Source organism: Hylemonella gracilis ATCC 19624 (genome assembly GCF_000211835.1).
GTDB classification, from domain to species: domain Bacteria; phylum Pseudomonadota; class Gammaproteobacteria; order Burkholderiales; family Burkholderiaceae_C; genus Hylemonella; species Hylemonella gracilis.
On sequence record NZ_AEGR01000102.1, the window covers coordinates 1 to 103,817 of the forward strand.

At 66.1% G+C, this 103,817-nt stretch carries 99 protein-coding genes, 2 tRNA genes and 1 riboswitch; of the genes, 46 read left to right on the forward strand and 55 right to left on the reverse strand.

Annotated elements, in window-relative coordinates:
• Positions 1-172: 172 nt before the first annotated feature.
• Both HGR_RS15210 and HGR_RS15215 read right to left on the reverse strand, forming a co-directional pair.
• On the reverse strand, positions 173-664 hold the full coding sequence (locus tag HGR_RS15210; protein WP_006299252.1) for an aminoacyl-tRNA deacylase: 492 nt from the start codon (positions 662-664) through the stop codon (positions 173-175).
• 14 nt (positions 665-678) lie between these two features.
• Positions 679-1,755 (reverse strand): aldo/keto reductase, encoded by a 1,077-nt coding sequence (locus HGR_RS15215; protein ID WP_006299253.1) that lies wholly within the window; start codon positions 1,753-1,755, stop codon positions 679-681.
• A 129-nt stretch (positions 1,756-1,884) separates the two neighbouring features.
• Here HGR_RS15215 and HGR_RS15220 point away from each other — a divergent pair, with 129 nt between their 5' ends.
• From HGR_RS15220 to HGR_RS15240, 5 genes are all read left to right on the forward strand, one after another.
• Positions 1,885-2,850, forward strand: a complete 966-nt coding sequence (locus tag HGR_RS15220; protein WP_006299255.1) for an alpha/beta fold hydrolase — start codon at positions 1,885-1,887, stop codon at positions 2,848-2,850.
• Between the two features lie 72 nt (positions 2,851-2,922).
• Entirely contained in the window at positions 2,923-3,453 is a 531-nt protein-coding gene (locus HGR_RS15225; protein ID WP_006299256.1) for a hypothetical protein, read from the forward strand.
• Between the two features lie 129 nt (positions 3,454-3,582).
• Positions 3,583-4,687 (forward strand): peptide chain release factor 2 gene (prfB, locus tag HGR_RS17445; RefSeq protein WP_138922566.1). Its coding sequence is split into 2 segments (ribosomal slippage): positions 3,583-3,663 and positions 3,665-4,687, totalling 1,104 coding nucleotides; the frame shifts between segments, so codons are not numbered across the junction.
• A 4-nt stretch (positions 4,688-4,691) separates the two neighbouring features.
• Complete coding sequence (gene pepN / locus HGR_RS15235; RefSeq protein WP_006299258.1) at positions 4,692-7,346, forward strand: aminopeptidase N; 2,655 nt, start codon at positions 4,692-4,694, stop codon at positions 7,344-7,346.
• A 13-nt stretch (positions 7,347-7,359) separates the two neighbouring features.
• Positions 7,360-8,376, forward strand: a complete 1,017-nt coding sequence (locus HGR_RS15240) for a class 1 fructose-bisphosphatase (RefSeq protein ID WP_006299259.1) — start codon at positions 7,360-7,362, stop codon at positions 8,374-8,376.
• Between the two features lie 182 nt (positions 8,377-8,558).
• Here HGR_RS15240 and HGR_RS15245 read toward each other — a convergent pair whose 3' ends face one another.
• From HGR_RS15245 to HGR_RS15260, 4 genes are all read right to left on the reverse strand, one after another.
• Positions 8,559-9,545 carry a Bug family tripartite tricarboxylate transporter substrate binding protein gene (locus HGR_RS15245; RefSeq protein WP_006299260.1) on the reverse strand — a complete coding sequence of 329 codons (987 nt, stop codon included), beginning with the start codon at positions 9,543-9,545 and terminating at the stop codon, positions 8,559-8,561.
• Between the two features lie 45 nt (positions 9,546-9,590).
• On the reverse strand, positions 9,591-10,328 hold the full coding sequence (locus HGR_RS15250; protein WP_006299261.1) for a class II aldolase/adducin family protein: 738 nt from the start codon (positions 10,326-10,328) through the stop codon (positions 9,591-9,593).
• A gap of 14 nt (positions 10,329-10,342) precedes the next feature.
• Entirely contained in the window at positions 10,343-11,329 is a 987-nt protein-coding gene (locus HGR_RS15255; protein WP_039853828.1) for an aliphatic sulfonate ABC transporter substrate-binding protein, read from the reverse strand.
• A gap of 81 nt (positions 11,330-11,410) precedes the next feature.
• Positions 11,411-12,733 (reverse strand): citrate synthase, encoded by a 1,323-nt coding sequence (locus tag HGR_RS15260; RefSeq protein WP_006299263.1) that lies wholly within the window; start codon positions 12,731-12,733, stop codon positions 11,411-11,413.
• 152 nt (positions 12,734-12,885) lie between these two features.
• Here HGR_RS15260 and HGR_RS15265 point away from each other — a divergent pair.
• Positions 12,886-12,961, forward strand: a tRNA-Thr gene (locus tag HGR_RS15265).
• Positions 12,962-13,088: 127 nt separating this feature from the next.
• Here the strand turns inward: HGR_RS15265 and HGR_RS15270 are convergent.
• Entirely contained in the window at positions 13,089-13,685 is a 597-nt protein-coding gene (locus HGR_RS15270) for a TetR/AcrR family transcriptional regulator (protein WP_006299264.1), read from the reverse strand.
• A 127-nt stretch (positions 13,686-13,812) separates the two neighbouring features.
• On the opposite strand from HGR_RS15270, the gene HGR_RS15275 reads away from it, so the two are divergent.
• The 3 genes from HGR_RS15275 to HGR_RS15285 all read left to right on the forward strand — a co-directional run bounded on the left by HGR_RS15275 (position 13,813) and on the right by HGR_RS15285 (position 16,561).
• Positions 13,813-14,601, forward strand: coding sequence for an SDR family NAD(P)-dependent oxidoreductase (locus HGR_RS15275; protein WP_006299265.1), 789 nt, complete (start codon positions 13,813-13,815; stop codon positions 14,599-14,601).
• A 55-nt stretch (positions 14,602-14,656) separates the two neighbouring features.
• Positions 14,657-15,475 carry an oxidoreductase gene (locus HGR_RS15280; protein ID WP_006299266.1) on the forward strand — a complete coding sequence of 273 codons (819 nt, stop codon included), beginning with the start codon at positions 14,657-14,659 and terminating at the stop codon, positions 15,473-15,475.
• Positions 15,476-15,559: 84 nt separating this feature from the next.
• Positions 15,560-16,561 (forward strand): NADP-dependent oxidoreductase, encoded by a 1,002-nt coding sequence (locus tag HGR_RS15285; RefSeq protein ID WP_006299267.1) that lies wholly within the window; start codon positions 15,560-15,562, stop codon positions 16,559-16,561.
• Between the two features lie 78 nt (positions 16,562-16,639).
• On the opposite strand, the gene HGR_RS15290 is transcribed toward HGR_RS15285, so the two are convergent.
• Positions 16,640-17,380 (reverse strand): siderophore-interacting protein, encoded by a 741-nt coding sequence (locus tag HGR_RS15290; RefSeq protein WP_006299268.1) that lies wholly within the window; start codon positions 17,378-17,380, stop codon positions 16,640-16,642.
• Between the two features lie 32 nt (positions 17,381-17,412).
• Between HGR_RS15290 and HGR_RS15295 the strand changes: the two genes are divergently transcribed.
• Complete coding sequence (locus tag HGR_RS15295; protein ID WP_039853838.1) at positions 17,413-17,898, forward strand: MarR family winged helix-turn-helix transcriptional regulator; 486 nt, start codon at positions 17,413-17,415, stop codon at positions 17,896-17,898.
• A gap of 31 nt (positions 17,899-17,929) precedes the next feature.
• On the opposite strand, the gene HGR_RS15300 is transcribed toward HGR_RS15295, so the two are convergent.
• Complete coding sequence (locus HGR_RS15300) at positions 17,930-19,213, reverse strand: gallate dioxygenase (protein WP_006299270.1); 1,284 nt, start codon at positions 19,211-19,213, stop codon at positions 17,930-17,932.
• A gap of 78 nt (positions 19,214-19,291) precedes the next feature.
• Positions 19,292-20,281: a Bug family tripartite tricarboxylate transporter substrate binding protein gene (locus HGR_RS15305; RefSeq protein WP_006299271.1), complete on the reverse strand. Its 990-nt coding sequence runs from the start codon at positions 20,279-20,281 to the stop codon at positions 19,292-19,294.
• 129 nt (positions 20,282-20,410) lie between these two features.
• On the opposite strand from HGR_RS15305, the gene HGR_RS15310 reads away from it, so the two are divergent.
• Positions 20,411-21,328, forward strand: a complete 918-nt coding sequence (locus tag HGR_RS15310; protein WP_006299272.1) for a LysR family transcriptional regulator — start codon at positions 20,411-20,413, stop codon at positions 21,326-21,328.
• Between the two features lie 83 nt (positions 21,329-21,411).
• Here the strand turns inward: HGR_RS15310 and HGR_RS15315 are convergent, their stop codons facing one another.
• The 3 genes from HGR_RS15315 to HGR_RS15325 are packed head-to-tail and all read right to left on the reverse strand — an operon-like array spanning position 21,412 to position 24,131.
• Positions 21,412-22,392: a Bug family tripartite tricarboxylate transporter substrate binding protein gene (locus HGR_RS15315; RefSeq protein ID WP_006299273.1), complete on the reverse strand. Its 981-nt coding sequence runs from the start codon at positions 22,390-22,392 to the stop codon at positions 21,412-21,414.
• A gap of 33 nt (positions 22,393-22,425) precedes the next feature.
• A complete protein-coding gene (locus HGR_RS15320; RefSeq protein ID WP_006299274.1) occupies positions 22,426-22,788 on the reverse strand; it encodes an AtuA-related protein in 363 nt (120 codons plus the stop codon).
• On the reverse strand, positions 22,785-24,131 hold the full coding sequence (locus tag HGR_RS15325) for an acyclic terpene utilization AtuA family protein (protein ID WP_006299275.1): 1,347 nt from the start codon (positions 24,129-24,131) through the stop codon (positions 22,785-22,787). The genes HGR_RS15320 and HGR_RS15325 overlap by 4 nt, the downstream gene beginning before the upstream one ends.
• Positions 24,132-24,357: 226 nt before the next feature.
• On the opposite strand from HGR_RS15325, the gene HGR_RS15330 reads away from it, so the two are divergent.
• On the forward strand, positions 24,358-25,266 hold the full coding sequence (locus HGR_RS15330) for a LysR family transcriptional regulator (RefSeq protein ID WP_006299276.1): 909 nt from the start codon (positions 24,358-24,360) through the stop codon (positions 25,264-25,266).
• A gap of 14 nt (positions 25,267-25,280) precedes the next feature.
• Here the strand turns inward: HGR_RS15330 and HGR_RS15335 are convergent, their stop codons facing one another.
• Positions 25,281-26,000 carry a SapC family protein gene (locus tag HGR_RS15335; protein WP_006299277.1) on the reverse strand — a complete coding sequence of 240 codons (720 nt, stop codon included), beginning with the start codon at positions 25,998-26,000 and terminating at the stop codon, positions 25,281-25,283.
• Positions 26,001-26,038: 38 nt separating this feature from the next.
• Positions 26,039-28,813 (reverse strand): DNA polymerase I, encoded by a 2,775-nt coding sequence (polA, locus tag HGR_RS15340; protein ID WP_006299278.1) that lies wholly within the window; start codon positions 28,811-28,813, stop codon positions 26,039-26,041.
• Positions 28,814-28,885: 72 nt separating this feature from the next.
• Here polA and HGR_RS15345 point away from each other — a divergent pair, with 72 nt between their 5' ends.
• The 4 genes from HGR_RS15345 to HGR_RS15360 all read left to right on the forward strand — a co-directional run bounded on the left by HGR_RS15345 (position 28,886) and on the right by HGR_RS15360 (position 31,556).
• On the forward strand, positions 28,886-29,224 hold the full coding sequence (locus HGR_RS15345; protein WP_006299279.1) for a hypothetical protein: 339 nt from the start codon (positions 28,886-28,888) through the stop codon (positions 29,222-29,224).
• Between the two features lie 108 nt (positions 29,225-29,332).
• Entirely contained in the window at positions 29,333-30,412 is a 1,080-nt protein-coding gene (locus HGR_RS15350; RefSeq protein WP_006299280.1) for a homoserine kinase, read from the forward strand.
• Positions 30,409-31,206 carry a BPSS1780 family membrane protein gene (locus HGR_RS15355; RefSeq protein WP_006299281.1) on the forward strand — a complete coding sequence of 266 codons (798 nt, stop codon included), beginning with the start codon at positions 30,409-30,411 and terminating at the stop codon, positions 31,204-31,206. The genes HGR_RS15350 and HGR_RS15355 overlap by 4 nt, the downstream gene beginning before the upstream one ends.
• Positions 31,207-31,274: 68 nt before the next feature.
• Entirely contained in the window at positions 31,275-31,556 is a 282-nt protein-coding gene (locus HGR_RS15360; protein ID WP_006299282.1) for a DUF1653 domain-containing protein, read from the forward strand.
• 67 nt (positions 31,557-31,623) lie between these two features.
• Here HGR_RS15360 and HGR_RS15365 read toward each other — a convergent pair whose 3' ends face one another.
• The 3 genes from HGR_RS15365 to HGR_RS15375 all read right to left on the reverse strand — a co-directional run bounded on the left by HGR_RS15365 (position 31,624) and on the right by HGR_RS15375 (position 34,772).
• On the reverse strand, positions 31,624-32,646 hold the full coding sequence (locus HGR_RS15365; RefSeq protein WP_006299283.1) for a pirin family protein: 1,023 nt from the start codon (positions 32,644-32,646) through the stop codon (positions 31,624-31,626).
• Between the two features lie 225 nt (positions 32,647-32,871).
• Entirely contained in the window at positions 32,872-34,050 is a 1,179-nt protein-coding gene (locus HGR_RS15370; RefSeq protein ID WP_006299284.1) for an ATP-binding protein, read from the reverse strand.
• On the reverse strand, positions 34,044-34,772 hold the full coding sequence (locus HGR_RS15375; RefSeq protein ID WP_006299285.1) for a response regulator: 729 nt from the start codon (positions 34,770-34,772) through the stop codon (positions 34,044-34,046). Before HGR_RS15375 ends, HGR_RS15370 begins: the two co-directional genes overlap by 7 nt.
• Before the next feature lie 266 nt (positions 34,773-35,038).
• Between HGR_RS15375 and xopAW the strand changes: the two genes are divergently transcribed.
• Positions 35,039-35,857: a XopAW family type III secretion system calcium-binding effector gene (gene xopAW, locus HGR_RS15380; RefSeq protein WP_006299286.1), complete on the forward strand. Its 819-nt coding sequence runs from the start codon at positions 35,039-35,041 to the stop codon at positions 35,855-35,857.
• 80 nt (positions 35,858-35,937) lie between these two features.
• Here xopAW and HGR_RS15385 read toward each other — a convergent pair whose 3' ends face one another.
• Both HGR_RS15385 and purN read right to left on the reverse strand, forming a co-directional pair.
• Positions 35,938-37,191, reverse strand: a complete 1,254-nt coding sequence (locus HGR_RS15385) for an MFS transporter (protein ID WP_006299287.1) — start codon at positions 37,189-37,191, stop codon at positions 35,938-35,940.
• A 10-nt stretch (positions 37,192-37,201) separates the two neighbouring features.
• A complete protein-coding gene (purN, locus tag HGR_RS15390) occupies positions 37,202-37,786 on the reverse strand; it encodes a phosphoribosylglycinamide formyltransferase (protein ID WP_006299288.1) in 585 nt (194 codons plus the stop codon).
• Between the two features lie 96 nt (positions 37,787-37,882).
• Between purN and HGR_RS15395 the strand changes: the two genes are divergently transcribed.
• The 3 genes from HGR_RS15395 to HGR_RS15405 are packed head-to-tail and all read left to right on the forward strand — an operon-like array spanning position 37,883 to position 40,943.
• Positions 37,883-39,076 (forward strand): acyl-CoA dehydrogenase family protein, encoded by a 1,194-nt coding sequence (locus HGR_RS15395; RefSeq protein ID WP_006299289.1) that lies wholly within the window; start codon positions 37,883-37,885, stop codon positions 39,074-39,076.
• 26 nt (positions 39,077-39,102) lie between these two features.
• The gene (locus HGR_RS15400) at positions 39,103-40,218 is read left to right on the forward strand and encodes an acyl-CoA dehydrogenase family protein (RefSeq protein WP_006299291.1); all 1,116 of its coding nucleotides are present in this window, start codon (positions 39,103-39,105) and stop codon (positions 40,216-40,218) included.
• An 8-nt stretch (positions 40,219-40,226) separates the two neighbouring features.
• Positions 40,227-40,943, forward strand: coding sequence for a VOC family protein (locus tag HGR_RS15405; RefSeq protein ID WP_006299292.1), 717 nt, complete (start codon positions 40,227-40,229; stop codon positions 40,941-40,943).
• 49 nt (positions 40,944-40,992) lie between these two features.
• Here HGR_RS15405 and HGR_RS15410 read toward each other — a convergent pair whose 3' ends face one another.
• From HGR_RS15410 to HGR_RS15425, 4 genes are all read right to left on the reverse strand, one after another.
• Positions 40,993-42,276 (reverse strand): TRAP transporter large permease, encoded by a 1,284-nt coding sequence (locus tag HGR_RS15410; protein ID WP_006299293.1) that lies wholly within the window; start codon positions 42,274-42,276, stop codon positions 40,993-40,995.
• A 44-nt stretch (positions 42,277-42,320) separates the two neighbouring features.
• Positions 42,321-42,833 carry a TRAP transporter small permease gene (locus tag HGR_RS15415; RefSeq protein ID WP_006299294.1) on the reverse strand — a complete coding sequence of 171 codons (513 nt, stop codon included), beginning with the start codon at positions 42,831-42,833 and terminating at the stop codon, positions 42,321-42,323.
• Positions 42,834-42,974: 141 nt separating this feature from the next.
• A complete protein-coding gene (locus HGR_RS15420; RefSeq protein WP_006299295.1) occupies positions 42,975-43,955 on the reverse strand; it encodes a TRAP transporter substrate-binding protein in 981 nt (326 codons plus the stop codon).
• Positions 43,956-44,150: 195 nt separating this feature from the next.
• Positions 44,151-44,708 (reverse strand): HNH endonuclease, encoded by a 558-nt coding sequence (locus HGR_RS15425; RefSeq protein ID WP_006299296.1) that lies wholly within the window; start codon positions 44,706-44,708, stop codon positions 44,151-44,153.
• A gap of 173 nt (positions 44,709-44,881) precedes the next feature.
• Between HGR_RS15425 and HGR_RS15430 the strand changes: the two genes are divergently transcribed.
• The 5 genes from HGR_RS15430 to HGR_RS15450 all read left to right on the forward strand — a co-directional run bounded on the left by HGR_RS15430 (position 44,882) and on the right by HGR_RS15450 (position 53,171).
• Positions 44,882-46,000 carry a bifunctional riboflavin kinase/FAD synthetase gene (locus tag HGR_RS15430; protein ID WP_006299297.1) on the forward strand — a complete coding sequence of 373 codons (1,119 nt, stop codon included), beginning with the start codon at positions 44,882-44,884 and terminating at the stop codon, positions 45,998-46,000.
• Between the two features lie 148 nt (positions 46,001-46,148).
• The gene (gene ileS, locus HGR_RS15435; RefSeq protein ID WP_006299298.1) at positions 46,149-49,010 is read left to right on the forward strand and encodes an isoleucine--tRNA ligase; all 2,862 of its coding nucleotides are present in this window, start codon (positions 46,149-46,151) and stop codon (positions 49,008-49,010) included.
• A 40-nt stretch (positions 49,011-49,050) separates the two neighbouring features.
• On the forward strand, positions 49,051-49,539 hold the full coding sequence (lspA, locus tag HGR_RS15440; RefSeq protein WP_039853831.1) for a signal peptidase II: 489 nt from the start codon (positions 49,051-49,053) through the stop codon (positions 49,537-49,539).
• 51 nt (positions 49,540-49,590) lie between these two features.
• Positions 49,591-51,249, forward strand: a complete 1,659-nt coding sequence (locus tag HGR_RS15445) for a Na/Pi cotransporter family protein (protein ID WP_006299300.1) — start codon at positions 49,591-49,593, stop codon at positions 51,247-51,249.
• A gap of 224 nt (positions 51,250-51,473) precedes the next feature.
• Positions 51,474-53,171: a flagellinolysin gene (locus HGR_RS15450; protein ID WP_006299301.1), complete on the forward strand. Its 1,698-nt coding sequence runs from the start codon at positions 51,474-51,476 to the stop codon at positions 53,169-53,171.
• Between the two features lie 10 nt (positions 53,172-53,181).
• Here HGR_RS15450 and HGR_RS15455 read toward each other — a convergent pair whose 3' ends face one another.
• Complete coding sequence (locus tag HGR_RS15455) at positions 53,182-53,985, reverse strand: NUDIX hydrolase (RefSeq protein ID WP_006299303.1); 804 nt, start codon at positions 53,983-53,985, stop codon at positions 53,182-53,184.
• Between the two features lie 36 nt (positions 53,986-54,021).
• The gene (locus HGR_RS15460; RefSeq protein ID WP_006299304.1) at positions 54,022-55,017 is read right to left on the reverse strand and encodes a quinone oxidoreductase family protein; all 996 of its coding nucleotides are present in this window, start codon (positions 55,015-55,017) and stop codon (positions 54,022-54,024) included.
• A 131-nt stretch (positions 55,018-55,148) separates the two neighbouring features.
• Between HGR_RS15460 and HGR_RS15465 the strand changes: the two genes are divergently transcribed.
• The gene (locus HGR_RS15465) at positions 55,149-56,072 is read left to right on the forward strand and encodes a DMT family transporter (RefSeq protein ID WP_006299306.1); all 924 of its coding nucleotides are present in this window, start codon (positions 55,149-55,151) and stop codon (positions 56,070-56,072) included.
• A 145-nt stretch (positions 56,073-56,217) separates the two neighbouring features.
• On the opposite strand, the gene HGR_RS15470 is transcribed toward HGR_RS15465, so the two are convergent.
• The 8 genes from HGR_RS15470 to HGR_RS15505 form a co-directional block, all read right to left on the reverse strand.
• Positions 56,218-57,006 (reverse strand): SDR family oxidoreductase, encoded by a 789-nt coding sequence (locus HGR_RS15470; protein ID WP_006299307.1) that lies wholly within the window; start codon positions 57,004-57,006, stop codon positions 56,218-56,220.
• A gap of 168 nt (positions 57,007-57,174) precedes the next feature.
• Complete coding sequence (locus HGR_RS15475) at positions 57,175-58,071, reverse strand: DMT family transporter (protein ID WP_006299308.1); 897 nt, start codon at positions 58,069-58,071, stop codon at positions 57,175-57,177.
• Positions 58,072-58,096: 25 nt separating this feature from the next.
• Positions 58,097-59,719, reverse strand: a complete 1,623-nt coding sequence (locus HGR_RS15480) for a gamma-glutamyltransferase family protein (protein ID WP_006299309.1) — start codon at positions 59,717-59,719, stop codon at positions 58,097-58,099.
• Between the two features lie 85 nt (positions 59,720-59,804).
• Positions 59,805-61,316 (reverse strand): tripartite tricarboxylate transporter permease, encoded by a 1,512-nt coding sequence (locus HGR_RS15485; protein WP_006299310.1) that lies wholly within the window; start codon positions 61,314-61,316, stop codon positions 59,805-59,807.
• 12 nt (positions 61,317-61,328) lie between these two features.
• On the reverse strand, positions 61,329-61,781 hold the full coding sequence (locus HGR_RS15490; protein ID WP_050797487.1) for a tripartite tricarboxylate transporter TctB family protein: 453 nt from the start codon (positions 61,779-61,781) through the stop codon (positions 61,329-61,331).
• 385 nt (positions 61,782-62,166) lie between these two features.
• Positions 62,167-62,970 (reverse strand): spermidine synthase, encoded by an 804-nt coding sequence (locus HGR_RS15495; RefSeq protein WP_006299312.1) that lies wholly within the window; start codon positions 62,968-62,970, stop codon positions 62,167-62,169.
• A gap of 51 nt (positions 62,971-63,021) precedes the next feature.
• A complete protein-coding gene (locus HGR_RS15500; protein ID WP_006299313.1) occupies positions 63,022-63,522 on the reverse strand; it encodes a DNA-deoxyinosine glycosylase in 501 nt (166 codons plus the stop codon).
• Complete coding sequence (locus HGR_RS15505) at positions 63,519-64,463, reverse strand: TatD family hydrolase (protein WP_006299314.1); 945 nt, start codon at positions 64,461-64,463, stop codon at positions 63,519-63,521. Before HGR_RS15505 ends, HGR_RS15500 begins: the two co-directional genes overlap by 4 nt.
• 12 nt (positions 64,464-64,475) lie before the next feature.
• Here HGR_RS15505 and HGR_RS15510 point away from each other — a divergent pair, with 12 nt between their 5' ends.
• The 6 genes from HGR_RS15510 to HGR_RS15535 all read left to right on the forward strand — a co-directional run bounded on the left by HGR_RS15510 (position 64,476) and on the right by HGR_RS15535 (position 70,026).
• Positions 64,476-65,504: a bifunctional helix-turn-helix transcriptional regulator/GNAT family N-acetyltransferase gene (locus tag HGR_RS15510; RefSeq protein WP_138922567.1), complete on the forward strand. Its 1,029-nt coding sequence runs from the start codon at positions 64,476-64,478 to the stop codon at positions 65,502-65,504.
• Positions 65,501-65,941, forward strand: a complete 441-nt coding sequence (locus tag HGR_RS15515; protein WP_039853833.1) for a YchJ family protein — start codon at positions 65,501-65,503, stop codon at positions 65,939-65,941. Before HGR_RS15510 ends, HGR_RS15515 begins: the two co-directional genes overlap by 4 nt.
• A gap of 183 nt (positions 65,942-66,124) precedes the next feature.
• Positions 66,125-66,964 carry a S1C family serine protease gene (locus tag HGR_RS15520; RefSeq protein ID WP_081463568.1) on the forward strand — a complete coding sequence of 280 codons (840 nt, stop codon included), beginning with the start codon at positions 66,125-66,127 and terminating at the stop codon, positions 66,962-66,964.
• Between the two features lie 15 nt (positions 66,965-66,979).
• Positions 66,980-68,014 (forward strand): AAA family ATPase, encoded by a 1,035-nt coding sequence (locus tag HGR_RS15525; RefSeq protein ID WP_006299318.1) that lies wholly within the window; start codon positions 66,980-66,982, stop codon positions 68,012-68,014.
• Positions 68,015-68,017: 3 nt separating this feature from the next.
• Positions 68,018-68,989, forward strand: coding sequence for a DUF58 domain-containing protein (locus tag HGR_RS15530; RefSeq protein WP_006299319.1), 972 nt, complete (start codon positions 68,018-68,020; stop codon positions 68,987-68,989).
• A complete protein-coding gene (locus HGR_RS15535) occupies positions 68,986-70,026 on the forward strand; it encodes a VWA domain-containing protein (RefSeq protein WP_006299320.1) in 1,041 nt (346 codons plus the stop codon). The genes HGR_RS15530 and HGR_RS15535 overlap by 4 nt, the downstream gene beginning before the upstream one ends.
• A 25-nt stretch (positions 70,027-70,051) precedes the next feature.
• On the opposite strand, the gene HGR_RS15540 is transcribed toward HGR_RS15535, so the two are convergent.
• The 3 genes from HGR_RS15540 to HGR_RS15550 all read right to left on the reverse strand — a co-directional run bounded on the left by HGR_RS15540 (position 70,052) and on the right by HGR_RS15550 (position 72,678).
• The gene (locus tag HGR_RS15540; protein WP_006299321.1) at positions 70,052-70,384 is read right to left on the reverse strand and encodes a hypothetical protein; all 333 of its coding nucleotides are present in this window, start codon (positions 70,382-70,384) and stop codon (positions 70,052-70,054) included.
• 203 nt (positions 70,385-70,587) lie between these two features.
• Positions 70,588-71,277 carry a lipoprotein-releasing ABC transporter ATP-binding protein LolD gene (gene lolD, locus HGR_RS15545; RefSeq protein WP_006299322.1) on the reverse strand — a complete coding sequence of 230 codons (690 nt, stop codon included), beginning with the start codon at positions 71,275-71,277 and terminating at the stop codon, positions 70,588-70,590.
• Between the two features lie 117 nt (positions 71,278-71,394).
• Positions 71,395-72,678 (reverse strand): lipoprotein-releasing ABC transporter permease subunit, encoded by a 1,284-nt coding sequence (locus HGR_RS15550; RefSeq protein ID WP_006299323.1) that lies wholly within the window; start codon positions 72,676-72,678, stop codon positions 71,395-71,397.
• A gap of 64 nt (positions 72,679-72,742) precedes the next feature.
• On the opposite strand from HGR_RS15550, the gene HGR_RS15555 reads away from it, so the two are divergent.
• The 3 genes from HGR_RS15555 to HGR_RS15565 all read left to right on the forward strand — a co-directional run bounded on the left by HGR_RS15555 (position 72,743) and on the right by HGR_RS15565 (position 76,975).
• Positions 72,743-73,768: a hypothetical protein gene (locus tag HGR_RS15555; RefSeq protein WP_006299324.1), complete on the forward strand. Its 1,026-nt coding sequence runs from the start codon at positions 72,743-72,745 to the stop codon at positions 73,766-73,768.
• On the forward strand, positions 73,765-75,597 hold the full coding sequence (gene recJ / locus HGR_RS15560; RefSeq protein ID WP_006299325.1) for a single-stranded-DNA-specific exonuclease RecJ: 1,833 nt from the start codon (positions 73,765-73,767) through the stop codon (positions 75,595-75,597). The genes HGR_RS15555 and recJ overlap by 4 nt, the downstream gene beginning before the upstream one ends.
• A 130-nt stretch (positions 75,598-75,727) precedes the next feature.
• The gene (locus tag HGR_RS15565; RefSeq protein ID WP_237701428.1) at positions 75,728-76,975 is read left to right on the forward strand and encodes a sensor domain-containing diguanylate cyclase; all 1,248 of its coding nucleotides are present in this window, start codon (positions 75,728-75,730) and stop codon (positions 76,973-76,975) included.
• Positions 76,976-76,991: 16 nt separating this feature from the next.
• Here HGR_RS15565 and HGR_RS18020 read toward each other — a convergent pair whose 3' ends face one another.
• Positions 76,992-78,719 (reverse strand): methyl-accepting chemotaxis protein, encoded by a 1,728-nt coding sequence (locus HGR_RS18020; protein ID WP_006299327.1) that lies wholly within the window; start codon positions 78,717-78,719, stop codon positions 76,992-76,994.
• Positions 78,720-78,937: 218 nt separating this feature from the next.
• Between HGR_RS18020 and HGR_RS15575 the strand changes: the two genes are divergently transcribed.
• The 6 genes from HGR_RS15575 to HGR_RS15600 all read left to right on the forward strand — a co-directional run bounded on the left by HGR_RS15575 (position 78,938) and on the right by HGR_RS15600 (position 84,087).
• On the forward strand, positions 78,938-79,795 hold the full coding sequence (locus HGR_RS15575; protein WP_006299328.1) for a 3',5'-nucleoside bisphosphate phosphatase: 858 nt from the start codon (positions 78,938-78,940) through the stop codon (positions 79,793-79,795).
• 12 nt (positions 79,796-79,807) lie between these two features.
• Positions 79,808-80,740, forward strand: coding sequence for a DMT family transporter (locus HGR_RS15580; protein ID WP_138922568.1), 933 nt, complete (start codon positions 79,808-79,810; stop codon positions 80,738-80,740).
• A 74-nt stretch (positions 80,741-80,814) separates the two neighbouring features.
• Positions 80,815-81,438 (forward strand): L-threonylcarbamoyladenylate synthase, encoded by a 624-nt coding sequence (locus HGR_RS15585; protein WP_006299330.1) that lies wholly within the window; start codon positions 80,815-80,817, stop codon positions 81,436-81,438.
• Between the two features lie 442 nt (positions 81,439-81,880).
• Entirely contained in the window at positions 81,881-82,561 is a 681-nt protein-coding gene (locus HGR_RS15590) for a site-2 protease family protein (protein WP_006299331.1), read from the forward strand.
• 34 nt (positions 82,562-82,595) lie between these two features.
• Entirely contained in the window at positions 82,596-83,891 is a 1,296-nt protein-coding gene (locus HGR_RS15595) for a tryptophan--tRNA ligase (RefSeq protein ID WP_006299332.1), read from the forward strand.
• A gap of 106 nt (positions 83,892-83,997) precedes the next feature.
• Positions 83,998-84,087: transfer RNA gene (locus HGR_RS15600), tRNA-Ser, on the forward strand.
• 153 nt (positions 84,088-84,240) lie between these two features.
• Here the strand turns inward: HGR_RS15600 and HGR_RS15605 are convergent.
• The 8 genes from HGR_RS15605 to HGR_RS15640 all read right to left on the reverse strand — a co-directional run bounded on the left by HGR_RS15605 (position 84,241) and on the right by HGR_RS15640 (position 92,379).
• Positions 84,241-86,007, reverse strand: a complete 1,767-nt coding sequence (locus HGR_RS15605) for a methyl-accepting chemotaxis protein (protein ID WP_006299333.1) — start codon at positions 86,005-86,007, stop codon at positions 84,241-84,243.
• Positions 86,008-86,130: 123 nt separating this feature from the next.
• Positions 86,131-86,229: riboswitch (cyclic di-GMP riboswitch) on the reverse strand.
• An 83-nt stretch (positions 86,230-86,312) separates the two neighbouring features.
• Positions 86,313-86,855 carry a ClpXP protease specificity-enhancing factor gene (locus HGR_RS15610; RefSeq protein ID WP_050797484.1) on the reverse strand — a complete coding sequence of 181 codons (543 nt, stop codon included), beginning with the start codon at positions 86,853-86,855 and terminating at the stop codon, positions 86,313-86,315.
• A 22-nt stretch (positions 86,856-86,877) separates the two neighbouring features.
• Complete coding sequence (locus HGR_RS15615; RefSeq protein WP_006299335.1) at positions 86,878-87,489, reverse strand: glutathione S-transferase N-terminal domain-containing protein; 612 nt, start codon at positions 87,487-87,489, stop codon at positions 86,878-86,880.
• Between the two features lie 135 nt (positions 87,490-87,624).
• Positions 87,625-88,380 carry a cytochrome c1 gene (locus HGR_RS15620; protein ID WP_006299336.1) on the reverse strand — a complete coding sequence of 252 codons (756 nt, stop codon included), beginning with the start codon at positions 88,378-88,380 and terminating at the stop codon, positions 87,625-87,627.
• Between the two features lie 17 nt (positions 88,381-88,397).
• A complete protein-coding gene (locus HGR_RS15625; protein WP_138922569.1) occupies positions 88,398-89,816 on the reverse strand; it encodes a cytochrome b in 1,419 nt (472 codons plus the stop codon).
• A 16-nt stretch (positions 89,817-89,832) separates the two neighbouring features.
• Positions 89,833-90,441, reverse strand: a complete 609-nt coding sequence (gene petA / locus HGR_RS15630; protein ID WP_006299338.1) for a ubiquinol-cytochrome c reductase iron-sulfur subunit — start codon at positions 90,439-90,441, stop codon at positions 89,833-89,835.
• Between the two features lie 82 nt (positions 90,442-90,523).
• On the reverse strand, positions 90,524-91,585 hold the full coding sequence (gene pdxA / locus HGR_RS15635) for a 4-hydroxythreonine-4-phosphate dehydrogenase PdxA (RefSeq protein WP_006299339.1): 1,062 nt from the start codon (positions 91,583-91,585) through the stop codon (positions 90,524-90,526).
• A gap of 17 nt (positions 91,586-91,602) precedes the next feature.
• A complete protein-coding gene (locus tag HGR_RS15640; RefSeq protein ID WP_006299340.1) occupies positions 91,603-92,379 on the reverse strand; it encodes a Nif3-like dinuclear metal center hexameric protein in 777 nt (258 codons plus the stop codon).
• Positions 92,380-92,560: 181 nt separating this feature from the next.
• Here HGR_RS15640 and HGR_RS15645 point away from each other — a divergent pair, with 181 nt between their 5' ends.
• From HGR_RS15645 to HGR_RS15660, 4 genes are all read left to right on the forward strand, one after another.
• Positions 92,561-93,436 carry a methionine ABC transporter ATP-binding protein gene (locus HGR_RS15645; protein WP_050797485.1) on the forward strand — a complete coding sequence of 292 codons (876 nt, stop codon included), beginning with the start codon at positions 92,561-92,563 and terminating at the stop codon, positions 93,434-93,436.
• 30 nt (positions 93,437-93,466) lie between these two features.
• Complete coding sequence (locus tag HGR_RS15650; RefSeq protein WP_006299342.1) at positions 93,467-94,129, forward strand: methionine ABC transporter permease; 663 nt, start codon at positions 93,467-93,469, stop codon at positions 94,127-94,129.
• 41 nt (positions 94,130-94,170) lie between these two features.
• The gene (locus HGR_RS15655; protein ID WP_006299343.1) at positions 94,171-94,995 is read left to right on the forward strand and encodes a MetQ/NlpA family ABC transporter substrate-binding protein; all 825 of its coding nucleotides are present in this window, start codon (positions 94,171-94,173) and stop codon (positions 94,993-94,995) included.
• A 181-nt stretch (positions 94,996-95,176) separates the two neighbouring features.
• The gene (locus HGR_RS15660; protein WP_006299345.1) at positions 95,177-96,331 is read left to right on the forward strand and encodes a S1C family serine protease; all 1,155 of its coding nucleotides are present in this window, start codon (positions 95,177-95,179) and stop codon (positions 96,329-96,331) included.
• Positions 96,332-96,359: 28 nt separating this feature from the next.
• On the opposite strand, the gene tatC is transcribed toward HGR_RS15660, so the two are convergent.
• The 7 genes from tatC to hisF all read right to left on the reverse strand — a co-directional run bounded on the left by tatC (position 96,360) and on the right by hisF (position 100,188).
• Positions 96,360-97,154, reverse strand: coding sequence for a twin-arginine translocase subunit TatC (gene tatC, locus HGR_RS15665; protein ID WP_039853834.1), 795 nt, complete (start codon positions 97,152-97,154; stop codon positions 96,360-96,362).
• Positions 97,155-97,239: 85 nt separating this feature from the next.
• Positions 97,240-97,749: a Sec-independent protein translocase protein TatB gene (tatB, locus tag HGR_RS15670; RefSeq protein ID WP_006299349.1), complete on the reverse strand. Its 510-nt coding sequence runs from the start codon at positions 97,747-97,749 to the stop codon at positions 97,240-97,242.
• Between the two features lie 46 nt (positions 97,750-97,795).
• Positions 97,796-98,038, reverse strand: coding sequence for a Sec-independent protein translocase subunit TatA (gene tatA / locus HGR_RS15675; protein ID WP_006299351.1), 243 nt, complete (start codon positions 98,036-98,038; stop codon positions 97,796-97,798).
• Between the two features lie 97 nt (positions 98,039-98,135).
• A complete protein-coding gene (locus HGR_RS15680; RefSeq protein ID WP_006299353.1) occupies positions 98,136-98,495 on the reverse strand; it encodes a histidine triad nucleotide-binding protein in 360 nt (119 codons plus the stop codon).
• 27 nt (positions 98,496-98,522) lie between these two features.
• Positions 98,523-98,936, reverse strand: a complete 414-nt coding sequence (locus HGR_RS15685; RefSeq protein WP_081463570.1) for a phosphoribosyl-ATP diphosphatase — start codon at positions 98,934-98,936, stop codon at positions 98,523-98,525.
• 2 nt (positions 98,937-98,938) lie between these two features.
• On the reverse strand, positions 98,939-99,370 hold the full coding sequence (gene hisI, locus HGR_RS15690) for a phosphoribosyl-AMP cyclohydrolase (RefSeq protein ID WP_006299357.1): 432 nt from the start codon (positions 99,368-99,370) through the stop codon (positions 98,939-98,941).
• Positions 99,367-100,188 carry an imidazole glycerol phosphate synthase subunit HisF gene (gene hisF / locus HGR_RS15695; protein WP_006299359.1) on the reverse strand — a complete coding sequence of 274 codons (822 nt, stop codon included), beginning with the start codon at positions 100,186-100,188 and terminating at the stop codon, positions 99,367-99,369. The genes hisI and hisF overlap by 4 nt, the downstream gene beginning before the upstream one ends.
• 32 nt (positions 100,189-100,220) lie before the next feature.
• Between hisF and HGR_RS15700 the strand changes: the two genes are divergently transcribed.
• A complete protein-coding gene (locus tag HGR_RS15700) occupies positions 100,221-102,062 on the forward strand; it encodes an ABC transporter ATP-binding protein (protein ID WP_006299360.1) in 1,842 nt (613 codons plus the stop codon).
• Positions 102,063-102,107: 45 nt separating this feature from the next.
• Here the strand turns inward: HGR_RS15700 and HGR_RS15705 are convergent, their stop codons facing one another.
• Positions 102,108-102,965, reverse strand: coding sequence for a D-hexose-6-phosphate mutarotase (locus HGR_RS15705; protein WP_237701429.1), 858 nt, complete (start codon positions 102,963-102,965; stop codon positions 102,108-102,110).
• An 11-nt stretch (positions 102,966-102,976) separates the two neighbouring features.
• Positions 102,977-103,717, reverse strand: coding sequence for a 1-(5-phosphoribosyl)-5-[(5-phosphoribosylamino)methylideneamino]imidazole-4-carboxamide isomerase (hisA, locus tag HGR_RS15710; protein ID WP_006299362.1), 741 nt, complete (start codon positions 103,715-103,717; stop codon positions 102,977-102,979).
• Positions 103,718-103,817 lie beyond the last annotated feature (100 nt).

Genomic DNA, 103,817 nt, shown 5'->3' on the forward strand with positions numbered 1-103,817 from the left:
CATCCTGTCTGAACGGAGCGCCGCAGGCGCGCAGTGAGTTATGCCGGACAGGCGTGCGCCGCCCTGACGCTGCGAAGTCGGCAAAGCCGACCGGCCCCGTATGAGCGACTTGGCGCACAGCCCGGCTTGCGCAACGCCACCCCAGCAAGCACACCAAACGCCAACAAACCCGTCAATCCACCAACGCGCAATTCACCGTCTTGGCATTCAGCAATTCCACGCACACCAACGGCGCAATCCCCACCAGATACCCGCGCTGCCCTCCATTGATGGCGATCCTGGGCAAGGCCAGGATGCTTTCCTCGATGTAGACGGGCATCTCGCGCTTCGTCCCGAAAGGCGAGGTGCCGCCCACCAAGTAACCGCTGTGCCGGTTCGCCACCTCGGGCTTGCAGGGTTCGACCGACTTAGCGCCGATTTGCCGCGCGAGGTTCTTGGTGGACACCTTGCGGTCGCCATGCATCAGCACGATCAAGGGCTTGGCGTCCTGGTCCTGCATGACCAGCGTCTTCACCACCTCGTGCTCCGGAAACCCAAGCTGCCGCGACGATTCCGCCGTGCCGCCGTGCTCCACGTAGTCGTACAGATGCTCGGTGAACACCACGCCGCGCGCCTTGAGCAAGGCCGTCGCAGGGGTTTCTGAAACGTGCTCTTTCTTCGCCATGCACGAACGCCCGCTCAGACCGCCGGGTCGCGGATCTCCTTGCGAATCTGGTCGATCGCCTGCAGCAACTCGGGCGACAGCGTCGTGCCCCAGGCGTCCAGGTCCTCGTCCAGCTGCGCCACCGAGGTCACGCCGATGATGGTGCTCGCCACCTGCCACTTGGTGTAGCAAAACGCCAGCGCCATGCGCGTCGGCGTCAGGCCATGCGCGCGGGCCAGCGCGTTGTAACGGCGCGCGGCTTCCAGCGCCTCGGGGCGCCCCCAGCGCTGCTTGCGCGAAGACTCGAACTTGGTCAGACGAGCCTGCTCCGGCGCGCCGGGGCCGATGAAGCCGCTCGCGTCGTACTTGCCCGTCAAGGCGCCAAAGCCCAGCGGGGAATAGGCCAGCAATCCCACGTTCAGACGGTGCAGCGTTTCGTCCAGCCCGTTCTCCACCGTGCGGTTGCTCAGGCAATAGGGGTTCTGCACCGTGGCCACGCGCGGCAGGCCATGTTGCTCGGCCAGGCGCACGAACTCGTGCACGCCGTAAGGCGTTTCGTTGGACAGACCGATGGCACGCACCTTGCCGGCCTTCACCAGCTTGTCCATCGCCTCCAGCTGAGCGAGGATGGGCGTGAGCTTCGCGTCTTCCTTCTTGGATTTCTCCACGTCGAAATACATGGCGCCGAAAGCCGGCACGTGGCGCACCGGCCAGTGGATCTGGTAGAGATCGATGACGTCCGTCTTCATCCGCTTGAGGCTGCCTTCGCAGGCCGCGATGATGTCGGCGGGCGTAACGTCCGTCGCGCCATTGCGCACCCAAGGCATGCCCCGCGAGGGCCCGGCCACCTTGGTCGCCAGCACCATCTTCTTGCGGGCGTCGGGGCGCTTGGCGAGCCAATTGCCGATGATTTTCTCGGTGGCGTTGAAGGTTTCAGCCCGCGCGGGCACCGAGTACATCTCGGCGGTGTCCAGGAAGTTCACGCCACGGTCCAGGGAACGGTCCAGGATGGCGTGCGCGTCCGCCTCACTCACCTGCTCGCCAAAGGTCATCGTGCCCAGACAGATGGGCGTGACGCGCAGGTCGCTGGTGCCAAGCGGGACGAGGTTCATCGCAGGGGTCATGGTGTCTTTCTTTCTCGGGTTCGAAGGAATGCCCGGCGAGTTTACGGCCAGCCACGGCGCGGCGCCGGAGTCACGCCATTGACTGAGCGCGTCGGCAGGCCTTCGTATGATCAGGCCATGTACCAGCCTCGTCGCGTTGCCCACAGCGGCCATGTCCCCGTCCGTACCCTGAACTACCACGTGCTGCGCTGGGGACCCGAAGGAACACACGCGGGCGCGCAGGCCGGCGCCCAACCACCCCTGGTGCTGATGCACGGCTGGATGGACGTGGCCGCGTCCTTCCAGTTCGTGGTGGACGCCTTTAGTGAGTCCTTCGTGCAGGGTCGTCCCATCATCGCGGCGGACTGGCGCGGCTTTGGCCTGACCCAAGGTCCCGTGCAAGACCACTACGGGTTCCCCGACTACCTGGCCGACCTGGACTTCCTGCTGGACCAGATCGCCCCCGGCCAGCCGGTGGACTTGCTGGGCCACAGCATGGGCGGCAACGTAGTCATGCTGTACGCGGGTGCTCGGCCCCAACGCATCCGCCGCCTCATCAACCTCGAAGGCTTTGGCCTGCCCGCCACCCAGCCCGAGCAGGCCCCCGCGCGTCACGCCACGTGGATGGATGAACTGAAGCAATTTCATCGCGGTGAGTTGGCGCTCAAAACCTATGCCGACGCTGACGGCGTGGCTCGTCGGCTCATAAAGACCAACCCGCGCCTGCCCGAGGACAAGGCGCAATGGCTGGCGCGGCAATGGGCTCGGCCCATCACGCAGGGGCCGAACCAGGGCTCGTGGGAAATCCTGGGCGACGCCGCGCACAAGATTGTCAACCCCCAGCTCTACCGGGTGGAGGAAGTGCGGGCCGCCTACGCCGCCATCACTGCCCCGGTGCTGGTCGTCGAGGCCTCCGAGACACAAATGGAACAGTGGTGGCAAGGCCGCTACAGCCTGGCGGAATTCCATGAGCGGCTGCAGTCCGTGCCTCGCTTGCACCGCGAAGTGATCCAAGACGCCGCGCACATGCTGCATCACGATCAACCCGAACAGCTGGCCAGCTTGATCGAAGATTTCCTCACGGCGGAAGCTCCGCTGCCCTGAAGCGCTGCGAAGTGCCCTGAGAATACGGCCCTCACCTGCTCTCGGACGCCCCTGTCCGCCCCGATCCGGTCCATGCACGCTCTCTTGTCTCGTCTCGCCCTTGCCGCCCTGATGCTGGGCGCCCTCCACAGTCACAGTCATGCGCGGGATTTGCCCCCGCAAGACAGCGCGGTGCCCTCTGACGCCACCGATGAGCCCCTGGAATTTCCGTGGAAGCTCACCGCCGTGCCCTATGCCTACCACTGGCATCACAACCCGGAGCATCGGGAAGTCTTCATCCTCTCCCTGGAAAAGCAGCAAGACACCCAGCAGTTGCTCGGTCTGGCCGTGTTCCGCAACTCCTTTGGCCAGCCCTCGGCCTATGCTTACGCGGGCTACCAGCAACAGGACTTTTTGGACACGCCCCGGCTGTCGGCCAAGGTCACCGCGGGCATCATCTACGGCTACACAGGCCAATACGCCGACAAAGTGCCGCTGAACCACAACGGCTTTTCCCCCGGCATCGTCCCAGCCTTGGGCTACCAGGTCAGCACCCGCGACAGCGTGCAGTTGATGGTGCTGGGCACCGCGGGTTTTGCCCTGGGCTTCGACCACAGCTTCTGAAACATCCCTGGCCGGTCCGGGGTGTCCGGCGGGCGTCCTTGGGAACCTAAAATACGGGGTTTTCGGAATCGGAACGCTGCCGTCGGCAGCCCGCTCAGAACACCTCGGAACACGACAGGACTCCCCACCATGGACGCAGAACAGATCAACGCCATCGGCGCTCAACTGGCCGACCTCAGCCAGCGCACGGTCGAACTTCGGGGGTATCTTTGACTACGATGCCAAGGCTGAACGGCTGAGGACGGTCAACGCCTCCTTGGAAGACCCCACGGTCTGGAACGACCCCAAGAAGGCGCAGGAACTCGGCAAGGAGAAAAAGTCGCTGGACGAAGTGGTCGTCACGCTCAACCGGCTGACCAGCGAACTGGCCGACAACTCCGAGCTCTTCGAGATGAGCAAGGAAGACGGTGACGAAGCGGGCCTGCGGACCATCCAGGCCGAGGCTGGCAAGCTCGCGGAAATCGTTGAGAAGCTCGAATTCCGCCGCATGTTCAACAACCCGGCCGACCCCCTGCCCGCCTTCCTGGACATCCAGGCCGGCGCGGGCGGCACCGAGGCCTGCGACTGGGCCAGCATGCTGCTGCGCCAGTACCTCAAGTACGCCGAGCGCAAGGGCTTCAAGGCCACGGTGGAAGACGAAACCCCGGGCGACACGGCTGGCATCAAGAGCGCGACCATCAAGATCGAGGGCGACTACGCCTTCGGCCTGCTGCGCACCGAAACGGGCGTGCACCGCCTGGTGCGCAAGTCGCCCTTCGACAGTTCGGGCGGGCGCCACACCAGCTTCGCGTCGATCTTCGTCTACCCGGAAATCGACGACACCATCGAGATCGAAATCAACCCGGCCGACGTGCGCACCGACACCTTCCGCGCCAGCGGCGCGGGCGGCCAGCACATCAACAAGACCGACTCGGCCGTGCGCCTGACCCACATCCCCACCGGCATCGTGGTGCAGTGCCAGGACGGCCGCAGCCAGCACAGCAACCGCGACGTGGCCTGGAAACGCCTGCGCAGCCGTCTCTACGACTTTGAAATGCGCAAGCGCATGGAAGAGCAGCAGAAGCTCGAGGACACCAAGACCGACGTGGGCTGGGGCCACCAGATCCGCAGCTACGTGCTGGACCAGAGCCGCATCAAGGACCTGCGCACCAACTACGAGACCTCGGCCACCCAGAAGGTTCTGGATGGCGATCTCGACCCATTCATCGAAGCCTCACTGAAGCAGGGAGTCTGAAATCATGCGTGAAGGACAAACCACCGTCATCCGGCGCGAGGACTACGCGGCCCCCGCCTACTGGATCGACAGCGTCGAGCTGACTTTCGACCTGGACCCGGCCAAGACCCGCGTGCTCAACAAGATGCGCCTGCGCCGCAACCCCGAGGTCGCGGCCCAGGCCCTGAAGCTCGATGGCGAGGAACTCAACTTGGCGCGCGTGCTGGTCAACGGCCAGGGCACGAGCTTCAAGACCGAGGGCGACCAGCTGGTGCTGGAGAACCTGCCCACGGTTACAGACGCCTTCGACCTCGAAATCTTCACGACCTGCGCGCCCGAGAAAAACAGCAAGCTCATGGGCCTGTACGTGAGCCAGGGCACGTTCTTCACGCAATGCGAAGCCGAGGGCTTTCGCCGCATCACCTACTTCTTGGACCGCCCGGACGTGATGGCCAGCTACACCGTCACCCTGCGAGCGGACAAGAAGAAGTACCCCGTGCTGCTGTCCAACGGCAACCTGGTCGAGCAAGGCGATCTGGACGGCGGCCGTCACTACGCCAAGTGGGTCGATCCGCACAAGAAGCCCTGCTACCTCTTCGCCCTGGTGGCGGGCCAGCTGGTCGCGCGCGAGCAGCGCATCAAGGCGCGCAACGGCCGCGAGCACCTGTTGCAGGTCTACGTGCGCCCGGGCGACCTGGACAAGACCGAGCACGCGATGAACTCGCTGATGGCTTCCATCGCCTGGGACGAAGCACGCTTCAAGCTGCCGCTGGACCTGGACCGCTTCATGATCGTCGCGACGAGCGACTTCAACATGGGCGCGATGGAGAACAAGGGCCTCAACGTCTTCAACACCAAGTTCGTGCTGGCCAGCCAGGCCACCGCCACCGATGTCGATTACGCCAACATCGAAAGCGTGGTGGGCCACGAATACTTCCACAACTGGACCGGCAACCGCGTGACCTGCCGCGACTGGTTTCAGCTTTCGCTCAAGGAAGGCCTGACCGTCTTCCGCGATCAGGAGTTCAGCATGGACCTGGCCGGCGAGGCCAGCGCCCGCGCGGTCAAGCGCATCGAGGACGTGCGCGTGCTGCGCACCGCCCAGTTCCCCGAGGACGCGGGCCCCATGGCCCACCCGGTGCGGCCCGACAGCTACATCGAGATCAACAATTTTTACACCGTCACGGTGTACGAAAAGGGTTCGGAAGTCGTGCGCATGCAGCAGACGCTGACGTCACGCGAAGGCTTCGCCAAGGGCATGGCCCTGTACTTCCAGCGCCACGACGGCCAGGCCGTGACCTGCGACGACTTCGCCCAAGCCATAGCCGACGCGAACCCCAGCTCTGAGCTGGCGCGCCTGCTGCCTCAATTCAAGCGCTGGTACAGCCAGGCGGGCACGCCCCAGGTCGCGGCACGCGGCCACTACGACGCGGCGGCGCAGCGCTACACGCTGACGCTCACGCAAAGCTGCCCGCCGACGCCCGGCCAGGCCGAGAAGCTGCCCTTCGTCATCCCCGTGGCCCTGGGCCTGCTGTACGCCGACGGCCTTGAAATCCCCGGCAGCGCTCGCACCGTGGTGCTCAGCGACGCGCAGACCGAGGTGGTGTTCGAGGGCGTGGCGTCCGAGCCCGTGCCCTCGCTGCTGCGCGGCTTCAGCGCGCCGGTGGTGCTGCGCTACGACTACAGCGATGCCGAGCTGCTGACGCTGCTCGCCCACGACAGCGATCCCTTCAACCGCTGGGAAGCCGGCCAGCGCTTGGCGCTCAAGCGCGCCCTGGCGACCATCGCCAGCGGCGCCACCGAGCAGCCCTTGGACGCGGCCTACCTGGACGCGATGCGCGCCGTGCTGCGCCACCCGCAGCTGGACGCGGCCTTCAAGGAACTCGTCCTCACCCTGCCCTCGGAGACCTACATCGCCGAGCAGCTGGAGGTCGTCGACCCGCAACGCGTGCATGCCGTGCGCGAGGCCATGCGCGGCCAGCTGGCGCTGGAGCTGCGCGAGGACTGGGCCTGGGCCTACGAGCAGCACCACGACACCGGCGCCTATCGGCCCGATGCCGTCTCCTCGGGCCGGCGCGCGCTGGCGGGCCTGGCGCTGGCCATGCTCTGCCTGGCCGCGCGCGAAACCGGCGACGTGGTCTGGCCCGGCAAGACCTACCAGCGCTTCAAGGACGCGGGCAACATGACGGACCGCTTCAACGCCCTGGCCGCGCTGGTGCAAAGCGGCCACGCCCTGGCTCGTGACGCCCTGCAGCGCTTCCACGCCCTCTTCAAGAACGAGGCGCTGGTGCTGGACAAGTGGTTCGCCCTGCAAGCTGGCGCATCGGACCGCGGTGGCGACGTGCTGCCCGCCGTCAAGCAACTCATGAAGCACCCGGACTTCACGCTCAAGAACCCCAACCGCGCCCGCAGCCTGATCTTCAGCTACTGCAGCGCCAACCCCGGCGCCTTCCACCGCGCCGACGCGGCCGGTTATGTGTACTGGAGCGAGCGCGTGCTGGAGCTCGACGCCCTCAACCCGCAGGTCGCCGCGCGTCTGGCGCGCGCTCTCGACCGCTGGAAGAAGCTGGCCGAGCCCTACCGCCACGCCGCCCGCGAAGCCATCGCCCGCGTGGCCGCCAAGCCGGACCTGAGCAACGACGTGCGTGAAGTCGTGAGCCGCGCACTCGCCGAAGAATGAACGAGACCCGAACATGAGCCAGAAAATTTCCCTCAGCCGCTACCTCGTTGAACAGCAGCGCGTGCACGGCCACATCCCGTCCGAGCTGCGCCTGCTGCTCGAGGTGGTGGCGCGCGCCTGCAAGAGCATCAGCCACGCGGTCAACAAGGGCGCACTCGGCGGCGTGCTGGGCAGCGCCGACAGCGAGAACGTGCAGGGCGAGGTGCAGAAGAAGCTGGACATCATCGCCAACGAGGTGCTGATCGAGGCCAATGAATGGGGCGGTCACCTGGCCGCCATGGCCAGCGAGGAGATGGACAGCATCTACGCCGTGCCCAACCGCTACCCGCAGGGCGAGTACCTGCTGCTGTTCGACCCCCTGGACGGCAGCAGCAACATCGACGTGAATGTGAGCATCGGCACCATCTTCAGCGTGCTCAAGAAGCCGAACGATGACCCGCGCAAGGTTGAGGCGGTCAGCGAAGCCGACTTCCTGCAGGCCGGCAAGCAGCAGGTCGCGGCGGGCTACTGCGTCTACGGCCCTCAGACCACGCTGGTGCTGACCGTGGGTGACGGTGTGGCCATGTTCACGCTGGACCGCGAGCAAGGCTCCTTTGTGCTCACGCAGGAGAACGTGCGCATTCCCGAGGACACGAAGGAATTCGCCATCAATATGTCGAACATGCGCCACTGGGATGCGCCGGTGAAACGCTACATCGACGAATGCCTGCAGGGCAAGGAAGGCCCGCGCGGCAAGGACTTCAACATGCGCTGGATCGCCAGCATGGTGGCCGATGTGCACCGCATCCTCACGCGCGGCGGCGTCTTCATGTACCCCTGGGACAAGCGCGAGCCGGACAAGCCGGGCAAGCTGCGCCTGATGTACGAGGCCAACCCCATGAGCTGGCTGGTTGAGCAGGCCGGCGGCGCGTCCACCAACGGCCGCCAGCGCATCTTGGACATCCAACCCCAGAAGCTGCACGAACGCGTGAGCGTCATCCTCGGCAGCAAGAACGAAGTGGAACGGGTGACGGCTTACCACCAGGCCTGAGCCCAAGCGAGGCGCACAAGCACGGCGCACAAAGGCCGATGCCCGGACAAGCCGGGCATCGGTTTTTTTTATGGAACCCAGGGAGCCACTGCCCGCTCAGGTTCCCCCATCGACGTCGCCTCTCTCTGTCTCTCTCACAGTTTTGGCTGTATTCCTCACGCGGTGCCTGCGGCACCGCTTGCTCATTCAGGCGTGATGTTGTTGCGCTTGATGAACTGGCCCCAGTGCTCACGCTCCTTGCGCAGTTCGACTGCGAAGGCCTCGGGCGTGTCCAGCACGGGGATCAGGGCCTGCTGCTCCAGCCGTTGGCGCACGGCCGGATTGTGGAAAGCCTTGCTGATTTCCGCGCTGAGCTTCTTGATGATGGGCGCGGGTGTCTTGGCCGGCGCCATGATGCTGAAGGACGTCCAGGCACGCACGTTCAGACCCGCTTCCTGCAAGGTCGGCACGTTGGGCAGCAGCGGGGTTTTTTCGTTCACCGCCAGCGCGACGACTTTGCCCGCCTTGATGTACTGGTCGATCGTGGCCAGGTCGGTGTACATGAAATGGAGCTGACCGCCCAAGAGGTCCTGGTAGGCGGGCGCCACACCCTTGTAAGGCACATGCGTGAAGCGCGCGCCCGAGGCTTCTTCCAGCATGCGCACGCCGATGTAGGGCGGGCTGCCCACGCCAGCGGAGCCATAAAAGTACTTGGCGCTTTCTTGCTTGCCGGCCGCGATCAGGTCCTTCACCGTCTTCCAACCCGTGGACGGCGACGCGACCAGCACCATGGGCGCCATCACGCCCCGGCTCACCGGCATCAGGTCACGCTCGGCGTCGAAGGGCATGCTCTTCATGATCACCGGGTTGATGCCCAGCGAGGAATTGGACGCGATGAGCAAGGTGTAGCCATCGGGCGTGGACTTGGCCGCCAGATCGGCGCCAATGTTGCCGCTAGCGCCCGGCTTGTTGTCCACCACGAAGGACTGCTTGAGCTGCTCCGACAGCGCCTGCGTCAGCAGTCGCGCGAAGGCATCGGTGCCGCCGCCTGGTGAGGAGGGCACGATGACACGCACCGGACGCGAGGGCCAGTCCTGCTGCGCCTGCGCCGCGAACGGCAACCCCACCGCCGCGGCCAACAGGACCGCTGCGGCCGCGTGGCGGCGTGCGAGGGAAAACAAAGTCTGCATGGTGATCTCCTGGTGTGGTTGTGATGTGAATCGCCGCCGCCCTCGTCACGAACGCCGGCGTTCGGCCGCTTGTTTCCAGAGGTTCCAGGGGCGCTCGACCTGCCCCTCCGTGCTGTCCATGGACGCCTGGCATTCGCCCGGCGTCAGAAACTCGGGGTCGCCCAGCTGCGTGGCCTGCAGTTGCAGGCGCGCGTTGATCTCCGCGTAGACCGCGCGGTACACGGCCAGCTTGAGCGAGGGCGCCACCACGGTGGAGCCATGGCCGCGCATCAGCACGATGTGCGCGCTGCCCAGGCGCTCGGCCAGCGCGCTGCCCAAACGGTCGTCACGCACCAGCAGGTCGCTCGCGTCGCCCGCGGTCTCGCGGATTTCAAACAAGGGTGTGCCCGCGCCCAGGAAACCGCTCATGTGGCAGACCGGCGCCAGCCGAGTGCGGCGCGACACGGTGAAGGGCACGACCGAGGCCGAGTGACTGTGCACGACGGCGATCACGTCCGGACGGGCGCGGTAGATCGCGCCATGGATGAAGCGCTCCAAGTAGACGCGCCGGTCGCCGGCGTCCAGGGGCGTGCCGTCCAGCGCGAACTGCACGATGTCCTCGGCCTGCACCTGCCCAGGCGCCATGTTGCGCGCCAGCAGGAAGCGCTGGGGATGCACGTCGTGGCGCACACTGACGTGGCCGAAGGCATCCACCACGCCCTGGTCAAACAGGATGTGGTTGGCGGACACGAGGTCCGCGACCAGCGAGGCAGAGGGAGACTGGGCCGTCATGTGCGCGGTCATGGTGTCGTTGTCCTTCAGATCTTGGCCATTTCGTAGGTGGTCGGCGCGAACAGCTCCTCCACCGCCACCCTGCGTTTCGACAGGCCCTGGTCATGATGGTGAGCCAGGAAGGCCTCCAGCGTGTGGCGGTTGGCGGCCACGCCGTTGGGCCAGTAGTCCGGCCCCATCAGTTGTTGCGCCGCCGCGATCTGCTCTTCCAGGAAAGGCAGGGACGTCTTGGGCGCGGAGGGATCGGCCAGCCGTTCCAGCGCCAGGTTCTTGGCCGCGTCGAAGGCCTTGTACAGCGCCACCGGCAACCAGGGGTGCTGCGCCACCAGCGTCTTGCGCACACCCAGCACGTGCATGATCGGAAAGACACGGGTGCGGCGGTAATAGTCATGGGCCGCGGCGGTCGGGTCCGGGTAGAGCCAGACCACTTCCGGATTGCGGCCGAAGCACGAGGGCGCGCGCGGGCCGACGAAAGCATCGATGTCACCGCGGTCCAGCATGGCCGACAAGGTGTCGGTCTCGTCGGCGGCTTCCAGCTTCACCCCCGAGGGCAATTCGATGCGCAGCTTCTCGGGACGCCCCGGTGTTTCGATGCCGCCACGCACCCAGGTCACGTCGCTGGGCAAGATGCCGAAGTCCTCCTTCAACAGCGCGCGCGCCCAGACATTGGCCGAGAGTTGGTACTCGGGCAGGCCCACGCGCTTGCCACGCAAGTCGGACGCCTGGCGGATGCGGTCGCGCCGCACGTAGATCGCGGTGTGACGAAAGGCGCGCGACATGAAGATGGGCACCGCGACATAAGCGCAGTCACCTTGCGAGACCTTGAGCGTGTAGCTGGACAAGGACAGTTCGCTGACGTCGAACTCGGCGCCCCGGAAGGCACGGAAGAAGGCCTCTTCCGGCGACAGGGTCATGAAGAGAGGATCGACGGCGTCGATCAGGACCGCGCCATCCAGCAGCGCACGCGTGCGGTCGTAGTCGCCCATGGCGACGGAAAGGGTCAGCCTGCTCACGAAGTCTCCGAGGTGTTCCATGCCCCGGGCGCGCTGGGCGAACCGGGGACACACGCACGGTAAGCGGCCCGCGCGGCAGGGTCAAGATTGATTGTTCAATCCAGCATTCGGCACCGTCCTCGGCGCGATGGGGGACGCTGAGTCGTGCGCAACAGGCGTAACAAAACGTGCGCGCGGTCGCATCAGCTGACCGCTGCGGCGCTGCTCCTCGATGTGCGCCACCCACCCCGCCACGCGCGCGACGACGAAGATCGCGCTGGCCGCCTCCTGGCCCAGGCCCATGGCGCGGGTCAGCGCCACCATCGGCAACTCGTGCCGCACGCGCAGGCCGGTGGCACGCTCGATCTCTTCGATGGCCTCGCAAACCGCTAGCAGGGGCCGCTGCGGGTAGTGCGAGCGCATGAATGCCAGCAGCACGCGGCCCCGCGGATCGCCCTGCGGGTACAAGGCGTGGCCAAACCCCGGCAAGGGCCGGCCCGAGGCATGCCGTTCCAAGGCGCGCCGCAGCAAGGCGGCTTTGCCGCCGCCGCCCAGGAAGGCGTGGGCATCGTCGTACAGGTGCGCCACGTTCATGCCCGAGCTGCTGCACAGGGCCGCGGCGATGCATGCATGCAAAGTCGCCCCGCTGGAGGCGGCCACCCGCACCGCCAACGTTCCCGGCATCAGCTCATGGTCGGCCAGCAAGGTCAACATCAAGCCGATGGCCGCGCGGTTGCTCGGGCTGGGTTCGCCGCCCAAGGCCCTCAGCAGGGCATCGGCGATGCGCTCGCCCCGCACCATGGGCACGTAATGCGGATCGCGCGAGGCCAGGCCGCAACAGCCGACCAGGACTTGCAAGATCTCGCGCGCGTGGTCGTGCACGCTCTCCTGCGCGTTTCGCGGCGCACGCCGCTGCAAACCCAGCTGCAGCACCACCAAGGCGAACACCTCCAGCAGGGAGTCCCGCCCCGCCGCGTCGCGCAGCGCCTCGACCATGCCCACCAGCATGCGCGGCGTGGCCGCCACCGGCCAGACTGGCGCCTGAGGCTCCCACTGCCCGCGCCAGAGCAGCTCGGCCACGGCCTCGAAAGACGCGGCTTCGTCCACGAGTTCCGTCGCGAGGCGCCCCCGGTAGCGCGGCCCCTGGGGCGTGATCTCCGTGATCGAGGTCGAGATGATCGCCTGCCCATGGTTCATGGCATCGGCCGCCACTGCGCCATGCCCGGCGCGGGCCAGCGCCCGGGCGTGCACCCGCTCCACGTCGGCGCGCAGATAAAGGCGCGCCTTCTGACCCGGGCGGATGACGCTGCGGATCAGGCCACGGCTCACGTAGGCGTAGAGCGTTTGGCGTTGCACGTCGAGCCATTGCACGGCCTCGCGCGCCGTCAGGTACTCGCCAGAAGGTGGGTTCGGGTTCGCTCGCATGGGCGCAAGCTTAGCCAAGACGCCCAACACGACCCTTGCGCCGGGACCACCGGGAGAGCCCGCCGGACTTGGCCCAGCGCCCCTGCCCCGACGCCGCAGCCCAGCCGGGGCGGGTCGAAAGCCATCCCAAATACCCTATAATCCGAGGCTTCGCCGGTGTAGCTCAGTTGGTAGAGCAGCTCATTCGTAATGAGAAGGTCGAGGGTTCGATTCCTTTCTCCGGCACCAAGAAAACAGGAAGCCCGCTATCCAAAAGATAGCGGGCTTTTTTTGCGCCCTGAGCACAGTTCCTAGTATTCCACGGGTGCTTGTCACCCCATGACTGCGCATCCGCAGCATGCATTCCTGCCCTTGATCAGCGTTTTCTGGACCGAGGAATTCCGCCCACGGGCACAAGCGCGGTCAATATCTGACGGCGGCAGACATCGAGAATTTCGTCGGACAGTGGCGAATCGTCCGGGCAGGCACGAGACAACACCAGCGCCCCGAGCATCTGCGAGAAAAGGCTGATCGCCTTCGCGCGGGCTGCGCCTTGATCCGCACCCGCCGCCATCGCACCGCGTTCAACCGCCGCCAGCATGCTGGCGATTCCTGACGCGAACGCCGCCTGGACCGCCGGGGGTTGACGCGCGGCGTCACCGCTCAAGGCCGCCATCGTGCAGCCATCGCCCCGTTCGTCCCGGTGTTCCCTGGACAAATAGCGGGCAATGAACTCGGCGGTGTCCAGATCCTGGTACTCGCTCATCTTGGCGACAAGTCCCTGCGCGGTCGCCTCGGTCATCAAGTCTGCCTTCGATCCGAAATGCTTGTAGAAGCCACCATGCGTGAGCCCCGCGGCGACCATCAGGTCCGCCACGCTCACGCCGTCGAAACCACGCTCACGGAATAGCGTGGAAGCCGTTTCGACGATGCGCGCACGATTCTCTTGCGACTGCGCCTTGGTGATCTTCATCCTGTACCTCGTCCAACAACAGCGCCGCACTATACATTGATGTCGTTTGAAATCAAAACTATTGACTTTTTTGATTATGAGTGAAATCATAAGGCCAGGTTCAACTTCCTTCCACGAAAGTCCCACCATGGCAAACACCCCTACCGTCCTCATCACCGGCGCCTCCACCGGCATTGGCGCCACCTATGCCGAACGTTTCGCGCAACGCGGCCACGACTTGGTCCTGGTCGCGCGGGACATCACCCGCCTGAATGCGCTCGCCGCGAAGCTGCGCGCCGCCCACAAGGTCGAAGTCACCGCGCTGCAAGCCGACCTCACGGCCCCATCCGACCTGTCCACCATCGAAGAGCGCCTGCGCGACGATGCCCGCATCGGCATCCTGATCAACAACGCCGGCATGGCCCAGTCAGGCGGCATCCTGCAACAGAAGCCCGAGAGCATCGAACGCCTGATCGCGCTCAACATCACCGCGCTGACCCGGCTCGCGGCCGCCGTCGCGCCACGGTTCGCCCAAGCGGGTGCAGGCGCGATCGTCAACATCGGCTCGGTGGTCGGCCTCGCACCCGAGTTCGGGATGTCCATCTATGGCGCGACCAAGGCCTATGTGCAGTTCCTGTCCCAAGGGCTGCGCGTGGAGCTCGCGCCCAAGGGCGTGTACGTCCAGGCCGTGCTGCCAGCCGGCACGCGCACCGAGATCTGGGAACGCGCCGGCATCGACATCAACACCATGCGCGATCTGATGGACGTTGGTGAACTGGTTGACGCGGCCCTGGTCGGTTTTGACCGTCGCGAACCGGTGACGATTCCACCGCTGTCCGACGCCGGGCGCTGGGACGCGCTGGAAGCAGCGCGGCAAGGTCTGCTGTCGGACCTGCACCAGGCCCATGCGGCCACGCGTTACCAGCGCGCCGCTTGAGCGTGCGTGCCCATTTCGACGCAGCCCGAACACACCCCATCCACCAGGACATTCCATGAACCACTCCAAAACGACTCGGCGCGTGGCGCTGGTGACCGGCGCCTCCTCGGGCATCGGCGAGGCCACCGCACTGCAGCTCATCGCCGCAGGCTTCACGGTCTACGGAACCAGTCGGCGCGGCGCGGCAGGCGCTCACCGGGCCTTTCCCCTGCTGGCCCTGGACGTCACGAATGATGCGTCCGTGCAGGCCGCGATCGCCGAGCTGGTGCGGCGGGAGGGACGCATCGACCTGCTGGTCAACAATGCCGGCATCGGCATCACGGGTGCCGCCGAAGAAAGCTCCATCGAACAGGTGCGGGCGCTCTTCGAGACCAATTTCCATGGCGTCGTGCGCGTGACCAACGCGGTGCTGCCACTGATGCGCAAACAACGCAGCGGGCGCATCCTCAACGTCGGGTCGGGCCTCGGGTTGATTCCGTCGCCGTTCAGTGCCTATTACTCGGCGACCAAGCACGCCCTGGAGGGCTACTCCGAATCGCTCGATCACGAGGTGCGGGGCTTCGGCATTCGCATTGCGGTGATCGAGCCCGGCGCGACCAGAACCTCGTTCGAGTCGAGCACCGCAGCCGCAGACCAGCCACTGCCCGCCTACGACACCCTCCGCGCCAACTACCTCGCGGCCTATGAGCGCGCCATGGCGGAGGCGGATACGCCGGAAAGCGTGGCCGAGACCATCGTGAAGGCAGCGCTCAACACGAGCCCGTTGCTCCGATACCCCTCCGGCAAGTCCGCACGGCAAGCGGCTTTCGCGCGTCGCTTTCTTCCGCGTTCGCTGTTCGACAAGTCGCTGCACAAGATGTTCGGGATGGCGTAAACCGAAACGACATCCAACAGCCCGTCATAGGATCCAGCACGCACCCGAACCCGTCGTCGACCCAGCGGACCCCAGGAGACTCTCATGAAAGCCCTCACCTTCAAGCGCTACGGCAAATCACCCGAGATCGGGTTGTCCGAGCTTCCCCGCCCCAGCTTGCGGGATGACGAAATGTTGGTCGAAGTCCACGCGGTGGGTTTGAACCCGATCGACAACATGATCACGACGGGCATGTTCAAGCCCGTGCTGAAGTTTCAAATGCCCGCCACGATGGGGAGTGACTTGTCTGGCGTGGTGAAAGAGGTCGGCCGCCGCGTGACGCGGTTCAAGTCGGGTGACGCCGTCTTCGCCAGTCTGTTTGACTTGGGTATCGGCTCACTGGCGGAGTTCGCCGTGGTGCCTGAGCATGTGGCGGCGCCCAAGCCCGAGAACCTCGACTTCGTGCAGGCGGCCTCGATTCCCATGGTCGGCCTCACGTCATGGCAAGCCATGAAGGAGCGCGCAGGCATTCAATCGGGTCAGAAGGTCTTCATCCCGGCCGGCTCCGGCGGCATCGGCAGCTTCGCCATCCAGTTGGCCAAGCACTTTGGCGCCAAGGTCGGCACGACCACCAGCACCGGCAACGTCTCATTGGTGCGCGGCCTGGGCGCAGACGAAGTGATCGACTACAAGAAGCAACAATTCGAAAAGGAGCTTCGCGGCTACGACATGGTGCTGGGCACGCTCAGGGGCGACGAGATCGAAAAATCCATCGGCATCCTCAAGCCCGGCGGCAAGATCGTTTCCCTGGTTGGACCGCTGGACGCCGCGTTTGCTACCACGCGCGGACTGAACGTCGTGCTGAAGTTGGTCTTCGGTCTGATGAGTCGCAAGATCATGCGGCTCGCGGCCCAGCGCGAGGTGGATTACTCATTTCTCTTCGTGCGCCCGGACGGCGCCCAATTGGCGGAGATCGGCCAGCTGCTCGCGTCCGAACGAATCCGCCCCGTGATCGACCAGGTTTTCCCCTTCGAGCACGCACGCGAAGCGCTCGGGTACCTGGCCCAGGGACGCGCCAAGGGCAAGGTTGTTGTCCAGATCAAGTAGACGACAGTGGAACGGGCCAACGCCGATGGCCCGAAACAGAAAGCCCGCGATCTTTTGGATCGCGGGCTTTTTGCTTCCTCAGCCCTCCAACCGCTCGTGGAAATCGCTCGCGCCCTGCTTCCAGTAGACCGCGATCCGGGCGGCTTCCTTGGGCAGGCCTTTGTCCTGCAGAAGCACCTGACGCAGGGAGGCCATGCTCGCGGCCTCGCCAGCGCACCAGGCGAAGCCCTCACCGGCGGGCACCGTCCAAGCGCGCACGGCGTCCACCAGCGCGTCGGCACTGGCGCACCAGTGCACGCGCACCTGGGCAGCGCTGGTCAGCTCGCGCTGGTCCGCCACGTCGTCCAGGTGGACGAACACCTCCACCCGCGCATTCGCCGGCAGTTCCTCCAGCCGCCGGGCGATGGCGGGCAGGGCCGTCGCGTCGCCCACGAGCAGATGCCAGTCGTAGTCCAGCGGCACGATCATGGAGCCGCGGGGGCCACCGATGAGCGCCGTCTGGCCGACACGGGCCTGGCGCGCCCAGTCGGACGCGGCACCGTGGCCGTGCAAGGCGAATTCCAGTGTCAGCTCGCCCGTGCGACGGTCGAAAGCGCGCGGCGTGTAGTCACGGCGAACGGGTTCCGCGCCACCCGGCGCGAGCATGAATTTGACGTGGTCGTCAAAGGAGTCCGAAACGAAATCGTGCAGGGACTCGCCCGCGAAGGTGACGCTGACGAAATTCGGGCTGGGGGATTCGATGCGCGCGACGGTCAGCTCGCGCACCTTGAGTTCGTGCCGCACGCGTTGAACGCGGCGTGTCTGTGCATGCAATTCCATGGGGCTTCCATTGGTTGATAATGTCCACCATCATGTCAAAACAAGTTGATAATGTCAACCGAAAGGATTTGCCGCCGGCCGAGCAGGCTTTTGAGCTGATCCACGCGATCATGCATTTGCATCGCGCTCAGCAGTTGCGCGGGTTGCCCGAGGGTCCATCCGAGTTGTCGCACATGGAAGGCAAGGCGCTGGGGTTCATCGCCCGTCATCCAGGCGCGACCCAAAGTGAACTGGTGACGCGCAGCCGGCGCGACAAGGCGCAGATCGCGCGGCTGATCGGCCACCTGCGCGAGCGCGGCCTGATTGAAACCCAGGTCGATGCGCAGGACCGCCGCAGCCAGCGCCTGCAACTGAGCGCCGCTGGCCAGCGCCTGCACGAAACGCAGCAGGAGCGATGGCGCAAGCTGGCGCGCCAGGGCATGGCGAGCCTGAGCGCCGAGGAAAACCGCTTGCTGGTGGCGCTGCTACAGAAAGTGGAGCAAAGCCTGCGTGAGGACGCGGACACGGGCAACGCCTGAGCGCGCGGCTGCTGCTGCAGCCGCGGAGTCCTCAGGTCCCAGCCCAGTCCTTCTTGCTGGCGTCGGTGCTGGCCACCGAGTACAGCACCTGGGCGTTGCGCGTCTTCTGGAACTCTTCCAGGCTCTGGCCCCGCATGGCCGCGTAGATGTGCAGGTTGGACACGCCCACCACTGCCCCCAGTTTCTCCAGGCCAAAGAAGATGCAGCCGTAATGGATCAAGCCGCGCCAATCGCGCCGGCGCACCAGGTCACGTTCCTCTTCTGTCAGTCCAGCCCGGGCGTAGGCCGCCTCCGGATCCTGCAGGAACAGTTCGCGGTGCGCGGGGATCACCATGTCACGCAAGAAGCGGTTGAGGCGGTACGTCTTCACGCTGCGCTCCAGCGTGAAGGGGTAGGTGCCCTTGAGCCGCTCGGCGCCAGCGAGTTGCTCGCCCATGCGGGCGCGATGACGGTACACCTCCCCCGCCACGGGGGGCGCCGCCTCGTTCTCGAGGATCAGGGTGGCGATGCCGGTCATGGACGGCAGATAGTAGGACTGGTGCAAGCGGCGCACGCAAGCTGAGAGCGCGCCGCGCATGATCAGCCACATGATGATTTCAGCGCCCTCCACGCCGCCCAGCTCGGCCAGTTCCGCGATGGTCAGCTCGGTCACACGCACCGGGTCCTTCTCGATCAGCTCCAGGAACTGCCGGTCCCAGGGGGTGTTGTTGAAGCCCGCGCGCTCGCCATGCACCTGGTGCGACAAGCCTCCGGTGGCGACGATCACGACCTTGAGGTCCTCCGGATAGCTCTCGATGGCGCGCCGCAGCGCCTGCCCCATCTTGTAGCAACGCTGGGCCGTGGGCACGGGCAACTGCAGCACGCCGACTTGCAGCGGCACGATGGGCACGGGCCAGTCCTGCCCCGGCGTGCACAGCATGGACATGGGCGAGAAGCAGCCATGGTCCAACGGCTTGCCCTGGAAGAAGGACAGGTCGAACTCCTCGCAGGCGAGCGACTGGCCGATGTGCCGCGCCAAGGCGGGATGCCCTGGCAGGGGTGGCAGGGCGCGCGCGCCGCCGCCCTCGTCGGCCACCGGGTAACTGTCCCCCACGCCCAGCACGAAGGGCGAGTAGTGATCGAAGAAAAACGACGTGATGTGGTCGTTGTAGATGACGAACATCACGTCGGGCTTCTTCTCGTCCAGCCAGGCGCGGATGGGATCGAAGGCCTGGAAGATCGGGCCCCAGACCGGGTCGTCCTTCTGGTTCTTGTCGTAGGCGAAGCCGATGGTGGGCGTGTGGGACGTGGCGATCGCGCCAATGATCCGGGCCATGGTGTTCCTCTCAGGCAGGCGGTGAGGACGAGAACGCGCGGACGGCGCCGCCGCGCCGCCATCCGCGCACGGGAAAGGTCAGTCCAGGGCGGCCTGGGTTTTCTGGATCACGGCCGCGAGCCGGGTCGACTCGGCCTGCACGTATTGGACGAACTGTTCTCGCGTGGCGGGGAAGGGTTCGTACCCCAGGGCCAGGAACTTGTCGCGGACGTCGGCTTCGGCCAACACCTTCTCGATGTCGCGGGTGATTTTGTCCGCCACCGCGCGCGGCAGCCCCTTGGGCGCGGCGATGGTGGTCCAGCCGCTGACCTCGAAGCCCGAGGGCCCGCCCGCCTCGGCCACGGTGGGCACGTCCTTGTACGCCGGGATGCGGCGGGGCGCAGCCACGGCCATGAACTTGAGCTTGCCCGCGCGGTAGAGCGGCCCGGCGGTGGCGCTGGAGCCGAAGGCGAAATCCAGATCGCCCTGGGCCACCGAGGTGTAGAGCTGCGAGGTCTCCTTGAAGATCACGTGCTGCATCTCCGTGCCGGTGATGGTCTCGAACAAGGCCGAGCCCAGGTGCACGGGATTGCCCACGGACCAGGAGCCGTAGTAGCGCTTGCCAGGATTGGCCTTGGCATCGGCGATCAGGTCCGCCACATTCGCGTGCTTGCTGTTGACCGATGTGGTCAGGAAGAAATAGGTCTTGAACAGGGGCAGCAAGGGCTCGAAGTCCGCCTTGGGGTCGTAGGGCAGCTTCTTGAACAGATGCGGGTAGGCCGTGAGGTGCACGTTGTCGAGCTGGATCAGGTCATGCCCATCGCTGGCCCCGCGCTTGAACGCATCGATGGCGATGAAGCCGTTGCCGCCGGGGCGGTTTTCCACCACCACGGGTTGGCCCCACAGTCGGGACAGCTTGTCGGCGACGAGACGCGCCACGCCCTCGGGGCCGCTGCCCACGGGAAAGGGCGTGAGGATGCGCACCGGTTTGGTGGGAAAGACGGGTGCCGGGGCCTGGGCCCAGGACGCACCCAAGGCCAGCGCGAGGCCCAGACTGGTCAGCAACTTGGGGAAGATCGATGAACGCATGAAGATTCCTTCTTGGGGTGTTGAAACACTTGTCTCCTGAAAGAGCCCCGCGATTCTGGGAAGCGGCCCGGCTTTTGCCCAGATGGCAGAATCGGCCCCGCGATAACTTCTGGTTATCACCCCTCCCCCATGAAACTCCACGCCTTGCAAGCCCTGGTCGCCGCCGTCGAGGACGGCAGCCTGCGCAACGCCGCGCGGCGGCTGGGCTTGTCGCAACCCGCGCTGACCAAAGTCATCCGGGAACTCGAGATCGAACTCGCGGCGCCGCTGCTGGTGCGCACCACGCAAGGCGTGCTGCCCACGGCCCAGGGCCAGGTGCTGTTCGAACACGCGCGCAAGGTGGCCCGCGAGTTGCAGACCGCGACCGAGCAGATCAGCCAACTCGGCGGCGACATGCGCGGGGAACTCACCATCGGCGCGGTGCCGGTGGCCGTGATGCTGCTGATCCCCGAGACGCTGCGCACCTATGGCAGCGCGTTTCCCGCCATCAAGCTGCGCGTGAGCGAGGAGCTCTACCTCGCCCAGCTTCAGCGCCTGCGCTCGGGCCTGGTGGACGTGGCCGTGGGCGGCATCCCCGGCGATCTCGCCAGCGGTGAGTTCGTCACCGAGGAGCTGATGAGCACGACCATGGTGGTCGTCGTGCGCAAGGGCCATCCCCGTGCCAAGGCTCGGCACTTGGCGCAACTGGCCGACGCCAAATGGGTGTACACCGGTGGCTTCGACGCCAGCGCCGCGACGGTCACGGGTTACGCCTTGCAGTTGTTCGAGCGGCACGGGCTGCCCGCGCCGCCCGCGGGGGCCGTGGTCAATTCCACGCTGGCGCTCATCTCACTGGTGGGCACGGGCGACCACGTGGGATTGCTCCCGCGCCAAATCGCGGAGCATCCGCTCGCCGCGCAGCACCTGAGCATCTTGCGCCTGGCGGAAGATGGTCTGCCGTTGACCATCGGCGCGATGATTCGCCGCGACTCCGTGATTTCTCCAGCCATACGCCACTTCATCGCGCACTTGCACCGCGCGGCGCACCAGGTCCGCGCGCTACCCTGAAGCGCGGCGCGGCCAGGCCGGTTGCGCCACAAGCAAGCGGCCCGCGCACTCCCCCGCGCGACGCCGCCCGGCAACGTCGGGGCTCACTCGGGGGTGATGCCCGCCGCTTTGATGACCTTGCCCCACTTCGCGGTCTCGGCCGCCTGGAAGCGCGCCAGTTCGGCGGGGGTGCTGGTCCAGGCTTCGCCGCCGCTGGCTTCGAAGAAGGACTTGCTGGCCTCGCTCTTGACCGCGGTCACCAGCAACTGGTTCAGCTTGGACACCACGGCAGCCGGCGTGCCGGCCGGCGCATAAGCGGCGAACCAGTAACCCATGTCGTAGCCCTTCACGCCAGCCTCGGCGATGGTGGGCACCTCGGGCAGCAGCGGGCTGCGGGCGGGGGTGGAGTAGCCCAGCGCGCGCAGCTTGCCCGCCTTGACCTGGGGCACGCCGGTGGAGGCGTCGGTGATCATCAGGTCAATCATGCCGCTCAAGAGGTCGGTGATGGCCAAGGGGTTGCTCTTGTAGGGGATGTGCAGCAGGTCAATGCCCGCCATCTGCTTGAGCATTTCCCCGGCCACGCGGCTGGACGAGCTGCCGCTGCCGAAGGTCAGCTTGCCAGGCGACTGGCGCGCCGCGGCCAACAAGTCACCCAGGCTCTGGTAGGGCGAGTTGGCGTTGACCACCAACACTTGACCGCCCTTGCCCAGACCGGTGAGGGGCGCGAAGTCCTTGACGGGGTCATAGGGCAACTTCTTGTAGAGGTGCTCGTTGGCGGCGTGCGTGGTGTTGGTCGTGATCAGCACGGTGTAACCATCGGGCGCGGCGCGCGCCGCGCCCGCCGCCGCGGGCATGCCACTGGCGCCCGCCTTGTTCTCGACCACCACCGCCTGGCCGGTCTGCTCGGTGATGGACTTGCCCAGCGCGCGCGCCAACAGGTCGGTCGCGCTGCCGGCGGCGAAGGGCACCACGAAGGTGATGGGCTTGCTCGGGTAGTTTTGCGCCTGGGTCTGGGTGTGTGCCAGGCACAGCAGCAGGGTGCTCGCGGCCAGCGCGAATCGTCGGGTCCAAGGGGTCATGTTCATGTCTGTCTCCTTCAGGTGGATGGTTTGAAAAACTCAATCGGGTCCGATCAACAGGGCGGCGTGCTGCGCCGGCACGTCGATCAACAAATCCAGCAGCAGATAGGACAAGGCCTTGCCGTGGCTGTCGAGGTTGAGCGCGTCGTTGACACCGCCATCGAGCACGGCGTCGATCACGAAGTTCATGGCCTGCAGACGCGGCAACAGATGGCGCCGCACCGACGCCGGGCGACGGTGGGCGAACTGGCGCGCCACGGCCGCTTCGGTGACCTGCTCGACCAGCAGCGGCCAGAGCGCCGGGTGCCAGGCGATCACGCTGATGTTGGAACGGTCGCCCTTGTCACCTGTGCGCCCGTGGGCCAGGCGGTAAAGGGGCACGCGGAGCATGGGCGCGCTCATGCGGCCTCCTCGATGAAGCGGTGGGTGGCCCACACCTGCTCGCGCGGCACCAGGCAAGACACCGTGCCCAGGCGGGGCCGCAAGGCCGTGCGCACGCCGCCGCCGCCCGCCGGTCCGCAGGTGTACAGCGCCGTCACCTCGCGCGGCAAGCGCTCGGCGCTGGCCTGGTCGGCCTGGCGCCAGGCCACGCGCAGGCGCACGTCGCGCGCCTCACCCATGGCTTGCGCCTCCAGCCAGCGGCCGTCGTCATCGCCAAAGAGGCTGCTCACGCCGATCAGGTCCACGCGCATCGGCCCCAGCCCTTGCAGGCGCTCCCGCAGCACCTGCGCGGCCAGCCGCGCGCGCGCCTCGGCCCGGGCGCCCGCGTAGGACATCTCCCCTTCGGCCAGCCAGCCGGTCTCGTGGCAGATGTTGACTTTCAAGGTGGCTGGACGGGGATGGCCGCGCACGCCCGTCAAACGCACGCAGTCTGGCCCGATCTGCGTGACCTCGGCCTCGCCCAGGTCGGCCACCACGTCGGGCGACAGGTAGGCCAGCGGGTCGTGCACCTCGTAGAGCAGCTGTTCCTTGACGGTGTGGGCATCGATGCGCCCGCCGGTGCCCGGCGGCTTGGTGATCGTGCAATCGCCCTCGGCGTCGATCTCCGCGATGGGGTAGCCCAGGTTCGCCAGGCCAGGCACATCCTTGAAACCGGGGTCGGCGTAATACCCGCCGCTGACCTGGGCACCGCATTCCAGCAAGTGGCCGGCCATGGTGGCGCGGGCCAGGCGGTCCCAGTCGTCGCGACGCCAGCCGTAGTGGGCCAGGGCCGGTCCGACGGTGAGCGAGGGGTCCGCGACGCGGCCGCAGACCACGATCTGCGCGCCGTCCAGCAGGGCGTCGGCGATGGCCTCGGCACCCAGGTACGCATTGGCCGAGACCACCCGCAAGCCGGTGGCGGCGTCGGCCCACAGGGCGCGCCGGTCCGGCAGGTTCAGGTCGTCCCCCTCGACCACGGCGATGCGCGGGCTCGGCAAGCCCAGTTCACGCGCCAGGGCGTGGATGCGCCGGGCGGCGCCAACCGGGTTGGCCGCGCCAAAGTTGCTGACGATGCGCACGCCCGCCTGCAGGCAGCGCGCGAGCACGGGTCGCAGAAGCTCGACGAGCAAAGGCTCGTAGCCGCCCTCGGGCTGGTTGCGGCGCGCCAATTGCGCCAGCGCCAGGGTGCGCTCGGCGAGGGTCTCGAAGATGAGAACGGCGGGGCCGCCGGCGGCGATCAGGGCTTCCACCACGGGGCCGGCGGCGTCCACGCGGTCGCCGGAAAAGCCGGCGGCACAGCCGATGCGCAACAGGGGTTCTTTCATGTCTCCTCGCAAGCAACGCCAAACACTGAACGCTGGACTGGCGGGAGCGGGACTTGTGCCACCTGCCCGCCGGGCCGCGCCAGGGCAAAAAGCAGCCCCACCTGAGGGGCGGCGCCCCGCGCAGCGGTGCGGCGCCGGGGTTTTGATGCCTTGTCGAAGGAGGACTCTAGGCGCTACGCTGTCATCCGTGAAATCGAATATTCAAATTAATTCATCTGCACATCAAATGAATGTCTCATCCCGGGACCTGCGGGCCTTCCTGGCCTTGGCCACCGAACGCAACTTCACCCGCGCCGCGGCGGCCTGTCACCTCTCGCAACCGGCGTTCAGTGCCTTGGTGCGGCAGTTGGAAGACAGCCTGGGCGTGCGCCTCTTCGACCGCAGCACCCGCCATGTGGAGCTGAGCCAGGAAGGGGTGGAGTTCGAGCGCTCGGCGCGCCGCGTGCTGGGCGAACTCGATGCCTTGGTGCTGGGCATGCGCGAGCGGGCCGCGCGCGAACGCGGCCGAGTGTCGATCGCGCTGCTGCCCTCCCTGGCGGCGGACTGGCTGCCGCCGGTGCTCGCGGGTTTTCATGCCGCCCACCCGGGCATCGAGATCGACGTGGCCGATGTGCTGTCCGAACCCTGCATCGAGCGGGTGCGCGGCGGGCGCTTCGATTTCGCGCTCGCGGCCACGCGCGCGGAAACACCCGAGCTGCGCGCCGAGCCCTTCTGCAGCGACAGCTTTCATCTGGTGTGCCCGACCGGGCATCCGCTGTCCCAGCTGCGTGATCCGCGCCCGCGCGACGTCACGGCCTGGCCCTTCATCCACCTCTCACGCACGTCCAGCGTGCGCCAGTACCTGGACGCGGCGACCCACCCGCAGCCTTTGCGCTCGATCCTGGAAGTCGATCAACTGGCCACGGTGGCGGGCATGGTGCGGGCGGGTCTGGGCGTGAGCATCGTGCCCGCGCTGACGCTCTACCAGTTCAGGTCGGCCGAACTGGACATCCGCCCCCTGCGTTGGCCCGGCTTGAACCGGCGGATCTACCTGGTGCGCCGCCGCGACCGCGGCCTCTCCCCAGCCGCGCAAGGCCTGTACGACTGGGTCATGGCGCACCGGCCTCAGAAGGAACAACCAACGCGGCGAGGCTGAGCGGCGGATCGCCCTCAGTGCGGCAGGGACGACGGCGCCTTGTCGGACGCGAGCTTGCCCAGCGCACCGATGGAATGCAGGTGGGCGTAAATCCAGGCCACCCAGCTCTTGGTGAACCAGAGTTCCAGCGTGTCGCCGCGCAATTCGGAGAACTTCTGCGTGTTCACGGCGAACAGACCTTGCAGGCGCACGGCGCGTCCACCATCCCGGGGCCGCACTTCCACCTCGAACGGCGCGAGCAAACCCTTTTGTGAGAGTCCATCGCAGAAGTCACGCGTGCGTCGCATCTCGGTGTCGAACTGGCGCAGAAAGGCCAGCGCCGTGTCCAAGGCCGGGGCGTGGCCGCTCTCCGTGAACAGCAGCTCACCCTCCGTTTCGGAGAAGGCGTGACTCTTTTCGTCGATGCAGACGGTGCCATCCGACGCCAAGGCAAAGGGATACCGGCGGATGAAGGCGGGCACGTAACTGCCCTGCCATCGGCCTTGGGGGTCCACCAGCGCGTGGCCGCTGTTGGAGAGCGACATCATCACCACGGGAAAGAAGTGCCCATCCGCCCCTTTCTGGAACAGCACCGTCATGTCACGGCTGGCCTCGAAGAATTCGATGCCCGCCAGGGGCACGGAGTTCACGCCCGCCGAAAACGCGAAGCCATCGTCCATCGCCTTGAGGCGCAGGTTCTTGTGCCGCTCGCGGTTCAGGGCCACGGGCTTGTCATAAAACAGCAGTTCACTCATCGTCTCTTCCTCTTTTCTTCCTCATCTTTTCCAAGTTCTCAATGTGCCTTGTCCCAGTTCACCCCGACGCCGACTTCGGCCAGCAGCGGCACCCTGAGTTGGGCCACTCCGGCCATCAGCTTGGGGACTTCGCGCTTGAGCCAGTCCACCTCGTTCTCGGGCACCTCGAACACCAGTTCATCGTGCACCTGCATGATCATCTTGGTCTTGCGGCCCTCGGCGTCGAGCACGCGCTGCACGGCGTTCATGCTGAGCTTGATGAGGTCGGCCGCCGTGCCCTGCATCGGCGCGTTGATGGCGGCGCGCTCGGCGCCGCCTCGGCGCGGGCCATTGGGGGAGTTGATCTCGGGGAGGTAGAGACGGCGGCCGAACACGGTTTCCACATACCCCTTGGCCTTGGCCGAAGCACGGGTTTCGTCCATGTAGCGCTTGACGCCCGCGAAGCGGTCGAAGTAGCGCTCGATGTAGTTCTTGGCCGCGGTGTTGTCGATGCCCAGACTCTTGGCCAGGCCGTAGCTGCTCATGCCGTAGATCAGGCCGAAGTTGATGGTCTTGGCGTAACGGCGCTGCTCGCTGGTCACGGCGCTGGTCGGCACGCCGAACACCTCCGACGCCGTGGCGCGGTGCACGTCCATGCCGTCGTGGAAAGCCAGCAGTAGCGCCGCGTCACCGCTGAGGTGGGCCATGATGCGCAGCTCGATCTGCGAATAGTCCGCGCTGGCGATCAAGCAGCCCGGCGGCGCGATGAAGGCCTCACGCACGCGGCGACCTTCGGGCGTGCGGATGGGGATGTTCTGCAGGTTGGGGTCGTTGCTGGACAGCCGCCCCGTCACGGCCACGGCCTGGGCGTAGTGCGTGTGCACGCGCCCGGTGCCCGGCAGGGCCATCTGCGCCAGCTTGTCGGTGTAGGTGCCCTTGAGCTTGGACAGGCCGCGGTGTTCGAGGATCTTGGCCGGCAGCGGGTAGTCGTCGGCCAATTTCTCCAACACCTCTTCGTCGGTGCTGGGCGCGCCGGTGGCGGTCTTCTTGACGATGGGCAAGCCCAGCTTGCCGAAGAAGATTTCGCCGATCTGCTTGGGACTGCCCAGGTTGAAGGGCTGGCCAGCCAACTCATAGGCTTCCTGCTCCAACTGCAAAATGCGCTGCCCCAGCTCGTGGCTTTGCTGCGCCAGCGTGGGCGCGTCGATCAGCACACCGTTGCGCTCGATGCGGTAGAGCGTCTCGCTGCTGGCGATTTCCAGCTCGTAGATGAATCTGAGCTTGCCGCCCTCCTGGGCATCTTTTTCCAGGCGGGGCCAGAGGGTTCGGTGCACGTCCAGGGTCTGGTCGCTGTCCTCGCAGGAGTATTCCGCCGCCTTGTCGATGGACACCTGGCTGAAGGGAATCTGCTTGGCGCCCTTGCCGCAGAGGTCTTCGTAGTTGATGCCCTTGCGGCCCAGGTGGCGTTCGGCCAGGCTGGCCAGGCCATGCGGCTTGTGCACTTCCAGCACATAGCTTTGCAGCATGGTGTCGTGCACATAACCTTGCACCTCGATGCCATGGTTGGCGAACACGTGGCGGTCATACTTGACGTGCTGACCCAGCTTCTTCTTCGCGGGGTTCTCGAGCCAGCCCTTCAGCTTCGCCAGCACCTCGTCGCGCGGCAGTTGCGCGGGCGCATCGGGGTAGTCGTGCATCAGCGGAATGTAAGCCGCTTCGCCGGGCGTGACGCTGAAGCTGATGCCCACGATCTCGGCCACCATCTCGTCGAGCGAGGTGGTTTCGGTGTCCAGGGCCACCAACTCGGCGGCATCGATGCGCGCCAGCCAGGTGTTGAAGGCCTCCCAATCGAGGATCGTGTCGTAGGCCACCTGCGTGATCGATGGCGTCACCGGCGCGGGCTCGTCGAACAGGCCCGGCGCTTCGGCGGCAGATGCCGCTGCCGAGGCCTTGTCGGCCAAAGCCTTGGCGAGGCCCTTGAAACCGTACTGTTCGTAAAAGGTTTTCAGCGCCGCGTTGTCGGGCTCGCCGACACGCACCGCGTCCAGCGCGGGCAGGCCCGGCACCCAGCCGTTCAGGTCGCAGTCGGTCTTGATGGTCAGCAGTTGGCGGCCCGTGGGCAGCCAGTCCAGCGCCTTGCGCAGGTTCTCGCCCGCCGCGCCCTTGATCTCGGCCGAGCGTGCCACCAGGGCGTCCAAGGAACCGTATTCCGTCAGCCACTTGGCAGCGGTCTTGGGGCCGACCTTGTCCACGCCCGGCACGTTGTCCACCGCGTCCCCCACCAGGGTCTGGTAGTCCACCATCAAAGCGGGCGGCACGCCAAACTCCGCCGTCACGCCCGCCACGTCGCGCCGCTTGCCATTCATGGTGTCGACGATGACGATGTGCTCATTAACGAGTTGACTCAGGTCCTTGTCCCCGCTGCTGATGAACACCTCCACGCCCTGGGCGGCAGCGGCGACGGCCAAGGTGCCGATCACATCGTCGGCCTCCACGCCGGGCACGTCGAGCACGGCCCAGCCCATCAGGCGCACCACTTGGTGGATGGGTTCGATCTGCGCGCGCAGGTCGTCGGGCATGGGCGCGCGCTGGGCCTTGTACTCGGGGTAAAGCGCATCGCGGAAGGTGGGGCCCTTGGCGTCAAACACGCAGGCCGCGTAGTCGGCGGTCACCTCCTTGCGCAGGCTTTGCAGCATGTTGATCATGCCGCGGATGGCCCCCGTCGGCGGGCTGGCCGGATCGCCCGGCACGGCGCGCAAATCCGGCATGGCGTGGAAGGCACGGTAGAGGTAGCTGGAGCCATCCACCAGCAGCAAGGTTTTCTTTTCGCTCATGGGCGGGGATTGTGCCTGCCCGCCAGGGGAAAGCCCCCAGCGCGCCCGGGTGCGGGCTCTACAATCCCCACCATGTTGATCTCCCGCATCCTCGTTCCGCTGCTCGCCCTGGGCGTGGTCTGCGCGCAGGCTCAGACCGCCCCCGCCGCGCCCGCGCCAGATTCCGTGAAAAACGGGTCGACCGACCGGGCCATTGAGCAGCGCGTCGAGCAGATCCAGCACGAGGACCAGGGCTCACGCATCGATGAATTGCGCGTGGGCGGCGAGACGCGCAGCATCACCGTGAATCCCAAGATCGGCAAGGGCACGGCCCCGGCCTACGAGGTCACGCCCGAGAGCAACAACCGCAACCCGGCCACCAGCGACGGCAGCGGCGAGGGCCGCGCGCGCTGGACGATCTTCTCGTATTGAAGACGCTCCTCGCCGGCCCCCCGCTCACGGCACAACTTGCCTGATCCTTCCGTTCCTCTCACCCGCACACGCCCCGGCGCTCACACCTTTCTTCCCTGACCTTCCAGCATGGCCGTTTTCACCGAAGTCACGCCCGACCAGGCCCGCGAATTGATGCAGCAACTCGGCCTGGGCGAGTTGCAGGAACTGCGCGGCATTCAAGGCGGCATCGAGAACACCAACTATTTCGTCACCACCGAGCACACCGGTGCGGACGGTGAGACCGTGCGGGGCGAGCACGTGCTGACCCTGTTCGAGCGCCTGAGCGCCGAGCAACTGCCCTTCTACCTGCATCTGATGAAGCACCTGGCGCGGGCCGGCATCCCCGTGCCGAACCCCGCGGCCCGCCCGAAGCCGGACGCGGCGCCGGGGACCGAGAGCAACGACATCCTGCACGCGCTGTGCGGCAAACCCGCCGCCGTCGTGAATCGCCTGCGTGGCGCCAGCGAGCTGGCACCCGGCGTGGCGCACTGCGAGGCGGTGGGGGCCATGCTGGCGCGCATGCACCTGGCGGGGCAGGACTACGCGCGCCACCAACCCAATCTGCGCGGCCTGGCCTGGTGGAACGACACCGTGCCCCTGGTGCTGCCGCACCTGGACGCGGCGCAGCAGTCCTTGATCCTGGGTGAACTGGCCTACCAGAACCATGTCGCCGCCTCCTCGCAGTACGCGGCCCTGCCGCGCGGCCCCATCCACGCCGACCTGTTCCGCGACAACGTGATGTTCGACGGCCCGCGCGAGGCGCCCGAACTCACGGGCTTTTTCGATTTCTACTTCGCGGGGGTCGACACCCTGCTGTTCGACGTGGCGGTCTGCCTGAACGACTGGTGCATCGACCTGGCCACGGGCGTGACCGACCTGCCACGCAGCGCCGCCTTCTTGCAGGCCTACGCGGCGGTGCGCCCCTTGACCGCCGCCGAACGCGCGCTGTTGCCCGCGCTGCTGCGCGCGGGAGCCTTGCGCTTCTGGGTCTCGCGCCTGTGGGACTTTTACCTGCCGCGCGAGGCCAGCCTGCTCCAACCCCACGACCCCACCCACTTTGAGCGCGTGCTGCGCCAGCGTGTCACGCGCCCCCTGCAGGCTGCCGATCTGCTCGCGGAGCCCACGCCGACGCCAGCGCGCGAACACGCTCCCACCCCAGCCACATGAAACTCAACCTCGTCCCCGCCCGCACCGGCCTCGCCTGGTTCCGCGCCGGCTTGCGCACCTTCTGGCGCCAGCCCCTGGCGTTCTCGGGCCTGTTCCTGCTCTTCATCGCGATGGTCTCCCTCGTCGGCATGCTGCCCTATGTGGGCGGCGTGCTGGCGCTGACCTTGCTCCCGGCCGCCACCCTCGGTTTCATGGCGGCCACGCGCGAGGCGGCCTCGGGCAAGTTCCCCATGCCGGCCATCTTGCTGAGCGCCTTTCGCGCGGGGCGGCAACGTGCCCGCGCGATGCTGGTGCTGGGCGCCGCCTACGCGCTCGGCCTCGTGCTGGTGATGGGCGTGTCCGCCTTGGCCGATGACGGGCAATTCGCCCGCATGTACCTCTTCGGCGGCCCGATCACGGCGGAACTCGCCAACTCCAGCGCCTTTCGCAACGCCGTGTGGATTTCCATGGCGCTGTCCATTCCGCTCAACATGCTGTTCTGGCATGCACCCGCGCTGGTGCACTGGCATGACGTGCCACCCGTGCGCAGCCTGTTCTTCAGCTTCGTGGCCTGCGTGCGCAACTTCTGGGCCTTCACGCTCTACACCCTGGCCTGGTCCGGCCTGGGCCTGCTGGTGGCCTTCGGTCTGATCCTGCTCACCGCGGTGCTCGGGCAAACGGCAGTGCTGGGCGTGGCGCTGATGCCCGTCTCCTTGCTGATGGGCGCGATGTTCATCACGTCCATCTGGTTCTCGTTCCAAGACAGTTTCGTGGTGTCAGACCCGGACGCAGGCGCTGCCCCGGCCGAGGCCTGAGACCAGGCGCCGAAAAGGCCAAGCAGACCGATCCGACCCATACAGCCCAGAGGACGCAGAGGACCTTCATGTCGGACGACAGCCTGCCCCCGCTGATCGAGGTTCGGCCCGGCCTCTACCGGCACTACAAGAACCTGCCCTACGAGGTGCTGGGCACCGTGCGCCACAGCGAGACGCTCGAACCCATGACGCTGTACCGCGCGCTTTACGGCGACCGAGGCCTGTGGGTACGGCCCGCGGCCATGTTCCAGGAAGAGGTGGTGGTGAACGGACAGCGTCAGCCGCGTTTCACCTGGGTCGGGGAGGCCAGCGACAGCGTCAGCGGCGCGCCCGTGCAGCCCAGGCTCTGAACCGGGCCGTCCCTCACCCCGACGTTCCTCACAGGTCCAACAAAGCCGCGCGACGCGCGGCTTTGTTTCACGCCTGCGCCAATGGCGGCGCCTCGGCGCGGCCGTCGGGATGGCGTGCGAAGCGCGCGGCCTCGGCGCCGTGCACCGGATCAGACGCGGGCCACGGCCAGCCCCCAAACTGCGTGCGGCGGTAGTCCGTGAAGGCCTGTTGAATCTCGGCCTGGGTGTTCATCACGAAGGGACCGTACTGCGCCACCGGTTCGGCGATGGGCCGGCCCTGCAGCACCAGGATGTCCGCTGGCGCGGGGCCATTGACCAGCGCCACGGGCTGCGCCACCGAGGTCTCGATGCCTGCGCGCCCCTCGACCGTCTCGCCGTTGAGACTCAGGCTGTGCCCCTCGAAGAAGTACAGCACGCGTCGCGTGCCCGGCCGCGCCGGGGGCAGCGTCAAGCCGGCCCCAGCCGCCAGCTTGAGCGTCCAGATCGCCACGTCGCCCTCGGGCTGCGAGGCCCAAGAATCGGGCGGCGGCGCCAGGGGCTGGCCCACGTTCGGAAAAGCCCCCGCGATCACGCGCAGGCTCACGCCACCACCTTCGATGCGCGGGATCTGCGGTCCCCAGAACATGGTGAAGTGCGGCGCCACCATCTTGTTGCGCGCTGGCAGGTTGAGCCAAATTTGGAACAGCTCGGCGGGGTTCTCACGATCACCGTGCAGCAAGGGGAACATTTCGGAATGGACGATGCCGCGTCCGGCGGTGAGCCATTGCACGTCGCCCTCGCCAAAACGCGCGGCCGCGCCCAGGGAGTCGGAATGGTCGATCAGGCCGTCACGCACGATGGTGACGGTCTCGAAGCCTCGGTGCGGGTGAGCGGGAAAGCCAGGCACGGTCTCGCCGTGGTACATGTTCCAGCCGTCCTTGTTGGCGAAGTCCTGACCGATGGCGCGGCCCGCCAGCGAAGCGGCAGGACCGAATTCACCATTGCCCTTGGGATACGCGTCCTTGTGGTGGACACAGAAGAGGAAGGGATCCAGGGTCGGCCATGGCGGCGCACCCAGCGGGAACTGTTGCAGGATGGTGGTCTGGTTCATGCGGATGTCCTCGATGCCAAGCCCAGGGACGGGCTTTTCCTGTAGATGCGGCCTGAGCCGCCTGCATCAAGCCCGCATTGTCTCCCGCTCGCGCGCGCCCTGCGGCTTGAAGGGTTCTGGCGCTCACACCCCGCCCTACGCCGCCCTGAACCGCCCCACACCGTCTCGCATCGCGAAGAGCTGCCAGCTGGCCCGGGGCCTGGGGCCAGGGGCCAGGGGCGATGCTCAGTCTCGCGGCAGTTCCAGCACCGCCTGCAAGCCGCCTTGGGGCAGATTGCGCAAACTCAAGCTGCCGCGCTGCCGCCGCACGAGGTCGCGGGCGATGGCCAAACCCAGGCCCACGCCGCCCGTGTGCCGGTTGCGGGAGGCTTCCAAGCGGTAGAAGGGTTCGAACACCTGCTCCAGTTGATGCGGCGGGATGCCGGGCCCACGGTCTGAAATTTCAATGCGCACGCACGCTGGCTCGTCGCGCAGCACAACGCGGGCCTGCTCGCCGTAGCGCACCGCGTTGTCGATCAGATTCGCCAACGCGCGCCGCAGCGCCGAGGCCTGAGCACGCACCGGGCGCGCCGAGCCCTCGACCAAGACGGCCTCTGGGCCTGCGGGATGGTCATCGGCGAGGCTGGTGAGCAAGGCGCCGACATCCAGCCATACGACCGGCTCTTCGTCGGCCACGCCGCGCAGGTAGTCCAGCGTGGCGCGGATCATCTCCTCCATGCCGTCGATGTCGTGCTGAAAGGCCTGCCGCTCGCCGGGGTCGGCCAAGGACTCGGCGCGCAGGCGCAAACGCGTCAGCGGCGTGCGCAGATCGTGCGAGACGGCGGCCACGAAACGGTCGCGCTCCTCCAGCTGCCGACGCAGCTGGGCCTGCATCTGGTTGAAGCCCCGGCTGGCCTCCCGGAACTCCTGGGCGCCCTCCTCCGGCAACGGGGGCCGGTGCACGTCCTGGCCCAGCTCGCGCGCGGCCTGGGCCAGCCGACGGATCGGACGGGACAGCCAGCGAGCCCCCACCCAGGCGGCCAGCATCAATGCACCCAGCCGGACACCAATGTCCAGCAACATGCTCGCGCCCAGGTGCAAAGGCCCGCCGGGCGGTGGGGGTGGCCCCGCCGGTCGAGGCGGCGAGGCCGGCCACGCCCCAGGGGCAGCCCGGTCAGAGTGAGGAGCGAACTCAGGGCCAAACTCAGGGCGGAATTCAGGAGTGAACTCAGGACCGCCTGGCGGCGGCGCACGCCATTGAGGCGTGGGGCGTAACTCAAACATCAGCGTCAACGCCAGCAAATGGCTGGCCAGCACCGCGACGAAGAGCAGCAAGGCCAAACGCCCAAACAGCGTGGCGGGCAGCAAGCGCGAAGCCAGGGCGGAGATTTTTTTCAGCCAGGCTGGCACGACCACGGCTACCACGACGCCATCCCCTGCACCGAATTCACATTGAAGAGGTAGCCCGCCCCGCGCACGGTCTTGATCAGGGACGGCGCTTCCGTGTCCTCGGCCAGCTTCTGGCGCAGGCGTGACACCAGCAGGTCGATGCTGCGCTCGAAGCTGTCCATCGCCCGGCCGCGCGCCTGCTCCATCAACTGGTCACGCGTGCAGACCCGCCGCGGCATGCGCAGAAAGGTGCTGAGCAAGCGGAACTCGGCGTTCGACAAGGGCACCACGACGCCTCGCGGCGACAGCAGGTTTCTCTCTTGCAAGCGCAGCTCCCAGCCATCGAAGCACACGCGCCCGATCAGCGGCGGCTCGCCCGTGGGCCGGCTGGCGCGGCGCAGCACCGTGCGGATGCGCGCCACCAACTCGCGCGGCTCAAAAGGCTTGCAGAGGTAATCGTCCGCGCCCATTTCGAGACCGATCACCCGATCGTAGGCCTCAGCGCGGGCCGTGAGCATGATGATGGGCAAGCGGGCATATTGCCGTCGCAGCTCACGCGACAGCACCAGACCGTCCTCGCCCGGCAGCATCACATCCAGCACGACCAAGTCCGCCTCGTCTTGCGCCAGCGCCGCGCGCATCGCCGAGCCATCGCTCGCGATGCGCACCTCGAAACCAAAGCCAGCTAGGTAGTCGGAGAGCAGTCCGGTGATGCTTTCATCGTCGTCGACGAGCAGAACGCGCGGCTTGGAACTCATGGCACGGGGAGGCGAAATGGACAAGGGGATTCGGGTGACGTTGGAAAACGCAGCAATTGGGCCAAAAGTGTAGGCAGCACGACCCGTCCCGAAACAAAAAACTGGGCGCGGACCTCCCGGCAGTTCGTCGCTTAGCAAGGGCTTTCGTATCGGCCTCGATACAAGGCGCACAACAGGGCTTTACGACCTCTTCGAACAATGCACTGGTCGCCGTGCGTCCGTTGGGAACCGGCGACGCAACCCTCTTGGAACTGAAAGGAATCACCATGAGTAGCATCAGTGGAATCAGCGGCGCGAGCAGCGCCTGGTCTTCCATGATCGCCATGCGCGGCAATCGGCCGCCAGGTGGCAAGGACCCCGCCGAAATGTTCGCCAAGGTCGACACCGATGGCAACGGCAGCGTGGACGAAGCCGAGCTGCAGACCATGCTGGACGACATCTCTGAGAAAACCGGCACGAGCTTCGACGCCAGCGCCGGTGACATGCTCAGCAAGATGGACAGCGACGGCGACGGCAGCCTGAGCCAGACCGAACTCGACGAGGGCATGCGCAGCATCATGCCGCCGCCGTCGACGATGGACTTCGCCCAGTCGCGCGGCGCCGAAGGCGGCGGCGACGACCTGTTCGGCAAGATCGACACGGATGGCGACGGCAAGGTCAGCAGCGACGAACTGCAATCGCTGTTCGACAAGATGGGCGTCGAGGAAGACGCCACCGAGCGCTTCGCCGAGTTGGACACCGACGGTGACGGCAGCCTGAGCCAGACCGAGTTCGAGGCTGGCCGGCCCCAAGGCGGCATGCCCCCGCCGCCGCCACCGAGCGCGGACGCCAGCGACAGCAGTGACAGCACGACCGATGCATTGCAAGCGCTGCTCGACGCCCTGGACAGCAATGGCGACCACCAGGTCAGCGACGACGAGGCCCAGAGCTTTCTGGACCAGCTGAACGAAGAGCAGAAGGCCGCCCAGAGCAGCCAGGGCTCAAGCTCCAGCACGCAGCGCTTGACCCTGCTGGTGCAGCAAGCCTACGCCCAACTCAGCGCCACGTTCAGCAGCCAGGGCAGCACGGTGAACGCCACGGCCTGAACGCCTTGAACGAAGGACCGTCCGCCGCAACGGCTACTTGCGGCGGCCGTCCGTCCTGATCGGTTCAGCGCAGCTGGGCCTCAGCGCGCCGCCGCCACCAGGGTGCGCCGCGTGTGCCGCACGCGCAAGGCCGTCACGACCAAGGTCAGTTGGACCAGCGCGAGGCCGACGAACACGGCGCGCCAGTCCTGGTGGTCCATCAGCCAGCCAAACACCAGGGGCGACACCGCCTGGCCAATGTCCAGCCCGGCATACACCACCCCATAGACACGGCCACTGGCGTGTTCCGGCGTCGAGCGCTTGATCAGCAGGTCACGCGCGGGCCCCGCGAAACCCGCCGCCAGCCCCATGCCAGCGAACAGCACGGGCACCACCGCCGCGAACAGTGGCGCCAAACCCAGCACCAGCGAGATGCCGGCCGCCACGCCGAAGCCCGCGCCCACCAGACGCTCGCTGCGCGCCGCATCGGTGGCCAGGAAGCCGCCCACCACCATGCCGCAGGCACTGGCCACCATGTAGGCCGTCAGGCAGATCGCCACCCAAGCCTGGGGCATGGCATGCAACTGGCGCGCCGCCTCGGGCGCGTAAGCCTGCACCACGCTGAGCGCCGTGGCGAAGATGAAGAAAAAGGCAAAGCACATCCACACCGCCGGGATGCGCAGAAAATCCAACGCGCCCTCGGAACGCGCCGCGTGCGCGGCTTGCGCGACCTGCGTGCGCGCAGACGCGGCCGGCGGCGGCGCGGCCAACCGCCGGCCCTGCCAGACGCAGAGCAGCAGCACCCCCAGCACCACGCAGCCCGCGACGGCCAAGGCCACGCGCCAGGAATGCAGCATGGCCAGCGGCACCACCAAGGCCGAGGCCACGGCCCAGCCCAGGTTGCCGCTGATGCCATGCACGCTGTAGGCATGGCCCAGGCGCGGCCCGCTGACCTTGCGGTTGATCAGGGTGTAGTCCACCGGATGGAAGACACCGTTGCCCAGTCCACCGATGACCACGCAGGCCAGCAGCATCGCGTAACTGGTGCTGGAAGCATAGCCAAAGGCGGCCATCGCCAACAGCCCCAGACCGGCGTAGAGCACGGGGCGCGGACCGAAGCGGTCCACGAAAAAGCCCGACAGCGTCTGCGCCACGCAGGACACGACGAAAAACACCGACATCAGAAAACCCAGCTCGGCGTAACTGACGCCGAACTCGGTGCGCAGCCAAGGGAACAAGGGCGGCAACAGGAGCTGGCTGAAGTGGCTGATCAGGTGGGCCACGCCGATCAGACCAATCAGGCTGGCGTCTTGGCGCAGGGGAACGGGCGCGGCGGAAACGGTGGCGGTGTTCATGGTGTCGTCCTCACTTCGTGGCGCTCAGAAACTCCGCGACGGCGCGCGGGTAGATAAGGTGCTCTTGCGTGAGCACGCGCGCGGCCAGCGCGTCTTCGTCGTCGTCCGGCAGCACCGGCACCACGGCCTGGGCCAGGATGGGGCCGTGGTCGAGTTCCGCCGTGACCTGGTGCACCGTGGCCCCGGCGAATTTGCACCCCGCTTCGATGGCACGGCGGTGCGTGTGCAGGCCCGGAAAGGCCGGCAGCAAGGAGGGGTGGATGTTGAGCAGGCGCCCCGCGTAATGGTCCACGAAGCCGGGTGTGAGGATGCGCATGAAACCCGCCAGCACCACGAGCGTGGGCGCATGGGCATCGATGGCCTGCATCAGCGCGGCGTCGAAAGCCTCGCGGCTGGCATAGGCCTTGTGGTCGAGGACGGCGGTGGCGATGCCCTCCTCCTTCGCGAAGACCAGGCCCTTGGCGTCGGACTTGTTGCTGATCACGGCGGACACCCGGGCCTTGAAGCGCGCTGCCCAGTCCTCGCGGGCGGCGGCCCGCACGATGGCGGCCATGTTCGAGCCGCCTCCCGAAATCAGGATCACGATGTTTCTCATGCCCGGGATTATCCTTGTCGCAGCCTGGACAGACCGAAGCGAACGGTCGTGCTAAAACCGCTGCCCGCGCCAACACGACGATTCAGGAGACAGCCCATGGACTTGGCCTTCACCCCCGAGGAACAAAAATTCCGCGACGAGATCCGCGCCTGGGTGCGCGCGAACCTGCCCCCCGACATCGCCCACAAGGTGCGCAACGCCCTGCACCTGAGCCGCGACGATCACCAGCGCTGGGCCCGCACCCTGGGCCAAAAGGGCTGGCTGGGCTACGGCTGGCCCAGGGAATTCGGCGGACCGGGTTGGAACGCGGTGCAGAAGCACCTGTTCGAGGAAGAGTGCGCGCTGGCGGGCGCACCGCGCATCATCCCCTTCGGACCGGTGATGGTCGCTCCCGTCATCATGGCCTTCGGCTCGCCCGAGCAGCAGCGGCGCTTTCTGCCCGGCATCGCCAGCGGCGAAGTCTGGTGGAGCCAGGGCTACAGCGAGCCGGGCTCGGGCTCCGACCTGGCCTCCCTCAAGACCCGCGCCGAGCGCCGAGGCCCGCACTACATCGTGAACGGCCAGAAGACCTGGACCACGCTGGGCCAGCACGGCGACTGGATTTTCTGCCTGGTGCGCACCAGCACCGAAGGCAAGCCGCAGACCGGCATCTCCTTCCTGCTGATCGACATGAAGAGCCCGGGCGTGACCGTGCGCCCCATCATCATGCTGGACGGTGGACACGAGGTGAACGAGGTCTTCTTCGACAACGTGGAAGTGCCGGCCGAGAACCTGATCGGCGAGGAGAACAAGGGCTGGACTTACGCCAAGCACCTGCTCAGCCACGAGCGCACCAACATCGCCGACGTGAACCGCGCCAAGCGCGAGTTGGAGCGGGTCAAGGCCATCGCCAAGCGCGAGGGCGTGTACGACGATGCGCGTTTCCGTGACCAGATCGCCCTGCTCGAGGTGGACGTGGTGGCGCTGGAGATGCTGGTGCTGCGCGTGCTCTCGGCCGAGAAGAGCGGCAAGAACTCGCTGGACATCGCGGGCCTGCTCAAGATCAAGGGCAGCGAAATCCAGCAGCGCTACACCGAGCTGATGATGCTGGCCGCCGGCCCCTTCAGCCTGCCCTTCATCCAGGAAGCGATGGAAGCGGGCTGGCAGGGCGACTTCCCCGGCGGCTATCCCGGCGGCGACGTGGCCAATGCCCCGCTGGCCGCCACCTACCTGAACACGCGCAAGACCACCATCTACGGCGGCAGCAACGAAGTGCAGCGCAACATCGTGGCCCAGACCGTCTTGGGTTGATTCGAACAACGAAGCTGGAGACCGACATGGATTTTGATTTTTCCGACGAGCAGGAGCAGCTGCGCGACGCCGTGCGCAAATGGGTGGGCCGCGCCTACAACTTTGAGCGCCGCCGCGCCATCGCCCGCGATGGCGGCTTTTCCGGCGAAGCCTGGGGTGAGCTGGCCGAGCTCGGCCTGATGGGGCTCTACATCCCCGAGGACGAGGGCGGCTTGGGCATGGGCCCCATCGAGGGCATGGTGGTGATGGAAGAACTCGGGCGCGGCATCGTGCTGGAGCCGCTGGCGCAATCGCTGATCGCGGGCGGCGTCCTGGCCGGGCATGGACCGGGCGAGCTGCGGCAAGCCTGGCTGCCCGGCATCGCCAGCGGCGAACGCATCGTGGTGCTGGCGCATGTGGAACGCCAGGCACGCTACCGGCTGGAGGTCTGCGCGGCCTCGGCCACGCAAACCGGTGGCCACTGGGAGATCACCGGCCTCAAGAGTCTCGTGCCCGTGGGGGACCAAGCGGACGCCTTCCTCGTGCCGGCCCAGGTGCAGGGCAAGATCGCCCTCTTCCTCGTCGAGCGCAATGCCAACGGCGTCACCGCGCAAGGCTACGGCACGGTGGACGGCTCGCGCGCGGCGGAGGTGAGTTTCAAGTCGGCCCCGGCGCAACTCCTCACGACCGAGGGCCTGAACGCGCTGGCACATGCGGTGGACATCGGCCTCGCCGCGCTCTGCGCCGAGGCCGTGGGCGTGATGGACCAGACCCTGGCCGCCACGGTGGACTACATGAACACCCGCAAGCAGTTCGGCGTGACGCTGGCCACCTTCCAGGCCCTGCGCCACCGCGTGGCCGACATGAAGATGCAACTCGAGTTGGCGCGCTCCATGAGTTATTACGCCAGCCTCAAACTCAACGCACCGGCCGACGAGCGCCGCAGAGCCATGGCGCGTGCCAAGGTGCAACTGGGCCAGAGCATGCGTTTCATCGGTCAGCAGGCCGTGCAATTGCACGGCGGCATTGGCGTGACGGAGGAATTCATCGTGAGCCACTACTTCAAGAAACTCACGCAACTGGAGCTGAGCTACGGCGACACCCTGCATGCCCTTGGCGAAGTCAGCGCGCGCATGCAGGACACGGCGGGCGTGTTCGCCTGAGGTCCAGCATGGCGACCGGCGTGGCGTCTGGCATCGCATCGGCTGCCGCGTTGGCGGCCCGGGTGGATCATCTGGTGATCGCGGCCCACAGCCTGGCCCAGGGCCTGGCCTGGTGCCAGGCCGTGCTGGGCGTCGAGCCTGGACCCGGCGGTGAGCACGTGCTGATGGGCACGCACAACCGGCTGTTGGCCTTGAAGGACGGCGCGCATCCGGTGGCCTACCTGGAGATCATCGCGATCAACCCGCAGGCGCCCGCACCGGACCGCCGTCGCTGGTTCGATCTGGACGACCCCACCCTGCAAGCGGCCCTGCGCGAAGCACCCCGGTTGGTCCACTTCGTCGCGCAATGCGATGACGCTGCGCGGGCCTGCGCGGCCTGGTCAGCGCAAGGGATCGAGCGGGGGCCGCTGCTGCGCGCTTCGCGCCAGACGGCGGATGGCCTGCTGGAATGGCAGATCACGGTGCGCGAGGACGGGCAGCGCCTGTACCACGGCGCCTTGCCCACGCTGATCCAATGGGGCGAGACCCATCCCAGCGCCTCCTTGCCCGACCGCGGCCTGCGTCTGCGCGCGCTGCAGGCCACGCACCCCCAGGCCCAGGAACTGCGCGCCGCGTGCCAGGCCATCGGCTTGAGCCCACTCACCGTGGACGAGGGCCGCCCCAATCTGATCGCCGTGCTGCAAACGCCGCGCGGCGCGGTCCGGCTGGAATCCGGGGGCATTTGACCCACCTCATCCCCAGCCATCCCCGCACGCCGACGTGGGCGGGTGAACTTCAAAAACCCAGTGTGTGCGGCAGCCAGGTCGACAGGGCCGGCACGAAGGTCAGCAACAGCAGGACCGCGAGGTGCGCCCAGAGAAAAGGCGGCAGCTCACGCAGCAACGCGTTCATGGGCACGCGGGTCGCAACCGAGGTCACGAAGAGCAGGCTGCCGACCGGCGGGGTGATCATGCCCAGGGTCAGGTTGACGATGACCACCATCGCGAAATGCGTGGGGTCGATCCCCAGCGCGGCGGCGATGGGGGCCAGGATGGGCACCAGGATCATCACGCCCGGCAGCGGTTCCATGAAGATGCCGAACAGCAGCAAGAGCAGGTTGACGGCCAGCAGGAACATCCAGGGCGAGAGCTGCCAGTCGATGATGGTCTGCGACAGCGCTTGCGGCACGCCTTCCACCGTGAGCACCCAGGAAAAGGCCGCCGAGGCCGCCATCACCAGGAGGACCGAGGCCGTGAGCATGGCTGAACGCGCGGCGATGGCGGGCAGCGCCTTCCAGGACAGCGTGCGGTAGATCCACTTGCCGCAGACCAGGGCGTAGAACACGGCCACCACCGAAGCTTCGGTCGGCGTGAAGACACCGAAACGGATGCCCACGAGGATGAGCGCGATCAGCAACAGCGCGGGCAGCGCCTTGATGCTCGTCACCAGCATCTCGCGCGCCGGAGGACGCGGGTCGCCAGAACGGTAGTCGCGCGCCTTGCTGATGCGCCAGTTGACGCCGGCCATGGCCAGGGCGATCAGCAAGCCCGGCACGAATCCCGCCATGAACAGGCCGCCGACCGAGACCTGCTCGTCCTGCATGGCGTAGATGATCATGATGATGGACGGCGGGATGATGGGGCCGACGATGGCCGTGGCCGAAGTCAGCGCCGCCGCATAGGCCCGGCCGTAACCGGCCTTGTCCATCATCTTCACCATCATGGAGCCTGGACCGGCTGCATCCGCCAGCGCCGAGCCGGAGATGCCCGAGAACAGCGTGAGCGAGAGCACGTTGGCGTAACCCAGCCCACCGCGCAAATGGCCGACGAACTGGGCCGCGAAGCGCAGCAATACCGCGGTCAGCGCGCCGCCCGACATCAGCTCCGCCGCCAGGATGAAGAACGGCACGGCCATCAGCGGAAAACTGTCGATGCCCGTGAACATTTCCTTGAACACCACGAGCTGCGGGTAACGCCCGCCCACGGCCACCGCCAGGGCCGCCGAAATGATCAGCGCGAAGGCGACCGGAAAACCCAAGGCCAGCAGCACGACGACGGCGATGAAGAGGGTCAGGGTCATGGTGAGAGGCGCTGGAATCGGCGAGAAACGGCGGAGGCTTCGGATCAGATCGACGCGGCCGCTTCGGCGTCCATCTCGGACGACTCGGCGTGGCGGCCCTCCAGCACATAGGTCCGCGCGATGAAGAGCAGGTGCAGGAAGAGCAAGACAAAGCCCACGGGCATGGCCGCGTAGATCCACGCGAAGGGAACGCCCGTCGCCGCCGTGGTCTGGAAGCGCGTGGCCCAGACGTAGAGCGAGGCGTGGTAGGCCATGAGCAGGAAGGACAGGCCCAAGCAGGCGAGCACGAAGGCGCGCAGCCATCGCGCCCCACGGGGACCGACGGCCTGATGCAGATTGTCGATGGCCACATGCCCGCCAAAACGCAGCACAAGGCCCGCGCCCAGGAAGGTGATCCAGACCATCAGGTGGCGCGCCACCTCCTCGGCCCAGTAGATCGCGTCGCCCGTGGTGTAGCGCAGCACCACATTGGAGAAGACGATGCAGGCCATGACCAGCAGCAACACGATCAGCAGGCCGCGGTTGCAGGCGACCAGGGCACGCTCAAGACGCTCCATAGAACAATCCGCCCCTGGGCTTCGTCACACCATGCCGAACTGGCACGGCCTCAAGGCGCGGACGGCCAGCCAAGGGCCGCCCCGCAGCCCAGGCCGTCGTCCCACTCAAGGAGGAAGGCGCGCAGCGACTCAGGGGGCGCTTCATTTCACAGCGGCGATCTGGTCCAGGGTCTGCTGGCCGAACTTGGCCGCGTACTGCTGGTACGCCGGCGTCAGCGCGGCCTGGAACGGGGCCTTGTTCACCTGGGTCACGACGTTGACGCCGTGCGACTTGATTTCCGCCACGCCCTTGGCCTCGACGTCGTCGACGAAATCGCGCGAAGCCTTGGCGCCGATCTTGGCGCCTTCGATGAAGGCGGTCTTCTGGGCGTCCGTCAGCCCGTTGAAAAAGGCCGGCGAGACGATCAAGGCCACCGGCGCGTAGACGTGCCCGGTCAGCGTCAAGTTCTTCTGCACCTGCCAGAGCTTGGCCGAGACGAAGACCGACAGCGGGTTTTCCTGGCCGTCGATCACGCCCTGCTGGAGCGCGCCGATCACCTCGGGCCAAGCCATGGGCGTGGGCGAAGCGCCCAGGGTGCGGAAGGCCAGCAGGTGCACCGGGTTCTCCATGGTGCGGATCTTCAGACCCTTGAGATCGGCCGGCGTGTTCACCGGCAGCTTGTTGTTGCTCAAGTGGCGAAAGCCCTGCTCACCCCAGGCCAGGGCGATCAGGCCACGCTGCTTGAATTTGTCCAGCAGCCCCTGGCCGATGGGGCCGTCAAACACCTTGCGCGCGTGCGCGGTGTCGCGGAACAGGAAGGGAACGTCCACCACGCCGACCTCGGGCACGAAGTTGCTGAGCGCGCCGGTGGAGACCAGGATGGCTTCGATGGTGCCGAGCTGCAGACCCTCGATCAGCTCGCGTTCGCCGCCCAAGGCGCTGGCGGGAAACTGCTGGACCTTGAAGGCGTTGTTCGTGGCTTTTTCGACATGGGCCGCCCAGGCTTGGGCGCCCGCGCCGTAATGGGAGTTGAGCGCCAAAGCGTAGGCCATCTTGACCGGCTTGGCCGTCTGGGCTTGGGCCAGCCCCGTGCCGGCCAGCAAGGCCAGGGCGGCGGCGGTGAAGGTACGGCGTGCAAACATTGGAAGGTCTCCTCGTTCCTGGGTTTTTGTGTGAATGGTCTCGGTCTCTTGGCGCTTGCTAGCGTGCCAGACAAGGCTTTGTCTCATCGCGGGTTGTTTCCGGGCGTGGGAAAAACAAACGGCCTGTCGCGTCACGCGAAGGCCGGATTGTAGGGGCCGCCTCGAACGGGGCGGAGCCGATGTCGGGGGGCGCCGTCAGGCCAACAAGCGGGAAGATTTGGGCACGTGCGCCATCAGGAACTCCATCTGGTCAGCCAAGATGCGGCGGTTGCGCAGGATGAAGTCTTCCCACAGGCTGGGCACGTAGGGCGTGTACAGCAAAGGCATGTCCGCTTGCTCGGGCGTGCGGCTGCTCTTGCGGTGGTTGCAGGCGCGGCAGGCGGTGACCACGTTCATCCAGGTGTCGATGCCGTTCTGAGCGAAGGGAATGATGTGCTCGCGCGTGAGCTCGTCTTCATGGAAATGCTCGCCACAGTAGGCGCAGACATTGCGGTCGCGAGCGAAGAGCTTGGAATTGGTCAAGCTCGGACGCAGGTCGAAGGGATTGATGTTGGGGACGCCCTTGGTGCCAATGATGCTGTTGACCGTGACCACGGACTGCAGGCCCGTGATGGCGTTGTGCCCGCCGCGGAAGACGGCCACCTCACCGCCTGCCTCCCAGCGCACCTCGTCGGCGGCATAGTGCAGCACCGCTTCCTCCAGCGAAATCCAGGACTGGGGCAGTCCCTGGGCCGAGAGCTTAAGAACCTTCAACACGTGCCTCCTGATGGTCAAACCAAGCCAGCAAACGGGAATTTCGGGCAATGCGACAATATACCCCCAATTCGTGAACGTGGCGCCACAGAACCCTTTGACGGCCCGCCATTGCAAGCCGCGACGCTATCAAAACCGTATCAACCCGCAACGGTCCCACGACCGTCCCCGCCTTGAAAATCTTTCGCGGTTTCCACCATCCAGGCCTGGCCGGCGCGCCAGCGCCCGAGGAATCAGGCGGCCGGCCCATCGGCACCGCCGTCACCATCGGCAACTTCGATGGCGTGCACCGGGGCCACCAGGCCATGCTGGCATTGCTGCGCAGCGAGGCCGAACAGCGCGGCATGCGCAGTTGCGTGCTGACGTTCGAACCGCACCCGCGTGACTACTTCGCCGCGCAGGCACGCAAGCCGGAATTGGCGCCCGCGCGCATCTCCACCCTGCGCGACAAACTGGCCGACTTGCGTCGGGCGGGGATCGATCAGGTGGTCGTGCTGCCGTTTGACTCCCGGCTGTCCACACTCTCGCCCCAGGCCTTCATCGACGACGTGCTGCTGCGCGGCCTCAACACCCGTTACCTGCTGGTGGGCGACGACTTCCGCTTCGGCGCCCGGCGCGCGGGCGACTACGCACTGCTCGACGCCGCCGGTCAGGCCCAGGGCTTCGATGTCGCGCGCATGAACAGCTACGAAGTGCACGTGCCCGGTCCGACGCCCGGCGGCGCCAGCCAACGGGTGTCCAGCTCCCTGGTGCGCGCCGCCCTGGCCGAAGGCCGCATGGACGACGCAGCCAAGCTGTTGGGCCGGCCCTACCACATCAGTGGTCACGTGCTGCATGGCCGTAAGCTCGGGCGCGAACTGGGCAAGAACCTGGGGCCGAACGCACCGGGCGGTGGCCAGGGCTTTCGCACGCTCAATCTGCGCTTCGCGCACTGGAAACCCGCCGCCAGCGGCATCTTCGCCGTGCAGGTGCACGGCCTGACCAGCAGCGCAGAGGCGCCATTGCGGGGCGTGGCCAATCTGGGCGTGCGGCCGTCCCTGGACCCGAGCGACGTGAACGGGGGCCGAGTGCTGCTGGAAACCCATGTCTTCGACTGGCCCGCCGAACTGGGCCTCGAAGGGGGCTACGGTAAAATCATTCGCGTGGAACTGCTGCACAAACTGCACGACGAACTGAAGTACGACAGCCTGGACGCCCTGCAAGCGGGCATCGCCCAGGACTGTGAGCACGCCCGTGCCTGGTTCGCCACCCACACCCAGACGCGCCGCCAGACCACGCGCGACCGAATTTGACCGGCGGCCGGTTCCCGGCGAGCCAAAGGCGCACAGGCGCCAGCGCCGCTGGGTCATTCGCCGACTGTCCCGCCAGCCCGATCCATTCTGTCCGCCCGGTCCCCGTCACGGACGCCGGACCCGCCCTCTGACTTTTCCCCGCCGTCCCATGTCTGAACAAAGCCCCGATCTCCGCAGCACCCTCAACCTGCCCGACACGTCCTTCCCCATGCGCGGCGACCTGCCCAAGCGCGAACCCGCCTGGGTGGAGGAATGGAACGCCAAGGAAGGTGACGCGGGTCTCTACAAGCGCCTGCGCGTGGCCCGGGCGGGCAAGCCCAAATTCATCCTGCACGACGGTCCACCCTACGCGAATGGCCAGCTGCACATGGGCCACGCGGTCAACAAAATCCTCAAGGACATGATCACCAAGGCGCGCCAGCTTGAAGGCTATGACGCGCTGTACACGCCGGGCTGGGACTGCCACGGTCTGCCGATCGAAAACGCCATCGAGAAGAAGTTTGGCCGCAACCTGAGCCGCGACGACATGCAGGCCAAGAGCCGCGCCTTCGCCACCGAGCAGATCGCGCAGCAGATGGCCGACTTCAAGCGCCTGGGCGTGCTGGGCGAATGGGACCGGCCTTACAAGACCATGAATTACGCCAACGAGGCGGGCGAGATCCGCGCCTTCAAGCGCGTGATCGAGCGCGGCTTCGTCTATCGCGGCCTCAAGCCCGTGTACTGGTGCTTCGACTGCGGCTCCTCGCTGGCCGAGTTCGAGATCGAATACGCCGACAAGCAGAGCGAGACCATCGATGTGGCCTTCAAGGCCCACGACCCGGCCAAGCTCGCGGCGGCCTTCGGCCTGCCGGCCCTGCGCCAGGACGCCTACATCGTCATCTGGACCACCACCGCGTGGACCATCCCGGCCAACCAGGCGCTCAACCTCAACCCCGAGTTGCCCTACGCCCTGGTGGACACCGAGCGTGGCCTGTACATCGTGGCCGAGTCCCTGGTCGAGTCCTGCATGACGCGCTGGGGCCTGCAAGGTCAGGTGCTGGCCGTGGTGCCGGGTGAAAAGCTCGCCGCGCTGGAATTCGAGCATCCGCTGCACGACGTGGACGCCGGCTACCGCCGCGTGTCACCGGTCTACCTGGCCGAGTACGCCACCGCCACCGACGGCACGGGTATCGTGCACTCGGCGCCCGCTTATGGCCTGGACGACTTCAACTCCTGCGTATCGCACGGCATGAAGTACGAGGACATCCTCAACCCGGTTCAGGGCAACGGCGTCTACGCGGCCGACTTGGCGCTGTTCGGCGGCCAGCACATCTGGAAGGCCGTTCCGGTGATCATCGAGGCGCTGAAGAACGCGGACCGCCTGCTGCACACCACCACCATCACCCACAGCTACCCGCATTGCTGGCGGCACAAGACGCCGGTGATCTACCGCGCCGCCGCGCAGTGGTTCATCCGCATGGACGAGGGCGAGGGCGTGTTCACCAAGGCGGGCGACAAGCCGGTCAAGACCCTGCGCCAGCTCGCGCTGGACGCCATCGAGCAGACCAGCTTCTACCCCGCCAACGGCAAGGCGCGCCTGCACGACATGATCGCCAACCGGCCCGACTGGTGCATCTCGCGCCAGCGCAGCTGGGGCGTGCCCATCCCCTTCTTCCTGCACAAGGCCACGGGCGAGCTGCACCCGCGCACGATGGAGATCCTGGACCAGGCCGCGGCCATCGTCGAACAGGGCGGCATCGAGGCCTGGAGCCGCGTGACGACGGCAGAAATTTTGGGCGCCGCCGACGCGCCCCACTACGACAAGAGCAGCGACATCCTGGAAGTCTGGTTCGACTCGGGCTCGACCTTCTGGCACGTGCTGCGCGGCACGCACGCGCCGGGTTTCCACGAAACCGGCCCCGAAGCCGACCTCTACCTCGAAGGCCACGACCAGCACCGCGGCTGGTTCCACAGCTCCCTGCTGCTGGCCTGCGCCATCTACGGCCGCGCGCCCTATAAGGGGTTGCTGACCCACGGCTTCACCGTCGACGCGCAGGGGCGCAAGATGAGCAAGTCGCTGGGCAACGGCATCGACCCGATGGAGATGAGCAAGAAGCTCGGGGCGGAAATCATCCGCCTCTGGGTCGCGGCCTCCGACTACTCGGGCGACATCGCGGGCGACGACAAGATCCTGGCGCGCGTGGTGGACGGCTACCGCCGCATCCGCAACACCCTGCGCTTCTTGCTGGCCAACATCAGCGATTTCGACCCGGCCAAGGATGCCGTGCCAGCCGATCAACTGCTGGAAATCGACCGCTACGCGCTGGCGCGGGCGGCCGAGCTGCAGGCGGAAATCCTCGATCACTTCAACAAATACGAGTTCCACCCGGTGGTGGCCAAGCTGCAGCTCTACTGCTCGGAAGACCTGGGCGGTTTCTACCTGGACGTGCTGAAGGACCGGCTCTACACGACGGCGCCGAAGTCCCTGGCGCGCCGCAGCGCCCAGACCGCGCTGCACCAGATCACCCACGCCATGCTGCGCTGGATGGCGCCTTTTCTGTCCTTCACGGCGGAAGAGGCTTGGAAGATCGTTGGACAGCCGGAAACCGGCCATGACTCCATCTTTTTCGAGACCTTCCGCAGCTTCCCCGCGCCGGACTCGGCACTGCTGGGCAAGTGGCAGCGACTGCGCGAGATCCGTGATGTGGTGAACAAGGAGATCGAAGCGCTGCGCGCTGAAGGCAAGGTGGGTGCCTCGCTGCAAGCCGAAGTCGCGCTGAGCGCGAACGCCGCCGACCATGCGCTGCTGGCCAGTCTGGGCGAAGACCTGAAGTTCGTCTTCATCAGCTCGGCGGTGACGCTGCAATCTGGTGCCGACTTTGCCGTGCATGTCGCGCCCAGCTCCGCCACCAAATGCGAACGCTGCTGGCACTACCGCGATGACGTGGGCCAGGACTCCGCCCACCCCACGCTGTGCGGCCGTTGCACGAGCAACCTCTTTGGCTCGGGTGAAAAACGCCTGTTTGCCTGAACCACTGAACCTGAAACTCAACCTCAACGCGAAAGTACCCATGTCCACCCGTGGAAGCCAAGGCCTGCTGCAGTGGCTCGGCGTCGCCGCCCTGACCCTGCTGCTCGATCAGTTCACCAAGCTGCTGATCCTGATGAACTACAACTACGGTCAAGCCACCTACGTGACCGACTGGTTGAACATCGTGCGCGTGCACAACCGCGGCGCGGCCTTCTCCTTCCTCGCCAACGCCGACGGCTGGCAGCGCTGGTTCTTCATCGTGCTGGGCGTCGTCGCCGTGCTGTTCATGGTCTACCTGCTGCTCAGCCACGCGGGCCAGCGCCTCTTCTGCTTCGCCCTGGCCCTGTTGATGGGCGGTGCCGTGGGCAATGTGCTGGACCGGCTGATCCATGGCTACGTGGTGGACATGATCGATTTCCACATCGGACGCTGGCATTTCCCTGCCTTCAACCTCGCTGACTCGGCCTTGACGCTGGGCGTGGTCTTCCTGCTGATTGACGAACTGCGCCGCGTGCGGCGCACCCGGTAAACCGTGCCCGGGGCGTGCTTCGAAGGCGTATAGTTTCAGGTCCTTCGTCCTATGAAACATCTGCTGAATTTGCTCGCGGCCATTGCGCTGCTGGTCTGGGGTACGCACCTCGTGCGCACCAACGTGTTGCGCGTCCTTGGCAGCAACCTGCGGCACTTCCTCGCCGCCAGCATGGGTAACCGCTTCACGGCCATGCTCTCGGGCCTGGGTGTCACGGCGGTCGTGCAGTCCAGCACAGCGACCGCCCTCATCACCTCGGCTTTCGTCGGCCAAGGCCTGATCGCCCTGCCGGCCGCGCTGGCCGTGATGCTGGGCGCGGACATGGGCACCAGCCTGATGGCGGTGGTTTTTTCCTTCGATCTGTCCTGGCTGTCGCCGTTGTTCATCTTCCTTGGCGTGACGCTCTTCATCGCGCGCCAAGGCAGCACAACGGGTGACGTCGGCCGTGTGCTGATCGGTCTGGGCCTGATGCTGCTGGCCCTGCAACTGGTGGGCGAGGCCACGACGACGCTGACCCGCAATCCGGCCGTGCAACTCATACTCGGCCAGCTCGCGAGCGACCGACTGCTGGAAATCGTGATCGGTGCGCTGCTCACCGTGCTGGCTTATTCCAGCCTGGCGGTGGTGCTGCTGGTCGCCACCCTGGCGCTGCAGGTCATCACGATCGACGTGGCGCTAGGCCTGGTGCTGGGCGCCAACCTGGGCAGCGGCCTGCTGGCGGTGCTGACCACCCTGCGCGCCAGCCCCAGCACGCGCCAGGTGCCGCTGGGCAACCTCATCTTCAAGGGCCTGGGCGTGCTGGTGGCCATCCCCTTGGTGCCGTATTGGCTGCGCGGCGCGCAATTCCATGTGCAGGACCCGGCGCTGCTGACCGTGCTGTTCCATCTGAGCTTCAACATCGCCACGGCGCTGATCTTCGTGGGGCTCACCCACCCTGTCGCGCGCTGGGTGGAGCGCCTGCTGCCGCGCAACAAGGCCTCGGCGCTGGAACGGCCCCAGCACCTGGACCCTTCCGCGCTGGCCACGCCCTCGCTGGCGATCTCCTGCGCGGCGCGCGAGGCCATGCACCAGGCCGACGTCGTGGAAACCATGCTGCGCGGGGTCCTCGCGGTCATCAAGGACAACGACCTCAAGCTGGCCGAGGAACTGCGCAAGATGGACGATACGGTGGACAGCCTGTACTCGTCCATCAAGTACTACCTGACCAAGCTCTCGCGCCAGCAATTGAACGAGGCCGACAGCCGCCGCTGGACCGACATCATCAGCTTCACCATCAACATGGAGCAGATCGGTGACATCGTGGAGCGCATCCTGCTCGACATCGAGGACAAGAAGATCCGCAAGGGACGGGCCTTCTCGGAGGCGGGCATGGCCGAGATCTGCGAGATGCATGAACGCCTGATCGCCAACATGAACCTGGGCATGAGCGTGTTCCTGAACGGCAATGTGCGCGACGCGCAGCGCCTGCTCGAGGAAAAAATGCGCTTTCGCGACCTGGAACGCGCCTACGCCACCAGTCACCTGGAGCGTCTGAGCGGACAAACCGTGCAGAGCATGGAAACCAGCTCCCTGCACCTGGACCTGATCAGCGACCTCAAGCGCATCAACTCGCACATCTGCTCGATCGCCTACCCCATCCTGGATTCGGCCGGCGCGCTCGCGCCCACGCGGCTGCGCATGCCGCCCGAAGCCCCCTCGCAGAAAAACTGATCCAGCCCGGAACGCGGCGAGCACGGGTTTACCCGGTGCATCCCGTCGGCGCGGGCCGGCGTCCTGCTTTTCCGCGGATCAAACCCTCAAGTCGCCCTCAGGCGCGCCGAAAACGAGGATGAAACCCCGTCTTCTGCCCGCCTGTTTCCAACCGGCGGGTTGTGCCGTGGTTGTAGTGATCGAAGAAAACGGTTCCCCCAGGACACCCCTCACCCGGACTGCCCGTGGCGCTGACGATCAACACCAACATGCTGTCGCTGACGGCCCGGAGGAATCTGGCCGGCAGCGATGCGTCGTTCACGACCACGATCCAACGCTTGTCCAGCGGCCTGCGGGTCAACAGCGCCCGCGACGACGCCGCCGGCCTGGCCATTTCGGAACGCTTCACCAGCCAGATCCGCGGACAGCAGCAGGCCATGCGCAACGCGAACGACGCGGTATCGCTGCTGCAGACGGCGGAGGGCGCGATCTCCAACGTCTCGGGGGGCTTGCAGCGCATCCGTGAGCTATCGATCCAGTCCGCCAACGCCACCAACTCGGCGTCGGACCGGCGCGCCTTGCAGCTTGAAGTCAGCCAGTTGCTGGCCGAGATCGACCGGGTGGGTGTCAGCACGGAGTTCAACACGCTCAAGGTGTTTGATCAGTTCCGCAACAAGATGGTCGGCGGCGGCACCACGGGCGACCTGGACAAGGACGCCGTGATCGAGGGGCTGCAGGGCGGCTGGCTGGAAAACACCGAGCAGATGATCCAGGCCGCATATGGCATCGCGGGCAGCGGCAACACCTTCACCATCGACCTGAGTGTCTTCACCGATGGCGCGGGCGGCACCGCGGCGCGGGTCACTTCGCTCGCTGGCCCCAGTGGCCCGGGCACCAACATCACGCTGGAAATCGACATGGCGGATTTCGTTCCGCCCAACCTGCCCAACGGAGGCACGGCACCGTTCTACAGCGATCGCATCATCGCCCATGAAATGGTGCACGCCATCATGGCCACGGGGCAGAGTTGGGGCGAACTGGTCAACGATGGCGGCGCCACTTGGTTCCTGGAAGGCGTGGCCGAGTTCATCCATGGCGCGGATGAACGGGTCCAGGCCGACGGCGTGCCCGCGACACTGGCCGACAACATCTCCGCCTGGGGCGGCACGAGCGTGGACTACTCCTCGGCCTACACCGCCGTGCGCTACCTGCACACCATGACCGGCGGCAATGGCGTCAAGGACATGCTGCAGTACCTGCAAGGCACGCCGGGCCAGACACTGGATGACGCGTTCGCGGCCGTGACGTCTTACGCCAGCACGGCCGCTTTCGTGGCCGACTTCAACGCCAACAAGGCCGCCTTCATCTCGACGTTCAACTTCGGCAACGCCGACACCGGGGCAATCGGAGGCGCGGATGTGGATGGTGGTCCTTCCATGAGCGCCGAAGACATCGTGAACGATTCGGGCAGCACCATCAGCACCAATGTGCTGTCCGGCTTCAACGAGGTCTGGAAGGAATGGGAAGAAAGCAGCGGGGGCGGCACCGGCAACATCCTGCGCTTTCACATCGGGGCCAACGCCAAGCAGACCATCGACGCCGCCATCGGTGGGATGAACCTGGGCGCCCTCAACCTCACGGACGTGGACATCAGCGACGTCAACGGCGCCAACAAGGCCATCCTGCGCATGGACCAGGCGCTCGAATACACCAGCCGCCTGCGCGCCAACTTGGGGGGGCAGATGTCGCGCCTGGAGCAAACCATCGCCAACCTGCAGATTTCCGCCGAGAGCCTGACCGCGAGCCGCTCGCGCATCGTGGACGCGGACTTCGCGCGAGAAACCGCCGCGCTGTCACGCGCGCAAGTGCTGCAACAGGCGGGCACGGCCATGGTCGCGCAGGCGAACCAAATCCCCCAAGGCGTGCTGGCGCTGCTGCGTTAGCGTCGCGCGCTCAGCCCGCAGGCTGAACCAGGTCCGGCGCGAGTATCAGCGCGGCCTCCAGCGTGTACCGCCCGGCCGCCACGTCCGCGCGCACGCGATCGGGCGAGACGAGCTCGAAACGCTCCACTTCGCCATCCTGATTGATGGGTTCGATCCCCGCCGGCACCGTGCAACGGTACCAGTCGATGCGCTCCACGGTGTAGCCCACGCCCGAAGCGACATCGCTGGGCTTGCGGATTTCCAGCACACCCGCGTGAGCCACGTCATGCAAGGCGTCCAGTCTCAACCCAGCTTCTTCCCAGGTCTCGCGGGCCAGCGCCTGTTCCAGCGTGTCCGCCGCGCTGACCATGCCGCCCATCAGCGTGTCCCACAAGCCGGGGTCATTGGCCTTGTCCAAGGAACGGAGTTGCACCCAGACGCGATGCGGTTCGTCCTCGCGCAGCGATGCCGATACACCGTGCAAGTGCACCGCGCGCGTGGCGATGCCCAGCGCACGCACGGCGGCACGTTCGATCCGACCCACGGGTTCGCCCAGTTGCACGCCCTCCGACTCGGCATGCACCGGCAGCAGTTCATCGCGCCAAGCGCCGAGCAGGCCGCGCTCGCGCAAGGTTTGCGCCAGCGTGGCCAAGGTCGCGTCGGGACGGCTGAAGGCGTGGATGCACCAACCCGCCTCGAAGGAGGCCAAGGCCAGGGCGTGCGCCACCTCCGGCACGACCGAACCGATGCGCAGAGGTGCTGCCGCGCCGATGCGCAGCCACAGGGGGTCACGCGCTTGCAGCGGCGCGCGCTGATAACGCAGCAGATCAGTCACCGGCGGAGGCTCCAGGTCAACATGAGGCGGCCTGACTCACAGCGTGAGGATGGTGCTGCCGGTGGTCTTGCGGGCCTCGAGGTCGCGATGCGCCTGCTGCACGTCTTCCAGCTTGTAGCGCTGGTCGATGTTGATCTTCACCTTGCCACTGGCCACGACCGCGAACAGCTCATCGGCCATGGCCTGGGTGCTCTCACGGGTCGCGATGTGCGTGAACAGGGTTTGGCGTGTCACGTAGATGGACCCCTTGGGGCCCAGCAGCCCCGGGGCAAACGGCGCCGGTGAACCCGAGGAATTGCCGAAACTCGCCATCAGCCCGAAGGGCCGCAGGCAGTCCAGGGATTTGTCCCAAGTGTCCTTGCCCACGCTGTCGTAGACCACCTTCACGCCCTGGCCCCCAGTGATCTCCTTGACGCGAACCAAGAAATCCTCGGTGTTGTAGTTGATCACGTGGGCCGCACCGTTGGCCTTGGCCAGGGCGCACTTCGCGTCGGAACCTGCGGTGCCGATCAGTTGCAGACCCAGTTCGCGCGCCCACTGGCAGGCGATCTGGCCCACGCCGCCCGCGGCCGCGTGGAAGAGCACGAAATCGCCGCGCTGCAGTCCCTCGACCGGCAACGTCTTCCTGAGCAGGTATTGCGCGGTCAGGCCCTTGAGCATCATGGCCGCACCGGTCTCGAAGGAAATGCCGTCGGGCAGCTTGCACACGCATTTCGCGGGCATCACGCGCACATCGCAATAGGCACCGGGCGGCTGGCTGGCGTAGGCCGCGCGGTCTCCGATCTTCAGATGCGTGACCCCCGCGCCCACGGCTTCCACCACGCCCGCGCCCTCCATGCCCAACTGCAGAGGCATGGGAAAAGGGTAAAGACCGGTGCGCTGGTAGACATCGATGAAATTCAGACCGACCGCGTGGTGGCGGATGCGGATCTCGCCTGGGCCCGGCTCGCCCACCGTCACCTCGACCACCTTCATCTCTTCCGGTCCGCCGCTCTTGTCGATGCGAACGGCGCGGGAACGAATCTGACTCATGGAAAACATCTCCTCTGTGCACACGCCGGGGCATTCTAAGGGCCGCCCGCTGTTTCGCGGGCGACAGCCCCCCCCTGCGCGGCAAGATGGCGCAGGCACGGCGTGTGCCCACGCTTGCTACAGTGCGGACCATGTCAGACACCACAAACCCTCGCTCCCACAGTCTCACCCTCTCCACGCTCGCGTTACTCACCCTTCCCCAGATCCTCTGGGCGGGCAACGCCATCGTCGGCCGCTTGGTCGTGGACCTGGTGCCCCCCTTGATGTTCAACTTCCTGCGCTGGTCGCTGGCCAGTCTCGTGCTGCTGCCGCTGGCCGCCTGGGTCTTGCGGCCCGGCAGTGGCTTGTGGGCGCACCGCTGGCGCTTTGCCTGGCTCAGCCTCTTCAGCGTGGGCGCCTACAACGCGCTGCAGTACATGGCGCTGCAAACCTCATCGCCCATCAACATGACCCTGGTGGGCAGCAGCATGCCGATCTGGATGCAATTGGTGGGTCGCGTCTTCTTCAAGGAACCGGTCTCGCGCCGCCAGATGGCGGGTTCGCTGCTGTCCATCGCGGGCGTGGTGCTCGTGCTCAGCCGCGGCAGCCTGGACACGCTGCGCAACTTCCACCTGCTGCCGGGAGACTTCTACATCCTGATGGCGACCATCTGCTGGGCCGTCTACAGCTGGATGCTGGTTCGGCCTCAGGGTGAGCCGCAGGCCATCCGTGGCGATTGGGCGGCCTTCCTGTTCGCGCAGACCCTGTACGGCTCGGTCTGGGCCGGCATGTTCGCGGCGGGTGAAACCGCGCTGTCCGACCAGGCCATCGTTTGGGGCTGGCCGCTGGTACTCGCCCTGATCTATGTGGTCATCGGCCCGGCCGTCCTGGCCTACCGTTCCTGGGGTGCCGCGGTGCGGCGCGCCGGCCCCACCATCGCCAGCTTCTTCATCTGCTTCATCCCCTTCTTCACCGCCCTGCTCTCGGCCCTGCTGCTGGGCGAGATGCCGCAGCTCTACCACGGCGCGGCCTTCCTGCTGCTGATCGGCGGAGTCATGGTCGCGTCGAAAAGGTAAGCCCCCCTGAGTCGCCTGCGGCGCCTTCCCCTAGGGGGACGACACCAGCCGCCCGGCCAAGCCGGTTCGGCGGTGTCCCCGGCCCGATACTGGGCGCATGCCCTGGCTTACCCGCCCAACAAGGCGCGGCGCCTGGGGGTGAGTCTCAATACGTGCCGGGATACGCACCGCCATCGGCCAGGACGTTCTGGCCATTGATGTAGCCCGCGTGCACGCTGCACAGAAAGGCGCAGATCGCGCCGAATTCATCGGGGGTGCCGAAACGCTGCGCGGGCACGGTCTGGCGGCGCGCGTCGGCAATGGCTTCGATCGGCTTGCCAGTCTTCTGGGCCGCGCCGACCATGGTGGCCTTCAGCCTGTCGGTGTCAAAAGCGCCAGGCAACAGGTTGTTGAGCGTCACGCCCTTGCTCGCGATTTGCGGGTTGCGCGCCAGGCCCGCGACGAACCCCGTCAGGCCGCTGCGCGCGCCATTGGACAGGCCCAGGATGTCGATCGGCGCCTTCACCGCGCTGGAGGTGATGTTGACGATGCGCCCGTAGCCCCGCGCGGCCATGCCGTCGATGGTGGCCTTGATCAGCTCGATGGGCGTGAGCATGTTGGCGTCCACGGCCTTGATCCAGGCTTCGCGATCCCAGCTGCGGAAGTCGCCAGGCGGCGGACCGCCCGCGTTGGTGACCACGATGTCGTAGTCCTTGCGTTCGGCGAAGATGGCCGCGCGCCCCTCGGGCGTGGTGATGTCCACCGGCACGGCGATGACTTCCACCCCAGGCGATTCGGCTTTCAGACGCGTGGCGGCGTCCAGCAAGGCATCCTTGCCGCGCGCGACGATGACGACGTTCACGCCCTCTTTCGCTAGTGCTTGCGCACAGCCGTAGCCCAGTCCCTTGCTCGCGCCGCCGACCAGCGCCCATTTGCCCTTGATGCCCAAATCCATTTGCTTCCTCTTTAAGAAAATTTCAATAATGAAAAAACACTTGACTGCCTATACCCCACCCAGGGCGCTCGCGGAACCGGCTTTGCCGGGCCGCTGAGTGCGCCCCCTCCGCGTGCGGGAGGGGGTGGCGAAGCGCCCAGCGGGCGCGCAGCCTGGGGGTAGTCATTTCTATTTCTTGCTGAACAGAAAAATTCCGGTGAGCACCAGCGCCGTGCCCGCCAGCACCCACAAGGTCAATGGCTCATCGAGCAGCAGCGCGCCCATCAGGATGGTGGACAGCGGCCCGACCATGCCAGCCTGGGCCGCCGCCGCGGGACCGATGCGCTTGATGCCCATCATCACCAGCAGCACGGGCACCGCCGTGCACGCCGTGGCGTTGAGCAGCGAGAGCCAGAGCACGGGCGGCGCGACCTGCATGGCCGAGATCGGCCGCAGCAGCAGGAACTGCGCGATGCAGAACAGGCAAGCGGCCGAGGTCGCCCATCCCACCAGTCGCAAGGTGCCCAGGCGCTGCACCATCTGGCCGCTGTAGACCAGGTAGACCGCGTAGCTGATCGCGCTGCCGAAGACCAGCAGCACACCCAGGAGCACATGGCTGCCCTGCAGGCTGACTTCGTGGCCAAAGACCAGCAGCACGCCCGCGTAGCTGATGGCCATGGCCAGCATCTGCCGCGCGGACACCTCCTTGCGGTAGAGCAACCAGCCCAACAACATGACAATCGTCGGGTTGAGGTAGAGGATCAGCCGCTCCAGCGAAGCGGTGATGTAGGCCAGGCCGGCGAAGTCGAGAAAGCTCGCGAGGTAGTAGCCCGTGAGCCCCAGGCCCAGGATGCCCAGCCAGTCCTTGCGGGTCAGCGGGGCCTGCCCCCGGCCGCTCCACCAGGCCATGCCCAGGAAAATGGGCAGCGCGAACAGCATGCGGTACATCAACAGCGTGACCGCGTCCACGCCGTGTCGGTAGGCCAGCTTGACGATGATCGCCTTGCCGCTGAAGGCCACCGCACCCACGGTGGCATAGATCAGACCGGTGGCCCGGTCCCCTTTGTGAGTGAGAGCCGCCTGCATCAGCACACTTTCGGCATGCGCTGACTCAGTAACCCGCGGCCAAGCCGTCGCGCCGCGCGTCGCTGGCGGCCATGTAGCCCTCGACACCCGGATCGCCCATGCGCCAGATGAACTGGCCCGCGCCGAAATCCTGGTAGTTGTCGTTGATGATTTCCATGCGGTGGCCCAGAGCGCCCAGGCCGGCCACGGTGTCGGCGCGCATCTGCTGTTCGACGTTGATCTCCAAGCCCGCGTTGTAGCGCCAGCGCGGCGCGTCACAGGCGGTCTGCGGGTTCTGGCCGTAGTCCAGCATGCGCACCAAGGTCTGCACATGGCCTTGTGGTTGCATGTTGGCGCCCATGACGCCGTAGCTCATCACGGGCTGGCCGTCTTTGGTCAGGAAGGCCGGGATGATGGTGTGGAAAGGTCGCTGGCCCGGCGCGACCAGGTTGGCCGCGTTCGCGGCCTTCGCATCCAGTGTGAAGCCGTGGCCACGGTTCTGCAGGCTGACGCCAAAAGTGGGTTCCACGCAGCCCGAGCCGAAGCCCATGAAGTTGCTTTGGATGAAGCTGACCATCATGCCGCTCTCGTCCGCCGTGGTCAGGTAGATGGTGCCGCCCTTGACCGGGTTCCCCGCGCCGAAGTCCTGGGCCTTCTTCATGTCGATCAGCTTGGCGCGCTGAGCCAGGTAGGCCGGGTCCAGCAACTGCGCCGCCGTGACCTCCATCTTGCCCGGCTCGGCCACGTAACGGTAGACGTCCGCGAAGGCCAGCTTCATGGCCTCGATCTGCAGGTGCTGCGAGGCTGTGCTGTCCACCGGCAAGCTCTTGAGGTCGAAATGCGAGAGGATGCCCAGGGCAATCAGGGCCGTGATGCCTTGCCCGTTGGGAGGAATCTCATGCAAGGTGTGGCCGCGGTAATCCTGGGAGATCGGCTTCACCCATTCCGGCTTGTAGTTCGCGAAGTCGCTGACCGCGTGGCTGCCACCGTTCTGTGCCGAGAACTTCACGATCGCCTCGGCGATTTCACCGCCGTAGAAGGCCGCGCCTTTGCTTGCGGCAATGGCACGCAGGCCGCGTGCCGCAGCGGTGAACTTGAACAACTCGCCCACCTCGGGCGCGCGTCCCCAGGGCAGGAAGTTCGCGGCGAAACCCGGCAGCCCTTGCAGCTCGGGCGTGGCGGCAGCCCATTTCTGCTGCACCACCACGGGCATCAGGTAGCCGCGCTCGGCAATGTCGATGGCGGGCGCCAGCACATCGGCGAAGGGCAGCTTGCCGAAGCGTTCGCTCAGCGCCACCCAACCAGCCACCGCGCCAGGCACGGTCACGCTGTCCATGCCGCGTTTGGGTGGGTTCAGCGCATCGGCGCCGTACTTGCGGCGGAAGTAGTCGGGCGTCCAGGTCTGAGGCGCGCGGCCCGAGGCGTTGAGGCCATGCAATTGCTGACCATCCCAAAGAATGGCGAACGCATCGCTGCCCAAACCATTGCTCACCGGCTCCACGATGGTCATCGCCGCCGCGGCGGCGATGGCTGCGTCCACGGCGTTGCCGCCCTGCTGAAGGATGCGCAGGCCAGCCTGTGCCGCCAGCGGGTGCGAGGTGGAAACAATGTTGCGCGCGAACACCGGCAGGCGCGTGCTCGGGTAAGGATTGCTGTAGCTGAAGGACATGGGGTGACTCTGCGAGGAACTTGGAGAAAGAAAAAACGGCGCCGCAGCGCCGTTTTTCAATCTGGGGTCTGCTTGCCCGAGCTTATCAGTCCTCGACAAACGCCTCTTCGCGCTTGGACTTGACCGCTGGCAAGAGCACGATGATCAGCAGCAAGGCTGCGGCGGCAAGCAAGCCGGCGGAAATCGGCCGGGTCAGGAGAACGGCCCAGTCCCCCCTGGACAGCAGCAGGGCACGCCGCAAGTTTTCCTCCATCATCGGTCCGAGGATGTAGCCCAAGAGGAGGGGGGCAGGCTCCACGCCGAGCTTGATGAAGCCATACCCAATCACGCCGAACAAGGCCACCAGCCAGACGTCGAAGGTGTTGTTGTTGGTCGAATACACGCCAATCGCGCAGAACAAGACGATGGACGGGAACAGCCACTTGTAGGGCACGGACAGCAGCTTGATCCACATCCCGATCAGCGGCAAGTTCAGAATGATCAGCATCAGATTGCCGAGCCACATGGAGGCGATCAGCCCCCAGAACAGTTCCGGGTTGCTCGTCATCACCTGCGGACCGGGCTGGATGTTGTGGATCGTCATGGCACCCACCATCAGGGCCATCACCGGGTTGGGGGGGATGCCCAGCGTCAGCAGGGGGATGAAGGACGTCTGCGCGCCTGCGTTGTTGGCCGATTCCGGCGCGGCCACGCCCCGGATGTTGCCCTGTCCGAACGGCACTTCACCCGGCTTGAGCTTGGTTTTCTTTTCCAGCGTGTACGCCGCGAAGGAGGCCAGCAAGGCCCCGCCGCCCGGCAAGATGCCCAGGCAGGCACCCAAGGTCGTGCCACGCAACACCGCGGGCGCCATCAACTTCAGGTCTTGAAGCGTCGGGTAGATGTTCTTGACCTTACCCGTGAACACTTCCCGCTTCTCCTCCGAGTGAGAAAGATTCTGGATGATTTCACCGTAGCCGAACACGCCCATCGCGATCACGATGAAGTTGATGCCATCGGTCAGCTCAGGAATATCGAAGCTGTAGCGTGCGACGCCGGAGTTCACATCGGTGCCCACCAGACCCAGTAGCAGACCCAGCACGATCATCGAAATCGCCTTGAGCAAGGAGCCCGAAGCGAGCACCACGGCGCCGATCATGCCCAGCACCATCAGCGAGAAGTACTCCGCGGGACCGAACTTGAAGGCCACCTCCGTGAGGGGCAGGGCAAACGCGGCCAGCACCAGGGTGCCCACGCAACCCGCGAAGAAGGAACCCAGACCGGCCGCCGCCAGCGCGGGACCCGCCCGCCCCTTGCGCGCCATCTGGTAGCCGTCGATGACGGTCACCACCGACGAAGATTCGCCCGGCAAGTTCACCAGAATGGCCGTGGTCGAGCCACCGTACTGCGCGCCGTAATAAATACCGGCCAGCATGATGAGCGCGGCCACCGGCGGCAAGGCGTAGGTGGCGGGCAACAGCATGGCGATGGTGGCCACGGGGCCCACGCCGGGCAGCACGCCGATCAGGGTGCCCAGAACGCAACCGATCAGGGCGTAGATGAGGTTCTGAAAGGTGAAGGCAACGCCAAAACCCATCGCGAGGTGATTAAACAATTCCATGGTACGGACCCTTTAACCGGTGATGAATGCGGGCCAGACCTGGAACTGCAGATTCAGCAGCTTCACGAACGCCACGTAGCTGGCCGCGGCCAGGATCGTGGACAAAATCAGCGAACCCTTGAGAGAGAACTGCTCGCCCGCCAACCCCGAGACGATGGTCAGCGCATAGATGGCAGCGATCAAGCCCATGGACGGCAAGCCAATGCTGGGCAAGCCCCCCAGGAAAAGTCCAAACAGCAGGTTGGCGCTGATGATGAAGACCAGCGGCTTCCAGGCCACCTTGCCCAACTTGTCGCCTGCGCCATCCTGGGATTTGCGCAATCCCTTGAGCATGACAAACACACCCAGAATCGTCAGCAGGATGCCCAACAAGAGCGGGAAGTACCCCGGCCCCATGCGAGCACCTGTTCCGACGGTGTATTCAGTCGCGCCTATGGCAAAGGCGCCGCCCACGATGACGAACATCAGGCCCGAGAAGAAATCCTTCTCGCTCTTGATCACTTTCACGCACACTTCTCCTGAACCAGCCGGGGATAACCCCCAGCCCAAAAGGGGCACATTCTGCACCTGATTGCCCCAGGGATTTGTTCTGGATTCTCCCTATAAACCCTTGCTTCTGGCGTCAAGGCCATTCATTTCACGGGCAAAACGAGTCCCCATGGCGGCATCTTGGCCCATCATGTCGCTTACTCCGCGATGGAAACAATCCCTCTTTACGCTTCTTTACTGTTTACCATCCGCCGGTGTGGGGCGTTTGCATCGCCGCTGCTGGAACGTCAACAAGGCCTCCACGGGTGCGGGCCAAGGCTGCGTAGCGCCGTTCACGCCAAGGCCCCTCGGGCTTCACGGGCTAGGGGGTCTCGGTGTCGAACACCGGCTCCAACCCTTTCAACCATTTCAACGCGGGCAGACCCCAGCGTGCCTCGATGTCCTCGGCGCGGGCGCTCAAGGCAACACGTGACGCGCGCTGGCGCAGCACGGAACCCGGGTCACCGCCTTGCGTGGCGCCGTTGAAAGCCAGCACCACGGTATTGCCCTCGCGGGTGGCCTTGAAGCGCCACAGCGCAGAGGGGCCAAAGGCCTCGGCCATGCGCGCCACGCTCTGGTGAAAACTCGCCCGGCGGCCAAACAGGTTGACCGTCATGCAGCCGTGCTCGGTCAAGAGACGCCGGCACCCGGCATAGAAGGCCACGCTGTCGAGCACCGGCGCCGCGGCATCGTGGTCATACAGGTCAACCTGCAAAGCATCCACCGTGCCCCACCACTTGGCTTGCTCGATCTCCTGCTCCGCGTCCGCCAGGACGATTTCCAACAGCGGCCCTGGCTCGGGCAGGTGGAACCAGCCCCGGCAGGCATGCAGCACGCCGGGGTTCAGCTCGATCACCGTGGTCGGCATGCGCAGCACCTTGACGCAGAACTTGGTCAGCGAACCAGCGCCCAGGCCGAGTTGCATGGCGCGCCGCCGCGGCACGCCGTCGGGCTCCACGAACAGCAGCCAGGCCATCATGCGTTGCACGTACTCGTGCACGAGACGCACCGGGTCGCGCAAGTCCATGGAGCCCTGGATCCAGATGCTGTCCAGGTGCAGGTGTCGGATGCGCCCTTCGTCGGAAAACTGGACGTCGGGCAGGTGGGGAACGTTTGCTTGTTTCAAGGTGCGGGGATTATCTCCGCGGCCCCTCTCAGTGGCCCTCTCCGCGCTGACTCAGAGCAGACCGGCCTGAACGGCCGCGTCGCGCCAGGCGGCGCGCTTGCGCTCCAGGCTCCAACTCGCGTTGGCGGGACTGCTGGACGGCAAGCGCAAAACGGGCAGGCCCAAGCCCGCCGTGTACTTCGCATGCTTGTAACTTTCGCCGCCGTTGTGCGCGATCAGCCGGAGTTGCGGAAACAAGGCCGGCAGCGCCGAAAAATCATTCACGACCGCATGGCGGATCGCGCTGTCCAAACTGCCCTCACGCTCACAGCTGGCGTACACATCCCAGATGCCCAAGCCCCGCGCCAACACCCAGGCGCAACGCGCCTCGTAATCGCTGGCCTCGGGCACGGGAAAGCCGGGCCACAACGCTTGCAAGATGCTCCAAAAATGGTTCCGAGGGTGCGCGTAATACCGCTGGTCGCGCAGGGACGCGACGCTGGGGAAGCTGCCCAAGATCAGCAGACGGGTGCCGGGCCCAATGATGGGCGCCAGACCGGTCAGTCGTGTCATGCCAGGGCAGGGCCGGTCGCCCCTAAAAGGGCGTCCAGGCGCGGCAAGGCCGCCAAGGCATTGGCTCGGGTGTCGCGCGCCACATGGGCGAGGTCCACGCCACGCAACTCGGCCAGGACCAGCGCGATGCGCGGCAGCTCGCCGGGCTCGTTGCGCCCCTGGGCCAGGCCCTGTTCGCGTTGCGCTGCCGTGGTGTAGAGCCAGTGTGGGGGGATGTCCGGCGCATCGGTCTCGAGCACCAGCGCCTCCAGAGGCAAGACACGCGCCAACTCGCGCAGTTTGGTGGCGCGCTCGTAGGTGAGCGCGCCGCCAAAGCCCAGCTTGAAGCCCAGGTCGATGAAGGCCTGGGCCTGCTGCAGGCTGCCATTGAAGGCGTGCGCGATGCCATGCCAGGCCTCGCCCGGCCCGGCCAGATCCCGCAAGCCCTTGAGCAGCAGGTCGGCCGAACGACGCACATGCAGAATGACCGGCAGACGGTGTTTCTTCGCGAGCTTGAGTTGCTCCCGGTAGAAGAAGAGCTGCCGCGTCCGCAAAGGTTCCTCGCACAGAGCCGGCACGAACAGATCCAACCCGATCTCGCCCACCGCCACCAGCCGAGGATCGTCCCGATGCCGAGTCAGGGCTTGGTCCAGGCGGGCCAAGTCCTGGTCCTCGGCCGCTGCCACGAACAAGGGGTGGATGCCTAGGGCATAGGCATCGCCGAACTCGTGCGCCAGGGCCCGCGCGCGCTCGAAGTCCCGGGCCTGCACCGCGGGCAGCACGCAACATGTCACGCCCCGGTCACGTGCGCGGGCACGCACGGTGGCCACGTCCTGCAGGAACTCTGGCGCGTCGAGATGCACGTGCGTGTCGATGAAGGTGTCGCGGGGCTGCGTCATGGCACGGATGATGCCGCAAGCGGAATGTCCGAGAAAATACTTGCCAAAAGCAAGTATTTGCATCACACTGGTTTCATGAACCAAGCTGCCCCGCAAGTAGCCCCTGTCGCCAAACCGACCGCGTCCAACCGCGCCGCGACGCTGCGCGCCTTCAACCGCTTTTACACGCGCCGCATCGGCGTGCTGCAGGACCGCCTGCTGGAATCGTCGTTTTCGCTGCCCGAGTCGCGCGTGCTCTGGGAACTGGCGCACACACCCGGACTCACGGCCAGCGGATTGGCCGAGGCCCTGCAGCTGGACGCGGGCTACCTGAGCCGCCTGCTCGCCAGCCTGCGCGACCGCAAGCTGTTGAAGGCCGAGCGCGCGGCGCACGATGGCCGGCAAACCCTCCTGTCTCTCACGCCCTCGGGCCAACGCGCCTTGGCGCCGCTGGAGCAGCGTGCCCAAGCCCAGATGGGCGCCTTGCTCGCGCCGCTGACCGAAGGCGAGCAGCAGGAGCTGCTGTACGCGGCCCAACGCATCGAGTCCTTGCTGGACCGCCATCAGAAGGGCGCCGTGCGACTGCGCGGTCTGCGCCCGGGGGACGTCGGCTGGATGATCTCGCGCCACGCCGCGCTGTACGCACAGGAATACGGCTGGGACGGGCGCTTCGAAGCCATGGTGGCGCGCATCGGCGCGGACTACATCGATCACCTCGACCCCCGGCGCGAATGCGCCTGGATCGCCGAGCGCGTTGCCGCCCCTTTGACAACCACGCAGGCAAACGGCGAGATGACCGACGCGGGCGGCCCCCCATTGGGCTGCGTCTTCCTTGTGCAGGCCCAGGACGAAACCCGGGGACAGCCCGAACCGGGCGTGGCCCAGTTGCGACTGCTGATCGTGGAACCCGCGGCACGGGGCCTGGGCATCGGCAAGCAATTGGTGGGCGAATGCACGCGATTCGCCCGCGAGGCCGGTTATGAACGCATCCGGCTGTGGACCAACAGCATCCTCACCGCCGCGCGCACGCTCTACGCTCAGGCCGGCTACCAGTTGATCGCCAGCGAGCCGCACGAGAGCTTCGGCCAGCGCTTGGTCGGTGAAACCTGGGAGCTGCGGCTATGACGACCACACCGGTCCCTATTCCCTACCCAGACCCTTGCCCCTGCGGCAGCGGCCTGGGCTACGCCGGCTGCTGCGGACGCTGGCATGGCGAGGCCCCAGAGGCTGACGGCCCGCAGTCCGCCCACCCGACGGCACCCCCAGCCCCCAGCGCAGAAACCTTGATGCGCTCACGTTACAGCGCCTTCGTGCTGGGCCGCGCGGACTACCTGCTGTCCACTTGGCATCCGGACACCCGCCCGGCCGAGCTGCAATTCGACACAGGCGTGCGCTGGTTGGGCCTGGAGGTGCGCGCGGCACGGGAGGAAGGTGACCACGCCACGGTGGAATTCGTGGCACGCAGCAAGTGGGGCGGACGCGCGACCCGGCTGCACGAAGTCAGCCGTTTCGTCCGCCTGGCGGGCCGCTGGTTCTACCTCGACGGCAAGTTCAGAACCTGAGCCGGGGGCTGCCGGGCAGGCAGCCACGCCGCGCCCGCGCCCTGCGTGGGCCGATGAGCGCTTGCTTTTAGTCAGGCAAGCTGGCAACGGTCAGGGTTTCGCACCTCACCCCCGTACATCACGGGGCTGCAAAAACCACCCGTCCGTGCTACTGTCGCTCCATCCCCTACGCAGGAGCCGATCATGCGTGTGCCGCCAGATCTGCCATCGAGTGCGCTGCCCAGACTGCTTGCCGGGTGGACACGGCGGCTGCGACCGCATTTCTGGCGCGGATTGGCAGTGGCGGCCCTGCTCGGTCTGATGATTCAAGCGCTGTGGCCTAAGCAAGCCGAGCGCAAGCTGACCCAGCAGGACATCGACGCCGCCGTGCTCAAGACGCTGGAGACAGCCGTGCTGCCCTCGCCAGCCGCGCGCGCCGCCGCGGCGATCGCGCCCGCGGTCGTGCGCGTGCAAAGCTTCACTTCCGATGGCAAGGGGGGGGAGGAGCCCCACGGTGTCGGCACGGGCGTGGTGATCGTCGACAGCGGCGTCATCCTCACGAATCTGCACGTGGTCGCTGGCGCACAGCGCGTCGAGGTCACGTTCTTCGACGGCAGCAGCTCACCGGCCTACATCAGCAACACCCAAACCGAGAACGACCTGGCGGTTCTGCAGGCCCGTCGGGTACCCGACGACATGGAACCGGCCACCCTGCGTTCGACCGCGGGTCTGCGGCCCGGCGATGGCGTGGTCGCCGTGGGTTTCCCCTTCGGCATCGGCCCCTCGGTCAGCAGTGGCGTGGTCTCGGGCCTGGGGCGCAGTTTCCGCTCCCCCGAGGGCAAACAGGTCATCGGCAACCTGATCCAGTTCGACGCCGCGGCCAACCCTGGCAACTCGGGCGGGCCCTTGGTGACGCTGGATGGCCAGGTGGTGGGCATCGTGACCGCCATCTTGAACCCGAGCGAGCAACGCACCTTCATTGGCATCGGCTTCGCCGTGCCCATCGAGAACGCGGCCACGGCCGTGGGCATGCATCCCTTCTGAGCAGAAAGGTCCACCATGAGCGCACCCTCCCAGAACCTTACGCCCGCGGATGCCGCGCAGGCTGCCCGCCTGACGGAACAGATGCTGTACGAGGTCAAGCGCGTGGTCGTCGGACAAGACCGTTTTCTGGAACGCGTGATGGTGGCCTTGCTGGCGCAGGGGCACCTGTTGGTCGAAGGCGCGCCGGGCCTGGCCAAGACGCTGACCGTCAAGACGCTGGCCCAGGTGGTGCAGGGCCAGTTCAAGCGCATCCAGTTCACGCCCGACCTGGTGCCCGCGGACCTGATCGGCACGCGCATCTACAACCAGAAAACGGGCGAATTCGGCACGGTGCTCGGACCGGTGTTCGCCAACCTGCTGCTGGCCGACGAGATCAACCGCGCGCCCGCCAAGGTGCAAAGCGCCCTGCTCGAAGCCATGCAAGAGCGGCAAGTGACCATCGCCGGTGAAAGCCACCGCCTGCCATCACCGTATGTGGTCATGGCCACGCAGAACCCCATCGAGACCGAGGGCACCTACCCGCTGCCGGAGGCACAGGTGGACCGCTTCATGTTCAAGGTGCTGGTGGATTACCCCAGCGAAGAAGAGGAGTTCGTGATCGCCCAGCGCGTCACGGGCGCGGTGTCCGGCGAGGCCCCCGCGCAGCCCGCCGCGGTCGCAGACTCGGCGCAGCTGGTCCGGCTACAGGCTTGGTGCCGCGCGGTGTATGTCGATCCGGTGCTGGTGCAGTACGCGGTCCGTCTGGTCGCCGCGACGCGGGAGCCCAAACGCGCGGGTCTGCCCGAACTGGAAAGGCTGCTGAGCTTTGGCGCCAGCCCACGCGCCACCCTCAGCTTGGTCGAAGGCGCGCGCGCCCTGGCCCTGCTGAGAGGTCGCAATTACGCGCTGCCCGAGGATTTCGGCGACCTCGCGGCCGACGTGCTGCGGCACCGCCTGGTGCTGTCCTACGAGGCGTTGAGCGAGGGGCTGGACAGCGACGCGCTGATCGGCCAGATCATGTCGCGCGTGCCCCTGCCCGCCAAAGTCGTGGCGCACGACAAAGCGGCTTGAATCATGCCAACGCAGTACGCGCCCGAACGTACCCTCCAGCGGCTGGAGTGGACGGTGCTGCGCCGTCTCGATGGCCTGCTGCAGGGCGACCATCGCACCCTGCTGCGAGGCGCGGGCTTGGACTTGGCCGATCTGCGCGAATACCAGGATGGGGACGACGTGCGCCACATCGACTGGAATGTCACGGCACGCGTGGGCCACCCCCATGTGCGCGTCCATGCCGAGGACCGTGAACTGAGCGCCTGGTTCCTGATCGACCTCAGCGCCTCGCTCGACTTCGGCTCGGGACAGCGACCCAAGCGCGCGCAATTGATCGATGTCGTCGCCGTGCTGGCGCGCCTGCTGACGCGCCGTGGCAACCGTGTCGGTGCCGTGATCTACGACCGGGGCGTGCGCGCCATCCTGCCGCCGGGCACCAGCCGCCCGCATGTGCTGCGGCTGCTGCACCTGCTGCACAGCCCGCCGAAGAAGGCCGCGCAGACGGACGCGGGCCCGACCCGACTGCATGAACTGATGGACGCGGCCAACCACTTGCTGCGCCGCCGCAGCGCGGTCTTCCTGCTCTCGGACTTCCTCAGCGAACCGGGATGGGAACGCCCGTGCGCGCATCTGGCGCGCCGACACGACATGGTGGCCGTGCGTCTGTACGACCCGCTGGAACAACAATTGCCTGACCTCGGCCTGCTGCCCTTGCAGGACGTGGAGACCGGTGAAGTGCTGCTGGTGGACACACAAGACCCGGTGTTTCGCGAGCGTTTCGCGCACCTGGCCGCCCAGCGCGAGGACGCCCTCCGAGACAGCCTGGCCCGAGCCGGTCTTGATCTGCTGGAACTGGCGGCGGAGGAAGATCTATTGCCCGCGCTGCTGCGCTTTGTCCGCCTGCGCGCTGAGCGCACTCGCGCAGGCGCGAACCGGCCAGGGGCAGTCCCGCAGGCCGACCGCGGGCTGCGCTTGGTCGAGAAGGAGGTCGCATGAGTTTCCTCTGGCCCACGCTGCTGTTGATGCTGTTGGTGCTGCCCCTGCTGGTGGGCTGGTACGTCTGGCTGTGGCGGCGCAAACGCCGTCAAGTCTTGCCGTACGCCAGCCTGTCACTCATCAAACAAGCCATGACGCCCCAACGCACGTGGCGACGGCACCTTCCCCCCGCCCTGCTGCTGCTCGCGCTGGCTTCGCTGTTGTTGGCTGCGGCACGCCCCTTGGCCAAGATCGCCCTGCCGACCCAGCAAGAAACCATCATGCTGGCCATCGACGTGTCCGGCAGCATGCGCGCCACCGACGTGGCGCCGAGCCGGATGGAAGCAGCGCAAGCCGCGGCGCGGGCTTTCCTGGCCGATCTTCCCCGCCACGTGAAGGTCGGCATCGTTGCTTTCGCGGGCTCGGCGCAGATCGCGCAGCTGCCAACCACCAACCGCGAGGACTTGAACGCAGCCATCGACCGCTTTCAGTTGCAACGCGGCACCGCTATTGGCAACGGCATCGTGCTGTCGCTGGCGGCGATTTTTCCGGAGGTCGGCATCGACCTGGGGCAGTTCTCCTATGGCCGTCCCGGACAGCCGCGTGGCCCATCGCTGGACATGCCCCCCGCAGGCCCCCCACCCACGCCCGTGGCCCCTGGCTCCTACGGCTCCGCGGCCATCATCCTGCTCACCGATGGACAACGCACCACGGGCATAGACCCGCTGGAAGCCGCCAAACTGGCCTCCGAGCGGGGTGTGCGCGTCTACACCGTGGGCGTGGGCACGGTCGAGGGCGTGACGGTCGGCTTCGAGGGCTGGTCGATGCACGCGCGGCTGGACGAGGAATCGCTCAAGCACATCGCGCAGCAGACGCGCGCGGAGTATTTCCACGCGGCCTCGGCCGAGGCCTTGACGCAGGTCTACGAAACCCTGAGCTCGCGCCTGACGATCGAAAAGAAGGAAACCGAAATCACCGCCCTGCTGGCCTTGCTGGGCGCCTTGCTGGTGATCGCCAGCGCCACGCTGTCGATGCTCTGGTTCCACCGCGTGGCCTGATGCACGGCCAGACGACCACGCCGCCTCAGCCCGGAAAACGCGAGGGCCTGTGGTCCTGGTGGTCCACCTCGACCATCCACAGCAAGGCCGCTCCAGCGCCGGAGCTGGCCCAATCCGGTTCCTCGCTCTGGATTTCGTCCAGCAGGGCCGGGTTCGGCTGCGTCAGCAAGCGCAGCAGCCTGGCGCGGTCCTCGACCGTCAACTCGGGAACCACGCGCGCGCAGGCTTGCGCCTTCATGTGCGCGCGCACGGCTGGCGAGGCGGACTCGTAGATTTCGCGGGCCAGCGCGTCGACCGTCACGGGCAAAACCGAGGTCGACGCGGTCTGAACAGCCGCATCACGGGGGTGCATGTTCATAGGCTCTCCATCGCAAACCTGTCTACTGGGCATGAGGTCAGGCCCAGTCAAGTTGCTCGGAACCGATGATGAATCAGGGCTGTGGCGCCCCGATGCATCACGTGCAAACCTGGGTAAAGGAAAAGTAAATCGGGAGGTCCCCCGGTGACGTCAACCAGGGCAGCCGTGGGACTGATCGTCCCTGGATTGATCTCCAGTCGCCCTCAAGTGACCAGCAAGCCCCGGTCCAGCCGCAGCGTGCGCTGGCAACGCGCCGCCAGTGTCTCGTCGTGCGTGACCACGATGAAGGCCGTGCCCTGTTCGCGCGCGAGGCTCAGCATCAAATCGAACACGCCCTCGGCCGTGCCGCGGTCGAGGTTGCCCGTGGGCTCGTCGGCCAGCACGCAGGCCGGCCGGGTGACCAGCGCCCGCGCGATCGCCACGCGCTGGCGTTCGCCGCCCGAGAGTTCGGAAGGGCGGTGCAACAGGCGCTCGCCCAGGCCCACGGCCTCCAGCACGCGCGCAGCCTGTTGCGCCGCTTCAGCGCGCGGCAAGCGGCGTATCCACAGCGGCATGGCCACATTGTCCTGGGCGCTGAACTCGGGCAACAGGTGGTGGAACTGGTACACGAAGCCCAGGTGCTGGTTGCGCAATTGCCCCTGCACCGTCGGCGTGAGCGTGCAGAAATCCCGCCCCATCAGGCTCACCTGGCCCGCGCTGGGCGCATCGAGCCCGCCCAGCAAGTGCAGCAGCGTGCTCTTGCCCGAACCCGAGGCACCGACGATGGCGAGAATTTCACCGGCGCTGACCCGCAAGTCCACGCCACGCAGCACGGTGACGTCGAGCCGACCTTCGGTGTAGCGCTTTTCCAAACCATTGGCCGCCAACACCAGCGTTTCTTTCAGGACACTCATCCAATACTCCCCAAAACCAAGGTGCGGGCTCCCGTGGAACCGGCTTCGCCGGGCCACTGGGAGCGCCCCCTTGAGGGGGGTGGCGCAGCGAACGAAGGGAGCGGAGCCTGGGGGTGCTCATTCATACCGCAGCGCCTCCGCGGGATTCACGCGACTGGCACGCCAGCTCGGGTACAGCGTGGCCGCGAAAGCCAGCACCAGGGAAATCAGGGCGATGGGCACGATGTCGCTGGCCAGCGGTTCGCTGGGCATGCGGCTGATCAGGTAGATGTCCTGCGGCAGGAAGCTGGCGTGCAGGAGGCGCTCCAGGGCGGGCACCAGCACGTCGATGTTGAACGCCACGCCCAGGCCCAGGACCAGGCCCGCCAAGGTGCCGATCACGCCCACCAGCGAGCCTTGCACCACGAACACCCCCATGATGCTAGCCGGGCTCGCGCCGAGGGTGCGCAGGATGGCGATGTCGGCGCGCTTGTCGGTGACCGTCATCACCAGCGTGGACACCAGATTGAAGGCCGCCACCGCGACGATGAGCGTGAGGATTATGAACATCATGCGCTTCTCCAATTGAACGGCGGCGAACCAGGTGCGGTTCTGCTGCGTCCAGTCGCGCACCACCAGGTCGTGGTTCTGCTGCCGGGTCAGGCTGATGACCAGGTCGGAGGCGACCTCACGCGCCTGGTGCAAGTCCTTGAGCTTGACGCGGATGCCGGTGGCACCTTCCAGCCGGAAGATGCGCGCGGCGTCGGCCACGTGCATCAGCGCCAGGCCCGCGTCGTATTCGTAGTGGCCGGAATGGAACAGACCCACCACCGTCATCTGCTTCATGCGCGGCAGCACGCCAGCGGGCGTGACCTGGCCGCTGGGCGCGATCAGCGTCACCGGATCGCCCACGCGCACACCCAGCTGACGCGCCAACTCACGGCCGAGCACGATGCCGAATTCCCCCGGCACCAGCCGCTCCAGCACGCGGGCGTTGCCCGCCTCCCCTTGCAGTCCCTCGGCGAGGTCGGTCACCTGGCCTTCCAGGCCGGGCACGATGCCGCGCAGCACGGCCCCCTTCATGTCCTCGCCCCGCGCCAGCAAGGCCTGCGCGGCGATGAAAGGGGCCGCCCCAACGACCTGCGGGTGCTGGCGCACCAGCTCCAGCGTGCGCCCGGCGTCGGGCAGGGCCAGCCCGTCGGCGGAATAGATTTCGATGTGCGAGACCACGCCGAGCATGCGGTCGCGCACTTCCTTCTGGAAACCGTTCATCACGGACAGCACGATGATCAGCGCGGCCACCCCGAGCGCGATGCCCAGCATGGACACCCCAGAAATGAAAGAGATGAAGCCATTGCGCCGCGTCGCCCGGCCGGCGCGCGTGTAGCGCCAGCCCAGGCTCAGTTCATAAGGCCATTCCATGCAGGTCCCGTCGTTTCTTTTGCGGATTGCTCGAAGCGGTCGGACTGTACAGGACAATCGGCGCATGCCTTTTCAGCAGTTCCTGATTCCCCATGCCCTGGTGGACGACGCCGAGGCCGTGCCCGCCGCCCGTGCGGCGCTGTTTACCGCCTTCAAGAACGCCCCCGCCGCGCGCGGACACGGACTGACCTGGCTGCGCAACCATCTGGACCACGCCGCACCGCAGACCCGGCGCCTGGCCGCGCAAGGCGTGGTCAACGCGCACGAAGACGTCCTGGCCCGGGCCCAAGGCCTGGACCCGCAGTCCCCGCCCTGGGCCGCATTGCGCGCGCAGGCCCTGGGCTTGCCCGACGCCGGCACCACGGCGTGGGCCTTCCTCACACCCGCGCACTGGGTGCTGCCCCAGGGCGTCGGCCAGACTCAAGTGAGCCTGAGTGACCCGGCGCAATTGCGGCTGGACGAAGCCGAGGCCCGAGCCTTCTGCGCCGCCATGCGACCGTATTTCGCCGAAGACGGCCTGACATTGCACATCGACACCCCCGGGCAGTGGCTGGTCTGCGGCGAAGCGCTGCGTGGCCTGCGCAGCCCCGCGCCCGAGCGCGTGCTGGCACTGGGCGGGGACGTGGCGCCCTGGCTGCCGTCCACATCCCCGGGCGCCCCGCTGCTGCGCCGCCTGCAGAACGAGATGCAAATGCTGCTCTACACCCTCGCCGCCAACGACGCACGCGAGGCACGGGGCCTGCCCTCGGTGAACTCCTTCTGGCTCCATGGCTGCGGCGCGCTGGACGCGACGCCCATGCCGCAGGACACCTGGGCCGTGTTGGACTCTCTGCGTGAGCCTGCGTTGCTCGGCTACACCCGAGGTGATTGGCGGGCCTGGGCCGACGCCTGGCGCGATTTGGATGCGCGAATGCAGACGGCCTCGCACGCCGAGCCCGCACCGACCCGTCTCGTGCTTTGCGGTCTCCACACCCTCCTCACCTGGGACCACGCCGAGCCCACCTCTGGTGGATTCTGGCGTCGCCTGCGTCGACGCCTGCAACCGCGCCGCAAGAATGAGGCCCTCGCAGAATTGCTGGTCCGCGCATGAAGATCGTCACCCGTGATGTACCACCCCGCGTGGCGTGGGCACTCGAACAGGCCGGCGTGCATCCCCTGCTGGCGCGCCTGTATGCCGCCCGCGGCGTACGCGACAAGGAAGAGCTGGACGACGCCCTCGCGCGCTTGCTGCCACCGACCACGCTCAAGGGCACGGCCGAAGCCGCCATCCTGCTGGCCGACGCGATCGCCGCCGATCAGCGCTTGTGCATCGTGGCCGATTACGACTGCGACGGTGCCACCGCCTGCGCCGTTGGCATCCGCGGCCTGCGCATGCTGGGTGCGCGCCACGTGCATTACATCGTGCCCGACCGGGTGGTGGACGGCTACGGCCTCACCGCTCCCATCAGCCGACGCGTGAAGGACAGCGGCGCAGATTTGCTGATCACCGTGGACAACGGCATCGCCAGCATGGAGGGGGTGGCGCTGGCGCGCGAACTGGGCATGCGGGTGCTGGTCACCGACCACCATCTGCCCGCGGCCGAACTGCCCCAGGCGGACGTCATCGTGAACCCGAATCAACCGGGTGATGCCTTCGAGAGCAAGTCCCTGGCGGGCGTGGGCGTGATGTTTTACGTGCTGCTGGCGCTGCGCGCGGAGCTGCGCGCGCGCGGGGTGCTGGACCCCGCCACGCAGCCCAAACTCGACGCGCTGCTGCCCCTGGTGGCGCTGGGCACCGTGGCCGACGTGGTGAAGCTGGACGCCAACAACCGCCGCTTGGTCGCACAAGGGCTGAAACGCATCCGCGCGGGCCACATGCCCGAGGGCCTGCGCGCCCTGTTCGATGTCGCTTCCCGCAAGCCCGCGCAGGCCAGCGCCTTCGATTTCGGTTTCGCGCTCGGTCCGCGGATCAACGCCGCCGGGCGGCTGGCGGACATGACGCTGGGCATTGAGTTGCTCCTGACCGACGACGTCGGCCGCGCCGACGAGCTGGCCCGAATGCTCGACGGCATCAACCGCGAGCGACGCGAGATCGAAGGCGAGATGCGGGCGCAGGCGCTGGAGATCGTCGAGCAAATTTTCGCCCGCAGAGGAGCCACCGAGCCGTCGCCAGGTCGCCCCAAGACGGTGAGCCCCACCGGTCCGAACCACGCGCAGGACCTGCCTGCGACTGGGGGCAGCGAGGACGCGGGAGTGCCAAGCGTGGGGGCCAACATCTCAGCGCTCTGCGTTTTCGACCCCGATTTCCACGAAGGCGTGGTCGGCATCGTCGCCGCGCGGCTGAAGGACAAACTGCACCGCCCCAGCTTCGTCTTCGCCGCCAGCCGAGCGCCCGGCCATGAAGGCGAGCTGAAAGGCTCGGGGCGATCCATCCCCGGGTTTCACCTGCGCGATGCCTTGGACTTGGTGTCCAAGCGCCATCCGGGCGTGCTGCTGCGTTTTGGTGGTCATGCCATGGCGGCGGGTTGCACCATCGCCGAAGCCCATTTCGAGGTCTTCGAACGGGCGCTGGACGAGGTCGCGCGCGAATGGCTGGATGCAGCCACGTTGACACGCCGCATCGAGACCGACGGCGCGCTGCCCGCTGAGTACCGCCGCACGGACGTGGTGGACGCGCTGGCACGCGAGGTCTGGGGACAGGGTTTCGCCCCCCCCACCTTCAGCGAAGAGGTGGAAGTGCTCTCGCAGCGGCTGGTGGCTGAAAAGCATCTGGCGCTCAAGCTCAGGCATCAAGGTCAGCCGGTTGATGGCATCTGGTTTGGCCGCGCCGAACCGTTGCCCCCCAGCCACAGCCGGGTCAAGCTGGCCTTCCGACTGGAAGCCGACGAATGGCAAGGGGTGCGCCGGTTGCGCTTCCTGGTCGAAGGCGCCGAGCTTTAGTGTTTCCCGGGCCAGAGAGGGCCTTCGGTACCGGTGCCCCGCGAGGGTATGCCCTTCCCCCATTCCTGGGATGGACCCCAGCGGGACTTCAAATTTAGAGTGTCCGGATTTGCTCGTCACCCGGCACCCCATGAATATCCGTCAACCCATCCACCTGATGGGAGAGATTCCCCGCACCGCGACCAGCGCGCAGGGGGGCACCGCGCCCGAATTCACCGCCAGAACTTCGCGCAGAGTCGCGCGCAAGGGCTCGAAACACCCGACGGATCGTGCGCGCGCGCATTGGCTGGTGCGCATGAACTATTCCAATCGTTTTTTGGTTTGCGCGCTGCTGGGACTTCCTCTGAGTGCGCACCTGCTGGACATCGGAGCCCCTTCGTGGCTTTGGGGGCTGCTGATCGCTCAGTTCTACATCTACCCCCATCTGCTCTATTGGCGCGCGCGGCTGGCACGAGATCAGTTGCGCGCTGAAATGCCCCACCTGATGATGGACTGCGCGGCCAGCGGCGCCTGGGCCGCCGCCCTGGGCTTTCCAACCTGGCTCAGCTTCGTGCTGTTCGCTTGCAACAACATCAACTTCGTGGCGTTCTATGGCGGACGCACTGGCGTGCCGAGACTGGTGGGCGCCATGGGCTTGGGCGCCGCGGTGGTCTGGTTCAGTGGCCTGCACTACCCGCTGAATCCGGACACCGGCGTCGCCGCGACGGTTTTGTCCATGGTGGCCCTCACCCTCTATCTGGTGGCCTTCGGTCACACGGGCCACCAGCGCGCCTTGGCTTGGCGCAAGAGCAATCTGAAACTGCGTGAGCAGTACAAGAAAATCAACGCTTTGCAAGCCCGCCTGCGCGAGCAGGCCGTGCGCGACCCGCTCACGGGTTTGTACAACCGTCGCCATCTGGGTGAGGTGCTCGAGCCCGAACTCGCGCGCTGCCGCGCTGCTCGCTCCTCGCTGGCGGTGGTGCTGATCGACGTCGACCACTTCAAGTGCATCAACGACACCCGAGGCCACGCCGTCGGCGACCTGGTGCTGCAAAGCTTGGCCCAGCTCATGCAGCGCCACGTGAGGGCGCAGGACATGGTGTTCCGCTATGGCGGGGAGGAATTTCTGCTGTTGCTGCCGGACATCTCCCTGGAAACCGCGGCCCAGCGCGCCGAGGCCTTGCGCACGGCATTTGGCCAGACACCGATGCGCGTCAGCGCCAAGGAGGCGCCCCCTCTGACCGTGACCCTGTCATGCGGCGTCGCGGCCTTTCCCCTGCACGCTGAACAGGGCGAAGCGCTGATCAGTTGCGCGGACCAGGCCCTCTACGCCGCGAAGCGCCAGGGCCGCAATCGCACCCAGGTCTGGCAACCAGGGGCCCATGCCGTGTGCGGTTGAAAGAACCGCGTCCAACTCAGAACAGGCCCCAGCCGTCTTTGTCTTCCGATGCTGCTGCAGTGCTGTTGCCCAATTGACGGGGCGCGGAGGTGCGCGCCGTCTTCAGGGGTGCGGCGGCGGCGGGCCGTGCCTTGGGGGCCGAGCGCGGCGCGGCTTGAGGCGCCGACGCAGCGGGAGCTCCCGCCAGGGCCTGCTGCTGGACCTTGAACACAGCAACCACTTCCGACAAGCGACGGGCCTGATCCCGCAGGGACGACGCCGCCGCGCTGGACTCCTCGACCAGGGCCGCGTTCTGCTGGGTGACTTGATCCAGGTTGGTCACCGCCTGATTGACCTGCTTGATGCCATCGCGCTGCTCGGCGGCGGCGGCAGTAATTTCGCCGATCAAGTCGGAGACGCGCTTGACGCCGGACACGATCTCTTCCATGCCCTTGCCCGCCTGGGCCACCTGGATCGAGCCCATCTGCACCGCGTCCACCGAGTTGCCGATCAGGCCCTTGATCTCCTTGGCGGCTTCGGCACTGCGCTGCGCGAGGCTGCGCACCTCGCCCGCGACCACCGCGAAGCCTCGGCCCTGCTCACCCGCCCGAGCCGCCTCCACCGCCGCGTTGAGCGCCAAGATGTTGGTCTGGAAGGCGATGCCGTCGATCACGCCGATGATGTCGTTGATCTTGGTGGACGCATCGGTGATCAGCTTCATGCTCTCGATCACTTGCTGCACCACGTTGCCGCCCTCCTGGGCCGATTGCGCCGCCTTGGAAGCCAACTGGTTGGCCTGGGTGGCGGTGTCGGCCGACTGCCCCACGGTCGAGGTGAACTCTTCCAGGCTGGCGGCAGTTTCTTCCAGATTGGCGGCCATCTGCTCGGTGCGTGCCGAGAGATCGGTGTTGCCACTGGCAATCTCACCCGAGGCCGAGCTCACGGCCTCGACGCTGGAGCGGACTTCGGTGATCACACCGCGCAGGCGCTCAACCATGGAGGCGGTCGCGCGCAAGAGATTGCCGAATTCGTCGGTGCGCCGGACGATGACCGTGACCGTCAGATCTCCGCTGGCGATCGCCTCCGTCACCTTGACCGCGTGGGCCAGCGGCTTGGTGATGGCACTGATCAGGTACATGGCGAGGAGGATGCCGAGGATGAAGATCACCGCCGCGCAGGCGAAAGCGATGACCAGCAACCGGGTCTGCGCGGCTGCGGCCTCGGCCACGGCGGCATCGCGGTTCTTCTCCTGGATTTCGACGAATTTGTTGATCGCACCGATGTAGACCGTCGCTCGCGGCTTGTATTCTTTCTCCACAAAGGCCTGGCGCGTGGCCATGTCGACGCCCTGGTTGATCATTTCGGTGATCTTGGGCGTCTGGCCGCGAACTTCCGCGCGGGCGGCGACCACCGCCTCCAGGGCGGCCTTTTCCTCCGGTGAGGTGGCTTCCTGGGTGATCTTCTCCTGCACCGGGTTCAGGCTGGCGGTGATGGCCGCCACCTTCTCGCTCAGCTGCTGGGCCAGGGCCGGGTCGGTGGACACCATGCGGCTCATGGACATGTCCATGGCGTGTGCCGCGCGGTCGCGCCAGTGCGTTGCGGTGGTGATGCGCCCCTCGGTTGTGCGCACTTGCTGCAGCGCGGAGTCGGCCACATCCTCAAAACGCAGCAGCGTCACCACCGATAGCGTCAGCAGGGACAGCATCAATAGCAGCACTGTGGCCCACAGTTTTTGGGCCACGCGCAGGTCGTCGAAGAATTTCATGAGCTTTGCTCTCTTTGGTGAAAGTTATTTCTTTATTAAAAGGGATTGAGGGCACCTATCAAAAGACACCGTTGGCACCGCTTCACGAACGCAAGCGGTCTCACAGCGTGGCATTTCATCCCTTTGCCTCTGTCTCCTATGTTTTCGACGCGCCGCGTGAAATCTGTAACTCAACCCTGACACCGACCGGACGCAGCCAGCCCTCTAGAATCCAGACCATGGCCTCCTATCTGAATGCCGACCTTCATTGCCATTCCGTGGCGTCTGACGGCACCCTGACGCCTGAGGCCCTGGCCCAGCGGGCGAAATTGGCGGGGGTCGAGCTGTGGGCGCTCACCGACCACGATGAGGTGAGCGGACAGCAACGCGCCATGGCCGCGGCTCGTTCGCAGGGACTGCCTTACCTCACGGGGGTGGAAATCTCCATCACGTTCGCTGGCCAGACCGTGCACATCGTCGGCTTGGGCTTTGATGCCGCTGACACCCTGCTGGTCGAAGGCCTGCGCCAGACGCGCGGTGGGCGTGGTGAGCGAGCACGTGAAATGAGCGAGCAACTCGCGCAAGCCGGCATCCCTGGGGCTTACGAAGGGGCGCTCAAGTACGTGGGCAATCCGGAACTGATCTCACGCACCCATTTCGCCCGCTATCTGGTGGAAGCGGGCGTCTGCAGCGATACGAACGAGGTGTTCCGCCGCTTTTTGACGGAAGGCAAACCCGGTTACATCCCGCACCGCTGGGCCACACTGGGTGACGCCGTGACTTGGATCACCCGCGCGGGCGGCCTGGCCGTGATCGCGCACCCGGCCCGCTACAAGTTCACACCCAATGAGGAATACGCCCTGTTTTCGGAGTTCAAGCACCACGGGGGCTTGGGTGTCGAGGTCGTGACTGGAAGCCATCTGCCCAGCGAGTACGTCAAATACGCCGAGATGGCCATGGAATTCGGCCTGGCGGCTTCACGCGGCAGTGACTTTCACAGCCCCGACGAGTCCCGCATCGACCTGGGCGCCCTGCCTTACCTGCCCGGCCAGCTCACCCCCGTCTGGGAACTGCTGTCCGAACGCATCCACCACTGATTCACGCCTTTCATGACTTCTCTTCTTGCCCGCCGCAACACCGGCGGCGGCATGTTGCTCGCTCTGGCCGCGCTGGCCTGCTTCGCGACGCTGGACACCTCCGCCAAGATCGTCGCGCTCACCCTGCCAGTGCTGCTGGGGCTGTGGTTCCGCTACATCTTCCAGGCCGTGCTGACCACGGTGGTCATGCTCCCGCAGCGGGGCAGCGCCATCTTCCATACGCGGCGCCCTGGCCTGCATGCGCTGCGCGGGGCCTTGCTCGCGGTGACCAGCCTGCTGACCTTTCTCAGCGTGAAGTACATGCCCGTGGGAGAGTTCACCGCCATCGCCATGATCGCGCCGCTGGTGGTCACCCTGCTGGCAGCCACGCTCCTGGGTGAACATGTCTCGCGCCTGCGCTGGACCTTGGTGGCCGGAGGCTTCATCGGCACGCTCATCATCATCCGGCCCGGCGGCGAGCTGTTCGGCTGGCATGTACTCTTGCCCTTGGCCCAGGTAGGCACGCATTCGGCCTTCCAACTCCTGACCGGCAAGATGGTGCAAACCGAGGATGCCGTCACGATGCACTTCTACACCGGCTGGGTGGGCGCGCTCCTGGCCTCACTGGCCCTGCCCTTCATCTGGATCACACCGCAGACATTGCCGCAGTGGAGCGCGCTGATCCTCATGGGTCTCACGGGCACCATCGGCCATTTCGCGCTGATCCAGGCCTATCGGCGCGCACCCGCGTCCTCGCTGATGCCCTTGATGTACGTGCAAATCGCCTTCGCCATGTTCGCGGGCTGGCTCGTCTTCGGCCATTTGGCCGATGGCTGGGGCTTGCTGGGCATGCTGCTGATCGCCAGCTGTGGCGCCGCCAGCGCTTGGCTGGCCTTGCGCGTGAAAGCCGCCGAGCGAGCCAAGGACTTCCAAAACAGCGCGCTGCGCGAGCCGATGGAAGTCTGAGAGCGTTACCTCATTCTCCCTGTCCCTCACTCAGCTATCCACAACGCCTTTCTCACGGCAGCACTTGACCCGCCATGGCCCAGTTCTTTGAACTTCATCCCGACAACCCGCAGCAGCGCCTGCTCAAGCAGGCCGTGGCCCTGCTCGCGTCGGGGCAGGTGCTGGCCGTGCCCACCGATTCCTGCTACGCCCTGGTCTGCCACCTGGACGACAAGGCCGCCGCCGAGCGCCTGCGCGCGATCCGGCGCATCGACGACAAACACCACCTGACGTTGCTGTGTCGCGACCTGTCGGAATTGGCGAACTACGCGCGGGTCGACAACCGCCAGTACCGTCTGCTCAAGGCCGCGACGCCGGGGCCCTGGGCCTTCATCCTGGAAGCCAGCAAGGAAGTGCCGCGCCGCCTGAGCCACCCGGCACGCAAGACCATCGGCCTGCGGGTGCCGGACCACAAGGTGCTGCAGGAATTGCTGGCGCTGCACGGTGCGCCCTTGCTGGCGACCACACTGATCCCCGCCGGCGAGACCGAGCCGCTGAACGACGCCGAGGAAATACGCTCGCGTTACCAGCACGATCTGGCGGCCGTGATCGACGCTGGCGCCTGCCCACTGGAGCCGACGACGGTGATCGACCTCACCGGCGACGAACCCGAAATCATCCGGCGCGGGCGGGGGGATCCGGCGGTGCTGGGGTTGTGAACCTCACCTTGCTGGCCTGCTTGGTGCTTGGTGCTTGGTGCTTGGTGCTTGGTGCTTGGTGCTTGGTGGTTCAGGGTTGACGGTTAACGGTTCGCTGTGGACTCTCCCCGCGAGGCACGGGCGGGCAACCGTCCGCCTCATGAGATTTGCTGCGCAAATCAAAATCGGCGGCGCGGTCACCCGCCCGCACCGCGCTGGAATCGATGGGCGCTCGCACAAAGCACCCGCACTGGCACAGACACAACCGACCAGGCCTGTGGCAGGCGCGCGGGGCAGGGAATCCCGACGATTTGGATTTGCGCAGCAAATCCCATGAGGAGCGGTTCCCTGCCCCACGCGCCTGCCACCCCAGCCGAAGCCCGAGACGTGACATCCCCATCACAGCAAGGCAGGCCTCCAACCCCGCAGAACCCAGCCCTTACGGGAATGCGACAATCCCCCCGTGGATTTCAATAACCTCATTCAAACCGTCCTCATCTACGCCCTGCCCGTGATCTTCGCCATCACGGTCCACGAAGCGGCCCACGGCTACGCGGCCAAGCGCTTCGGCGATGACACCGCCTGGATGCTCGGCCGCATGACGTTCAACCCGCTCAAGCACATCGACCCCCTGGGCACCCTGCTGATGCCCGTGTTGATTTACTTCGCGACATCGGGTGCCTTCGTCTTCGGCTACGCCAAGCCCGTGCCGGTGCGCTTCGACCGTCTGCGCCACCCCAAGCGGGACATGGTCTGGGTGGCCTTGGCGGGGCCTGGCGCGAACCTATTGCAAGCCCTGCTCTGGGCCGTGTTGCTGTTCGTGCTCATCGCCCTGGGCTTGAACATGGAAGCCAGCGAACGCTTCTTCCTCGAAATGTGCCGTGCGGGGGTCTTGGTCAACGTGGTGATGTTCGCTTTCAACCTCTTCCCGTTGCCACCGCTGGATGGCGGACGGGTGCTGGTAGGCCTGCTGCCCAACAAACCCGCTTATTGGCTGGCCCGCCTCGAGCCCTGGGGCTTCTTCATCGTGCTGGGCCTGGTCATCCTGGGCGTGGTGAGCAACTACTGGATGCAGCCCGTGATGCGCCTGACCTACAGTCTGCTGGACCTGCTGCTAACGCCGGTCACCTACCTGTTGCGCTAACCGTTGTGCGCTAACTCCTGACGACACCTGCGACATGAGCAAAGAGACCCTGCGCGTCCTCACCGGCATCACCACCTCGGGCACGCCCCACCTGGGCAACTACGTCGGCGCCATCCGCCCCACCGTCATCGCCAGCCGCACGGCGGGCATGGAGGGCTACTACTTCCTGGCTGACTACCACGCACTGATCAAGACCGGCGGCGACCCGGCCCGCGTGCAGCGCAGCACGCTGGAAATCGCCGCGACCTGGATCGCGGCCGGCCTGGACCCGGAGCGCGTGACCTTCTATCGGCAAAGCGACATCCCTGAAATTCCGGAGCTGACCTGGTTCCTCACCTGCGTCTGCGGCAAGGGCTTGCTCAACCGCGCGCACGCCTACAAGGCCGCGGTGGACAAGAACCGCGCCGCGGGGTTGACAGAAGATGAAGACGCCGGCGTCTCCGCCGGCCTCTTCATGTACCCGGTACTGATGGCCGCGGACATCCTGATGTTCAACGCCCACCGGGTGCCCGTGGGGCGTGACCAGATCCAGCACATCGAAATGGCACGCGACATCGCCGCCAGCTTCAACCACCTCTACGGCGAGCACTTCACCCTGCCCGAAGCGCAGATCGAAGAAACCGTGGCCACGCTGCCTGGCCTGGACGGGCGCAAGATGAGCAAGAGCTACGACAACACGATTCCGCTGTTCACGCCGCGCGAGCAGTTGAAGAAGCTCATTGCCGGCATCAAGACCGATTCCCGCGCGCCCGGTGAACCCAAGGACACTGAAGGCTCGGCCCTGTTCCAGATCTACGAAGCCTTCGCCACGCCCGAGGAAACAGCGCAACTGCGCCGGGCCTACGCCGAGGGCATCGCCTGGGGCCAGGCCAAGGAACTGCTGTTTGAACGCATCGACCGCGAAATCGCGCCCATGCGCGAGACCTACCAGGCCCTGATCGACCACCCCGAGCGGCTGGAAGAGATGCTCAAGGCCGGCGCCGCCAAAGCGCGCCGCATCGCCACACCGTTCACGGCCAAGCTGCGGCACGCCGTGGGGCTGCGCGACCTGCGCACGCAAGCCACGGGCAAGAAAGACAAGGCGGCCAAATCCGCGCTGCCCAGCTTCAAGCAATACCGCGAGGCGGACGGCCAGTTCTACTTCAAGTTCGTCGACGCCCAGGGCCAGTTGCTGCTGCAAAGCGCGGGCTATGCCAGCCCCAAGGACGCGGGCGCGGCCATCAAGGCCCTGCAGGCCGACGACGCGGCACTCGCTCAACTGCCCGTGCCGACCGATGCCGAGGCCCTGCGCGCAGCCCTGCGGCTGCTGCGCGAGGCCGCTGAGGCATAAGGGAAGAAACGAAGTACGCAAGGTAGTCGCCCCGGGCCCCGGACGCGGCGAAAAAGCCGGTGCGGTGCTGCTACAATCCGGCGCTTCGACACATGCGTCAAAAGCCGGAGAGGTGGCAGAGTGGTCGAATGTACCTGACTCGAAATCAGGCGTAGGCGCAAGCCTACCGTGGGTTCGAATCCCACCCTCTCCGCCATTCGCAAACGCAGCCCAGGCCTCTGACTTCAGAGGCCTTTGCGTTTTCTAGGTCCGCCGCAAGCAAAAAACCCGGTGCTGCCCGTCTTCACGGGTGTCCACCGGGCCTTAACGGGCTGCGCCGTGTTGGGAAAGCGCCTCAGCGGCACTCAGTTCAGAACACGCCCCACTCGCCGTCGTCGTCCTTGCCGTTCGCCGACACCGGCAGAGACTTGGATTTAGCGGTCGTGGCCAGCGTGGAGGTCAGGCGTGGGGGAGTGGTCGCCGGGCGCGGCGACAACGGCTTGCGCTGAGCCGCCAAGGCCGGCGCGGGAGCCGAGATGGGCGCGGCGGCTGACACGGGGCGCTTGATCTGCGCAGCCACCGACGATGCACCCGCCCCCACATTGAAGACCGCCATCACTTGGGCCAGGCGCAGGGCCTGGTCACGCAAGGCCGATGCGGCCGCCGCTGACTCTTCCACCAAGGACGCGTTCTGCTGCGTCATTTGGTCCAGATTGCTGATGGCCTGATTGACTTGATTGATGCCGTCGCGTTGTTCCGTCGCAGAACTGGTGATCTCGCCGATCAGGTCCGACACCCGCTTCACGTTGGTGACGATCTCGTCCATGGCTGCACCGGCTTGCTCAACCTGCGTCGAGCCCGCTGCGACGGTCGCCACCGAGGCGCCGATCAGGCCCTTGATTTCCTTGGCCGCGTCCGCGCTGCGTCCCGCCAGGCTGCGCACCTCGCTGGCCACCACGGCAAAACCACGGCCTTGCTCACCAGCGCGCGCGGCCTCGACCGCAGCGTTCAGGGCCAGGATGTTGGTTTGGAAGGCGATGCCGTCGATGACGCTGATGATGTCGTTGATCTTCTTGGACGACTCGCTGATCTGCTGCATGCTCTGGACCACCTGCCCCATCACTTCACCGCCACGAACGGCGGAGTCGGCGGCGGATGTCACCAATTGGTTTGCCTGCCGCGCCGTGTCGGCGGATTGGGCAACCGTGCTGGTCAGCTGCTCGATGCTGGCGGCGGTTTCTTCCAGATTGGCGGCGGTCTGCTCGGTGCGCGCGGACAGATCCTGGTTACCGCTGGCGATTTCGTCCGAAGCGTTGGACACCGATTCGACGCCGTTGCGCACCTTGGAAACCAGTTGACGCAGGCGCTCGTTCATATCGGCCAGGGCCTGCAGCAGCAGGCCAAACTCGTCCTTGCGGCTGGTCTGAAGGGTCTGGGTTAGGTCGCCTTCCGCGATGGCCTGTGCAACGCTGACCGCGCTGTCCAAGGGCTTGGTGACGGACAACACCAACCAACGGATCAGCCCCACGCTCAAAGCCAGCACGACCAGCACACTCACACCGCTGATCACAAGCAACCGCCGGTGCTGTGCTTCCATTTCCGCCTTGGCCTCGTCCCGCTGGGCCTCCTGCTCGCTGACGTACTTGCCGATGGTCGCCAGGTAAGTCGCCTGGGTGGGCCGGTACTGACTTTCGACGAAAGCGAGCAAACCAGCTTGGTCTTGCGCATCCTCGAATTTCTTCATCTGATCGCGGTTGGCCAGCACGGTGACGCGCAGCTTGCCAATCTCGGCCAGGACGGCCTTGTCCCGGTCGGAGCGGGCGCTCTTGGCAATTTGCTCCTGAACTGGCGAGATGCGCTTGCTGAGTTCAATGGAGCGCGCCTCAAAGTCGGCGCGCAAGGCGGCGTCGGTGACCTTGGCTCGACTCAGGGTCATGGCGGTGGCCAGTTCGGCCAGCCCCTGCCAACGCACCGCCGTCGCGATCGCGGACTCGTAGTGCGCCACCACCTCGGAAGCACGGTCAGTGGCGGAGCGCAGCGCGATCTGCCCCCAGATCCCGACCACCACGATCAAGGTCAGCAGACCCATGATGATCAGCCAGAGCTTTTGCGACACGCGCAAATTATTGATATTCATTCAGCTACCCCTAGGCGCCGAGGATGGGCGCATCAACTCACTCCATCGTGGAACGATGGGCTTCACAAAGTAGACACCTGGGGAAATAGGGAAGAACACCGCTCTCTCGCGGAAGTTCCCTGAGACAGCGGCCCCACGATCTTGGCGGCTCGCGGTCCGCGAGCTACTTTAGACTGGAAGCTTTGCGACCCCGGCTTTCGCTCGGGTGTGCCTTTGTGTGATCCGCATTCTAGTCTGTGCACGGCCTTGACTGAGACCGACCGCATGCGAGAAAGCCGCCCGCCGTGACGCGGGCGCCACAAGCGCTACTTCACTCGCTTGAGCGCTGGCCGACCACTCACAGGCGATACGGGAGGCCGCGGAGGTTCCGGGTCACCCTCCTCGTCTTGAACGGCGTCGGCATCAGGCGCGAGGCTCAGAATTGCGCCTGCAGCCGGCACGGTCTCTCCGGACACAGAGTCAGAGCCTGTGCCATTTTCTTCATGCGCCTCGCCATCGGGCGCAGACTCCAAGGGGAAAGCCATGCCCTGGCCATTTTCCCGAGCGTAGATTGCCATGACCTGGCGGATGGGCACCAGGATGTCTCGCCCCACCCCCGCGAAACGGGCTTTGAACTCGATGTACTCATTGCCGATCTGGAGGGCGTTTGTGGCATCCATGCTGATGTTCAGCACGATTTCCCCGTCCTTCACGTACTCGCGCGGTACACGCACGCTGTCATCGACCCGCACCGCCACGTAAGGCGTCAAGCCGTTGTCGGCACACCATTCATAGAGGGCCCGGATCAAGTAAGGACGGGTGGACGTGGCCTGAGGTGGCTGAGTTCCCGTCGTCGTGCTCTGGCTCATCTTGCGTGTTCCCGCGACACGCTTACTTGCGCATCACCTTCTCGGAAGGCGTCAGGGCCTCGATGTAGGCCGGACGCGAAAAGATGCGCTCAGCGTACTTGAGCAGGGGTGCGGCATTCTTGGACAAGTCGATGCCGTAGTAATCCAGACGCCAAAGCAGCGGGGCGATCGCCACGTCCAGCATGGAGAAGTTATCGCCGAGCATGTACTTGTTCTTCAAGAACACGGGCGCCAACTGCGTCAGGCGGTCGCGGATGTGGCCACGGGCCTTTTCCAGCGCCTTCTCGTTGTTCTTGGTCGCGCGATTTTCGAGCGTGGACACGTGAACGAACAGCTCCTTCTCGAAGTTCAGCAGGAACAGGCGCACACGGGCACGGTCCACCGGGTCACCCGGCATGAGCTGCGGATGGGGAAAGCGCTCGTCGATGTACTCGTTGATGATGTTGGACTCGTACAGGATCAAGTCACGCTCGACCAGGATGGGCACCTGGCCGTAGGGATTCATGACATTGATGTCCTCGGGCTTGTTGTAGAGGTCCACATCACGGATTTCGAAATCCATGCCCTTCTCGAACAACACGAAACGGCAGCGGTGGGAGAAGGGGCAGGTCGTGCCCGAGTACAGCACCATCATGTGGGTTGGCTCCTGGGAGGATGGGGAAAAGAAGGAAATTCAGAAACGAAAAGAGTGGGTTGCATTATCGCAAACCCACTCATCAAAAAGCAAATTTCGCACCAAATTGGTGCGAAATTTGTTCAATCAAACAGCTTACTTGACGTCTTTCCAGTACGCCGCGTTCAGACGCCAGGCGAGGACAGTGAAGCCCAGCAGGAAGATCAGAACCCACACACCGATGCGCACACGGGTGTTTTGCGCAGGTTCGCCCATCCACTGCAGGAAGTTCACCAGATCGCCAACGGCCTGGTCATATTGAAGCGGTGTCAAGGTGCCGGGCGTGACTTGCTGCCAGCCCTTGAACACATGCACTTCATGACCATGCTCTTCGCGCGTCTCATAGACAGGGGCGCGCTTGCCTTGCAGTTCCCACAGCACGTGGGGCATGGCGACGCTGGGGAAGGCGAGATTGTTCCAGCCCGTCGCCTTGCTGGCATCGGGATAGAAGGTACGCAAGAAGGTGTAGAGATAGTCCGCACCCGTGCCGCCATGGCCCGCACGCGAGCGGGCGATCAGCGTCAGGTCAGGCGGGTTTGCGCCGAACCAGTCCTTGGCCTGCTTCGGGTCGATGGCCGACTTCATCAGGTCACCCACCTTGTCACTGGTGAACAGCAGGTTGTCCTTGATCTGCTCGCTCGTGAAACCGATGTCCTGCAAGCGGTTGTAGCGCATGAAGGCGGCCGAATGGCAGTTCAGGCAATAGTTCACGAACAGGCGGGCGCCGTTCTGCAACGACACCGTATCGCTGGTGTTCACGGGGGCCTTGTCCCAGGCGATGCCGCCTTCGGCGGCCAGGGCGCCCGCGCTCAAGGCAAAGAACGTGGAGAGGGCAAGAATCAGTTTTTTCATGTTGTTGCTCCGTCTGCTCAATGCGCCTCGAAGGTCACGCGGCTGGGCACCGGCTTGGGCTCACCCAGGCGGCTCCACCACGGCATCAGCAGGAAGAAGCCGAAATAGAACAGGGTGCCGACCTGGGACACGCGCTCACCGATCGGAGACGGCGGCTGCACACCCAGATAACCCAGGATCAGGAAGACGATCACGAACAGGCCGTAGAGGTACTTGTGCCAGCTCGGACGGTAACGGATGGACTTGACTGGGCTGTTGTCCAGCCAGGGCAGGAAGAACAGGATGATCACCGCGCCGCCCATCACCACCACGCCCCAGAACTTGGCGTCGATCCCCAGCATCAAGGCGATGCCGACGAGGGCGCCCACCGCCACCGCACCTTTGCCCTTGGTGCCCAAGTTGCCCTTGACGATGGCCAACACGGCGGCCAGCGCCACGATCAGCACCAGCGCGTACATCATCTCGGTCGTGATGGCACGCAGCATGGAGTAGAAGGGCGTGAAGTACCAAACTGGAGCAATGTGCGCCGGGGTCTTGAGCGGGTCGGCCGGAATGAAGTTGTTGTACTCCAGGAAGTAGCCGCCGAACTCGGGCGCGAAGAACACGATGGCAGAGAACACCATCAGGAACACGCTCACGCCCATGATGTCGTGCACCGTGTAGTACGGATGGAAGGGGATGCCGTCGGCAGGCGCATCCTTGGACCAACGGTTACCCTTGGGGCCCTTCTTGATTTCAACGCCGTCCGGGTTGTTGGAACCCACGTCGTGCAGCGCCAGCAAATGCGCCACGATCAGACCCAGCAGCACCAGGGGCACGGCGATCACGTGGAAGCTGAAGAAGCGGTTCAGTGTCGCATCGCCCACCACGTAGTCACCGCGAATCAGCAGGGCCAGATCCGGTCCGATGAAGGGAATGGCGGAGAACAGGTTCACGATCACCTGCGCGCCCCAGTAGGACATCTGGCCCCAGGGCAGCAGATAACCCATGAACGCCTCGGCCATCAGCACCAGAAAGATGGCGCAGCCGAAGACCCAGACCAGTTCACGCGGCTTGCGGTAACTGCCGTAGATCAAACCACGGAACATGTGCAGGTACACCACGACGAAGAAGGCCGAGGCGCCCGTGCTGTGCATGTAGCGCACCAGCCAGCCCCAGGGCACGTCGCGCATGATGTATTCCACCGAGCCGAAGGCCAAGGCTGCGTCGGGCTTGTAGTGCATCACCAGGAAGATGCCGGTGACGATCTGGATCACCAGCACCAGCATGGCCAGCGAGCCGAAGAAATACCAGAAGTTGAAGTTCTTCGGAGCGTAGTACTCCGACATGTGGACGCGGTAGGCGTCGAAGGCGGTCGGGAACCGGTTCTCGAACCAGTTCAGCACCTTGGCGCCAGCGGGCGCGTCGGCGGGGAGTTCCTTGAATTCAGCCATGATGTTCTTCTTCCTACCTTTAGGCCTTGTCTTCGCCGATCAGCAGCTTGCTGTCGGACAGGTACATGTGCGGCGGGACTTCCAGGTTGTCGGGGGCCGGCTTGTTCTTGAACACACGGCCCGCCATGTCGAAGGTGGAACCGTGGCAGGGGCAGAGGAAACCACCGGGCCAGTTGTCGGGCAGCGAGGGCTGGGCGCCAGGCGTGAACTTGTCCGACGGCGAGCAACCCAGATGGGAGCAAATGCCCACGCCCACAAACAACTCGGGCTTGATGGAACGGTGGCGATTCTTGGCGTACTCGGGGGTCGGGTAGGCCTTGCGATCGGAGTTCGGATCGGCCAGCTGGTCCTCGTCCTTTTCAAGCGTCGCCAGTTGCTCCGGCGTGCGCTTCATGATCCACACCGGTTTGCCGCGCCATTCGACCGTGACTTTCTCACCCGGCTTGAGGGCGGAAATGTCCACCTCAACGGCGGCACCCGCGGCCTTGGCACGCTCGGACGGCTGGAAAGTGCTGACGAACGGGACGAGCGTGGCCACGCCCCCCACGGCACCCGCAGCGCCCGTGGCGATCAGCCACGTCCGTTTGCTCGGGTCCATCTGACTCTGATCGGCAAGCGTGTCGCTCATGGTTTCCTCAATCAAATCTACCGGGGTTGAAATCGTGCCGACCCACGATGGCCGGACTTTTAGCAGGGGGATTCTAGCCGACTCAACGTGCCGCCAAACGCTGGGCCGCCCTCACTGCCGCGATCAGGCTGGACGCATCCGCCTCACCTCGCCCGGCGATGTCAAAGGCGGTGCCATGGTCCGGACTGGTGCGCAGCAGCGGCAAGCCCAGCGTGACATTCACCCCCTGCTCCACGCCCAGGTACTTGACCGGGATGAGCCCTTGGTCGTGGTACATCGCCACCACCACGTCGAATTCGCCCGTGTGGCCTGGCGCGTGACGCGCGCGCATGAACACGGTGTCCGGGGCGTAGGGCCCGCGCGCGTCGATGCCTTCTGCCCGAGCCTGCTCGAGCGCGGGCGCGATCACCTCGATTTCCTCACGCCCAAACCGCCCGCCCTCCCCCGCATGCGGGTTCAGACCAGCCACGCCGATGCGCGGCGCGCGACCCAGCAAGGGGCGCAGGGCCGCATCGGTGATCCGCAAGGTCTGCAGGACGTTGTCGGGGGTGACGGCGTCGATGGCCTCCCGCAAGGAAAGGTGGATGCTGACCAAGACCGTGCGCAACTCCTCATTGGCCAGCATCATGCGAACCGGCATGTCCGCCACCGACACGCCACGATGAGCAGCGGCCTCGGCCTGCAGCAACTCGGTGTGGCCGGGATAACGGTCCCAGGGCGGGCCGGCGGCAGCCAATGCCTCCTTGTGCAAAGGCGCCGTCACCAGCCCCGCGATCTCCTCGCGCAGGGCCGCACGCGCGGCCCAGACCACGCACTCGCCCGCCAGCCGCCCGGCCGCAGCGCTGATGTGGCCGGGCGGCGCAGCCTCCAAGCCGCCCTGCAAGGCGGCGACAGGCAACACCGGCAGATGGTGAGCCGGCACCGTGAGCGCCTGCGCGGGATGACTGATTTGCACCAGGGTCGGCCGTTGTGCCGCTGGCGCCCTGACTTTGTCGCGCAGCCACCCCGCCGCACGGTGCAGCACCGCAGGATCGCCCACCACAAAGCAACCGCGCAGCAGCTCGGGCGCTTGCCAGGCCGCCTTCAAAATGATTTCCGGGCCAATGCCCGCGGCGTCGCCCAGGGTGATGGCGAAAGGTTTCATGCGAAGGCCGCCCTGGTTCAGGCGGGGTTGTCGATGTCGATGAATTCGTGCGCCAAGCCTAGCTGCGCCGCGACATGGGCAGCGACGGCGGGCGCGCCGTCGCGCTCGGTGGCGTGGTGACCGCAAGCCAGGTAGGCCACGCCGCATTCGCGCGCGTAGTGAGCCTGAGGCTCGGAAATCTCTCCCGTGATGTAGGCGTCGGCGCCAGCCGCGATCGCGGCCTCGAAATAGCCCTGGGCGCCCCCGGTGCACCAGGCAATCTTGCGCAGATTCCGCCGGCCGCCGTCCACGAGCGTCACCCGACGGCCGGAGCCGGGAGTCTGGCCCAGACGCTGCGCGACATGGTCAGCCAACACATGGGCGTCGGCGTAGAGGTTGCCATCGGCACGCTCACCCAGCCAGCCCAACAAGCCCTCACCAAACGTCGCTTGTCCACGCAACCCCAGACGGGCGCCCAATTGGGCGTTGTTGCCCAACTCAGGGTGCGCGTCCAAGGGCAGGTGGTAGGCGTAGAGATTGATGTCGTGCGCCAGCAGCAAGCGCAGCCGCTGCTTCATCCAGCCCGTGACACGGCCGTCTTGGCCGCGCCAGAACAGACCATGGTGGACGAAGATGGCGTCGGCTTGGGCCTCGATCGCCGCCTCGATCAGCGCCCGACTGGCCGTGACGCCCGATACGATTTTTCGGATGGTGGGTTTGCCTTCGACCTGCAAGCCGTTGGGGCCGTAATCCTTGAAGCGCTCGGGCTGAAGGAGCGCGTCGAAACTCTGGAGCAAGGTCTCGCGGGAAGTCATGCGTGCGATTGTGCTTCATCCCTTAGAGACCACACCGCCTGGGCCTGCCCGGCCATAGAACCACCGGGCATGACGATATGACGAAAATTTGTTTCTCTTGAGCGCCCGGACCGGGCACACTTTCGCCTCGATTCCACGAGCCCCGTGTCACAAGCGTCGGGGCTCTTGCTTTTTGTTCGCCATGCATGCCCCTCTTCCAGTGACTCCGGCCGCGTCGGAGCCTGTTCCGCTGATCCGGCTTGAGGCCGTCAGCAAGACCTTCACCCTGCCGGACGGCGGACGTTTCCCAGCGGTGCAATCCGTCACGCTCGACATCGCCGCGGGCCAGGTATTGGGCCTGATCGGCCGCAGCGGCGCGGGCAAGTCCACCCTGCTGCGACTCATCAACCTGCTGGAACGCCCGGATGCCGGACGGGTGCTGGTGGACGGCCGCGACTTGGTCACCCTGCCCAAACGCGAGCTGCGCGCGACGCGCCAGCACCTGGGCATGATCTTCCAGCAGTTCAACCTGCTGCAGAACGCCACCGTGTTCGACAACGTGGCCTTCCCGCTGCGCCTGCACCCGGGGCCCGAGGGCAAGCGCAGCAAAGCCGAGATCGACACACGCGTGCGTGAATGCCTGGCTCTGGTGGGCCTCGGCGACAAGCTGCAGGCCTATCCGGCACAGCTCTCGGGCGGGCAGAAGCAGCGCGTGGCCATCGCCCGCGCGCTGGCGCCTCGGCCCCAGGTGCTGCTCTGCGACGAGCCCACCTCGGCCCTGGACGCCGAAACCACCCGCTCGGTGCTGCAGACCTTGCGCGAGATCAACCAGAAGCTGGGCGTGACCCTCGTGATCGTCACGCATGAACTCGCCGTCGTGCAGGCGCTGTGCGACCGCGCTGCGGTGGTCGAAGGTGGCCGCGTGGTCGAGCAGTTCGCCGTGGCGGACCTCGACACGCCGCGCCTCAGCGCCCTGGGCCAGGAACTGGCGCAGGAACAGGGCAAGACCAGGGTGCTCGCGGAACACGCCGCGCGCACAGCCGCCGCGTCCCCGACTTCCGTGAATCCAGCCCTGTGAACCCCGCCCCGTGACGAGCACCGCCTGACCATGTCCGACAACCTCCTCGAACTCCTGCCCGAACTCTGGCTCGCCACCGGCCAGACCTTGCTGATGCTGGGCATCGGCCTCTCGGCCGCACTCCTGCTGGGTGGCCCGCTGGGCGTGCTGCTGTTCCTGCTGGGCCCTGGCCAATCGCTGCAGAACCGGCCGGCCTATCTGGTGCTGAGCTGGGTCGTCAACACCGTGCGCTCCTTCCCATTCATCATCCTGCTGGTGGCCCTGGTGCCGTTCACGCGCATCGTCGCCGGCACCTCGATCGGCCCGCTGGCCGCCGCGGTGCCGCTGTCGGTCGCGGCCATCCCCTACTTCGCGCGCTTGGTCGAGCAGAGCATCCGCGAGGTGCCACGCGGCGTGATCGAGGCCGCGCACGCCATGGGCGCTTCGGAGCTGCAGATCGTCTGGCGCGTGCTGGTGCTGGAGGCCCGATCCGGCCTGGTGCTGGCGCTGACCGTGCTGGCCGTGAGCTTTCTGTCCTACTCGGCCGTGGCCGGCGTGGTGGGCGGCGGCGGCATCGGCGACCTGGCCATCCGCTACGGCTACTACCGTTTCCAGACCGACGTGATGCTGCTGACCATCACCCTGCTCGTCGTGCTGGTCCAGATCATCCAGTTCGGCGGCAGCGCGATCGCGCAGCGGCTGGACAAACGTTGAACTCCTTTTCTCCACCCTGACTTTTCTCAAGGAAGCTTTCCATGTCGAACATGCGCCGCCAATTCCTGCGCGCCGGTACCTCCCTGCTCGCCACCCTGGCCACGGCCCTCACCTTGAATGCGCAAGCCGCCGACCCGGCCAAGAGCAGCCTCACCCTGGGCGCGACCGCAGGCTACAACTACGACGTGCTGAAGAAAGCCATCGTGCCTCAACTCGAACAGCAGGGTTACAAGGTCAAGCTGGTCGAGTTCAACGACTATGTGCAGCCCAACCTCGCGCTGGCGCAAGGCGCGCTGGACGCCAACCTGTTCCAGCACATCACCTACCTCAACCGCTTCAAGACCGACCAGAAGCTGGACCTGATCGATCTGGCGCAGAGCACCACGGCACCCATGGGCATCTACTCGGACAGCCGCAAGAGCCTGGCCGATCTGAAGGAGGGTGACCGCGTTTCCCTGCCCAATGACCCGAGCAACCTGGCCCGCGCGCTGCAGTTGCTGGTGCAGCAAAACCTGATCACCGTGAAGGCGGACGTGGACCCGCTGCGCGTGAGCGAACGCGACGTTCAAAACAACCCGAAGAAACTGAAGTTCGTGCCCATCGAAGCCGCCCAACTGCCGCGCACCCTGGGCGACGTCGCCGTGGCCATCGTGCCGGGCAACTTCGCCACCTCGGCGGGGCTGAAGTTCACCAGCGCACTGGCCCTGGAAAAGCCCCCCGTGCAATACCAACAAGTGGTCGCCGTGAAGAAGGGTGACGAGGCCAAGCCCTGGGCCAAGGACCTGGCCGCCGCCTTCAAGTCGCCTTTCTTCAAGCAGGTGCTGAACAAGGAATTCCCGGGCTATACGTATCCGGCTGGGCTGTAATACGGAACGGGGCGCCAGGCGCAGGCGCCGAAGTTGCACGAGCTTGCCGGACCGGGGCAGGGGAACCCGACGATTTGGATTTGCGCAGTAAATCCCATGAGAAGCGGTCCCCTGCCCCAGTCCGGCAAGCGCCTACGATGAAAGCAACCGTGCAACTGCCGCGCCCCTACAATTTGCAGCCATGAAACGCTATTGGCTGCTGTTCTCGCAAACCGTCACCGTCCTGCTGGCGATCTGGTTCATCGTCGCCACGCTCAAACCCGGCTGGCTGCTGTCTTCTGGACAAGCCGCACCTACCGTGGCGCTCTTCCAAGCACCCTCGGACCGCTCCGCGGGCGGCCCTCCCGGCAGCTTCCGGCTCGCGGCCCAGAAGGCCTCCGCCGCCGTGGTGAGCATCAACACCAGCAAGGCGCCCAAGCGCGGCCAATCGGGCAGCGCCTTGAACAACGACCCTTGGTTTCGCTTTTTCTTCGGTGACCAGGACAGCGAACCGCAGGTGGGTCTTGGCAGCGGCGTGATCGTCAGCGAGAGCGGCTACATCCTCACCAACAACCACGTGATCGAGGGCGCCGATGAAATCGACGTCATCCTCAACGACAGTCGGCACGCCCGTGCACGCGTGATCGGTTCGGACCCCGACAGTGACTTGGCCGTGCTCAAGATCGAGTTGGACAAGCTGCCAGTCATCGTGCTGGGCAATTCGGATGCACTGCAGGTCGGCGACCCGGTGCTGGCCATCGGCAATCCCTTTGGTGTCGGCCAGACCGTGACCAGCGGCATCGTCAGCGCGCTGGGGCGCAACCAGCTCGGCATCAATACCTTCGAGAACTTCATCCAGACCGACGCGGCCATCAACCCGGGCAATTCTGGCGGCGCCCTGGTCGATGCCAGCGGCAACCTGCTGGGCATCAACACGGCCATCTATTCGCGTTCGGGCGGCAACATGGGCATCGGCTTCGCTATTCCCGTGGCGACCGCCCAGCAAGTGCTGGAAAGCATCGTGCGCGATGGCCAGGTCACGCGCGGCTGGATCGGGGTGGAGCCCAGCGACCTGACGGCCGAGTTGGCCGAAACCTTCGGGGTCAAGACCGAAGAGGGCGTGATCATCACCGGGGTGCTGCAGAACGGCCCGGCGGCACAGGCCGGTATCCGCCCCGGGGATGTCATCACCCGCGTGGGCGGTCAGCCGGTGCGCAACGTCTCCGAGCTGCTGACGCGGGTCGCCGCGCTCAAGCCGGGACAGGCCGCCCCCTTCGCGGTGCAACGGCAGAACCAGGCGCTGGACATCAACATCACGCCAGGCGTGCGCCCTACCCCCCGCAGGATGCAGGAGTAATCCGAATCAAGCCGGCTGCTCAGCCGGTTTATTCGGCCTGCGCGTCAGGGGTTTCTTCCGGCGCCTTGGTGTGCCGGATGAATATCCGGGCTGCGATGATGCCCACTTCATAGAGCAGGCACATGGGAATGGCCAGCGCCAACTGGGACACCACGTCCGGCGGCGTCACGATGGCGGCGATCACAAAAGCAAGCACGACGAAATAGCCGCGGAAAGCCTGGAGCTTCTCAATGCTGACGATGCCCAGGCGCGCGAGCACGATCACCGCGATCGGTACCTCGAAGGCCAGCCCAAAGGCCAGGAACATGGTCAACACGAAACTGAGATAAGCCTCGATGTCCGGTGCGGCCGTGATGCTCTTGGGCGCGAAGCTCTGAATGAAGGCGAACACCTTGCCGAACACGAAGAAGTAGCAGAAGGCCACGCCGGTCAGGAACAGCACGGTGCTGCTGATCACCAGGGGCAGGATCAGCTTTTTCTCGTGGTTGTACAAACCCGGCGCGACGAAAGCCCAGATTTGGTAGAGCAGCACGGGCAAGGCCAGCAGGAACGCGGCCATCAGCAAGATCTTCAGCGGCACCATGAAGGGCGAAATGACCGAGGTGGCGATCAAGGTCGTCCCCTGTGGCAAATGGGCCACGAGGGGAGCAGCCAGGAGGTCGTACAGCTCGGCAGGGCCCGGGTACAGGGCCAGAGCCAGGATGGCGATGCCCATCGCGATCACGCTCTTGAGCAGCCGGTCGCGCAGCTCCATCAGGTGCTGGACGAAGGGCTGCTCGGTGCCCGCCAGTTCATCGTCCTTTTTGTCGTCGGAATCAGCCATGCGTTCAGCGCTGCGCCCCATGCCCCGGTGAGGGAGGAACGCGCTTGTTTAGAGGGATGAAGAACAAAAGGGACAAAAGAGAAACTCAGCCCAGCTGGCGCGGCCGCCTCGCCGTGCCGACAGCGCCCGGCGGGCGGTGCCGCGCCACCCGAGCCGCGCCCGACAGCGCCTTGGTGCGCACGCCCTGACGGGCCTTGTACCAGGCGGGAACGCTGCCCCGCTTGAGTCGCCAGTTCTTGCCTGGGTGCTTGTACTCGGGGTAGCTGACGAGTTCGGACATCACGCCATCGGACGATTCGTAGCTCGACGTCAACTCCGAAGCCGTGGCCGACCACTCCCGCTCGACTCCGGACGTGGCGCTGTGGATGGAACTCTCGACGTCGCGGGCCGCGCCCTCGACGGTGCCCTTCATCTTGCGCAACTCTTCCAGCTCCATGGAGCGGTTGACTTCGGCCTTGACGTCGGACACGTAACGCTGCGCCTTGCCCAGCAAGGTCCCGACGGTGCGAGCGACGCGCGGCAGCTTCTCCGGCCCGATGACGATCAAGGCCACCGCGCCGATCAGCGCCAGCTTGGACAGGCCGAGGTCGATCATGGCTGCAGCACCACCGTCTCAGGACGCGGATCGCGCGAAGGGCGTGTCACGACTTTTGCTTGGCTTCGACGTCGATGGTCTTCTTGTCGACGGCGGCGCTCGCGACCTGCTGCGGCTGGGGCGCGGGAGCGGCCGGCTTGTCGTCGCTGGAACCGTCGCGCATGCCATCCTTGAAGCCCTTGACGGCGCTACCCAGGTCACTGCCCAGGTTCTTGAGCTTCTTGGTGCCGAACACCATGACCACGATCAACAGCACGATCAGCCAGTGCCAGATGGAAAAGGAACCCATATCTCTTACTCCTAAAAAACCCGGAATCAGGGCGCAGATTCTAGGGCTTGTTTGTCAAGCCCAGGTAACTGGCCCGCCCTTCATTCCCCTCAAGGCCTCAGCCTTTGAGCCAGGGACGCGGCCCGCCAATCACGTGCAGGTGCAGGTGGTGCACATCCTGCCCGCCATCGGCGCCGGTGTTGACCATGATGCGAAAGCCCCCCTCCGGATACGGACGGCAACCTTGCTCCAGCGCCAGCTTCGGGGCCAAGGTCATCATCTTCCCCATCAGTGCAGCGTGCTCCGGCCCGATCTGCGCCATCGACACAATGTGTTGCTTGGGAATGATCAAGAAATGCACCGGCGCCCAGGGCTGGATGTCGTGGAAGGCCAGGATGTCACCATCCTCGTGGACCTTTTTCGAGGGAATCTGCCCTGCAACAATCTTGCAGAAGATGCAGTTCGGGTCGTGGCTCATGCCGTCTCCTGTGGGTGGTCTGAAAAATCAGGGTTGTTGCTTGTCAGCGGCTTCCGTCGCGCTGCGCGCTTGCGCCTTGCGCAGGGCTTTTTCCTCGAGGCCGCTCATGCCCTCGCGACGTTCCAGCTCGGCGATCACGTCGGCGGGCGTCAAACCGTAGTGGGCCAGGGCGATCAGGCTGTGGAACCAAAGGTCCGCCATCTCGTAAAGCACCTTCTGGCGGGCGGCTTCGACCCCGGATCCGCCGGCCGCCAGGGCGTGGTCGGCGTCCTTGGCCGCCATCACCACTTCGGTGGCTTCCTCGCCCACCTTCTTCAGGAAGGCGTCCGGCCCCTTGTGCAGCAGGCGCGCGACGTAGCTTTTCTCGGGATCGCCGCCTTGTTCGGGCCTGCGGCTGTCGATGACCGCCGCCAGGCGCATCAGGGCATCGTGGGTGTTCATGCTCATTTGTAGATCGACGCCGGGTCCTTCAGCACGGGTTCCACCGTGTGCCAGGCCCCGTTTTCGTAACGCTGGAAAAAGCAGCTGTGCCGCCCGGTGTGACAGGCAATGCCGGGTTCACCATGGGCGTGCCCCTGCTGGGTCACCTTGAGCAACACCACGTCGTTGTCGCAATCCAGCCGGATTTCATGCACGGTCTGCACATGGCCGGATTCCTCGCCCTTGAACCAGAGCTTGCCGCGCGAGCGGCTGTAGTAGACGGCTTGCCCCAGCTCAGCGGTCTTGTGCAGGGCCTCGCGGTTCATCCAGGCGAACATCAGCACATCGTTGCTGCCCTGCTCTTGAGCGATCACCGGCACCAGGCCCTGGGCGTCCCATTTCACTTCATCCAGCCAAGCCGAGACGGAGACCGAAGGCGTCACGGGGGCGCTCATGCCAGCACCTCCTGCGTGGACTCAAGGCGCACCGGGATGCCCGCCGCCGCCATCGCTGCCTTGGCCTGAGCGATGGTGTAGGTGCCGTAATGGAAGATGCTGGCGGCGAGCACGGCATCCGCCCCGCCCTTTTTCACGCCCTCGACCAGGTGGTCCAGTGTGCCCACGCCGCCGGAGGCAATCACCGGCACGCTCACCGCATCGCTGACCGCGCGCGTAAGCGCCAGGTCGAAACCGCTCTGGGTGCCGTCGCGGTCCATGCTGGTCAGCAGAATCTCGCCCGCGCCAAACTCGGCCATCTGGCGCGCCCAGGCCAGGGCATCCAGGCCAGTGTTCTTGCGCCCGCCATGGCTGTAAACGTCCCAGCCGGGGCCGATGGCACGGCCGTCGACCAGGCGCTGGGCATCCGCCTCGGAGCGCCGCTTCGCGTCAATCGCGACCACGATGCACTGGGCGCCGTACTTCTCGGAGGCATCACGGATGACCTGCGGGTTGGCGATCGCGGCGGAATTGAAGCTGGTCTTGTCCGCGCCCGCGTTGAGCAGGCGACGCACGTCTTCCACCGTGCGCACGCCCCCCCCGACGGTGAGCGGGATGAAGACCTGCGAGGCCACGGCCTCGATCATGTGCAGGATCAGGTCGCGCCCGTCACTGGTGGCGGTGATGTCCAGGAAAGTGAGTTCGTCCGCGCCCTGCTCGTTGTAGCGCGCGGCGATCTCCACCGGGTCGCCCGCGTCGCGCAGCTCGACGAAGTTCACGCCCTTGACGACGCGCCCGCCCGTGACGTCCAGGCAGGGGATGATGCGTTTGGCTAACATGCCGGGGATTGTAGGCGGGCGCCATTGCACACATGACCAGCGTAGACGTCGCGGACACCCCGCCATCTTCTTTCTTGCACTACCGTCAGTTCCATCGGGGCACGATCCCCCGGCATGCACTGACTTTTCTGTTCACGCTGCTGTGGACGCGGTTTCGCTGGCGCGTGCTGGCGCTGACCGCCACCAGCGTCGCCGGCATCGGACTGATGGCGCTGGAACCGTTGTTCCTGCGCGATCTGGTCGAGGCTCTGACGCGCTTCCAGCCCGGCCAGGACATCCCCTGGCCCAGCGATATCTGGCTGCCTTTCGCCCTGGTCGCCGGGGCTTGGCTGCTGTCCGCGGGCTTCAACCGGCTGCGCGAATGGGTGGACTTGCACACCACGCCGTCGCTGCGCATGGAGGTGCAGACCTGCCTCTTCTCTTATCTGATGGAGCACGCGCCCGCTTATTTCCAGGACAACTTCGCGGGTCGGCTGGCGCAGAAAGTCAAGCAGGCGGGCCAGGCCGCCGCCAACCTGCTCGGCATCCTGTTCAACGAAATCACCCGCCTCATCGTGGCCATCGCCGTGGGCGTGGCCATCGTGGCGCCCCAGGCCTCGATCTTCCTGTGGGTGTTGCTGGGCTGGACGGTGGCTTACCTGGCCCTGTCGATCCTGCTCGCGCGGCGCTGTCTGGGCCTGTCGCGCGCCCTGTCCGAGGAGGTCTCGCGCTCCACCGGGGTGATGGTGGACACCCTCGGCAACGCAGAAATCGTGCGCGGTTTCGCGCGCGGAGCGCACGAATGCCTGCGCCAGGCCGATGCCGTGCTGCGGGAAGCCGACGCGTCCCGCCGGCTGCGCCGTTTCCTGATCCTGATGTGGCTGCTGATGTTCAACGCCCTGCTGGCCTTCCAGATCAGCTTCATCGCGCTGGCCATCGACCAGGTGGTGTCCGGCACGATGCGGGTGGGCGACATGGTGATGATTTTTTCGCTGGCGGCCATCCTGAGCAACAACGTCTGGAACCTCTGCGCCCGCTTCACCGACCTGTTCGAGAACCTGGGCATCATCGACGCCTCGCTGGAAACGCTGAACGTGCCTCACGCGATCGCGGACCTGCCGGGTGCGCCGGACCTGAAGGTCCCGCGAGGCGGTATCACTTTCGAAGGCGTCACCTTCCGGCACGGTGACGGTACCCCGGTCTTCACCGGGCTGGGCCTGGTCATCCGGCCGGGCGAGAAGGTCGGGCTGGTCGGCCCCTCGGGCTCCGGCAAAAGCACCTTGATTCGCCTGCTGCGGCGCCAGTACGAAGTACAGGCCGGCCGCATCCTGATCGACAACCAGGACATCGCCCAGATCACGCTGGGCTCCTTGAACCGCGCCATCGCCGAAGTGCCTCAGGACCCCGGCCTCTTCCACCGAACCATCGGCGAGAACATCCACTACGCCCGGCCCGAAGCCAGCTGGGACGAGGTGCTGCGGGCCGCGCGCCAGGCGCATTGCGATGGCTTCATCCGCCGCCGACCGAACGGGTACGACGCCGTCGTGGGCGAACGCGGGGTGCTGCTGTCCGGTGGAGAGCGCCAGCGCGTGGCCATCGCGCGCGCCTTCCTGAAGCAGGCGCGCATCCTGCTATTGGACGAGGCGACCAGCGCGCTGGACTCCGAGACCGAACACGCCATCCGCGATGCCCTGTGGAAGCTGTTCGAAGGCCGCACGGTGATCGCGATTGCACACCGCTTGTCCACCGTGAGCCGCATGGACCGCATTGTGTACATGGAGGGCGGTCAGATCCGCGAGGAGGGATCGCACGAGGCGCTGCTGGCCCGAGGCGGCGCCTACGCCCGGCTCTGGGCTCGGCAGGTGGATGGGTTCATCGCGGACGAGGAGGATTGACGGTCCACGCGCTTGCGCTGCCGTGTACCGCGGCATGACCGCGGATCACCGCGCCAGGACGGTGGACCGCTGCCAACCCTGCCAGGTGCCGCCAGGCGGCACGGTGACGGGCGTCAGCACCTGCGCTGCTTCCACGCAGAGAAAGTGCCGGTAAGCGTCATCGGTCAAGTCCGGGATGGCCTTGCCCGCGCCAGGATTCCACACCACGGTGTGCCCCCAGCTGGCGCTTTGCGCGATGGTGACGCGCGCGGCACCGTCTTTCAGTGTCAGCGGCCGGGAAGCAGCTTGGTAGACGCGGTCGAATTCCTCGGTGAAACACAGCGGCTCGGCACCCTGGCTGTGCACGTCACGCACCGAGTCCCACTCGGCCTGCCCGCCCAGGCCCTCAAGCTGGGTCTGGGCAATGTCGTCGACCGCGAAATAGGTGTGCAAGGCACCACTGAAACTCAGCGGCTGGGTGTCGGTGTTGTGCAGGTCCAGCGTCAGTTGCAATTCGCTGGGACGCAGCAGCAGGGTCAAACGCGCCTCGAAGGCCTGGGGCCAGTAAGCGCGCGTCGCGGCACCGTCCTGGAGCAGCAACGTCAAGCTCAGCGCGTCGGCGGGCGTTCTGACGGCTCCCTCGACCGCCCAGGGCAGGTTGCGCACAAAGCCATGCTTGGGCAGCGGCCCCCGCATATTGAACTGGGGGAAGCACACCGGCACACCGCCGCGGATCGCCGCTTGCCCATCCAGCACAGACTTGGGGCTGAGGTACAGGCGCTCTTGCCCGCCCGCCACCCAGGACACCAGGTGCGCGCCGTGCCTGAGCACGCGCAGGTGGTCGCCATTGGGCAGGCGCAGCAGCAGGGACGGCAGGCCGTGGAAGGACTCCTCGGACAGGCCCGAGGCCATGGACTGAGACATGGGCTTCACGCTCAGCCGTTGAGTTCGTCGGCGCGCCGCTGGGCCGCTTCGAAATCGAGGTCGCCGCTGTAGATGGCGCGGCCGCAAATCACGCCCTCGACGCCTTCGTCCTCGACCGCGCAAAGTTGCTCGATGTCGGACAGGCCCTTCAAGCCCCCCGAGGCGATGACGGGGATGGTCAGCGCCTGGGCCAAGCGCACGGTGGCATCGATGTTGATGCCGGTGAGCATGCCGTCGCGCCCGATGTCGGTGTAGATGATGGATTCGACGCCGTAATCCTGGAACTTGCGCCCCAGGTCCACGACCTCGTGCCGGGTCAGCTTGCTCCAACCGTCCGTCGCCACTTTGCCGTCCTTGGCATCCAGGCCCACGATGATGTGGCCCCCGAAGGCGGTGCAAGCGTCTTGCAAGAAACCGGGGTTCTTCACGGCGGCCGTGCCGATGATGACGTAGCGCAGACCGGCGTCCAGGTAGCGCTCGATGGTGTCCAGATCTCGGATGCCGCCGCCGAGTTGCACGTCCACCTCGCCGCCGACCTCCTTCAGGATGCCGCGGATGGCCAACTCGTTCTTGGGGCTGCCGGCGAAGGCACCGTTCAGGTCCACCAGGTGCAGGCGACGCGCGCCGGCGTCCACCCACTTGCGGGCCATCTGGACCGGGTCCTCACCAAAGGTGGTGGATTGGTCCATGTCGCCCTGCTTGAGGCGCACACAATGACCGTCTTTCAAATCGATCGCGGGAATGAGGAGCATGACGCAGCGGCAGATGCAGGTAAGGATGCAGGTGCAGTGGTGCTGAAGGACAGGAGAAAAAGGGAAACAGGGGAAAAGGGAATCAGGCTACGGAATCAGG

Bases quoted from the DNA above. Each gene is read 5' to 3' on its own strand.
- HGR_RS15210 (WP_006299252.1), bottom strand. From the start codon at position 664: ATGGCGAAGAAAGAGCACGTTTCAGAAACCCCTGCGACGGCCTTGCTC.
- HGR_RS15215 (WP_006299253.1), bottom strand. From the start codon at position 1,755: ATGAACCTCGTCCCGCTTGGCACCAGCGACCTGCGCGTCACGCCCATC.
- HGR_RS15220 (WP_006299255.1), top strand. From the start codon at position 1,885: ATGTACCAGCCTCGTCGCGTTGCCCACAGCGGCCATGTCCCCGTCCGT.
- HGR_RS15225 (WP_006299256.1), top strand. From the start codon at position 2,923: ATGCACGCTCTCTTGTCTCGTCTCGCCCTTGCCGCCCTGATGCTGGGC.
- pepN (WP_006299258.1), top strand. From the start codon at position 4,692: ATGCGTGAAGGACAAACCACCGTCATCCGGCGCGAGGACTACGCGGCC.
- HGR_RS15240 (WP_006299259.1), top strand. From the start codon at position 7,360: ATGAGCCAGAAAATTTCCCTCAGCCGCTACCTCGTTGAACAGCAGCGC.
- HGR_RS15245 (WP_006299260.1), bottom strand. From the start codon at position 9,545: ATGCAGACTTTGTTTTCCCTCGCACGCCGCCACGCGGCCGCAGCGGTC.
- HGR_RS15250 (WP_006299261.1), bottom strand. From the start codon at position 10,328: ATGACCGCGCACATGACGGCCCAGTCTCCCTCTGCCTCGCTGGTCGCG.
- HGR_RS15260 (WP_006299263.1), bottom strand. From the start codon at position 12,733: ATGCGAGCGAACCCGAACCCACCTTCTGGCGAGTACCTGACGGCGCGC.
- HGR_RS15270 (WP_006299264.1), bottom strand. From the start codon at position 13,685: ATGAAGATCACCAAGGCGCAGTCGCAAGAGAATCGTGCGCGCATCGTC.
- HGR_RS15275 (WP_006299265.1), top strand. From the start codon at position 13,813: ATGGCAAACACCCCTACCGTCCTCATCACCGGCGCCTCCACCGGCATT.
- HGR_RS15280 (WP_006299266.1), top strand. From the start codon at position 14,657: ATGAACCACTCCAAAACGACTCGGCGCGTGGCGCTGGTGACCGGCGCC.
- HGR_RS15285 (WP_006299267.1), top strand. From the start codon at position 15,560: ATGAAAGCCCTCACCTTCAAGCGCTACGGCAAATCACCCGAGATCGGG.
- HGR_RS15290 (WP_006299268.1), bottom strand. From the start codon at position 17,380: ATGGAATTGCATGCACAGACACGCCGCGTTCAACGCGTGCGGCACGAA.
- HGR_RS15295 (WP_039853838.1), top strand. From the start codon at position 17,413: ATGTCAAAACAAGTTGATAATGTCAACCGAAAGGATTTGCCGCCGGCC.
- HGR_RS15300 (WP_006299270.1), bottom strand. From the start codon at position 19,213: ATGGCCCGGATCATTGGCGCGATCGCCACGTCCCACACGCCCACCATC.
- HGR_RS15305 (WP_006299271.1), bottom strand. From the start codon at position 20,281: ATGCGTTCATCGATCTTCCCCAAGTTGCTGACCAGTCTGGGCCTCGCG.
- HGR_RS15310 (WP_006299272.1), top strand. From the start codon at position 20,411: ATGAAACTCCACGCCTTGCAAGCCCTGGTCGCCGCCGTCGAGGACGGC.
- HGR_RS15315 (WP_006299273.1), bottom strand. From the start codon at position 22,392: ATGAACATGACCCCTTGGACCCGACGATTCGCGCTGGCCGCGAGCACC.
- HGR_RS15320 (WP_006299274.1), bottom strand. From the start codon at position 22,788: ATGAGCGCGCCCATGCTCCGCGTGCCCCTTTACCGCCTGGCCCACGGG.
- HGR_RS15325 (WP_006299275.1), bottom strand. From the start codon at position 24,131: ATGAAAGAACCCCTGTTGCGCATCGGCTGTGCCGCCGGCTTTTCCGGC.
- HGR_RS15330 (WP_006299276.1), top strand. From the start codon at position 24,358: ATGAATGTCTCATCCCGGGACCTGCGGGCCTTCCTGGCCTTGGCCACC.
- HGR_RS15335 (WP_006299277.1), bottom strand. From the start codon at position 26,000: ATGAGTGAACTGCTGTTTTATGACAAGCCCGTGGCCCTGAACCGCGAG.
- polA (WP_006299278.1), bottom strand. From the start codon at position 28,813: ATGAGCGAAAAGAAAACCTTGCTGCTGGTGGATGGCTCCAGCTACCTC.
- HGR_RS15345 (WP_006299279.1), top strand. From the start codon at position 28,886: ATGTTGATCTCCCGCATCCTCGTTCCGCTGCTCGCCCTGGGCGTGGTC.
- HGR_RS15350 (WP_006299280.1), top strand. From the start codon at position 29,333: ATGGCCGTTTTCACCGAAGTCACGCCCGACCAGGCCCGCGAATTGATG.
- HGR_RS15355 (WP_006299281.1), top strand. From the start codon at position 30,409: ATGAAACTCAACCTCGTCCCCGCCCGCACCGGCCTCGCCTGGTTCCGC.
- HGR_RS15360 (WP_006299282.1), top strand. From the start codon at position 31,275: ATGTCGGACGACAGCCTGCCCCCGCTGATCGAGGTTCGGCCCGGCCTC.
- HGR_RS15365 (WP_006299283.1), bottom strand. From the start codon at position 32,646: ATGAACCAGACCACCATCCTGCAACAGTTCCCGCTGGGTGCGCCGCCA.
- HGR_RS15375 (WP_006299285.1), bottom strand. From the start codon at position 34,772: ATGAGTTCCAAGCCGCGCGTTCTGCTCGTCGACGACGATGAAAGCATC.
- xopAW (WP_006299286.1), top strand. From the start codon at position 35,039: ATGAGTAGCATCAGTGGAATCAGCGGCGCGAGCAGCGCCTGGTCTTCC.
- HGR_RS15385 (WP_006299287.1), bottom strand. From the start codon at position 37,191: ATGAACACCGCCACCGTTTCCGCCGCGCCCGTTCCCCTGCGCCAAGAC.
- purN (WP_006299288.1), bottom strand. From the start codon at position 37,786: ATGAGAAACATCGTGATCCTGATTTCGGGAGGCGGCTCGAACATGGCC.
- HGR_RS15395 (WP_006299289.1), top strand. From the start codon at position 37,883: ATGGACTTGGCCTTCACCCCCGAGGAACAAAAATTCCGCGACGAGATC.
- HGR_RS15400 (WP_006299291.1), top strand. From the start codon at position 39,103: ATGGATTTTGATTTTTCCGACGAGCAGGAGCAGCTGCGCGACGCCGTG.
- HGR_RS15405 (WP_006299292.1), top strand. From the start codon at position 40,227: ATGGCGACCGGCGTGGCGTCTGGCATCGCATCGGCTGCCGCGTTGGCG.
- HGR_RS15410 (WP_006299293.1), bottom strand. From the start codon at position 42,276: ATGACCCTGACCCTCTTCATCGCCGTCGTCGTGCTGCTGGCCTTGGGT.
- HGR_RS15415 (WP_006299294.1), bottom strand. From the start codon at position 42,833: ATGGAGCGTCTTGAGCGTGCCCTGGTCGCCTGCAACCGCGGCCTGCTG.
- HGR_RS15420 (WP_006299295.1), bottom strand. From the start codon at position 43,955: ATGTTTGCACGCCGTACCTTCACCGCCGCCGCCCTGGCCTTGCTGGCC.
- ileS (WP_006299298.1), top strand. From the start codon at position 46,149: ATGTCTGAACAAAGCCCCGATCTCCGCAGCACCCTCAACCTGCCCGAC.
- lspA (WP_039853831.1), top strand. From the start codon at position 49,051: ATGTCCACCCGTGGAAGCCAAGGCCTGCTGCAGTGGCTCGGCGTCGCC.
- HGR_RS15445 (WP_006299300.1), top strand. From the start codon at position 49,591: ATGAAACATCTGCTGAATTTGCTCGCGGCCATTGCGCTGCTGGTCTGG.
- HGR_RS15460 (WP_006299304.1), bottom strand. From the start codon at position 55,017: ATGAGTCAGATTCGTTCCCGCGCCGTTCGCATCGACAAGAGCGGCGGA.
- HGR_RS15465 (WP_006299306.1), top strand. From the start codon at position 55,149: ATGTCAGACACCACAAACCCTCGCTCCCACAGTCTCACCCTCTCCACG.
- HGR_RS15470 (WP_006299307.1), bottom strand. From the start codon at position 57,006: ATGGATTTGGGCATCAAGGGCAAATGGGCGCTGGTCGGCGGCGCGAGC.
- HGR_RS15475 (WP_006299308.1), bottom strand. From the start codon at position 58,071: ATGCAGGCGGCTCTCACTCACAAAGGGGACCGGGCCACCGGTCTGATC.
- HGR_RS15480 (WP_006299309.1), bottom strand. From the start codon at position 59,719: ATGTCCTTCAGCTACAGCAATCCTTACCCGAGCACGCGCCTGCCGGTG.
- HGR_RS15485 (WP_006299310.1), bottom strand. From the start codon at position 61,316: ATGGAATTGTTTAATCACCTCGCGATGGGTTTTGGCGTTGCCTTCACC.
- HGR_RS15490 (WP_050797487.1), bottom strand. From the start codon at position 61,781: ATGTTCGTCATCGTGGGCGGCGCCTTTGCCATAGGCGCGACTGAATAC.
- HGR_RS15500 (WP_006299313.1), bottom strand. From the start codon at position 63,522: ATGACACGACTGACCGGTCTGGCGCCCATCATTGGGCCCGGCACCCGT.
- HGR_RS15505 (WP_006299314.1), bottom strand. From the start codon at position 64,463: ATGCAAATACTTGCTTTTGGCAAGTATTTTCTCGGACATTCCGCTTGC.
- HGR_RS15510 (WP_138922567.1), top strand. From the start codon at position 64,476: ATGAACCAAGCTGCCCCGCAAGTAGCCCCTGTCGCCAAACCGACCGCG.
- HGR_RS15515 (WP_039853833.1), top strand. From the start codon at position 65,501: ATGACGACCACACCGGTCCCTATTCCCTACCCAGACCCTTGCCCCTGC.
- HGR_RS15520 (WP_081463568.1), top strand. From the start codon at position 66,125: ATGCGTGTGCCGCCAGATCTGCCATCGAGTGCGCTGCCCAGACTGCTT.
- HGR_RS15525 (WP_006299318.1), top strand. From the start codon at position 66,980: ATGAGCGCACCCTCCCAGAACCTTACGCCCGCGGATGCCGCGCAGGCT.
- HGR_RS15530 (WP_006299319.1), top strand. From the start codon at position 68,018: ATGCCAACGCAGTACGCGCCCGAACGTACCCTCCAGCGGCTGGAGTGG.
- HGR_RS15535 (WP_006299320.1), top strand. From the start codon at position 68,986: ATGAGTTTCCTCTGGCCCACGCTGCTGTTGATGCTGTTGGTGCTGCCC.
- HGR_RS15540 (WP_006299321.1), bottom strand. From the start codon at position 70,384: ATGAACATGCACCCCCGTGATGCGGCTGTTCAGACCGCGTCGACCTCG.
- lolD (WP_006299322.1), bottom strand. From the start codon at position 71,277: ATGAGTGTCCTGAAAGAAACGCTGGTGTTGGCGGCCAATGGTTTGGAA.
- HGR_RS15550 (WP_006299323.1), bottom strand. From the start codon at position 72,678: ATGGAATGGCCTTATGAACTGAGCCTGGGCTGGCGCTACACGCGCGCC.
- HGR_RS15555 (WP_006299324.1), top strand. From the start codon at position 72,743: ATGCCTTTTCAGCAGTTCCTGATTCCCCATGCCCTGGTGGACGACGCC.
- recJ (WP_006299325.1), top strand. From the start codon at position 73,765: ATGAAGATCGTCACCCGTGATGTACCACCCCGCGTGGCGTGGGCACTC.
- HGR_RS15565 (WP_237701428.1), top strand. From the start codon at position 75,728: ATGAATATCCGTCAACCCATCCACCTGATGGGAGAGATTCCCCGCACC.
- HGR_RS18020 (WP_006299327.1), bottom strand. From the start codon at position 78,719: ATGAAATTCTTCGACGACCTGCGCGTGGCCCAAAAACTGTGGGCCACA.
- HGR_RS15575 (WP_006299328.1), top strand. From the start codon at position 78,938: ATGGCCTCCTATCTGAATGCCGACCTTCATTGCCATTCCGTGGCGTCT.
- HGR_RS15580 (WP_138922568.1), top strand. From the start codon at position 79,808: ATGACTTCTCTTCTTGCCCGCCGCAACACCGGCGGCGGCATGTTGCTC.
- HGR_RS15585 (WP_006299330.1), top strand. From the start codon at position 80,815: ATGGCCCAGTTCTTTGAACTTCATCCCGACAACCCGCAGCAGCGCCTG.
- HGR_RS15595 (WP_006299332.1), top strand. From the start codon at position 82,596: ATGAGCAAAGAGACCCTGCGCGTCCTCACCGGCATCACCACCTCGGGC.
- HGR_RS15605 (WP_006299333.1), bottom strand. From the start codon at position 86,007: ATGAATATCAATAATTTGCGCGTGTCGCAAAAGCTCTGGCTGATCATC.
- HGR_RS15610 (WP_050797484.1), bottom strand. From the start codon at position 86,855: ATGAGCCAGAGCACGACGACGGGAACTCAGCCACCTCAGGCCACGTCC.
- HGR_RS15615 (WP_006299335.1), bottom strand. From the start codon at position 87,489: ATGATGGTGCTGTACTCGGGCACGACCTGCCCCTTCTCCCACCGCTGC.
- HGR_RS15620 (WP_006299336.1), bottom strand. From the start codon at position 88,380: ATGAAAAAACTGATTCTTGCCCTCTCCACGTTCTTTGCCTTGAGCGCG.
- petA (WP_006299338.1), bottom strand. From the start codon at position 90,441: ATGAGCGACACGCTTGCCGATCAGAGTCAGATGGACCCGAGCAAACGG.
- pdxA (WP_006299339.1), bottom strand. From the start codon at position 91,585: ATGAAACCTTTCGCCATCACCCTGGGCGACGCCGCGGGCATTGGCCCG.
- HGR_RS15640 (WP_006299340.1), bottom strand. From the start codon at position 92,379: ATGACTTCCCGCGAGACCTTGCTCCAGAGTTTCGACGCGCTCCTTCAG.
- HGR_RS15645 (WP_050797485.1), top strand. From the start codon at position 92,561: ATGCATGCCCCTCTTCCAGTGACTCCGGCCGCGTCGGAGCCTGTTCCG.
- HGR_RS15650 (WP_006299342.1), top strand. From the start codon at position 93,467: ATGTCCGACAACCTCCTCGAACTCCTGCCCGAACTCTGGCTCGCCACC.
- HGR_RS15655 (WP_006299343.1), top strand. From the start codon at position 94,171: ATGTCGAACATGCGCCGCCAATTCCTGCGCGCCGGTACCTCCCTGCTC.
- HGR_RS15660 (WP_006299345.1), top strand. From the start codon at position 95,177: ATGAAACGCTATTGGCTGCTGTTCTCGCAAACCGTCACCGTCCTGCTG.
- tatC (WP_039853834.1), bottom strand. From the start codon at position 97,154: ATGGCTGATTCCGACGACAAAAAGGACGATGAACTGGCGGGCACCGAG.
- tatB (WP_006299349.1), bottom strand. From the start codon at position 97,749: ATGATCGACCTCGGCCTGTCCAAGCTGGCGCTGATCGGCGCGGTGGCC.
- tatA (WP_006299351.1), bottom strand. From the start codon at position 98,038: ATGGGTTCCTTTTCCATCTGGCACTGGCTGATCGTGCTGTTGATCGTG.
- HGR_RS15680 (WP_006299353.1), bottom strand. From the start codon at position 98,495: ATGAGCCACGACCCGAACTGCATCTTCTGCAAGATTGTTGCAGGGCAG.
- HGR_RS15685 (WP_081463570.1), bottom strand. From the start codon at position 98,936: ATGAACACCCACGATGCCCTGATGCGCCTGGCGGCGGTCATCGACAGC.
- hisI (WP_006299357.1), bottom strand. From the start codon at position 99,370: ATGAGCGCCCCCGTGACGCCTTCGGTCTCCGTCTCGGCTTGGCTGGAT.
- hisF (WP_006299359.1), bottom strand. From the start codon at position 100,188: ATGTTAGCCAAACGCATCATCCCCTGCCTGGACGTCACGGGCGGGCGC.
- HGR_RS15700 (WP_006299360.1), top strand. From the start codon at position 100,221: ATGACCAGCGTAGACGTCGCGGACACCCCGCCATCTTCTTTCTTGCAC.
- HGR_RS15705 (WP_237701429.1), bottom strand. From the start codon at position 102,965: ATGTCTCAGTCCATGGCCTCGGGCCTGTCCGAGGAGTCCTTCCACGGC.
- hisA (WP_006299362.1), bottom strand. From the start codon at position 103,717: ATGCTCCTCATTCCCGCGATCGATTTGAAAGACGGTCATTGTGTGCGC.